Origin of the sequence: Novosphingobium resinovorum, assembly GCF_027922145.1 — a bacterium.
Lineage (GTDB): Bacteria > Pseudomonadota > Alphaproteobacteria > Sphingomonadales > Sphingomonadaceae > Novosphingobium > Novosphingobium resinovorum.
In genome coordinates, this window is record NZ_BSFC01000030.1 from 1 (window position 1) to 115,343 (window position 115,343).

92 protein-coding genes and 2 pseudogenes (1 of these 94 running past the window's edge) are annotated in these 115,343 nt (G+C 65.4%); 33 read left to right on the top strand and 61 right to left on the bottom strand.

The window, feature by feature from the left end; all coding sequences use genetic code 11:
• Positions 1-98 precede the first annotated feature (98 nt).
• The 3 genes and pseudogenes from PKE80_RS25265 to PKE80_RS18085 all read right to left on the bottom strand — a co-directional run.
• Positions 99-260: pseudogene (locus PKE80_RS25265) on the bottom strand (DUF1254 domain-containing protein); the annotation flags it as partial.
• Between the two features lie 12 nt (positions 261-272).
• Positions 273-401, bottom strand: coding sequence for a hypothetical protein (locus PKE80_RS18080; protein WP_271183677.1), 129 nt, complete (start codon positions 399-401; stop codon positions 273-275).
• A 363-nt stretch (positions 402-764) separates the two neighbouring features.
• On the bottom strand, positions 765-2,936 hold the full coding sequence (locus tag PKE80_RS18085) for a TonB-dependent receptor (protein ID WP_271184013.1): 2,172 nt from the start codon (positions 2,934-2,936) through the stop codon (positions 765-767).
• A gap of 360 nt (positions 2,937-3,296) precedes the next feature.
• Between PKE80_RS18085 and PKE80_RS18090 the strand changes: the two genes are divergently transcribed.
• Both PKE80_RS18090 and PKE80_RS18095 read left to right on the top strand, forming a co-directional pair.
• A complete protein-coding gene (locus PKE80_RS18090) occupies positions 3,297-5,432 on the top strand; it encodes an acetate--CoA ligase family protein (protein ID WP_271183678.1) in 2,136 nt (711 codons plus the stop codon).
• Positions 5,429-7,120, top strand: coding sequence for an acyl-CoA dehydrogenase family protein (locus PKE80_RS18095; protein WP_271183679.1), 1,692 nt, complete (start codon positions 5,429-5,431; stop codon positions 7,118-7,120). Before PKE80_RS18090 ends, PKE80_RS18095 begins: the two co-directional genes overlap by 4 nt.
• A gap of 245 nt (positions 7,121-7,365) precedes the next feature.
• Here the strand turns inward: PKE80_RS18095 and PKE80_RS18100 are convergent, their stop codons facing one another.
• Positions 7,366-8,124, bottom strand: coding sequence for an SDR family NAD(P)-dependent oxidoreductase (locus tag PKE80_RS18100; RefSeq protein ID WP_271183680.1), 759 nt, complete (start codon positions 8,122-8,124; stop codon positions 7,366-7,368).
• Positions 8,125-8,302: 178 nt separating this feature from the next.
• Between PKE80_RS18100 and PKE80_RS18105 the strand changes: the two genes are divergently transcribed.
• The 3 genes from PKE80_RS18105 (at position 8,303) to PKE80_RS18115 (ending at position 12,062) form a co-directional block, all read left to right on the top strand.
• Positions 8,303-9,844, top strand: a complete 1,542-nt coding sequence (locus PKE80_RS18105) for an SDR family oxidoreductase (RefSeq protein ID WP_271183681.1) — start codon at positions 8,303-8,305, stop codon at positions 9,842-9,844.
• Positions 9,845-9,943: 99 nt separating this feature from the next.
• The gene (locus tag PKE80_RS18110) at positions 9,944-10,705 is read left to right on the top strand and encodes an enoyl-CoA hydratase/isomerase family protein (protein WP_271183682.1); all 762 of its coding nucleotides are present in this window, start codon (positions 9,944-9,946) and stop codon (positions 10,703-10,705) included.
• Positions 10,706-10,745: 40 nt separating this feature from the next.
• Complete coding sequence (locus PKE80_RS18115) at positions 10,746-12,062, top strand: MFS transporter (RefSeq protein WP_271183683.1); 1,317 nt, start codon at positions 10,746-10,748, stop codon at positions 12,060-12,062.
• Here the strand turns inward: PKE80_RS18115 and PKE80_RS18120 are convergent.
• From PKE80_RS18120 to PKE80_RS18145, 6 genes are all read right to left on the bottom strand, one after another.
• Positions 12,022-12,276 carry a DUF7336 domain-containing protein gene (locus tag PKE80_RS18120; protein ID WP_271183684.1) on the bottom strand — a complete coding sequence of 85 codons (255 nt, stop codon included), beginning with the start codon at positions 12,274-12,276 and terminating at the stop codon, positions 12,022-12,024. The genes PKE80_RS18115 and PKE80_RS18120 overlap by 41 nt on opposite strands.
• A gap of 479 nt (positions 12,277-12,755) precedes the next feature.
• Positions 12,756-13,187, bottom strand: coding sequence for an acyl-CoA thioesterase (locus PKE80_RS18125; protein WP_271183685.1), 432 nt, complete (start codon positions 13,185-13,187; stop codon positions 12,756-12,758).
• A complete protein-coding gene (locus PKE80_RS18130; protein WP_271183686.1) occupies positions 13,184-14,332 on the bottom strand; it encodes an iron-containing alcohol dehydrogenase in 1,149 nt (382 codons plus the stop codon). Before PKE80_RS18130 ends, PKE80_RS18125 begins: the two co-directional genes overlap by 4 nt.
• The gene (locus PKE80_RS18135) at positions 14,329-16,347 is read right to left on the bottom strand and encodes a 3-hydroxyacyl-CoA dehydrogenase NAD-binding domain-containing protein (RefSeq protein WP_271183687.1); all 2,019 of its coding nucleotides are present in this window, start codon (positions 16,345-16,347) and stop codon (positions 14,329-14,331) included. Before PKE80_RS18135 ends, PKE80_RS18130 begins: the two co-directional genes overlap by 4 nt.
• Positions 16,348-16,380: 33 nt before the next feature.
• Positions 16,381-17,151, bottom strand: coding sequence for an enoyl-CoA hydratase/isomerase family protein (locus tag PKE80_RS18140; RefSeq protein ID WP_271183688.1), 771 nt, complete (start codon positions 17,149-17,151; stop codon positions 16,381-16,383).
• A gap of 179 nt (positions 17,152-17,330) precedes the next feature.
• Positions 17,331-19,298, bottom strand: a complete 1,968-nt coding sequence (locus PKE80_RS18145) for an alkyl/aryl-sulfatase (protein ID WP_271183689.1) — start codon at positions 19,296-19,298, stop codon at positions 17,331-17,333.
• 212 nt (positions 19,299-19,510) lie between these two features.
• On the opposite strand from PKE80_RS18145, the gene pcaF reads away from it, so the two are divergent.
• Positions 19,511-20,722: a 3-oxoadipyl-CoA thiolase gene (gene pcaF / locus PKE80_RS18150; RefSeq protein ID WP_271183690.1), complete on the top strand. Its 1,212-nt coding sequence runs from the start codon at positions 19,511-19,513 to the stop codon at positions 20,720-20,722.
• A gap of 159 nt (positions 20,723-20,881) precedes the next feature.
• On the opposite strand, the gene PKE80_RS18155 is transcribed toward pcaF, so the two are convergent.
• Positions 20,882-23,257, bottom strand: a complete 2,376-nt coding sequence (locus tag PKE80_RS18155) for a TonB-dependent receptor (protein ID WP_271183691.1) — start codon at positions 23,255-23,257, stop codon at positions 20,882-20,884.
• 238 nt (positions 23,258-23,495) lie between these two features.
• On the opposite strand from PKE80_RS18155, the gene PKE80_RS18160 reads away from it, so the two are divergent.
• Entirely contained in the window at positions 23,496-25,199 is a 1,704-nt protein-coding gene (locus tag PKE80_RS18160) for an arylsulfatase (RefSeq protein ID WP_370424081.1), read from the top strand.
• A 146-nt stretch (positions 25,200-25,345) separates the two neighbouring features.
• Here PKE80_RS18160 and PKE80_RS18165 read toward each other — a convergent pair whose 3' ends face one another.
• Positions 25,346-26,119, bottom strand: a complete 774-nt coding sequence (locus PKE80_RS18165; protein WP_271183693.1) for an SDR family oxidoreductase — start codon at positions 26,117-26,119, stop codon at positions 25,346-25,348.
• 120 nt (positions 26,120-26,239) lie between these two features.
• Between PKE80_RS18165 and PKE80_RS18170 the strand changes: the two genes are divergently transcribed.
• Positions 26,240-27,157, top strand: coding sequence for a LysR family transcriptional regulator (locus PKE80_RS18170; protein WP_271183694.1), 918 nt, complete (start codon positions 26,240-26,242; stop codon positions 27,155-27,157).
• Between the two features lie 229 nt (positions 27,158-27,386).
• Positions 27,387-29,855 carry a TonB-dependent receptor gene (locus tag PKE80_RS18175; protein WP_271183695.1) on the top strand — a complete coding sequence of 823 codons (2,469 nt, stop codon included), beginning with the start codon at positions 27,387-27,389 and terminating at the stop codon, positions 29,853-29,855.
• 148 nt (positions 29,856-30,003) lie between these two features.
• On the opposite strand, the gene PKE80_RS18180 is transcribed toward PKE80_RS18175, so the two are convergent.
• The gene (locus PKE80_RS18180) at positions 30,004-30,288 is read right to left on the bottom strand and encodes a hypothetical protein (protein WP_271183696.1); all 285 of its coding nucleotides are present in this window, start codon (positions 30,286-30,288) and stop codon (positions 30,004-30,006) included.
• On the opposite strand from PKE80_RS18180, the gene PKE80_RS18185 reads away from it, so the two are divergent.
• The 4 genes from PKE80_RS18185 (at position 30,277) to PKE80_RS18200 (ending at position 35,728) form a co-directional block, all read left to right on the top strand.
• Positions 30,277-31,233: a TonB-dependent siderophore receptor gene (locus PKE80_RS18185; RefSeq protein WP_271183697.1), complete on the top strand. Its 957-nt coding sequence runs from the start codon at positions 30,277-30,279 to the stop codon at positions 31,231-31,233. The two genes, PKE80_RS18180 and PKE80_RS18185, sit on opposite strands and share 12 nt — an antisense overlap.
• 231 nt (positions 31,234-31,464) lie before the next feature.
• A complete protein-coding gene (locus tag PKE80_RS18190; RefSeq protein WP_271183698.1) occupies positions 31,465-33,750 on the top strand; it encodes a TonB-dependent receptor in 2,286 nt (761 codons plus the stop codon).
• Positions 33,751-33,764: 14 nt separating this feature from the next.
• Positions 33,765-34,349, top strand: a complete 585-nt coding sequence (locus PKE80_RS18195; protein WP_271183699.1) for a hypothetical protein — start codon at positions 33,765-33,767, stop codon at positions 34,347-34,349.
• The gene (locus tag PKE80_RS18200; RefSeq protein ID WP_271183700.1) at positions 34,346-35,728 is read left to right on the top strand and encodes a PepSY-associated TM helix domain-containing protein; all 1,383 of its coding nucleotides are present in this window, start codon (positions 34,346-34,348) and stop codon (positions 35,726-35,728) included. Before PKE80_RS18195 ends, PKE80_RS18200 begins: the two co-directional genes overlap by 4 nt.
• Before the next feature lie 157 nt (positions 35,729-35,885).
• Here the strand turns inward: PKE80_RS18200 and PKE80_RS18205 are convergent, their stop codons facing one another.
• Positions 35,886-36,638 (bottom strand): SDR family NAD(P)-dependent oxidoreductase, encoded by a 753-nt coding sequence (locus tag PKE80_RS18205; RefSeq protein ID WP_271183701.1) that lies wholly within the window; start codon positions 36,636-36,638, stop codon positions 35,886-35,888.
• Between the two features lie 114 nt (positions 36,639-36,752).
• On the opposite strand from PKE80_RS18205, the gene PKE80_RS18210 reads away from it, so the two are divergent.
• The gene (locus PKE80_RS18210) at positions 36,753-37,655 is read left to right on the top strand and encodes a LysR substrate-binding domain-containing protein (RefSeq protein ID WP_271183702.1); all 903 of its coding nucleotides are present in this window, start codon (positions 36,753-36,755) and stop codon (positions 37,653-37,655) included.
• A 6-nt stretch (positions 37,656-37,661) separates the two neighbouring features.
• Here PKE80_RS18210 and PKE80_RS18215 read toward each other — a convergent pair whose 3' ends face one another.
• The 9 genes from PKE80_RS18215 to PKE80_RS18255 all read right to left on the bottom strand — a co-directional run bounded on the left by PKE80_RS18215 (position 37,662) and on the right by PKE80_RS18255 (position 52,031).
• On the bottom strand, positions 37,662-39,989 hold the full coding sequence (locus PKE80_RS18215; protein ID WP_271183703.1) for a TonB-dependent receptor plug domain-containing protein: 2,328 nt from the start codon (positions 39,987-39,989) through the stop codon (positions 37,662-37,664).
• A 126-nt stretch (positions 39,990-40,115) separates the two neighbouring features.
• Positions 40,116-41,447: a dicarboxylate/amino acid:cation symporter gene (locus PKE80_RS18220; RefSeq protein WP_271183704.1), complete on the bottom strand. Its 1,332-nt coding sequence runs from the start codon at positions 41,445-41,447 to the stop codon at positions 40,116-40,118.
• Positions 41,448-41,850: 403 nt separating this feature from the next.
• Positions 41,851-43,212 (bottom strand): NtaA/DmoA family FMN-dependent monooxygenase, encoded by a 1,362-nt coding sequence (locus tag PKE80_RS18225; RefSeq protein WP_271183705.1) that lies wholly within the window; start codon positions 43,210-43,212, stop codon positions 41,851-41,853.
• Positions 43,213-43,223: 11 nt separating this feature from the next.
• The gene (locus PKE80_RS18230; RefSeq protein ID WP_271183706.1) at positions 43,224-44,915 is read right to left on the bottom strand and encodes an ATP-binding cassette domain-containing protein; all 1,692 of its coding nucleotides are present in this window, start codon (positions 44,913-44,915) and stop codon (positions 43,224-43,226) included.
• Positions 44,912-45,733, bottom strand: a complete 822-nt coding sequence (locus PKE80_RS18235) for an ABC transporter permease (protein WP_271183707.1) — start codon at positions 45,731-45,733, stop codon at positions 44,912-44,914. Before PKE80_RS18235 ends, PKE80_RS18230 begins: the two co-directional genes overlap by 4 nt.
• Positions 45,734-45,737: 4 nt before the next feature.
• A complete protein-coding gene (locus PKE80_RS18240; protein ID WP_271183708.1) occupies positions 45,738-46,769 on the bottom strand; it encodes an ABC transporter permease in 1,032 nt (343 codons plus the stop codon).
• Complete coding sequence (locus PKE80_RS18245; protein ID WP_271183709.1) at positions 46,766-48,292, bottom strand: ABC transporter substrate-binding protein; 1,527 nt, start codon at positions 48,290-48,292, stop codon at positions 46,766-46,768. Before PKE80_RS18245 ends, PKE80_RS18240 begins: the two co-directional genes overlap by 4 nt.
• On the bottom strand, positions 48,289-49,665 hold the full coding sequence (locus PKE80_RS18250) for an LLM class flavin-dependent oxidoreductase (protein WP_271183710.1): 1,377 nt from the start codon (positions 49,663-49,665) through the stop codon (positions 48,289-48,291). The genes PKE80_RS18245 and PKE80_RS18250 overlap by 4 nt, the downstream gene beginning before the upstream one ends.
• 47 nt (positions 49,666-49,712) lie before the next feature.
• Positions 49,713-52,031 carry a TonB-dependent receptor gene (locus tag PKE80_RS18255; RefSeq protein ID WP_271183711.1) on the bottom strand — a complete coding sequence of 773 codons (2,319 nt, stop codon included), beginning with the start codon at positions 52,029-52,031 and terminating at the stop codon, positions 49,713-49,715.
• 1,142 nt (positions 52,032-53,173) lie between these two features.
• On the opposite strand from PKE80_RS18255, the gene PKE80_RS18265 reads away from it, so the two are divergent.
• The gene (locus PKE80_RS18265) at positions 53,174-54,826 is read left to right on the top strand and encodes an FAD-binding protein (protein ID WP_271183712.1); all 1,653 of its coding nucleotides are present in this window, start codon (positions 53,174-53,176) and stop codon (positions 54,824-54,826) included.
• A gap of 67 nt (positions 54,827-54,893) precedes the next feature.
• On the opposite strand, the gene PKE80_RS18270 is transcribed toward PKE80_RS18265, so the two are convergent.
• Positions 54,894-55,496, bottom strand: coding sequence for a TetR/AcrR family transcriptional regulator (locus tag PKE80_RS18270; RefSeq protein WP_271183713.1), 603 nt, complete (start codon positions 55,494-55,496; stop codon positions 54,894-54,896).
• Positions 55,497-55,639: 143 nt separating this feature from the next.
• Here PKE80_RS18270 and PKE80_RS18275 point away from each other — a divergent pair, with 143 nt between their 5' ends.
• On the top strand, positions 55,640-56,386 hold the full coding sequence (locus PKE80_RS18275) for a helix-turn-helix transcriptional regulator (protein WP_271183714.1): 747 nt from the start codon (positions 55,640-55,642) through the stop codon (positions 56,384-56,386).
• Positions 56,387-56,421: 35 nt separating this feature from the next.
• Here the strand turns inward: PKE80_RS18275 and PKE80_RS18280 are convergent, their stop codons facing one another.
• The 5 genes from PKE80_RS18280 to PKE80_RS18300 all read right to left on the bottom strand — a co-directional run bounded on the left by PKE80_RS18280 (position 56,422) and on the right by PKE80_RS18300 (position 61,180).
• Entirely contained in the window at positions 56,422-56,928 is a 507-nt protein-coding gene (locus PKE80_RS18280; protein WP_271183715.1) for a YybH family protein, read from the bottom strand.
• A gap of 63 nt (positions 56,929-56,991) precedes the next feature.
• Positions 56,992-57,468 carry a VOC family protein gene (locus PKE80_RS18285; protein ID WP_271183716.1) on the bottom strand — a complete coding sequence of 159 codons (477 nt, stop codon included), beginning with the start codon at positions 57,466-57,468 and terminating at the stop codon, positions 56,992-56,994.
• Between the two features lie 113 nt (positions 57,469-57,581).
• The gene (locus tag PKE80_RS18290; RefSeq protein ID WP_271183717.1) at positions 57,582-59,837 is read right to left on the bottom strand and encodes a TonB-dependent receptor; all 2,256 of its coding nucleotides are present in this window, start codon (positions 59,835-59,837) and stop codon (positions 57,582-57,584) included.
• A 134-nt stretch (positions 59,838-59,971) separates the two neighbouring features.
• Positions 59,972-60,559 (bottom strand): TetR family transcriptional regulator C-terminal domain-containing protein, encoded by a 588-nt coding sequence (locus PKE80_RS18295; RefSeq protein WP_271183718.1) that lies wholly within the window; start codon positions 60,557-60,559, stop codon positions 59,972-59,974.
• 291 nt (positions 60,560-60,850) lie between these two features.
• A complete protein-coding gene (locus PKE80_RS18300) occupies positions 60,851-61,180 on the bottom strand; it encodes a nuclear transport factor 2 family protein (RefSeq protein ID WP_271183719.1) in 330 nt (109 codons plus the stop codon).
• 96 nt (positions 61,181-61,276) lie between these two features.
• On the opposite strand from PKE80_RS18300, the pseudogene PKE80_RS18305 reads away from it, so the two are divergent.
• Positions 61,277-62,171, top strand: a pseudogene (locus PKE80_RS18305) (LysR family transcriptional regulator).
• A 177-nt stretch (positions 62,172-62,348) separates the two neighbouring features.
• Here PKE80_RS18305 and PKE80_RS18310 read toward each other — a convergent pair.
• Positions 62,349-63,179, bottom strand: coding sequence for an enoyl-CoA hydratase/isomerase family protein (locus PKE80_RS18310; protein WP_271183720.1), 831 nt, complete (start codon positions 63,177-63,179; stop codon positions 62,349-62,351).
• 50 nt (positions 63,180-63,229) lie between these two features.
• Positions 63,230-63,880, bottom strand: coding sequence for a TetR/AcrR family transcriptional regulator (locus tag PKE80_RS18315; RefSeq protein ID WP_271183721.1), 651 nt, complete (start codon positions 63,878-63,880; stop codon positions 63,230-63,232).
• A 362-nt stretch (positions 63,881-64,242) separates the two neighbouring features.
• Here PKE80_RS18315 and PKE80_RS18320 point away from each other — a divergent pair, with 362 nt between their 5' ends.
• Positions 64,243-65,379, top strand: coding sequence for an LLM class flavin-dependent oxidoreductase (locus PKE80_RS18320; protein WP_008832713.1), 1,137 nt, complete (start codon positions 64,243-64,245; stop codon positions 65,377-65,379).
• Between the two features lie 116 nt (positions 65,380-65,495).
• Here PKE80_RS18320 and PKE80_RS18325 read toward each other — a convergent pair whose 3' ends face one another.
• From PKE80_RS18325 to PKE80_RS18335, 3 genes are read right to left on the bottom strand one after another with little or no spacing between them, the layout of a single operon-like run.
• Entirely contained in the window at positions 65,496-66,071 is a 576-nt protein-coding gene (locus PKE80_RS18325) for a TetR/AcrR family transcriptional regulator (protein ID WP_008832712.1), read from the bottom strand.
• A gap of 54 nt (positions 66,072-66,125) precedes the next feature.
• On the bottom strand, positions 66,126-67,061 hold the full coding sequence (locus tag PKE80_RS18330; RefSeq protein ID WP_036530499.1) for an SMP-30/gluconolactonase/LRE family protein: 936 nt from the start codon (positions 67,059-67,061) through the stop codon (positions 66,126-66,128).
• A gap of 55 nt (positions 67,062-67,116) precedes the next feature.
• On the bottom strand, positions 67,117-68,229 hold the full coding sequence (locus PKE80_RS18335; RefSeq protein WP_271183722.1) for an LLM class flavin-dependent oxidoreductase: 1,113 nt from the start codon (positions 68,227-68,229) through the stop codon (positions 67,117-67,119).
• A 266-nt stretch (positions 68,230-68,495) separates the two neighbouring features.
• On the opposite strand from PKE80_RS18335, the gene PKE80_RS18340 reads away from it, so the two are divergent.
• Together PKE80_RS18340 and ribB are read left to right on the top strand one after the other, a co-directional pair.
• Positions 68,496-70,199: a class I adenylate-forming enzyme family protein gene (locus PKE80_RS18340; protein ID WP_271183723.1), complete on the top strand. Its 1,704-nt coding sequence runs from the start codon at positions 68,496-68,498 to the stop codon at positions 70,197-70,199.
• 26 nt (positions 70,200-70,225) lie between these two features.
• Positions 70,226-71,368 carry a 3,4-dihydroxy-2-butanone-4-phosphate synthase gene (gene ribB / locus PKE80_RS18345; protein WP_271183724.1) on the top strand — a complete coding sequence of 381 codons (1,143 nt, stop codon included), beginning with the start codon at positions 70,226-70,228 and terminating at the stop codon, positions 71,366-71,368.
• A 54-nt stretch (positions 71,369-71,422) separates the two neighbouring features.
• Here the strand turns inward: ribB and PKE80_RS18350 are convergent, their stop codons facing one another.
• The 4 genes from PKE80_RS18350 to PKE80_RS18365 all read right to left on the bottom strand — a co-directional run bounded on the left by PKE80_RS18350 (position 71,423) and on the right by PKE80_RS18365 (position 76,656).
• Positions 71,423-71,905 carry a flavin reductase family protein gene (locus PKE80_RS18350; RefSeq protein WP_271183725.1) on the bottom strand — a complete coding sequence of 161 codons (483 nt, stop codon included), beginning with the start codon at positions 71,903-71,905 and terminating at the stop codon, positions 71,423-71,425.
• A complete protein-coding gene (locus PKE80_RS18355; protein ID WP_271183726.1) occupies positions 71,902-73,146 on the bottom strand; it encodes a cytochrome P450 in 1,245 nt (414 codons plus the stop codon). Before PKE80_RS18355 ends, PKE80_RS18350 begins: the two co-directional genes overlap by 4 nt.
• A 9-nt stretch (positions 73,147-73,155) precedes the next feature.
• Positions 73,156-74,238: a zinc-binding dehydrogenase gene (locus PKE80_RS18360; RefSeq protein ID WP_271183727.1), complete on the bottom strand. Its 1,083-nt coding sequence runs from the start codon at positions 74,236-74,238 to the stop codon at positions 73,156-73,158.
• Between the two features lie 63 nt (positions 74,239-74,301).
• Entirely contained in the window at positions 74,302-76,656 is a 2,355-nt protein-coding gene (locus PKE80_RS18365; protein ID WP_271183728.1) for a TonB-dependent receptor, read from the bottom strand.
• A gap of 281 nt (positions 76,657-76,937) precedes the next feature.
• Here PKE80_RS18365 and PKE80_RS18370 point away from each other — a divergent pair, with 281 nt between their 5' ends.
• The 4 genes from PKE80_RS18370 to PKE80_RS18385 all read left to right on the top strand — a co-directional run bounded on the left by PKE80_RS18370 (position 76,938) and on the right by PKE80_RS18385 (position 79,558).
• Positions 76,938-77,684, top strand: a complete 747-nt coding sequence (locus PKE80_RS18370) for an SDR family NAD(P)-dependent oxidoreductase (protein WP_271183729.1) — start codon at positions 76,938-76,940, stop codon at positions 77,682-77,684.
• 33 nt (positions 77,685-77,717) lie between these two features.
• Positions 77,718-78,488 (top strand): enoyl-CoA hydratase/isomerase family protein, encoded by a 771-nt coding sequence (locus PKE80_RS18375; RefSeq protein WP_271183730.1) that lies wholly within the window; start codon positions 77,718-77,720, stop codon positions 78,486-78,488.
• A gap of 498 nt (positions 78,489-78,986) precedes the next feature.
• On the top strand, positions 78,987-79,406 hold the full coding sequence (tnpA, locus tag PKE80_RS18380) for an IS200/IS605 family transposase (RefSeq protein WP_271183731.1): 420 nt from the start codon (positions 78,987-78,989) through the stop codon (positions 79,404-79,406).
• Positions 79,403-79,558 carry a hypothetical protein gene (locus PKE80_RS18385; protein WP_271183732.1) on the top strand — a complete coding sequence of 52 codons (156 nt, stop codon included), beginning with the start codon at positions 79,403-79,405 and terminating at the stop codon, positions 79,556-79,558. Before tnpA ends, PKE80_RS18385 begins: the two co-directional genes overlap by 4 nt.
• 6 nt (positions 79,559-79,564) lie before the next feature.
• On the opposite strand, the gene PKE80_RS18390 is transcribed toward PKE80_RS18385, so the two are convergent.
• Positions 79,565-79,987: a cupin domain-containing protein gene (locus tag PKE80_RS18390; protein WP_271183733.1), complete on the bottom strand. Its 423-nt coding sequence runs from the start codon at positions 79,985-79,987 to the stop codon at positions 79,565-79,567.
• Between the two features lie 109 nt (positions 79,988-80,096).
• Between PKE80_RS18390 and PKE80_RS18395 the strand changes: the two genes are divergently transcribed.
• Together PKE80_RS18395 and PKE80_RS18400 are read left to right on the top strand one after the other, a co-directional pair.
• Positions 80,097-81,035, top strand: coding sequence for a hydroxymethylglutaryl-CoA lyase (locus tag PKE80_RS18395; RefSeq protein ID WP_271183734.1), 939 nt, complete (start codon positions 80,097-80,099; stop codon positions 81,033-81,035).
• 130 nt (positions 81,036-81,165) lie between these two features.
• Positions 81,166-82,593 carry an MFS transporter gene (locus PKE80_RS18400; protein WP_271183735.1) on the top strand — a complete coding sequence of 476 codons (1,428 nt, stop codon included), beginning with the start codon at positions 81,166-81,168 and terminating at the stop codon, positions 82,591-82,593.
• An 80-nt stretch (positions 82,594-82,673) separates the two neighbouring features.
• Here the strand turns inward: PKE80_RS18400 and PKE80_RS18405 are convergent, their stop codons facing one another.
• Positions 82,674-83,432 (bottom strand): SDR family NAD(P)-dependent oxidoreductase, encoded by a 759-nt coding sequence (locus PKE80_RS18405; RefSeq protein ID WP_271183736.1) that lies wholly within the window; start codon positions 83,430-83,432, stop codon positions 82,674-82,676.
• A 148-nt stretch (positions 83,433-83,580) separates the two neighbouring features.
• Positions 83,581-83,727 carry a hypothetical protein gene (locus tag PKE80_RS18410; protein ID WP_271183737.1) on the bottom strand — a complete coding sequence of 49 codons (147 nt, stop codon included), beginning with the start codon at positions 83,725-83,727 and terminating at the stop codon, positions 83,581-83,583.
• Between PKE80_RS18410 and PKE80_RS18415 the strand changes: the two genes are divergently transcribed.
• Both PKE80_RS18415 and PKE80_RS18420 read left to right on the top strand, forming a co-directional pair.
• A complete protein-coding gene (locus PKE80_RS18415) occupies positions 83,726-85,819 on the top strand; it encodes a TonB-dependent receptor (RefSeq protein ID WP_271183738.1) in 2,094 nt (697 codons plus the stop codon). The genes PKE80_RS18410 and PKE80_RS18415 overlap by 2 nt on opposite strands.
• A gap of 18 nt (positions 85,820-85,837) precedes the next feature.
• A complete protein-coding gene (locus PKE80_RS18420; RefSeq protein ID WP_271183739.1) occupies positions 85,838-87,073 on the top strand; it encodes a cytochrome P450 in 1,236 nt (411 codons plus the stop codon).
• Between the two features lie 96 nt (positions 87,074-87,169).
• Here the strand turns inward: PKE80_RS18420 and PKE80_RS18425 are convergent, their stop codons facing one another.
• The 8 genes from PKE80_RS18425 to PKE80_RS18460 all read right to left on the bottom strand — a co-directional run bounded on the left by PKE80_RS18425 (position 87,170) and on the right by PKE80_RS18460 (position 94,208).
• Entirely contained in the window at positions 87,170-88,714 is a 1,545-nt protein-coding gene (locus PKE80_RS18425) for an FAD-binding oxidoreductase (protein ID WP_271183740.1), read from the bottom strand.
• 157 nt (positions 88,715-88,871) lie between these two features.
• Entirely contained in the window at positions 88,872-90,077 is a 1,206-nt protein-coding gene (locus PKE80_RS18430) for a class I SAM-dependent methyltransferase (RefSeq protein ID WP_271183741.1), read from the bottom strand.
• Positions 90,077-90,757, bottom strand: coding sequence for a DUF3108 domain-containing protein (locus PKE80_RS18435; RefSeq protein WP_271183742.1), 681 nt, complete (start codon positions 90,755-90,757; stop codon positions 90,077-90,079). The genes PKE80_RS18430 and PKE80_RS18435 overlap by 1 nt, the downstream gene beginning before the upstream one ends.
• 20 nt (positions 90,758-90,777) lie before the next feature.
• On the bottom strand, positions 90,778-91,452 hold the full coding sequence (locus PKE80_RS18440; RefSeq protein ID WP_271183743.1) for an SDR family oxidoreductase: 675 nt from the start codon (positions 91,450-91,452) through the stop codon (positions 90,778-90,780).
• Positions 91,449-92,267, bottom strand: coding sequence for an alpha/beta fold hydrolase (locus PKE80_RS18445; RefSeq protein WP_271183744.1), 819 nt, complete (start codon positions 92,265-92,267; stop codon positions 91,449-91,451). Before PKE80_RS18445 ends, PKE80_RS18440 begins: the two co-directional genes overlap by 4 nt.
• A complete protein-coding gene (locus PKE80_RS18450) occupies positions 92,267-92,641 on the bottom strand; it encodes a hypothetical protein (RefSeq protein ID WP_271183745.1) in 375 nt (124 codons plus the stop codon). The genes PKE80_RS18445 and PKE80_RS18450 overlap by 1 nt, the downstream gene beginning before the upstream one ends.
• A complete protein-coding gene (locus tag PKE80_RS18455; protein ID WP_271183746.1) occupies positions 92,638-93,321 on the bottom strand; it encodes an isochorismatase family protein in 684 nt (227 codons plus the stop codon). Before PKE80_RS18455 ends, PKE80_RS18450 begins: the two co-directional genes overlap by 4 nt.
• Positions 93,318-94,208: an isocitrate lyase/PEP mutase family protein gene (locus tag PKE80_RS18460; RefSeq protein ID WP_271183747.1), complete on the bottom strand. Its 891-nt coding sequence runs from the start codon at positions 94,206-94,208 to the stop codon at positions 93,318-93,320. Before PKE80_RS18460 ends, PKE80_RS18455 begins: the two co-directional genes overlap by 4 nt.
• A 137-nt stretch (positions 94,209-94,345) precedes the next feature.
• On the opposite strand from PKE80_RS18460, the gene PKE80_RS18465 reads away from it, so the two are divergent.
• Positions 94,346-95,326, top strand: a complete 981-nt coding sequence (locus PKE80_RS18465) for a CobW family GTP-binding protein (RefSeq protein WP_271183748.1) — start codon at positions 94,346-94,348, stop codon at positions 95,324-95,326.
• Positions 95,323-96,681 (top strand): dihydroorotase, encoded by a 1,359-nt coding sequence (locus PKE80_RS18470; RefSeq protein WP_271183749.1) that lies wholly within the window; start codon positions 95,323-95,325, stop codon positions 96,679-96,681. Before PKE80_RS18465 ends, PKE80_RS18470 begins: the two co-directional genes overlap by 4 nt.
• Before the next feature lie 141 nt (positions 96,682-96,822).
• Here PKE80_RS18470 and PKE80_RS18475 read toward each other — a convergent pair whose 3' ends face one another.
• The 9 genes from PKE80_RS18475 to PKE80_RS18515 form a co-directional block, all read right to left on the bottom strand.
• Positions 96,823-97,971, bottom strand: a complete 1,149-nt coding sequence (locus PKE80_RS18475) for an aromatic ring-hydroxylating oxygenase subunit alpha (RefSeq protein ID WP_271183750.1) — start codon at positions 97,969-97,971, stop codon at positions 96,823-96,825.
• 61 nt (positions 97,972-98,032) lie between these two features.
• Entirely contained in the window at positions 98,033-99,424 is a 1,392-nt protein-coding gene (locus PKE80_RS18480) for an MFS transporter (RefSeq protein ID WP_271183751.1), read from the bottom strand.
• 154 nt (positions 99,425-99,578) lie between these two features.
• Positions 99,579-101,072: an aldehyde dehydrogenase family protein gene (locus PKE80_RS18485; RefSeq protein WP_271183752.1), complete on the bottom strand. Its 1,494-nt coding sequence runs from the start codon at positions 101,070-101,072 to the stop codon at positions 99,579-99,581.
• A gap of 5 nt (positions 101,073-101,077) precedes the next feature.
• A complete protein-coding gene (locus PKE80_RS18490; RefSeq protein ID WP_271183753.1) occupies positions 101,078-101,896 on the bottom strand; it encodes an alpha/beta fold hydrolase in 819 nt (272 codons plus the stop codon).
• On the bottom strand, positions 101,893-102,234 hold the full coding sequence (locus PKE80_RS18495) for a hypothetical protein (protein ID WP_271183754.1): 342 nt from the start codon (positions 102,232-102,234) through the stop codon (positions 101,893-101,895). The genes PKE80_RS18490 and PKE80_RS18495 overlap by 4 nt, the downstream gene beginning before the upstream one ends.
• Positions 102,231-103,301 carry a class I SAM-dependent methyltransferase gene (locus PKE80_RS18500; RefSeq protein ID WP_271183755.1) on the bottom strand — a complete coding sequence of 357 codons (1,071 nt, stop codon included), beginning with the start codon at positions 103,299-103,301 and terminating at the stop codon, positions 102,231-102,233. The genes PKE80_RS18495 and PKE80_RS18500 overlap by 4 nt, the downstream gene beginning before the upstream one ends.
• The gene (locus tag PKE80_RS18505) at positions 103,298-104,965 is read right to left on the bottom strand and encodes a nitrilase-related carbon-nitrogen hydrolase (RefSeq protein WP_271183756.1); all 1,668 of its coding nucleotides are present in this window, start codon (positions 104,963-104,965) and stop codon (positions 103,298-103,300) included. The genes PKE80_RS18500 and PKE80_RS18505 overlap by 4 nt, the downstream gene beginning before the upstream one ends.
• A gap of 17 nt (positions 104,966-104,982) precedes the next feature.
• Positions 104,983-105,693 carry a hypothetical protein gene (locus tag PKE80_RS18510; protein WP_036526983.1) on the bottom strand — a complete coding sequence of 237 codons (711 nt, stop codon included), beginning with the start codon at positions 105,691-105,693 and terminating at the stop codon, positions 104,983-104,985.
• A gap of 180 nt (positions 105,694-105,873) precedes the next feature.
• Entirely contained in the window at positions 105,874-106,029 is a 156-nt protein-coding gene (locus PKE80_RS18515) for a hypothetical protein (protein ID WP_271183757.1), read from the bottom strand.
• 263 nt (positions 106,030-106,292) lie between these two features.
• Between PKE80_RS18515 and PKE80_RS18520 the strand changes: the two genes are divergently transcribed.
• The 3 genes from PKE80_RS18520 to PKE80_RS18530 are packed head-to-tail and all read left to right on the top strand — an operon-like array spanning position 106,293 to position 110,852.
• Positions 106,293-108,341, top strand: a complete 2,049-nt coding sequence (locus tag PKE80_RS18520; RefSeq protein WP_271183758.1) for a hydantoinase/oxoprolinase family protein — start codon at positions 106,293-106,295, stop codon at positions 108,339-108,341.
• A gap of 13 nt (positions 108,342-108,354) precedes the next feature.
• A complete protein-coding gene (locus PKE80_RS18525) occupies positions 108,355-110,235 on the top strand; it encodes a hydantoinase B/oxoprolinase family protein (RefSeq protein ID WP_271183759.1) in 1,881 nt (626 codons plus the stop codon).
• A complete protein-coding gene (locus tag PKE80_RS18530; RefSeq protein ID WP_271183760.1) occupies positions 110,232-110,852 on the top strand; it encodes an isochorismatase family protein in 621 nt (206 codons plus the stop codon). The genes PKE80_RS18525 and PKE80_RS18530 overlap by 4 nt, the downstream gene beginning before the upstream one ends.
• Positions 110,853-111,172: 320 nt before the next feature.
• Here the strand turns inward: PKE80_RS18530 and PKE80_RS18535 are convergent, their stop codons facing one another.
• From PKE80_RS18535 to PKE80_RS18545, 3 genes are all read right to left on the bottom strand, one after another.
• Complete coding sequence (locus PKE80_RS18535; protein ID WP_271183761.1) at positions 111,173-113,605, bottom strand: TonB-dependent receptor; 2,433 nt, start codon at positions 113,603-113,605, stop codon at positions 111,173-111,175.
• A gap of 404 nt (positions 113,606-114,009) precedes the next feature.
• Positions 114,010-114,969 (bottom strand): alpha/beta fold hydrolase, encoded by a 960-nt coding sequence (locus PKE80_RS18540; RefSeq protein WP_271183762.1) that lies wholly within the window; start codon positions 114,967-114,969, stop codon positions 114,010-114,012.
• A protein-coding gene (locus tag PKE80_RS18545; protein WP_271183763.1) for an LLM class flavin-dependent oxidoreductase crosses the window boundary here: on the bottom strand, positions 114,966-115,343 show its 3' end. Its footprint extends 849 nt past the window's final position; the window shows 378 of its 1,227 coding nt (coding positions 850-1,227); the start codon falls outside the window, past its right edge — the gene reads right to left on this strand; it ends in the stop codon at positions 114,966-114,968. Before PKE80_RS18545 ends, PKE80_RS18540 begins: the two co-directional genes overlap by 4 nt.

Consider the following 115,343-nt stretch of genomic DNA (forward strand, 5'->3'; position numbering starts at 1 on the left):
GCAGGCGCAGGCAAACTTTCTGGGGCGTCTGAAAGCCTGGGACCCGAAGGCTGCAGCGCTGGCCGAGCCACAACTGCTGCAGAACGATATCCCGCCATCTATGCAGGACTGACGCGAGGCTTCCGGTTGCGGTCGGACGATGCTGGCGACGTCATGACCGCCTGTCTCGTGCTAGGCGACCTGGTGGCCAACCGTCCCCGCACCGGCCCGGCGGTGAGGTCCAGCCAGGCGTTGGAATAGAGCGTATCGACGTAGGGCGTCTTGAATGCCTTTTAGCCGGGATAGGCAAGGCGGCGTTCGTGGTGGAAGCGGTTGAAGCCGGTGTAGTCGGGGTCCTTCACGTCCACGCCTTGCGCGTACATCTGCCAGTACTGCGCCACCGCCAGCCCGCGGTAGGCCACCGCGTCGAGCGCCAGCGCATGCGCCTATTTCTCGCACTCGGCGGGGGAGGCGGGTATGACGTCAAGCAGTTTGTTCCACTGGACCTGGTCGGCGGCGTCGGGACCGTAGGAGGGGCGCGAAGGCTTCGCATGGGTCGGGTTGCCTCGGCGGTGGGGGGCAAGCCCCGCCGTTTTCATCCGCTCCATCCAGACCCGCTCAGCCTGAGTTTGTCGAAGGCCCCGAGGCAGGCGCGGCGTTGTGTCCGATCCTTGAAGAGGCTCAGCAAGAGCGGAATGGATAGCACAGGTGGGTCGTGGGTATTCAAAAGCCGGCCGGCGGGCAGTTGGTGGGTGCAAAACCCGCCGGCCTTGGCGTCGTCGGCCTCAGAACTTGGCCGAGACCTCCACGCCGTAGACGCGGCCCTTGTTGAGCGGCGAGAAGGTAGAGCCGCTGAAGAATGCCAGCGGGGCCTCGGCGCCGAAGGTGGCCTCGTTCAGCAGGTTGGTGCCGTAGAACGAGACGGTGTAGTTGTCGTAGCGCACCGCGATGTTGGCATCGACCATGGTGGCCGCACGCATCAGGCCGGTGTTGGCGTCGTTGTACCAGTCGGCGTCGCGGTAGTTCGCGGCGACGCGGGCATCGAGGCCGAAGTCGCCGAACTGGCCGGTCCAGGCGATCGAGCCGCCGTAGCTCCACGGCGAGAGGCGCGGCAGCTTCAGGTTGTAGTCGGTGTCGTTGATGACGCCGTCGTTGTTGAGGTCGTAGAACACGTCGGTGTACTTGCCCTCGGTGTAGCCGAACTGGCCCGCCAGGGTGAAGCCGGCGCCGGGCTTGAGCGTCAGTTCGCCTTCCAGGCCGCGGATGCGCGCGTCGGCCGAGTTGGTGATGATCTGCGCGGTGCCCACGCCCACGACGGGCAACTGGATCTCGCGCTGGACGTTGTCGATGGTGTTCCAGAACGCCGCGAGGTTGATGCGGGCGATGCCGAACAAGTCCTTCTTCACGCCGATTTCATACGAGTTCTGGACTTCGTCGTTGAACGGGCCGGGATCGACCTGGGTATAGACGTTGCGGAAGTTGTAGCCACCCGAACGGAAGCCCTTCGACCAGAAGCCGTAGACCTGCGTTTCCGGATCGGGCTGCCACTGCATGCCGACGCGCGGGGTCAGGCCCTTCCAGGTGTGCTTGTCGTTGAACGTGTAGTTGCAGGTCTGCGCTTCGTAGTCGCAGCCGGTCGCGGTCAGGTTGGCGACCTTCACCGCCTTGGTCTCGGTGGTGTAGCGCGCGCCCAGGTTCAGCGTCAGCGTGTCGGTGAAGTGCCAGTCGGCCGAACCGAAGATGCCGTAGGTATCCTGGTTCTGGATACCGCCGCCCGACAGGGTGCGGGTGCCGTTCGCCAGCTTACGCTGTTCCTTGTAGTCGATGCGCTGCGTGAAGTAGTACAGGCCGGTGGTCACGTCGACCTTGCCGAAGGTGCCGGCCCAGCGCAGTTCTTCGCTCATCTGCTTCTGGTGCGTGGTGTTGCCCGAGTGGAACGCATAGGACGGCGAGGCGTCGATGTCGTTGAACACGCGCGAGTTGTATTCGCGGTAGGCCATGATGTTGGTGATCTTGCCGTCACCGAACGCGGTATCGATGTTGGTTTCGTTGGAGGCGAAGTGCCAGTAGTTGTGCGCGAAGCCTTCCTCGTCGATGTTCACGTGGAAGCTGTCACGCGGGTAGAGGCCGTGGTTGCTCGCCACCGCGCCGTCGCCGTCGTACTTGCCGTATTCGTAGCGGAACACGGACTCGAACCCGTCGATCGGCGTGAAGCGCAGGGCCGGGCGCACGATGAAGGTGCGGTTCTTGCCGAGGTCGTCGTTGCCGTTGTACTCGTTGTGGTAGTAGCCGGTGTCCTTGTCGTAGTAGACTGCCAGCTTGGCCGAGATCTTGTCCTGCACGATCGGGCCTGTCACGGTGCCGCTGATCTTGTATTCGGGGCCGGACGAGACCGAGGCGCGCACGTCGGCGGAGAAGGTGTCCTTGGGCGTGGTGGTGCGGATCACCATGGCGCCGCCGGTCACGTTGCGGCCGAACAGCAGGCCCTGCGGACCGCGCAGCACTTCGAGGCCCTCGATGTCGAAGTTGCCGAACACGACACCGGCGCTGACGCCAAGGTACACGCCGTCGACGAAGACGCCCACGGTCGGGTCGATCGAGGGGATCGAGGAGTTGATGCCGAGGCCGCGGATCGAGAAGTTGGCATAGCCCGGCGTCGTGCCGACCGCGTTCAACTGCACGTTGGGCATGTTGTAGCTGAGCGACTGCAGCGTGGTGAAGTGCTGCTCTTCAAGTTGCGCGGCGCCGAACGCGGTGACCGCGAAGGGCACGTCCTGCACGTTGGAAGCCTGGCCGCGCTTGGTGGCGGTGACGACGATGGTGTCGAGGGCGCCAGAGTCATTGGCCGAAGAAGAGGCGCTGTCGGCGGCGGCATCCTGCGCCATGGCGGCAGGTGCGATGGCGAACGCCAGCCCCGCGCTGGTCGCGAGCAGGCCGCACTTGATGATCGAGGACATCTTCACTCTTCTTCTCCCACAAACCCGGGCGCTCACTCGCGCCTTGTTATCTGGCCCCGGCGCGATGCGCCTTGTTCTCTCACGTCACGGCGTGCAAGCGGCAGATGCTGCGCAGCATGCTTCGTGACGGGACACTCAAGTCCGCGCTCGGGGCGTTTCGTTCAATCGCAGGGCGGGTCCGGAGGGGAATATCACAAGGCTGATATCCCGGGTGGGGTGGCGGGCGCGTCCGCTTATCACGGATGGGATGGCGGCATATCGCGGATGTGAAATGCGCGGGGGTGTCCGGCCCGACGATACCGGCGCGCAATGCCCCGTGACAAGGCTTCGCCTCGAACGAATGTGAGAGGAAAAGCCGACGTGACGACCTGCGAAGACATCCGGCCCGGAGCGCAAACGGCAACCGGCGGCCTCGACGCGCTGTTCGCGCCGCGCTCGATCGCGCTGGTCGGCGCCTCGGACGATGCCGCGCGGATCGGCGGGCGCCCGCTGCGCTATCTGCGCGCCAGCGGCTATCAGGGCCGCGTCTATCCGGTAAATCCCAAGCGCGAGACGGTACAGGGCGAACAGGCCTGGCCTTCGGTCGCCGCGCTGCCCGAAGTGCCCGACCTCGCGCTCCTCGCCGTGCCCGCCGCCGCCACCCGCGCGGCGGTGGAGGACTGCGTCGCGAAAGGCGTGAAGGCCGCGATCATCTTCGCCGCCGGGTTCGCCGAGATGGGCGAGGAAGGCCGCGAGGAACAGGCGCGCATCGTCGCCATCGCCCGCGCCGGAGGGCTGCGCCTGCTCGGCCCCAACTGCCTCGGCGCGGCGGACAGTTCGATCGGCTACTACGGCACTTTCTCGGTCATGCTCGACGACGGCTTCCTCGAACCCGGCCCGGTGGCGATCGTCTCGCAGAGCGGCGCCTACGGCTCGCACATCGCGCAGCTGGCCCGGGGTCGCGGCCTCGGCATCCGTCACTGGATCACCACCGGCAACGAATGCGACGTCGACATGGCCGAGGCGCTGCGCTGGGTGATCGACCGCGAAGGCGTGAAGGTCGTCATGGCCTATGCCGAGGGCGTGCGGAACCGCGCGGTGTTCTTCGAGGCGCTCGACCTTGCCCGCCGGCGCGGCATCGCGGTGGTACTGCTCAAGGTCGGCCGCTCGGAAGTGGGCGCGCATGCCGTGGGCAGCCATACCGCCGCGCTGGCAGGCTCCGACGGCGTGTTCGACGCAATCTGCCGCCAGTTTGGCGTCCACCGCGCGCGCAGCACGGCGGAACAGCTCGACATCGCCTACGCCGTCGCCCGTGCGGGCCTGCCGGGCGGGAACAAACTGGGCATCTTCTCGATGTCGGGCGGCCTCGGCATCCAGATGGCCGACGACGGCGACGAGGCCGGGCTTGCCGTCACCCCGATGCCTGCCGAGGCGCAGGCGGAACTCAAGGCGCTGCTGCCTTACGCCTCGCCGGTGAACCCGATCGACGCGACCGCGCAGGCTATGACCGACCTGCCGCTGATGACGCGCTATATCCAGGTCGTGCTGGAGCAGGGCGGCTACGACATCTTCGTCGCGATCCTGGGCACCACGCCCGCGCTGCCCAGCTATTCCGCGCGGCTGGCCGAGGCGCTGGAGGCGGCCGGTCCCGGCGGCGCAGGCCTGATCCGCGCCGTCACCATGAGCGCCCCGCCCGAAGTTGTCCGCGCCTATGAGGAACGCGGCTTCCTCGTGTTCGAGGACAGCGTCGCGCTCACCCGCGCGCTCGGCGCGGTGGCGCGCTTCGCCGAGAGCTTTGCGGCTGCGCGCATCGAACGCCCGGCGCTGCCCGCCTTGCCTGCCCCGCTGACCGCGACCGGCACGCTCAGCGAGCGCGCCGCCAAGCAGGTGCTGGCCGAGGCCGGGATGCCGTTCCCCGACGAGCGCCTTGCCGCCACGCCCGACGAGGCAGCGGCAGCGGCCGACGCGATCGGCTATCCCGTGGTGGTCAAGATCTGCTCGCCCGATATCGCCCACAAGACCGAAGTGGGCGGCGTCGTGGTGGGCCTCAAGGACGCCGCCGCCGTGCGCGAGGCAAGCGCGCTGGTGCTCGAACGCGCCCGCACCGCGATGCCGGGTGCCATGATCGAAGGCGTGCTGATCGCGCCGATGATTGCGGGCGGGGTCGAGGTGATCGCGGGCGTCAGCGTCGATGCGACGCTCGGCCCGGTGGTGATGTTCGGCCTCGGCGGCGTGCTGGTGGAAGTGCTGAAGGACGTGACTTTCCGCGCCGTGCCCTTCGATGCCGAGGAGGCGCGCCGCATGATCGCGGAGACCACGGCAGGCAAAGTGCTGCAGGGCGTGCGCGGCGCAGCCCCCTCGGATATCGCCGCGCTGGCCGAAAGCCTTGCCGCACTGTCGCGTTTCGCGGCGGCCAATGACGGTCGCCTTGCCGGGGTGGATATCAACCCGCTCAAGGTCATGCCCGAGGGTGAAGGCGTGGTGCCGCTCGACGCACTGGTGCTGCTGCAGTCATGACGCGCCTGCTCGACCGCGAATTCCTCGACTTGTGCCTGCACGACTGGCTCAGGGTCGAGGCGCTTGCCGAGCGCGATATGGTGGACGCCGTGCTCGACCTGTCGGAAACGCTGGCGCGCGAACGCTTCCTCACGCACTTCAAGGCGGGTGACGCGCATGAGCCGCAAGTCGGCCCGCAGGGCGTCACCGTCCACCCCGAAGTGCGCGCGGCCTTGGGCGAATATGCCGAGCTGGGCCTGTTCGGCGCAGGCTTTCCCGAGGAACTGGGCGGCCACGGCCTGCCGTTCGTGGTGAGCTGCGCCAGCTTCGCATGGTTCGCGGCGGCCAACATCGCGACGTCCTCCTTCGCGATGCTGACGGTCGCCAACGCGCGGCTGATCGCGGAGTTCGGCAGTCCCGCACAAGTCGATGCCTTCGCGCGGCCGCAGATCGCGGGCGAGTGGCTGGGGACGATGTGCCTGTCCGAACCGCAGGCCGGGTCCGACCTTGGCGTCGTTCGCACCCGCGCTACGTTCGAGAACGAAGACGATCTCGGCCGCCGCTACCGGCTGGTCGGCTCGAAGATGTGGATCTCGGGCGGCGAGCATGACGTGGGCGGCAACATCGTCCATCTCGTGCTGGCGAAAGTCGCGGGCGCAGACGGCGCGTTGCCCGAGGGGACGGCGGGCCTCTCGCTGTTCATCGTGCCGCGCGTGCTGCCCGATGGCATGCGCAACGACGTCGCGGTGGCGGGGCTCAATCACAAGATGGGCTACCGGGCGATCCCCAACTGCCTGCTGGCGTTCGGCGAGAACGGCGGCGCCACCGGCTGGCTGGTCGGCGCGGAAGGGCAGGGCCTGCGCCAGATGTTCATGATGATGAACGAGGCGCGTATCTCGGTCGGCCTCGGTGCGGCGGCGCTGGCGTGCCGGGGCTATGGCCATGCGCTGACGTACGCGCAGGAGCGGTTGCAAGGGCGCGGGAGCGATGGCGCCTTGGTGCCGATCATCGCGCACGCGGCGGTGCGGCGCATGCTGCTGGCGCAGAAGGCGCTGGCCGAGGGCGCGCTGGCGCTGTGCCTCTACGCCGCGCGGCTGGTCGACGCGGACGATGCCGACAGCGCGGCGCTGCTGGCGCTGCTGACGCCGGTGGTGAAGACGTTCTCGTCCGAAATGGGGCTGGAGGCCAATGCCATGGCGATCCAGGTCCACGGCGGCTACGGCTACACCCGCGACTTCGACGTCGAGCAGGTCTACCGCGACAATCGCCTCAACCCGATCCACGAAGGCACGACCGACATTCAGGCCATCGACCTGCTGGCCCGCAAGCTGCTGAAGGGCGGCGAGGGGCTGGCGGTGCTCAAGGCGCGGATCGCGGCGACGCTGGCTGCGGCGGACGGCTTCGCTGCGGAGACCGAAGCGCTGAGGGCGGCGTGGGCCGAGGTCGATGCCGCACTCGAAATGCTGCGCGGCTCCCAGAGGGCACTGGAGGTGGCGACGCCGTTCCTCTTCGCTTTCGGGCATGCCGTAGTGGGCTGGATCTGGCTCGACCTCGCGCTGGCTGCGCGCGGCAAGGGCGCGCGGATCGAGGCGGGCACGGCAGGGGCACTGCGTTACTTCACCGCCTGCGAACTGCCGCGCGTGGGCGCATGGCTGGCAAGCTGCACGGCTGGGGGCGAGGTGCTGGAGATTGATCCCGGCTGGCTGTGAGCGGAGGCCCTCCTCCCGAAGCTCCGTCACCCTGAACTTGTTTCAGGGTCGATCGTGCCGCCAAGTCGGAGCTGGGATAGTAAGCTGCGATCTCGGCTAGCGACACGACCCTTCGGTTGCGACTGCCCGATGGACCCTGAAACAAGTTCAGGGCGACGGGATAAGTTTCGTCATTGCGAGCGAAGCGAAGCAATCCAGGGCAGTATAACGCCGCCCTGGATTGCTTCGCTGGCAATGACGAGCTGTCAAAGGATCGCGTTCGCCAGTCCGCCGTCCACCGTAATCATCTGCCCCGAAACGAACGCCGAGTCCGCCGAGGCCAGCCACAGCGCCGTCTGCGCGATGTCGTCGGTCTCGCCCAGACGGCCCAGCGGAATGCGCGCCTTGCGCTGCGCCAGTGCCTCGTCATCCAGCATCGAGAGCACGCCTTCGGTCGCCACCGTCGCGGGCGAGATCGCGTTGACGCGGATGCCCTGCGCGCCCAGTTCCACCGAGGCCGCGCGGGTCAGCCCGCCGACGCCCGCCTTGATGCCGCAGTAGAGCAGCGCATTGACCATGCCCTTGAGCGCCGAGACCGAGGCGATGTTGATCATCGAGCCGCCGCCGCGCTGCGCCATGAAGGGCGCCGCAGCCTGCGTCATCCACACGATCCCGTCGAAGCCCACGCCCGACATGCGCGCCAGCGTCTCGGGGGTGATGTCCGCGATCGGCTCGTACTTGTTCCACATCGCGCTGCTGACGGTCACGTCGAGCCCGCCGAGTTCCCCGGCCGTGCGGGCCACTGCCGCCTGCACCGCCACGCGGTCCGATACGTCGCAGCCGATGGCGATGGCGCGGCCGCCCTGCGCGGTGATGCCGTCGACGACGGCCTGCGCCCAATGCTCCTTGAGATCGAGCACGGCGACGGCGGCGCCCTGTGCAGCAAAGAGTTCGGCAATAGCGCGGCCCAGCCCGCGCGAAGCCCCGGTGACGAGCGCGACGCGCCCCGACAGTCGTTGCGACATGATGGTCTCCCTAATGAATGACCGCAGCCTTGGACCGGCCGCCGCGCGCGCCCAAGCGGGCGCCGCCCGGGCCGCCGCCTTATCCCATAGGTGATAGCCGTGGCGCCGCGCCGGAGCCGGGTTGAGGCGTCGTCGCCCTGGTGCTTCGCTGACGCGAACACGAGAACGGGAGAAGACGATGGAGCGGCACGGTGCAAGAGTGGTGCTGGTGACGGGCGCGGCGGCCGGGATCGGCCTTGCCACGGCGCGGCTGTTCGCAGCGCGCAGCGATACCGTGGTGCTCGCCGATCGCGATGCCGGGGCGGTCCGGCGCGCGGCGGCCGAACTCGGCGCGCCGCATCAGGCACTGGTGCTCGACGTCGCCGATGAGGCCGCCGTGGTCGCGGCCGTAGCGGAGATTGCTGCGCAGCATGGCGGGATCGACGTGCTGGTGAACAACGCCGGGATCGTCGATCCGGCAGGCACCTCCGCGCTCGACCTCGATGCCGCAACGGTGGAGCGGCTTTTGCGGGTGAACCTAACCGGCAGCTATCTTCTGGCGCGAGAGGCCGGGCGCGGCATGATCGTGCGAGGCGGCGGCGCGATCGTCAATCTCTCCTCCGGCATCGCGTTGCAGGCGATCGCGGGGCGCACGCCTTATGCGATGTCGAAGGCGGCGATCCTCGGCTTCACCCGCGCGCTGGCCTGCGAGTGGGCGCAGCACGGGGTGCGCGTTAACGCGGTGCTGCCGGGCTACGTCGCGACCGAGATCGTCGAGGCGCTGGTGGCTGAGGGACAGGTGGATCCCGCCACGGTGGCCGCGCGCATCCCGCTGGGCCGCATGGCGCGCCCGGCCGACGTGGCGGAGGCGATCGTATGGGCGGCCGACAACGCTTACGTCACCGGCGGCAGCATCGCGGTGGATGGTGGCTATTCTGCCTATGGCGGCACCGCAGCGGCGGCCACGACAGAGGCGCCCGCAGCGCCGCAGTCTGACCGCCCGGTGGTGGTCATTTCCGGCGGTGCGCGCGGCATCGGTGCGGCCACGGCGGATCGCTTCGCGGCGGACGGCGCGCGGGTAATCGTGCTCGACCGCGAACTTGGCGCGTTGCCCGAAGGGCGCGAGGGGCATGTGCTCGACGTCACCGACGAGGCCGCGCTAGTCGCCATGATCGAAGGCATTGCTGCGCAGCATGGCCGGATCGACGTGCTGGTCAACAACGCCGCCATCGCCGACGATTTCCAGCCTACCGCCAAACAGACGCTGGCCGCCTTCGAGCATGGCCTCGCGATCAACCTCGTCGCGCCGCTGCGGCTGGCGGTAGCGGCGGCGCGTGTGATGCGGGGACAGGGCGGCGGCGCCATCGTCAACCTATCCTCGATCGCGGCGCGCGGGGGACTGCCCCGCCGCAACAGCTACTGCGCAGCCAAGGCGGGGGTGGAGGCGATGACGCGCCAGCTCGCGTGCGAATGGGCGCAGCATGGGGTCCGGGTGAATGCCGTCGCGCCCGGCTATATTGCCACTCCCGGCGTCATGGCGCTGGAGGCCAAGGGCAAGCGCTCGCTAAGCGGAATCCGGCGGCGTATTCCGCTGGGGCGGCTCGGGCGGCCGGAGGAGATCGCCGACGCCATCGCTTTCCTCGCCTCGCCTCGTGCGGGCTACATGACGGGGACGGTGGTGCCGGTGGACGGGGGCTGGTCCGCCTTCGGTGACGCGGGCGATGCTGCGGATGTGGATTGAGGCGCATCGCATATGGGATTCTCCCGCGCGCGAGGCTCCGATGCGCGACGGAAGGGCCGCAGTTGCGGCTAGATGGTCGCCAAACCTGAGGATGCCGAAATGACGATCAGACTCGAAGTGGCCGACTATGTCGCCGTGGTCACGATGGACAATGCCCCCGTCAATGCGCAGTCGATGGAGATGATCCACGGCCTCGCCGATGCCTTCGACGAGATCAGCGACCGCGACGACGTGCGCGTGGCGGTGCTGACCGGCGCGGGCAAGTGCTTCTCCGCCGGTGCAGACCTCAAGAACCGGCCCGACGTCTCCGCCCCCGGCGCTACCTGGAAGCGCAACCGTGCGGTGCGCGAATCCAGCTATGCCATCATCGAGTGCAACAAGCCGGTGATCGCGGCGGTCAACGGCCCGGCGCTCGGCGGCGGGCTGGGGCTGGCAGCGAGCTGCGACATCATCGTCGCTTCCGAGACCGCCGTGTTCGGGCTGCCCGAGGTGGACGTGGGCCTGATGGGTGGCGGCAAGCACGCCGCGCGGATCCTGCCGCATTCGATGGTGCGCCGCATGATGCTGACCGGCTGGCGCGCGCCTGCGGCGGAACTCTATCGCCGCGGCGTGATCGAAGCCTGCCTTCCGGTCGAGGAACTGATGCCCTGGGTCATGGAGATGGCCCGCAGCATCGCCTCCAAGAGCCCGATGGCGACGCGGCTCGCCAAGGATTCCATGCGCACGATCGAGAACATGACCCTGCGCGACGGCTACCGCTACGAGCAGAACAACACCAACGCGCTGTCGAAGACCGAGGATTCGAAGGAAGCCATCGCCGCCTTCAAGGAAAAGCGCGCGCCGGTCTTCCAGGGCCGTTGATCGCGGCTATAGCGCTAGAATAACGGGTCGGGAGAAGAACATGGCAACCACGATGCAACCGGCGAGTGCGCCTGCCTCCTCTCGCGAGGTGGGCGGTTACGACTGGTACGTCGTCGCCATTCTCTTCTCCGTTTCGGTGCTGGGCTACATCGACCGCGTGATCCTCAGCTTCCTGGTGGAAGCGATCAAGGGCGATCTTGCGCTCAACGACGCCGAGATCGGCGCGGTGACGGGCATGGCCTTCGCGGTGCTCTATGTGTTCGGCGGGGTGTTCATCGGCCGCATGCTCGACAAGGGGCGGCGGGTGACGATCCTGGCCGCCTGCATCCTCGTATGGTCGATCGCCACGGCGGCGAGCGGGTTCGCCACCGGCTTCGTGACGCTGTTCCTGGCGCGCATGTTCGTGGGCGTGGGCGAGGCGGGGCTGAACCCGGCGGCGATCGGCATCATCTCCAGCCGCTTCCCGCAGGACAAGGTGCAGAAGCCGATCGGGTTGTTCACCACCGGCCTCTACGTCGGCGGCGGCATGGCGATGATGCTGGGCGCGCACCTGCTGGGCAAGTTCAGCGCGGGCGGCCCCTACGACCTGCCGCTGATCGACACCGCAGAGCCGTGGCGCGTCGTCTTCCTGCTGCTCGCGGTGCCGGGCCTGCTGGTGGCGCTGCTGGTGCAGACCACGGTGCGCGATCACAGTGCCGCGCAGCGCGCCGCCGCTGCGCCTGCCAAGGGCGAGGCGCTGGCCTTTGCGCGCGAGAACCGCACGCTGATAACGCTGCTGGCGCTGGGCATCGTCTCGTGGTCGATGAACAATTACGGGCTGCTCAACTGGTATCCGGCGATGCTGATGCGCTCCTACGCGATGACACCCGCGCTGGTGGCGACGAGCTATGGCCCGGCGTTCCTGCTGGCCGGGATCGCCGGGTGCCTTGCGGTTCATCCCTACCATGCATGGCTGCGCAAGCGTTTCGGCGGCAAGGCGGCGTACTGGCTGACCTTCACCTCGATGGCGGTGCTGAGCGTGACCACAATCCTCGGCCCGATCGTGCCGACGGTGGGCCTGGCGGTGTTCATGTCCTACGCGAACCTGTTCGTGAGTTCGATGTCGGTCGCCTCGATCTTCGTGCTGATCGTCGCGGTGGTGCCGCCGACGCTGCGCGGGCTTTACACTGGGCTCTACATGGCGCTGGTGAACCTGACGGGCGGGGCCTTCGGCTCGGTGCTGGTGGGGCTGATGACCGACCACGTCTACGGCGCCAAGGGCCTGAACCTGGCGCTTACGACGATGGCGGTGGTGTTCGGCCCGCTGGGCGCGGGGCTTATGTATGCGGCGCTGAAGCGGGCGCCGGAGCGGGGGTGATTCCGCCTACGAAGCCTTCGGACCATTGATCGTGGTTCAGCACGTAGCGATCAATTTGCCAGCCCTCGGGGTGATCTACAAACCCCGGCTGACCTGACAGTCGTTCCGTCGCCGCCTTTGCGTCGCTCTCTGTGCGATATGCCCCGATCAGCTTCGCATCGTCGCCATACTCATCGTCAGCGCGGACATGGTGAAGGATGAAGACTGCTTCCATCGCATCGATATGCGCCGCTGCGCAAACGACCGCAACGGGGCGCTTAAGGTTGGTCCGGATTCCGGGGCGATAGGCTGGTTTACGCACGTAAAGCTAGGTCCGGTCGCGTCGTTTCCAAGCTGTGGAGACGGTGGTGCACAGCGGCCCTACAAAAAATTCCCACACGACAAGGCCAGACCCAACGGTTGTAGCGCCCAATGCGCCACGCATCGCCCAGCGCTGGGCTTCATCGGAAATTGAGAAGAGCCAGCATCCGCACCATAAAAGTAGGGGCAGTGCAATCCAAGGAATTAGCTGCGTTCGCATTTCATTGATCAGCGCTAGGCCGTCGAGTGGAAACGCCTTTCTGGCCAGATAAACTCGGTAGCGGGTCATCATCATCGCCCACTCTTCTCACAACCATTGCACGTCTGCAAAGGGGCGCTTTTTGACGTAACATCGCACGCATTCGTGGCGCTGCAACACCTCCCGATCAAACTTCAGCCAATCCCCTCCAGCACCGCCCGCCACGCCTCGGGCAGCGGTGTCGGGCGGCGGCTGTCGCGGTCGACGTAGACGTGGGTGAAGTGCCCCTCCGCCGCCGGTTCCTCGGCCCCCTCGACGAAGATGCCGAGGTGGTAGGTCACGCTGCTCGAACCGAGCCGCGCCACTTTCAGGCCGACTTCGACCTTCTGCGGGAACTCCACTGAGGCGGCGTAGCGGCAGCCGGTCTCCACCACGAGGCCGATCGGGTTGCCGTTCTCGATGTCGAGCAGGCCGACCTCGATCAGCCAGGAATTCACGGCGGTGTCGAACCACGAATAGTAGACCACGTTGTTGACGTGTCCGTAGACGTCGTTGTCGTGCCAGCGGGTGCTGATCGGGGTGAAGTGGCGGTAGGCGTCACGCGGGCGCAGGGGTTCACGGCTCAAAGGGCGGCCTCGTAGAGTTTGCGCGCGTCATCCAGCGTGATCGGGCGCGGGTTGTTCCTGAGCAGGCGTTCCTGCAGCATCGCGTCGGCGGCGAGCTGGTCGATGTCTTCGGCGCTCACGCCCACGGCCGCCAGCTGCGCGGGCATCCCGGCCTTTGCGGCCATGTCGCGCAGCGCTTCGAGCAGGCCCTGTGCCTGCGCCTGCTGGCCGAGGCCCTCCAGCGCCGGATCGACCAGTGGGCCAAGCTCGGCATAGAGCGGCATCGCCGCGCTCATGTTGAAGCCCAGCACATGCGGCAGCATCAGCACGTTGGAGAGGCCGTGCGGCACATGGAAGCGCCCGCCGAGCGGATAGGCGAGGGCGTGGACCCCTGCGACCGGGGCGTTGGAGAACGCCACCCCCGCCAGATGCGCGCCCAGCAGCATCGCCTCGCGCGCGGCCACGTTGCCCGGCTCCTCGCAGGCGGGGAGCAGGTTGGCGGCGAGCAGGCGCAGCGCTTCGCGGGCGAGCAGGTCGGACATCGGGTTCTTGAGATGCGCCGAGGTATAGGCCTCGATCGCGTGGACCATCGCGTCCATGCCGGTGGCGGCGGTGACGGGGCGCGGCAGGCCGAGCGTCAGCGCCGGGTCGAGCACCGCATGCCCGGCGACCAGCGCGGCCGAGGATACGCCGCGCTTCTCGTCCCCCGGAAGCGTGATGATCGAGACGGGGGTGGCTTCCGAGCCGGTGCCCGCTGTCGTCGGCACCAGCACCAGCGGCAGGCCCTTGGCGCGCGCATTGCCGACGCCCCAGATCGTGTCGAGATCGTCGCCCGAGCCGAGCAGGTAGGCGGCCAGCTTGGCGACGTCCATCGGGCTACCGCCGCCGAAGCCGACGACGCTTGCCGCGCCGCATTCGCGGCCGCGCGCGACCACGGCCTCCAGCGTGGCGCGCGAGGGATCGGCCTCGACTTCGGAGAAGATCGTCACGTCCCGGCCCGAGGCGGCCAGCGCCGCCAGCGCGCTCCCGGCAAGGCCGAGCTTCACGATCATCGCATCGGTGACGAACAGCACCGGGCCTTCCGGCAGCAGCTCGGCGATGCGATCCGCGCTGCCCGCGCCGCTGACGAGGCGCGGGCCATAGGAGAAGGCGAAGCTGCCCGTCATGCGACCGGCTCGGCCTGCGGCGTGCGCAGCAGCGGGGCGATGGTAAAACCTTCGGGCATGCGGTCCATGTAGTACTCCAGTCCGGCGACGATCTTGGCGAAGCCTTCGCGCTCGCCCCAGAACATCGGGCCGCCGGTCCAGCGCGGCCAGCCATAGCCGTAGAGCCATACCACGTCGATGTCGGACGAACGCTGCGCGATGCCTTCCTCGAGGATCAGCGCACCTTCGTTGACCATCGTGTAGAGCGTGCGCGCGACGATCTCCTCGTTCGAGATTGCGCGCGGGGTGATGCCTTCACGCTCGCGGAATTCCTCGATCAGCGCGGCGACGACGGGGGAGGTGCTGCGCTTGCGGTTTGCGTCGTAGTCGTAGAAGCCGGCCTTCGTCTTCTGGCCCCAGCGGCCCTGCGCGCACAATGCGTCCTTGAGGTTGTCGATGCGCGTCTCGTCGCGGTGCCAGCCGATATCCACGCCCGCGAGGTCGGTCATCTGGAACGGCCCCATCGGCATGCCGAAATCGGTGTGGACCTTGTCCACCTGCTCGGGGCTGGCGCCTTCCATGACGAGGGCAAGGGCGTTGTCCTGACGCGGGATCAGCATGCGGTTGCCGATGAAGCCGTAGCACACGCCCGCGACCACCGGCACCTTGCCGATCCTCTGGCCGAGCGCCATCACGGTGGCGAGCACGTCCGGCGCGGTCTTGGCGCCGCGCACGACCTCGACCAGCTTCATGACGTTGGCGGGCGAGAAGAAGTGCATGCCCAGCACGTCCTCGGGCCGCGAGGTGCAGGCGGCGATCGCGTCCACGTCGAGGTACGAGGTGTTCGAGGCGAGGATCGCGCCGGGCTTGGCCACCGCGTCGAGGCGGCCGAAGACCTGCTTCTTGACCTCCATGTTTTCGTAGACCGCCTCGATCACGAGGTCGCATTCGCCCAGGGCGCCGAATTCGAGCGTGGGCGTCAGCAGCGCCATCGCGGCCTCGACCTGATCGGTGGTGAGGCGGCCCTTGGCGGCGGTGGCTTCGTAGTTGCTGCGGATCAGCGCGGCACCGCGTTCCAGCGCCTCGGCATTGGTCTCGACCATGGTGACGGGCAAGCCCGCCGAGAGGAAGTTCATGGCGATGCCGCCGCCCATCGTACCCGCACCGATGATGCCGACGCGCGCGATGTCGCGCCGGGCGATGTCCTTGGGCAGATCGTCCACCTTGGCGGCGGCGCGCTCGGCGAAGAAGGCGTGGCGCAGGGCCTGGGACTGCTCACCCGCGACGAGTTCGAGGAACAGGCGGCGCTCCACCGCCATGCCTTCCGCGATTGGAAGGGTAGCGGCGGCCTTCACCGCCTCGACGCAGGCGATGGGTGCGGTGAAGCCCTTGAACAGGCGCGGGTTGGCGGCGGCGAAGGCATCCGCAGCGGCGGCATCGCCCAAGACGGCGCGCTCGCCGGTCGGGCGTGCAGGACTGTCGGCGAAGCTGGCGGCAGCGGCGTGCAGGTCTTCGGCATTCTCGACGACTTTGTCGACGAGGCCGCTGGCGAGCGCCTTGGCGGCGGGCACCGGATCGCCCGAGACGATCAGCTTCAGCGCCGCCTCGACGCCGATGAGACGCGGCAGGCGCTGCGTTCCGCCTGCGCCGGGCAGGATGCCGAGCTTCACTTCGGGCAGGCCGAGCTTGGCCGAGGCCAGTGCGACGCGGTAGTGGCAGGCGAGCGCGACTTCGAGGCCGCCGCCGAGCGCGGTGCCGTTGATGGCGGCGATCACCGGCTTGGGGCAGGCCTCGATCGCGGCGAGGACGTCGGGCAGCTGCGGATCGGCGAGCGGCTTGCCGAATTCGGAAATGTCCGCGCCTGCGCTGAACAGCCTGCCGCTGCCGGTGACGATGACGGCGCCGACGGCGATGTCGTCGGCGGCCTTGGCGATGGCCTGTGCCAGCCCGCTGCGCAACGCCGCGCCCAGCGCGTTGACCGGGGGATTATCGAGGGTGATCGTCAGGATCGGGCCGGTCTGTTCGGTACGGATCATTGTGGGCTCCATGGAAGAGGGATACGCGGGCGGTCAGCCGGCGTTGAAGATGGGCGCGCGCTTGTCACGGAAGGCGGCGACGGCATCGCGGTGGTCGCGGGTCTGGCCGAGCAGCGGCTGCATGGCCGCCTCGAAGTCGAGGAAGCTTTCAAAGCTCATCGCGGGCGCAGCGGCGAACTGGCGCTTGGCGAGGTGGAGCGCGGTGGCCGGGCCGTCCGCGATCATCCGCGCCAGTTCCATCGCGCGCGGCAGCAGCGCCTCGGGGGCGAGAACTTCCATCGCGAGGCCGAGTTCGAGTGCTTCGGGCGCGTGGACCTCGCGGCCGGAATAGACGATCTCCTTCGCGCGCATCGGGTTGATGGTACGCAGGAAATGCCAGGCGAGCCCGGCGTCGGGGGCGTAGCCGATGCGGCGGAAGGTGGCGGCGAAGCGAACCCGATCGCTGGCGAGCACGATGTCGCTGGCGAGCGCAAAGCCCCATGCGGCGCCGATGCACACCCCGTCCACCGCCGCGATGACCGGCGCGGGGAAGCGGGCGACGGCGCGGGCCATGGCGTGAAGCTGGCGCATGCGGCGCAGGAAGTCGTCGGGGGTGGTCTCGCCCATCTCGCCGATGTCCGCGCCCGAGCAGAACGCGCCGCCGGTGCCGGTCAGCACCACCGCGCGCACCCCGGGGTCGGCTTCGAGATCGGCGAAGGCGGCGATGAACTCCCCGCGCATCGCCATGGTGAAGGCGTTCTTCGCGGCGGGCCGGTCGAAGGCGACGACGGCGACGGCGCCGTCACGGGTTACGGTGATGGTCATGGACGAGGCTTAGGCCCGTCGCCCTTCGGGCGGGGAGGCCCGGCGCACTGGCCGGGCCATATTCACGGATATGATGGTGTCCTCCCTCCTTTCGTCATTGCGAGCAAAGCGAAGCAATCCATGGCGGCGCAAACGGCCCTGGATTGCTTCGCTGCGCTCGCAATGACGAGGGGTGTGGTTCAGGGCTTCGGCGTCACCAGTCCGAACGTGCCTTTGGGCGCCTCCACCAGCGCGAGGAAGGCGCTCAGGCGCTGCGCGGTATCGGCGGGCAGGGCGCTTTCCTGCGGCTTCTTCGTGATCGCCGCGATGAGCTGCGCGCGCGTCAGTTCCAGCTTCTGCGCGGAAGCCTTGCCGATAGGCTGATGGATCAGCACGCCATTTCGGATTTCCACGTGCTCCGCGACGCCATCCAGTACGAGGTCGAAGGCCATCGGCGCCGCCAGCGCCCGCTCGGGCACGAGGCGCACCGCCAGCAGGTCGAGGATGTCCGAAAGCGGCATCGCCGGGATCGCGCCCGCGACCGAATCGAAACCGCCGGTCTTCACGCCCTCGCGCAATTCCTTCGCACCGGTGAGGAAGGCATTGCGCCACATCGAGCTGGTCGCCTGATAGCCCTGCTGTTCGAGGCTGTCGGCCAGCGCCAGCTTGGCTGCGTGGTTGTCCGGCTGCGCGAAGACGAGGCGCGAGAGCAGTTCCGAGGCCCAGCGGTAATCGCCCGCCGCCACCGCCTTTTGGCCCAGCGCCAGCACCGCCTCCGGTCCGCCCATCGCCTCGACGTACTTCGTCGCCACGGCTTCGGGCGGTAGCGGGTTGAGGTTCGCCGGGTTGCCGTCGTACCAACCGAGATAGCGCTGGTAGACCGCCTTGGCGTCATGGCTGAGCGTGCCGTAGTAGCCCTGGTTGAACCAGCGGTCGGCCAGCGGCTTCGGCAGCTTGAGGTTCTCGGCGATCTCCTCGCCGGTCATCCCTTCGTTCATCATCCGCACCGACTGGTCGTGCAGGTACTTGTACATGTCCCGGTGCGCGCCGAGGTAGTCGAGGATCTTCGCATTGCCCCAGTGCGGCCAGAAGTGCGAGGTGATGAGCGTGTCCGTCCGGTCGCCATAAAGCGCGATGGACTTGGTCAGATCGTCTGCCCAGGCCTTCGCATCGCGCACTTGCGCGCCGCGCAGGGTCAGGATGTTGTGCAGCGAGGAGTTGGCGTTCTCGGCCATGTCGAGCACGCGCAGCTGCGGCATGAAGATCGCCATTTCGGCGGGCGCCTCGGTATCGGGCATGTACTGGAATTCGAGATCGACGCCATCGATGGTCATCGTCTCGCCGGTCTTCGTGACTTCGTGCGTGGGCGGCAGCATGTGGACCGCGCCAGTTGCATTGCCGAGGCGGTTGAAGGCCGGGCCGATGCCGTCGCTGATGTCCGCCTTGGGACCGGTGCCGATGAGGTGGCCGAAGGCATAGATCGCGCGGCGGCTCATGGCGGGACCGGCGATCACGTTCTCCGAGATCGCTTCCTTGAGGAAGCCGCCCGGCGCCACGATCGGCACCTTGCGCGCGGCGGCCTCTTCCGGGCTGATGACGCCCGCCGCGCCGCCGAAGTGGTCGATGTGCGAATGGGTGTAGATCACGCCCATCACAGGCTTGTCGCCCAGCTTGGCGCGGACGAGGTCCATCGCCGCCTTCGCGCTCTCCACCGTGGTCAGGGTGTCGATGACGATGTAGCCGGTCTTGCCGAGCACGACCGTCAGGTTCGCCAGCTCGATCCCGCGCACCTGATAGACGCGGTCGGTCACCTTGAAGAGCCCGGATTGCGACAACAGCTGCGCATTGCGCCAGAGGCTGGGGTTCACGGTATCGGGCCGCTTGCCCTTGAAGATGTCGAGTTCCTTGAGGTCGCGGATGCGCTTGCCGTCGGGCTTTGTGATTTCGCTGCCGGGAATGCCTGCGACGAAGCCGCGCGTGGCGAGGTCGAAGTCCTCCTTGTCGTTCCACGGCAGGCTGGCGGTGGTCTCCTCGAAGTAGCGCAGCGTCGCGGCCGAGGCGGGTTTCTGCGCGCTATCCGCATCCTGGGCGGCGACATGGCCGCCCGCGCCGAGGGCTAGGAGCGAGACGGCGGCGATTGCCGCTGCGAAGCGTGGGCGATGGGCCATGGACATCCTCTTTTATGCGATCGTAGCGCAAACCCTCACGATCCGCGCCTGACAGGCCGGGCGCACTGTCGGGATGCCGCTGGGAGAGGCAAACGCGCCGGTCTGCGCGCGGCATCTTTCCCGGTTGTGATATTCCCCCGGAGCGCCTCGCGTAAGCCCCTCGCTCGCCCATCCGCTTGCTAAGCGGCGAAAAAAGCGAGCGAGGACGAGCGATGAGTGGAACTGCCTATATCTGCGACGCGGTGCGCACGCCCATCGGCCGTTACGGCGGCGGTCTGGCCGCGATCCGTGCCGACGATCTGGGCGCGGTTCCGCTGAAAGCGCTGTTGGCGCGCAATCCCGGCCTCGATCCGGCGGCGGTGGAGGAAGTCTTCTACGGCTGCGCCAACCAGTCGGGCGAGGACAACCGCAACGTCGCGCGCATGAGCCTGCTGCTGGCGGGCCTGCCGCATACGGTGCCGGGCGTGACGCTCAACCGCCTCTGCGCCTCGGGCCTCGAAGCGGTCGGCGCGGCGGCGCGGGTGGTGGTCGCGGGCGAGATGGACCTGGCCTTCGCGGGCGGCGTCGAGAGCATGACGCGCGCTCCCTTCGTGATGGGCAAGGCCGACAGCGCCTTCGGCCGCGCCCAGAAGCTGGAAGACACGACGATGGGCTGGCGCTTCGTCAACCCGGCGCTCGATGCGCTCTACGGCACCGAGACGATGCCGCGCACCGGCGAGAACGTGGCGAAGGACTTCGGCATTGCGCGCGCCGATCAGGACGCCTTCGCGCTGCGCAGTCAGGATCGCGCGGCGGCGGCGCAGGAATCCGGCTTCTTCGCCGAGGAGATCGTCACCACCCCGGTCCCCGGCCGCCGCAGCGGCGACGTGGTGGAAGTCTCGGTGGACGAACATTTGCGGCGCGGCACCACGCTGGAGACGCTCGCCCGCCTGAAGCCTCTGTTCGAGCCGGGCGGGACGGTGACGGCGGGCAATGCCTCGGGCATCAACGACGGCGCGGCGGCGCTGATCGTCGCCAGCGAGGCGGCGGTGAAGGCCCACGGCCTGACCCCGCGCGCACGTATCCTGGGCATGGCTTCGGCCGGGGTGGAGCCGCGCGTGATGGGCATCGGCCCGGTTCCGGCTACCTGCAAGCTGCTGGCGCGGCTGGGGCTGACGATCGGAGACTTCGACGCGATCGAACTGAACGAGGCGTTTGCCAGCCAGGGCCTTGCCGTCATGCGCGAACTGGGTCTGGCCGATGATGCGCCGCAGGTGAACCCGAACGGCGGCGCGATCGCGCTGGGCCACCCGCTCGGCATGTCGGGTGCGCGGCTGGCGCTGACGCTGGTGCACCAGTTGGAGAAGACCGGCGGCAGGCGCGGCCTCGCCACGCTGTGCGTGGGCGTGGGCATGGGTCTGGCGCTGGCGGTCGAACGGGTTTGAGGTTTCTGCCGAGCGCGCCATGAATACATCGATTTCCTGAAGCAGCAGCGCTGCATCGACGAAGTTGCTGCCCGCACTTGCACGGCTTTGAACTCTGCTCAAAGCCGTGCTGGTTCTCCGCAGATCAGGTGGAGTGCTGAATGATGCTCATGCCGGATTTCAGAACTTGGTCCTGAGCGTCACACCGTAGGTACGAGGATCGCCCAGGGTGCCGGTGACCGCACCGGTGTTGCCTGCCGACAGGCTCAGGTAATAGAGCTTGTCCGTCAGGTTGCGCGCCCACAGCTGGATGTCGAGCACCCCGTCCAGCGCCCGCACGCCGATGCGTGCGTTGACCAGCGAATAACCGGGAATCAGCGAATAGCGCGAAAGGCTGGCGGTGGTGTTGAAGTCCGAGCGGTAGCTATAGTCCGCGCCGAAATAGACTTCGCTATCGCGGCCCAGCACAGATCCCACCCCCTGACGCGCCTCGCCGCCTGCCGAGGCCGCCCACTTCGACACGCCCGGCAGGCGCTTCCCGCTAAGGTCGCAGGTGGTCTGCCCGGTGACCTCGATCGGGCACGGCGCATTGGGATAGTCCACGTACTTCGCATCGGTGAACGCGCCCGAGGCGTAGAGTGAGAGCCACGGCGCCGGATTTGCGCGCAGGTCCGCCTCGAAACCGCGCGTGCGAACTTTGCCGACGTTGGTGAAGTAGGACTGGTTGTTGCGCTCCACATCGACCACGGTAGTCTGGTAATCGCTGTCGTCGGTCCAGAACGCGGCGAGGTTGGCGGTCAGTTTATTGCCGAACCATGCGGTCTTCACGCCCAGTTCGTAGCTGTCGATCGTCTCGGGCTTGATGACCGGATCGGCGGCGAAGGCGCCCGTCGTCACGATGTTGGCAAGGTTGAGGCCGCCGAACTTGTGGCCGCGCCCATAGGTCGCATAGACCAGCGCATCGGGCGAGACCTTCCACGACAGCGTCGCCGAGCCGGACAGGCGGCCTTCCTTCGTGCTGGCGGAATAGGAATTGGCGATGCCGTAGCGCGAGCGGATCGTATTGGCGGCGGCAAGCTGCGCGGTGGTCAGCCCGTCGAGACTGGCGCCGGTGGCGGTCTGCTCGAACCAGCCGGTCTTGGTCTCGTAGGTGTAACGCAGGCCCGTGGTGAGATCGAGCGTGGGCGTCACGTGCCAGATCGTCTGACCGAAGGCGGCGTAGCTGTTGGTCACAGGACGCGAGTGGCCGAGGATGGTGTAGCCGTTGAGTGCGGCTGCGGCGGCTGTGCGGTCCACGCTGGGCGCCACGAACCATGCGGCGGCGTCACTGCCATAGGCATTCAGCGACTCGGCATCGATTGCCTGCCACAGGTAGTAGAGCCCCGCGACGTAATCGACCTTGCGCGTGCCTTCCGAGGCGATGCGCAGTTCCTGGCTGAACTGGCGCTGCTCGTTGCTCTGGTGGAAGTCGGTGCCGGCATCGAGGCTGGTGGAATCGCCGTCATTGTGCGGATACCAGTTCCACGCGCGGTAGGCGGTGACCGAGGTGATCGTGTTGCCCGGGATGGTGAGGTCAGCGATCGAGGTCACGCCCCACTGGTTCATCTTGTAGCGCGGGTTGGCGTCCACATCGACCTGCCGCGCCGAAGGATCTATCGGCAGCGGCGTATAGCCGGTGCGCGCGGCGCGGGCGTAATAGTTGTTCGCGAACGCCGTGCCGTTGTCGTACTGGGTCAGCACGCCGGTCAGCACCGCCGCCGCCGTCTTGGAATGCTGGCGGCCGTAGTCACCGATCAGGCGCAGCTTGAAGTTGCTGGCGGGCGTGAACAGCAGCTGCCCGCGCAGGCCGAAATCGTGATAGTCCTGCGTGTCCGAACCGTCGTAGCGGTTGGTCATGTAGCCGTCGCGGTCGGTCTTCGAGACGTAGAGGCGCGCGGCCAGCAGATCGTCCACCAGCGCGCCGCTGGCATAGGCGTGGACCTGCCGGAAATCGTAGTTTCCGAAGGTCACGTCGCCGCCCGCCTCGGGCTCGAACGTCGGCGACTTGGTGGTGACGACGACCGCGCCCGCCGACGTGTTCTTGCCGAACAGCGTGCCCTGCGGGCCGCGCAGCACTTCGATGCGCTCCACGTCCGAGAGGTCGAACACTGCCTGTCCGGGCCGCGCGAGGTAGACCTGATCGACATAGACGCCGACCGCCGGCTCCAGCCCGTCGTTGTAGACCGAGACGTTGTTGCCCAGCCCGCGGATGTTGATGCTGGTGTTGCGCGGGTTGGTGTTGGTGACGACGAGGCTGGGAGTCAGTTGCTGCAGGTCGCGCAAGTTGTAGGTGCGCGTCGCGGCCAGCTGCTCGCCGCCGAAGGCATTCGCGGCCACCGGTACGTCCTGGATGCGCTCGTTGCGGCGACGGGCGGTGACCATGATATCGAGGCCTCCACCACCTTCTGCGTCGGCAGCGGCTTCGGCGGCTGGTGCCTCTTCGGCGTATGCGGGGACGGCAGCCAGCGCGCTCGACCCGAGCAGGGCGAGCGTGGTGGCACGCAGGAACGTGTTCATGGAAAGACCCTCATTGCATGGCGCTACCGGCGACCGGGCGGCCGCCTGAAACTCAACCGTTTGAGTAGAGAACTCATGGTGCGCGGCAACAAAGATTCTCTACATAACTGGTAGAGTAAAACTTTGTGGGCCGCCGGAACTGCTCCCGTTAGGTCTTGCGCTCCCACGCATCGCCACGAACGGAACCGACGTGACCCGCAAGGCCGCCCTGATTGCCGCCGCTCTCATGAGCACCCTGATGACCCGTCCCGCCGCCGCGCAGGCCGTGAATGCCGCCGCGCCTGCGCCTGCATCAACCGCCGCTCCGGGCGCTGCGCAGAGTGCAGCGCGCCCGAACTTCCTCGTCATCGTCGCCGACGATCTCGGCTGGTCGGACCTCGGCGCCTTCGGGGGCGAAATCGCGACGCCCAACCTCGACGCGCTAGCCAACAGCGGCGTGCGTTTCACCGGCTTTCACACCGCGCCGACATGTTCGCCGACCCGCTCGATGCTGTTGAGCGGCGTGGACAACCACGAAGCCGGGATCGGGACCATGGTGGAATCGCGCCCCGCCACCCTTGCGGATCGCCCCGGCTATGAAGGCTATCTCAACGACCGCGTCGCCTCGATCGCGGAGCTGCTGCAACAGGGCGGCTACCGCACGCTGATGTCCGGCAAGTGGCACCTCGGCCTCACCGAGGATCGCGGCCCGGCCGCGCGCGGGTTCGACCATTCCTATGCGCTGCTGCAGGGACTGGGCAATCACTTCGGCGCCGACCAGAACGCGGCATGGACAAAGGCCAAGGCCAATTCGCTCTACCGGCAGGACGGCAAGCTGGTGAAGTTCCCGGTCGGGCACTACTCGGCGGACCAGTTCGCCGACAAGCTGATCGGTTTCCTTGATGAAGGGGGCGCCGACAAGCGCCCGTTCTTCGCCTACCTCACTTTCACCACGCCGCACTGGCCGATGCAGGCCCCGTCCGAGACGATCGCGAAGTACAAGGGCCGCTACGATGCGGGCTACGAAGTCCTGCGCTCACAGCGGCTCGAACGGCAGAAGAAGCTTCGCCTCGTCGCGCTCGACCAGCAGCCCCATGCGCTCGACGGCGTGAAGCCGTGGGACAGCCTGACGGCCGAGCAGAAGGCGTTCGAGGCGCGCAAGATGGAAGTCTACGCCGCGATGGTGGACCGCATGGACCAGAATGTGGGCCGCGTGGTCGCCGAACTGAAGCGCACCGGCCAGTACGACAATACGGTCATCGTGTTCCTGTCCGACAACGGCCCCGAGGGTAGCGAGATCGATGCGCCGTTCCAAGTGCGAGGGCTTCCTGACGGCGCGAAGAAGCTGGGCATCGACAACCGGCTGGAGAACATCGGCAACGCCACCTCCTACGTCGGCTACGGCGCGGGCTGGGCGCAGGCCAACAGTACCCCGTCGTGGCTGGTGAAGGGCTATCCCACCGAAGGCGGCACGCGGGTCTCGGCTTTCGCCTCGGGCAAGGACGTCGTCGGCAATCGCATCGCACGCGGCTATCTGAGCGTCACCGACATCGCGCCGACCTTGCTCGACCTTGCTGGGCTGACCCAGCCTACGACCTACGAGGGCCGCGCTATCCTGCCGTTCGAGGGGCACAGTCTGGTCCCCGTCCTGGCCGAGAAGGCCAGCGAAGTGCGCTCGCCGGACGAGCCGGTCGGCACCGAGCTGTTCTATCGCCGCGCGCTGCGCAAGGGCGACTGGAAGGCGGTCTACCTGCCGAAATCCGGCTCAACCTACCCGCGCGACGGCGTTGGCGAGGGCAAGTGGCAGCTCTTCAACCTCGCGACCGATCCGGCGGAAAGCACCGACCTTGCCGCCACTCATGCCGAAAAGCTGGCCGAACTCGTGGCGGACTGGGATCGCTACGCTGCGCAGAAGGGCGTCGCGCTACCACAGGATGCCGCGCCCTCGGCGGCAAAGCCCTGAAGCGCGTGGCGTGCCGGACCCAATACCCGGCACGCCGCCAGCCGTAAGGCTTCGATCGATCTGTTCCGGCACACTGATGAAAGCTGCAGACGACGCCCTGTATGGCGCCAAAGGTATGGGCGGGACACAATGGACCGCCCATACCTTTATTTGGTGGTATAGCCGCCATTGACGAGAATGGTCTGCCCGGTCATCCACCAGCCATCCGAAACCATGAAGCGGATATAGGGAACTATGTCCTCAATGTCGGTCAGTCCGGTCTTCGAGAAGCCCGACAGCGCTGCAGCAGTTTTGTGATAAGCGACCGCATCTGCGCCCTCGGCCGGGTAGAAAAAGGGCGTATCCATCGGGCCAGGCCCAATTGCCGTCACCGAAATGCCGCGTTCGCCGAATTCCTTGGAGGCAGCGCGGGTGAAGTGTTCGACCGGCGCCTTGGTTCCGGCGTAGCTTGAATAGAAGGATGTGTAGGCGCCCAGAAGAGAAGTGACGAGCGTTACCAGCTTTCCATTGTCATTAAGGTGCTTGCCTGCTTCCTTTATGAAGAAGAAAGCCGCCTTTGCATTGACCGCGCTCATCTCGTCATATTCGGCTTCGCCGATTTCGAGCATGGGCTTCTTCAGGACCTTTCCAACCGTGTTAATGGCAATGTCCGGGCGGCCGATGGCGGCAACGGCGTCGGCAAAGAGTTTTTCGACGGCAGCTGCAGTGGTCATATCCGCCTGAAATGCAACCGCTTCCGCGCCAAATCCCTTGATTGCTGCGACCGTCGCATCTGCCTCTTCCTTTGAAGTGGCGCTGTTATAATGAATGGCGATGGCCTTCGCGCCTTGCTCGGCAAGATCCCGTGCGATCAGGCCGCCGAGATTTTTTGCCCCACCGGCGATGATGACGGTTTTCCCTTTAATGCTATGGTTGGTCATTCACTGCCTCTTTTACCAGATGGCCGACCATTTATTGGCCGCCTCGAGGTGCGAACATATGTTCAACATTTGAACGATAAAATTGTTTAATTTGAATTTACTTGTCTGAAAATCCGAACAATGGATATTCCGGGTAATATGGATCGTATCGAACTGTTCCGGGTTTTCATCCGTGTCGCCGAATGTGAGAGTTTTACGCGCGCGGCAGATACCCTCGGGGTTCCCAGATCATCCGTTTCGGCAGCCATACAGGCGCTTGAGGACCGTGTCGGGGCGCGACTGCTTCATCGTACAACCCGCAAAGTTTCACCGACGTATGATGGCATAGCATTTTATGAGCGCTGCCAGCGGGTTATCGCTGAGGTCGAGGATACCGAAAACCTGTTTCGTCAAAACGCAACTCAGCCAACGGGGCGTCTGCGCATCGACGTTCCGGGCCGGATCGGCCGGTTGATAGTGGCGCCTGCGCTGCCCGGTTTTTTCGATACCTACCCCAAGATCGAAATCGACATGGGGGTCACTGACCGCGCCATCAATCTGACGGGGGATGCAGTCGATTGCGCGCTTCGTGTTGGTCCACTGGCCGATTCCGGACTGATCGCGCGACCGATCGGTAAACTGCCACTGATCAATGTGGCAAGTCCGTCTTATCTGGCACGTCATGGGATACCAAAGTCGCCCGATGACTTGCGCAATCATCATGCGGTCAACTATGCCTCGCCCTCTACGGGAAAAGTCGAGGCTTGGGAGTGGGGCGAAGACAGAGGTCTGCGCACTATGTCTCTGGGTGGACCCGTTACGGTCAACAATGCTGAAGCCTATATTGCTTGCTGTCTTGCTGGCCTCGGCCTGATCCAGATCCCGGCCTATGACGTCAGATCTCATGTGGAGGCGGGCGAATTGGTCGAGGTGATGCCAGATCATCGGGCTGCCCCGATGCCGATGAACTTGCTTTATCCTCATCGCCAGCATCTGTCGCGCCGATTACAGGTGTTTGCCGATTGGCTCGAAGAATTGCTCAAGAAGCGACTGGCGTAGCACGCGGATTGCGCCTGCGAAGGTGCTCCAAAGTCTGGCAAGGTAAGGGGCTGCCCTGTTGCTCCGCAGTGCACGGGCTTTCGGTCATCATGCCTTCCCGGCAGCATGATTAGAGCGTCAAATGTCTCGGAAAGGCCGTCCCTGAAACATAAGCGCAAATCTGCTGAAATATTTCATTGATAATGAGACTGACTATCAGTATCAGCCGCCTTGTTCATAAGGGGGAATCATGCCAATCAAGCCATCCAAGGCGACCGCGCGTCGCACTTTCCTTGCGCTGTCCTGCATCGCGCCGGCTTTCGCGCCGGTCGCTCATGCGCAGCAGGCGGATCCTGCCGATCGCAGCCTCGGCGGCGTCACCGTTTCCGATACCGAGATCACCGAAGCCCCTGGCCGCAAGCTTGAATCGCCCAAGCGTACGCGGTCCGTTCGCGACACGCCGCAGACGATCACGGTACTGTCCAACGAAGTGATCGAGCAGCAGAATCTCCTGACCCTGCGCGATGTGCTCTCCACCGTGCCCGGCATCACTTTCGGCGCGGGCGAGGCGGGCACCGGCCCCGGCGACAACATCACATTCCGCGGCTACAGCGCGGCCAACGACATCACCGTCGACGGCGTGCGCGACAGCGCCCAGATCACCCGCACCGACCCGTTCAATCTCGACCAGGTCGAAGTGACCAACGGAGCCAACTCGGTGATCTCGGGCGCGGGCTCGGTCGGCGGCAATATCAACATCGTCACCAAGCGCCCCAAGGCCGATGACGCCTATGTCGCCACGGCGGGCATCGGCACCGACAACTACTATCGCGCGACCGTCGATCTCAACAAGCGCGTCAGCGAGCTTGTCGCCTTCCGTTTCAACGGCATGTGGCACCGCAACGACGTGCCCGGTCGCGATGTCGAGGACTACAAGCGCTGGGGCATCGCGCCTTCGGTGACCATTGGCATCGACAGCCCGACCCGTCTGACGCTGCAGTACAGCCATCAGGAAGACGACAATATCCCGCAGTACGGCCTGCCGTATTATGCGGTAGCAGGCGGTCTGATTTCCGGCGTCCATCGCAGCGACTACTTCGGCTACCGCAACGTCGACAAGCAGAAGATCAATGTCGATCAGCTGACCGCGATCTTCGAGCATGAATTCAGCGACACTGTCTCGATCCGCAACCTTGCCCGCTGGCAGGATTCGCGCCAGCTAACCCAGGTCAATCCGCCGCAGGGCACGTACTGCCTGTCGAGCGGCGTGACCCCGCTCGGCGCCGCGTGCACGGTCAACATCGGCACGACCGCCGCGCCCAACAACGTGCTCGTCCCCGCCGGATACTACTATCCGACCGGCCCGCGCGGCACCACGCGTGACACGCGCAACCAGCTGATGTTCGACCAGCTCGACATCAAGGCCGTCTTCAACACAGGCGCGATCGAGCACACGATCACGCTGGGCGGTGCCGTCACCTGGGAAAAATATGATCTCTACAACGGCAACGTGCTGCGCAATGCCGACGGCACCAATGCCTTCACCCGCCTGCCGCTGATCAACATCGACAACCCGAACGAGGTGATCACCGGTCCTGCGACTTCGGCATTCACTTATGGCAGCAACGTCTACACCGGCGCGGTCAACTTCATCCGCACCGGTCACACCATCGGCGAGCAGACCAACGTGGCGGGCTACCTGTTCGACACCATGAAGCTGGGCAAGTTCGAATTGAGCGGCGGCGCCCGCCTCGAGCGCAACACCGGCACCTCGCGTACCGACACGCTGTGCGGCCTCGCCGTCGGCTGCGCGGTTAGCGGCGTGCAGTACGGCTTCGGCGATGTCAGCGCGACCACCCGCGGTCGGAACGCCAACACGCTGTTCTCCTACCGCGTCGGTCTGAACTACAAGCCGGTCGAGGCGGTCAGCCTTTACGTTGCCTACGGCAATTCGCGCACGCCTTCCAAGAATTCGGTCAACGGATCGTGCACGGCTGACGGGCTCGCCGCCGATGGCTCGGCGATTCAGAACACGACCTGCAACATCAGCCCGGAATCGGCCAAGAACTACGAGATCGGCGCCAAGGCGGAGCTGTTCGACGGCGGCCTGTTGCTGACCGCATCGGCCTTCCGCAACGAGCGTGACAAGTACGCGGTCGTCTCGGGCGATCCGACGGTGCCGAACCAGCAGCTCGACGGCAAGTCACGGGTGGACGGCATCGCGATCGGCGCGTCGGGCACCATCACGCCTGCATGGACGATCACGGCCAACTACACGTACCTCAAGGCCAAGCTGATCCAGTCCGTCTCCGACTTCTGCCTTGCTAACCCCGGCGCGGTGACGGGCACGCGGACCTGCACCAATACGGCTGCGAACCCGAACCCGGGTGCCGGACAGTACCTGCCGCAGACGCCCAAGCACTCGGCCAGCCTGTTCACCACCTATCGTCTGCCGTTCGGCCTGACTGTCGGCTACGGGTTCACGTATCAGGGCAGCTTCCTGCTGACCGCCGCGACCCCGACGGCCGAGGCGATCAACGCGAAGGACTACCTGGTTCACCAGGGCTACCTGTCCTACGAGTTCTCGCCCAACCTGTCGGCGCAGCTCAACGTCAAGAATATCGGCGACAAGCTGTACTTCACCCGTATCCGCAACAATGGCTGGGCCACGCCGGGCGATGCCCGATCGGCGGTCCTGACCCTGACCGCGAAGATGTGACACGAAAGCATACCGTCACGAAACGCTTCAAGCGTTTCGTGACGGTATGCGGTTCGATTATAAACAAAAGACGGCTTGAGCAGACGTCAGATATTCCTACTCAAGCCTTACGCTGCTGCTGTTCTGCGTGGCCGAACGAGGTCTCGCGTCAGTACAAATTATCCTTGTAGTCCTTCTCCAGGCCTTTCCGCATCAGCGCGCTCATTCCGGGCACAGCGATACTCGCGCGGGCCAATGCAGCAGCGACGCCTTTGTTCTTGTTGAGCTTGATGTGCTCGATGAAAGGCTTCGTCGGCTCGATGCTCGTCCCGGGAGTGACCGGCCATAGCGCGGCGCGCTTCAAGGCGGGGCTTTCGCGCAATTCGAGGGCCTCGATCTGCACGCCGATCGCCAGTGATGGGACTTTGCCTTGTACCGTGAAATGTTCGCGCATGACGGGGTCGGTGGTGAGGTGTGCCCGTCCGTGGACGCGGGCGACGCAGGCAGAACCCGGCACCAGCAGAACCGTAGCACCTACTTCAACGCCGGCGACTACGATTCCACGCATTTCCCGCTGAACATCGCCAATCCCGATTACGACGAAGCATACGATACCGATTCCGTGCTAGGCTCGTCCGGCGGCAGCAAGGCGCACCAGACCGGGATATATCTGCAGGACCACCTGAAGTTCGGGGAGTTCGCCACACTGACCCTTGGAGGCCGCTATGACTGGGCCGAAGCATCCGGGCAGAAGGATGACGATTTCAGTCCGCGCATCGGCGCCACCGTGAAGCTGGCTGGCGGTGTGAACGCCTATGCCAGCTGGTCGAAGTCGTTCCTGCCGCAGCTCTATAGCCTGCAGGTCGTGGGCTTCGACGGTGAGGGTAATCCCATTGGCGGGCCGGTGCCGCCCGAGCGGGGCAGGAACATCGAACTGGGCGTGAAGTTTGCGCCGGACGGCACCCGGTTCAGTGGTAGCTTGGCCGTCTATCAACTGACTCGGCAGAACGTGACGACGTCCGACGCGGGTTATCTCGACTTTTCGGTCGTGACCGGCGAGCAGCGGGCACGGGGGATCGAGGCGGAGTTGCAGTGGCAGCCGATCGGCGGCTTCAGCCTGAACTTTGCCTACACCTACACCGATGCGGAGGTGACAAAGGATAATTTCTTCACTGTCGGCGCGCTGCTCTCCAACATTCCCCGTCACAATATCGGGGCTTTCGCGCAGTACGAGTTGCAGGACGGCCCGTTTGCCGGATTAGGCGCGACACTGGGCATCACTTACAACAGCAAGCGCAACGGCAACATCTACTCGGTAAATTCCGACGGTTCGGTGCTGCTCTGGCTGCCTGCCTACACGCTGGTCGATGCAGGGGTGTCGTGCAGGCGTGAGGGCTGAGGGGGGCAACTGACCGTCGCCAACCTGTTCGCCGAGCGCTACTTTCCCGACACCGGTGGAATCGATCGCGTGACCCCCGGTAATCCGCGCAACTGGAGGCTGACGCTCTCACGGACTTTCTGAGCGGTCCCTTCCCGGTGTCGGAACATTTGCCGTATCACCCTACTGTGGTGCAATTGACTCGCAATATCGGAAAAGCCATATGCGCTGCTGACAGTCCATGGGGGGTGCATGATCCGTTTTTCCGTCTTTCTTTCGAGCGCTGCTGTGGCCGCGCTCTCGGTTTCCGCACATGCACAGCAGATGGCATCCGCCGATGAAACGACGATCCGGCCGGCCGATATTATCGTTACCGGCGAAAAGTCGACGCGCACACTGCAGGAGACCCCGACCAGCATCGCCGTGACCACTGCGGAGAAGATCGAGCGCGAGACGTTGATCTCCATCCAGGACGTCTACAACCGTACCGCGAACCTCTCGGAGACCTATGGGTCTTCCGGCTTCACCATTCGCGGCGTGAGCAATACCGGCGTCGGCGCGGGCGGGCAGGCCGATGCTGCCAGCGTCTACGTCGATGGCGCACCGATCCCGAAGTGGGCGCTGTATGGCGGCCCAACCGACATGTGGGACGTCCAGCAGGTCGAAGTGCTGCGTGGCCCGCAGTCCACTATTCAGGGCCTCAACGCGCTGGCGGGCGGCATCGTGATCACCACCAAGGATCCCTCGCTCGACCGCTGGACCGGCGATGCGCGCGTACTGTGGAGCGAACATGACGACCGCACGTTCTCGGCGGCTGTGGGCGGCCCGATCGTGGAGGACGAGCTGGGTATACGCCTTTCGGCCGAGCGCCGGGCCGACCGAGGGCTTATCCGCAACCTGACGCGCGGCGGCTATGACGACGAACTCAAGTCGCTGAACCTGCGCGGCAAGGTGAAGTGGACGCCCGCCGCCATTCCGGGGCTGGAGGCGGTCGCCAGCTACAATCGCGTGCGGCGCGACGGCGGTTACCTTTACGAATATGCACGCACCGATACGCCCGATTTCTACGACCACCGCGTCGCCACCGGCGACCAGCCTACCAGCGGCAAGATCGGCAGCGACATTGCCGTGTTCAAGCTGAGCTACCCGCTGGCGGACCACCTTAAGCTGTCGAGCGTCACCTCGTGGAATCGCTCGAAAGTCCATTCGCAGATCGATACCGACGGCACGCCGCAGGATATCCAGGCGATCGACAACCGCTATCTCTATCGCACGCTGACGCAGGAACTGCGTCTCAACTACGAAGGCGAGCGGCTGAGCGGACTGCTCGGCGCGTGGTACTATCGCCGCAGCGGCGCCATCGACCAGAACAGCCGCGTCAACATCGCAACGCCCACTTCGACGATCGCGGCATTGCTGCAGTCAGGCGGGGCGAGCGCCGCGCAGGCACAGACGATCGCTGCAGCCTATGCCACCCAGTTGCCGGTGATCCCGGTACTCTACCGCGCGACGCAGCCGGAAAAGGTGGAGACGATGGCGCTGTTCGGCGATGCGCGTTTCAAGCTGACCGACCAGCTGACGCTGATCGGCGGCTTCCGCTTCGACCACGAGCGCAACCGCTATGCAGCCGAGACCGTAGCGGCCTTCAACGGCACTTTGCCCGACGTCAATTTCCTCGGCACTGCCTATGCCCCGATCATCGGGCTGATCAACCAGGGCGTGCTGGGCCTCGTCGACGATGCCTCCTCGCCGCTGGCGTCGAACCGCCGCACGTTCAACGCGTTCCTGCCCAAGTTCGGCGTGAGCATGGACTGGACGCCCGACCTGACGACGGCGTTCACCGTACAACGGGCCTATCGCTCGGGTGGATCGAGCCAGAACCCGGCGCGTGCCGAACTGGTGCCGTACGATCCCGAGTATAGCTGGAACTACGAAGGCTCTGTGCGCTCCAAGTGGCTGGGCGGCAAGCTGATGGTCAATGCCAACGTCTTCTACATGAAGTGGAAGGACCAGCAGGTCACCGCCTACTTCGGCCTCAATGCCTATGACTACAACACCGTCAACGCCGCGGGCTCGCATCTCTACGGGTTCGAATTGGAGGCGAACGCCAATGTCGCCCCCGGCATCGACATCTATGCCTCGGTCGGCCACGTGCGTACCAAGTTCGACGATTTCGACCTGCCGACCGGCGCGACCAGCACGGTGGACCTGACCGGGACGCAGTTCCCCTATGCACCGCGCTGGACACTTTCGGGGGGCATCAATGCGACCGTACTGGGCGGCGTCACCGCCAATCTCAATGCCAACTACCGCACTTCGGTGTTAACCGGCGTCGGGCAGGATCAGGACCAGTACGCCGTTGCCGCGCGCACCGTGGTCAATGGCCGGCTGGGTTACGAGACCGACAACTGGCAGGTCTTCGTGTTCGCGCGCAACATCTTCAACGAAAAGTACAAGCAGTACGAATATGCTGCGATCCATCAGGCGATCCTTGGCGATCCGCAGACGTTCGGCGTCGGCGCGGGCGTGCACTGGTGACGTCGCCACTGGCAATGTTGGTTGCGAGCCTGTTCCTGCTTGCGGCGGGCGTTCTGGGCGCCGGGCTGCTGCGTACATCGTGGCGTCGGCGTGAAGGCGCCGCGCCTGCATTGCTGGCCGGAGGGTGGGGCGTCCTGATCGGCGCGATCCTTCTCGCCGGGTGGGTGGTCGGCCCGGTCAAGGGCACCGCGCTGGCGTTGGCGATGGAAGGGATCGGTGCCTTCGGTATCGTCTGGCACGGCAGAGTCCGCAAGGTTGCGCGTGAGCGCGATGGCAAAGGCGAGGGCGGGGATGCACCCGAGCCGCTCGACGAGCCGGGCCGCGTATGGCGCGGCGTGCTGCGCACGCTACTGGCGGGGCCGCTCGGCATGACGGCGGCGATGGCGCTGGCCTTCTGCGTCACTGTTTACATGCCGGGTGATGCGCGCACGCGCATCGTCACCGGCGGCATGCTGCTGCCGGTTCTGTGGGGTCTCGCAATGACCTGGACACTCGCCGACCGCCGCCTGCTGCGTGCGACTGCCGTGCTGGTGGGCACCAGCGTGCTCGGCTTCGGCCTCGCTTTCCTCGGCGGCATCCTTTCCGGGGCGTCAACATGAGCAACACTCGCAAGAAACGGTGGCGCTGGCCGATCTCACCCGAGACGGTGCGCTCGGTGCTGAGCAGCCACTCGGTGTTGGGGCTGGCTTTCGCCGCGATCATCTATCTTGTCTGCCTGACCGGCACGATCGCGGTCTTCGCGCCGGACCTGCAGCGCATCGAAGTGCCGGGTACTCCGGTCGCCATGCACCTGTCGGAGGCTGCTGCAGCCCGCGCGCTTACCGAAGCAGTTCGCCAAACCCCGTCGGACAGTTCGATCTATCTGACGATGCCGAGCCCGGCCAAGGAGGGCGCAACGCTGGTTGCCTTCAAGCCGGGTTTCGAGCGCAACTGGGCGGTGGCCGAGGACGGTACGCTCTCCCCCCTCGATGCGATCTGGACCGAGTTCCTGATCTACCTTCATATCTGCCTGCACCTGCCGCGCAGCTGGGGCGGGTTCATCGTCGGGCTAACGGGAGTGGCGCTGCTGTCCTCGCTGGTTTCAGGCATCCTTGCACACCCTCGCGTTGTGCGTGATGCGTTTCACTTGCGGCTTGGCGGATCGAGGCGGCTGCAGGAAGCGGACCTGCACAACCGGCTGGGGGTCTGGGCGCTGCCGTTCCACTTCACGCTGGCGCTGACCGGGGCGCTGCTGGGGCTGAGCACGATTATCGTCGCCGGGCTCTCGCTGCTGCTCTATCGCGGCGACATGACCAGGGTTTATGCTCTGTTCCTCGATCCGCCCCCGGCCATCGATGCCCGCACGGTGCCGATGCCCGATCTTGCCGCACTGATCGCGCAGGCCCGCGCGCGCATGGCCGAAGCGGCGATCGACAGCGTCATGGTCGAACGCCCCGGCCGCGCCGACATGCGTATCTCCGTCCATGGCCGCCGGTCCCGCCACCTTGTAGTACAGGATGAGGTGCAGTTCGATGCGCAAGGCGCGGCGATCCACGAGGAGCACCCGAAAGACATGGTGGTCGGCACTAGGGTGCTGAGCGGTATTGGTCAGCTTCATTTCGGCTGGTTCGGTGGTCCCGTCGTGCGTGTGGCATATGGTCTGTTGGGACTTGCGCTTTGTGTCGTAACCTCCAGCGGGGTGACTATCTGGCTCGCTCGCCGCCGCGATCGCGGCCGCCCGGCGCCGCAGTGGGAGCGCATCTGGTCGGCGGTCTGCTGGGGGCAGCCGGTAGTGCTGATGCTCACGGCAATCCTCGCCTTTGTATATCCCGAAGTTCCGCTGGCGCCGGCCTGGCTGATCCTGACGACGATCGCGATCGTGCTCTGCGCCGTCATGAACCGGTGTTCGGGTGAGTATCTGGCGCGGCTCTGGCGGCGGGGTCTTGTCGTCGCGTCGGCTCTTGCGGCGGTGCTCTATCTTGGCAGGGCATTGTACTGAGAACGATGCCGCATGAGATGGGCGGTGCGATACTGTGGAACTGGAGTTCTACCTCGGGAATGTGAGGGGGCAGCGCTCTAGCGTTAGTGACACCCGGCCATGAGCCTCGCACCGCCGAAATGGTGCAAGGCTCATGGTGGGAGGCCCGACGCCCCGGTCAGATCTGGGCCAGCCCGCCATCGACGAAGAGTTCGACACCGTTGATATAGGATGCATCGTCTGAAGCAAGGAACATCACGGCCTTGGCGATCTCTTCCGGCTGGCCGATGCGCCCGGCGGGAACCTGGCCGATCATGAAGTCCTTGACGCCCTGAGCTTGTTCGCCACCGCCGAACAGCTCGTTCAGGCCGGCGGTCTCGGTCAGGCCGGGGCTGACGGCATTGACGCGGATGCGGCGGTCCTTGAGGTCGAGGATCCAGCTGCGCGCAAAATTGCGCACGGCCGCCTTGGTCGCCGAATAGACGCTGAACGCCCCGGTGCCCTTGATGCTGGTGGTGGACGAAGTGAGGATCACCGAACCGCCATCGCGCAGCAACGGCAGCGCCTTCTGCACCGTGAACAGGACGCCCTTCACGTTGCTGTCGAAGGTCTGGGCGTAGTGTTCCTCGGTGATCGCGCCGAGCGGTGCGAGTTCGCCGCCACCGGCATTGGCGAAGACCACGTCGATCTGCGGGTGGCTCTGCTGGACCGCATCATAGAGACGGTCGATGTCGGCAAGGTTGGCCATGTCGCCGCGCACGCCGGTGATGTGGCCGCCGATCTGCTTCACCGCCGCATCCAGCGCATCCTGCCGCCGCCCGGTGATGAACACCGCCGCGCCTGCGGCCGCGAATGCCTTCGCCGTCGCCAGGCCGATGCCGCTGGTGCCGCCGGTAATTACCACTACCTTGTTCTCGAATGGGCTCGTCATTGTCTGTCTCCTTGGATTGCCGACCGATCGCCGGCGCCCGGCATCAATGAAACAAGAACGGTAGTGCCTGTAGTCGGCAAATGTGGCACTCAGCGTTCCACATAAGGAACGATGATGCGAATAGACCTGAACGACTATGCCTATTTCGCCGAAGTGGTGGCGCATGGCGGGTTCGCCCCGGCGGGCCGCGCGCTGCGTGAGCCCAAGTCGAAACTGAGCCGCCGCATCGCCGGTCTGGAGGCGCGGCTCGGGCTACGTCTGATCGAGCGGTCCAGCCGCCGCTTCCGTGTCACCGATACCGGACAGGCCTTTTACGAACGCTGCAGGGCGATCCTGGCGGAAGCCGAGCAGGCCGAGGCACTGGTGCTGCAGGCGCAGGCCGAGCCGCATGGCCGGGTGCGTTTCAGTTGCCCGACCGGCATGGTGGCGCCGATCGGCGGGCTGATCGCCTCGTTCCTCGCGCGCTATCCCAAGGTGCGGCTGCAACTGGTCGCGACCGATCGGGCGGTCGATCTGATCGAAGAGCGGATCGATCTGGCCTTGCGCGTGCGAGCCAGCCTGACCAGCGACGCCGCGCTGACGATGCGCTCGCTCGGCACCTCGACGCGCATTCTCGTCGCCGCGCCGCAACTCGCGAGCCGCATCGGCACCATCGCGCAGCTTGCCGAGGTTCCGGCGCTTTCCACCGACGATGCCGCTGACGATCTGGAGTGGAATCTGGAGATGGCGGACGGGATCCGCCACATGCTCCGCGTGGTCCCCAGGCTGGGGTGCGAGGACATGGCGGCGGTGCGCGACGCCGCCGTTGCCGGACTGGGCGTGGCGATCCTGCCCGATCATGTCTGCCGCGATGCCCTGCGCACGGGAACGCTCGTGCGCGTGCTGCCCGAATGGCGCGGGCTGCAGGGCATCGTGCACCTCGTCTTCACGACCCGGCGCGGGCTGCCGCCGGCAGTCCGCGCCCTGATCGACCATCTGGCCGCCGGCTTCCCGCGCGACGGCCTCAACTCCGATTGAGGTCGATTACCAACTCAGTCCCGCACGGACATAGAGGTAGCGGCCGTTGAAACCGAACGGCGAGTAGTAGGGAAACGCGGTCACGCCGGTGGTGTTGAGCGTGGCGGGCACTTTTTTGGGATAGACATCGAGCAGGTTGCTTGCTCCCAGCGCTAGATTGAACGGCGCATCCTTGGGTTGGTAGCGCAGTTCTAGGTCAGTGATCGCGTGCTTGCCGGTGTGCAGGTCGCTGGTGGCGACGGTGCCGGGCTGTAGAACGTCCCCATAATAGGTGACACGCGCGGTCGCGCCCAGCGTATCGCCGGTCCAGACCACGGTGCCCGAGACCTTCTCGCCTGGCGTGCCCTCTTCGATCGTCAGGATGCGGCTGCGGGCGAACAGGGCGGTGTTGGCAGGCACCTTCGTCACCTTGATGTCGTTGACGTTGCCCGCGACGGTCAGGTCGAAGGTACCCGCGACTTCGGTGACGATCTTGTAGTTGGCGACCGCGTCGATGCCCTTGGTGGTGGTCGCCAGCCCGTTCAGGAAGAACCGGGCGGCCGAGACGTTCGGGATCGTCGTGACGGCGATGTTTTCGGACAGGCCGATCTGGTTGCGCACGTGGATGCGATAGCCGTCCACCGTCAGCGAGAAGCCGCCGGTGCGCAGCACGAAACCGGCCGAGAGGTTGGTGGACTTTTCAGCCTCCAGCGCCTTGCCGCCCAGCGAGGTCGCTTCCGCCGAGGTTGAGGGATAGGTACCCGTGACGATCTGGTTGCCGTTCTGGATGACCGAGGTGATCGAGGTGTAATACTGCTGGATCAGGCTGGGTGCGCGAAAGCCCGTCGAGGCGGTGCTGCGGATCGCGAAGGCGGGGCTGAAATCATAGCGCAGCGATAGCTTGCCGGTGGCGGTGCTGCCGAAGTCCGAATACTTCTCGCCGCGTCCAGCCACGGCGACCAGCAGCTTGTCGGTGACCTGTGCTTCGAGGTCGAGGTAGATCGAGCCGTTCTGGCGGTGCTCGTTCACTTCGTTGAGTGTCGAGAAGCCCGGGAAGCCCTGCGCGCCCGGCGTCGCGCCGGGATAGGCGGTACCATACCCATAGGATGCAGGTTCGCCCGCCTTGATCTCGTAGCTTTCGCGGCGGCCTTCGACGCCCCATGCCACGTTCAGCGATTGGAACACGTCGAACTGCTTCGAGAAATCGATTCCGGCCACCCACTGGTCGTAGATCGAGGCGCCGTCGTAAAAGTCCGTCTGGCTGTCCGCGCCATACGTGTAGTTGGCGGAATCGCGGGTCCAGTAATCGATCCGGTTGCGGCCATAGCTGACGTTGAGGTCGGTCTTCCATCCCGCGATCTCGCCGCGCAGGCCTCCGGTTACGGTCAGATCCTTGGAGTGGGTGTTGATCTTGGGCAGGAAGCCATCGAGGTCGTAGACCGCTGCCGCCGTATCCAGCCGTGGGAATGCGGCGGAGCTGGAATCGCGGTACTGGTAGCCGCCGAAGGCATAGACTTCCCAGGTGTCGTTCAGCGGCTTGGCCGAGTTGACGTAGACCGAGTAGCTTTCGACTTCCGGATCGCCGAAGCGATTGTCGACGACGGGCGTGGTCAGGCGCGGGTCCACGTCGCCACGGCTGGTGGGGTTGCGCTTGGTGTACTCGCCCGAAACCGTCAGGAAGCCGTCCTGTCCCAGCTTTATGCCCTGCCACCCGGCGGCGGTGACGGTGCTCTCCCCGGTGACGTGGCGGCTGTCGCGCGCGGTGTCGATCTGGGTGTCGTAGATGCCGTAAGTGACGGTGGCGCCGCCGCCGTGATCGGCTTCGCGCAGGCGCAGGTTGACGACACCGGCGATAGCGTCCGAACCGTATTGCGCCGAGGCGCCGTCACGCAGCACTTCGATCGACTGGAGCGCAGTGGACGGGATCGTGTTGAGGTCAACCGCTGCCGAGCCGCGACCTACCACGCCGTTGACGTTGAGTGAGGCCGAAGTGTGCGCGCGCACGCCGTTGATGAGCACCAGCGTCTGGTCCGGGCTCATGCCGCGCAAGGTGGCGGGACGGATCGCGTCGGTGCCGTCGGTGGCAGAGGGACGCGGGAAGCTGATCGAGGGGACCGAGTTGGCGAGCGCGGTGCCAAGCTCGGTCGTGCCCTGCTGCTTCAGGTCCTGGATCGTCACGACGTCCACCGGAGACGCGGTGTCGAGCTTCGAGCGCCCTTGGGCGCGGCTGCCGATGACGACGATCTCGCTGTCGGCGCCTGTAGCTGCAGCCGTTTCTTGTGCGGCGGCCACCTGAGCCTGATCGATGGCGACGGTCGATACGGCGGCGAGCGCCAGGACATTCGTGAACTTCATGACTTTCTCCTCATGCCGCGAACCGGTTGCGGTCGGATGCGACGGGACCTGAACACATTTAATTCTTTTGGGGCGCCTGTTGAGACATTGCCGCATCGCATGCCGGTACGAATCTGTCTCATAAATTTATCCAATATGTTCCGATATTTGCTTATCTGGAGAGGCGATGGTGTTAGTCTCCGACAACCCCAGGCGCTTTGCGACGATCACTGGGACGACCACCTGTCCTGCAACGTTCACCGCAGTACGACCCATGTCGAGTATCGGATCAATCGCGAGCAGCAATCCGGCGCCTTCCAGCGGAAGGCCGAGTGTCGAGAGTGTAAGGGTCAGCATCACGACAGCGCCGGTGAGGCCGGCGGTTGCTGCCGATCCGATGACGCTGACGAAGGCGATCAGCACGTAGTCGGAAGGCTGCAGCGCGATTCCGTAAAATTGCGCCACGAATATGGCTGAGATCGCAGGATAGATTGCGGCACAGCCATCCATCTTCGTAGTCGATCCGAGCGGCACGGCGAAGGCGGCGTAAGCGCGGGGCACTCCCAGTCGCTCGGTAACTTGCTCGGTGACCGGCATCGTGCCGATAGAAGAGCGCGACAGGAAACCGATCTGGATGGCGGGCCAGGCCACGGCGAAGAACTTGCGCGGGTCGATCCGATGTAGCGCAAGCAGGCCTGGGTAAACGGCCAGCAACACAATAGCCAGCCCGGCGTAAACCGCAGTTGCAAAACTGCCCAGAGCCGCCATTGCATCCCATCCATAACGTACGACAGCGTTGGCCAGCAGCGCAGCGGAGCCAATGGGGGTCAAGGCAATGATCCAGCGCAGTACCTGGCGCAGCACTTGGTTGGCAGAGGTCATGAAACTCAGGAACGGCTTCGCCTGTTCGCCGACCCGCACGGCGGCCGCGCCGACTGCAGCAGCTGCTATGATGATCTGCAGGACATTGAACGTGACCGACGTGCTCGCCTTGCCATTCTCGACGTTCGTGGAAGCCGACATGCCTAAATAGTTGGACGGCACTAGCCCGGTCAGAAAGTCCAGCCAGCTGCCGACAGAAGCGGGCGTTTGAGCGGCGGTCCGGCTGATGCCGGCGTGCAGTCCGGGTTGGATCGACAAGCCCAGTACCATGCCGATCATCACTGCGATGAGCGCGGTTATCGCGAACCATACAAGTGTATGCACGACCAGTCGCGCTGCATTATCCAAACCGCGCAGCGCTGCCACCGACGCAACGATGGCAGTGAAGATGAGCGGGGGAACGAGTGTTCGCAGCAGTTGGACAAATATTTGGGCTACAGTTTGAAAGGTGAGCGTGGCACTCATGGCGAAAGCGCTCTGCGGGTCCAATCCGCGTATGATCAACCCGCCCAGTATCCCCACGATCATGCCGAGCAGCACTTGCATCCCAAAACCGTGAAATCGTGGGCGGCGGACAATATCCGAATAAGGGATCATTCGGCTTTGCCTAATCATCATGAGTTGAAGCGCAAACAAGTTTCTCTATCGCAATGATAGAGAAATATCTCGTCGCTTGTACGTCATGCAGGTTTTCCACGCGCTCCCGCGAGCGTCAGTTGGACTTGATCCTGGTCAACCTGTCCTCCCGGGCTCGTCGGATCAGATGATTCCGTTTCCGCGTCTGCATCATCTGATTGAGCTGAGATGTCATGGGTGATCCAGACATTGCCACCGATTTCGGAGCCGACGCCAATGGTCACTCGGTCAAGGATTTTGGTGCGGCATAGCTGACCACGTCGTTCTCGATGATAGGGTGCCGTGGCAGGGGATTGATCGATGCGAGCGGCGGCACTGTTCGTTCATACCGCTCATTCCTTGTGATGGTGGGCCGCCTGCGCTTTCAGGTTTCGATTGGTTCGAAATGCCGGACCGCCCCGTCCGTCTGGCCCGCAGCAGCATGGCGGTTGCCGATAAGCGGCAGACCTAGATGACCGCGCAGGGTCTCGGCTTCGTATTGCCCGCGAAACAGCCCGCGTTCCACCAGGATGGGAACGACCTTTGCGCGGAACCGATCCCAGTCGGCAGGATGTTGGACGAAGAGATTGAACCCGTCGGCGGCGCCGCTTTCGTACCAGTGCTGCACCTGATCTGCGATGGTTTCGGGCGAGCCGACGAGCCGCAGCCAGCCGAGCGCTTGCGCCTCCAGTACACCGCGCAGAGTGACGCCCGCGCGCCGGGCATTATCGATATCATCGTGAAACCGCCTGATCCCGGCGTCTTCGCTGCGGGGAAGCTCGGGAAACGGCGCGTCGAGATCGTAAGTGCTGAAATCATGCCCGTCGAACTGTCGCGAAAGCGCATCCAGACGGCGGCGTATATCGCCGGCCGTCGTTCTTTGGCGCTCGATCTGCAGCGCTTCCTCGTCGGTATCAGCGACGATGATGCTCAACGCCGGAATGAAGAGCAGTTCGTCCGGATCGCGCCCGATCGCCTGTGCGCGGGCGCGAATGTCCTGTGCCAGTTCGATGGCTTCATCGGTGCTGCGCGCGAAGCTGAAGACGATATCGGCGCGTCTCGCGCTGAGGTCGCGGCCCTGATCGGAGGTTCCTGCCTGAACCAGCGGCGGCTGCCCCTGCGGCGAACGCTGGATATTGAGCGGTCCCGTGACCGAAAAGAACTCCCCGCGATGATCGAGCCGATGCTGTCTTGCAGGATCCAGGAATCGCGGCGCAGTCCTGTCGCGGGAGAAGGCACCTTCTTCGTAGGAATGCCATAAGCCCTGTACCGCCTCGACCGCTTCGTCCGCGCGCCGGTATCGCATGTCGTAATCACCATGGCCGGAGCGACTGAAGTTACCCGCCGTCCCGGGATCCTGACTGGTCACGATGTTCCACCCGGCGCGGCCGCCGCTGATGAGGTCGAGCGAAGCCAGTCGCCGGGCAATATCGAAAGGCTCGCTGTACGTTGTGCTGACGGTCGCCACCAGGCCGATGCGGTTGGTGGCATAAGCAACAGCGGAGAGCAGCGTCAGCGGCTCCAGCCGGTTCAGGTGATGGTTGGGAAAGTCGGGCGTGATGTACTGGCTGTCGACTATGAAGACGAAGTCGAAATGGGCGTCCTCGGCTTCCCTGGCCTGCTTCACATACCAATCGATGTTGACGCTGGCGTCCAGCGGCACTTGCGGATCGCGCCAGAGTTCGGTCCCGGATGCATCGCCCACGCCGATCAGGACGGCTCCCAGCTTCAGTGTATCGCGTGCCATGATCGGACCTTTCAGTGAGCGGTGAATACGGCTGGGGCTTCGCTGCGCTGCGCGGACAAGCGCGGCGCAGCAGCCAGCAGACGGCGGGTGTAGGGATGGGACGGGCTGGCAAGCACCTGGTCGGCCGGCCCGGTTTCGACGATGCGGCCGCGATAGAGCACCGCCACCCGGTCCGCGATCCCCGCGACAGAGCCGAGGTCGTGAGAAATGAAGACCTGCGCGATACCCTTTTCCTGCGCCAGACCACGCAGAAGCTTCAGGACATGAAGGCGATTGACCGCATCCAGCGCGCTGACGGGCTCATCGAGCAGCAGCACCCTTGGAGCGAGCGCCAGCGCGCGGGCGATCACCGCCCTTTGCCGCTGCCCACCGGAAAGGTGCCGGGGCAGGCGCGAGGCCAGCGCGGCATCGAGGCCGACGGCCTGCAGGGCTTCGCCGAGTGCCTGCGCGATGGAGGCGCCATCGGTTTCACCGCGCAGATGGAGACCCTCGGTAACAGAGGCCGCGATCGTCAGGTCGGGATCGAGGCTGCGCAGCGGATCCTGGAACACGTATTGCAACGTGCCGGACCGTCGCAGTTCGCGCAGCGGTCCGGCTTTCAATCCGTCGATCCGCGCGCCATCGAGTTCGATAGTGCCGCTCGCCGTCGGGATCAGGCCCAGGATCGTACGCAGGAGCGTGGTTTTCCCCGAGCCGGTCTCGCCGATCAGGCCGAGAATTTCTCCGGGAGCCAGTTCCAGATCGACGTCTTCGATCACCGTGCGGATTCCATAGCCCGCATGCAGCCCCTTCACTGCGAGCAGTGGCGTTCGCTTGCCGCTTACCGATGCCGGGCGGGCGCTGTCGATCGTGTGGACCGCGTGGTCTTCGATCAGGCTGCGGGTATAGGCGCTTTGCGGATTGCCGAGTACGCTGCGCGTGGGCCCGGCGTCCACGATCGCGCCGTCTCGCATGACGATGACGTGCTCGCAGATCTGTGACACCACGGCGAGATCGTGCGACACCAGGATCAGGGTCAGGGCCTGTTCGCGGCGCAGCCTGTCGATCAGGTCCAGCACTTCGGCCTGTACCGTCACGTCGAGCGCGGTGGTGGCCTCGTCGGCGATCAGGAGGCGCGGCCCGGCGCAGATCGCAATCGCGATGAGCACGCGCTGGGCCATGCCGCCCGAAAGCTCGAAGGGGTACTGCCGATAGACTGCGTCAGCATCCTCGAAGCCGACCTGGCGAAGCAGTTCCAGCGCGCGGTCGCGGGCGGCAGTGCGGCCGAGGCGCAGCGTCGCCCGGATCGCTTCCACCAGTTGGCGACCCACCGGGATCGAAGGATTGAGGTAGGAGCCCGGGTCCTGGAACACGGCCGAAAGCGCCTTCCCCCGCAAATCCTTCCACGATGCCGCGTCGAGCCGGGAAAGGTCCACGTCCCCGAAGCGTATGGAGCCGGAGGCCACGTTCAGGCCCGGCGGCAGGACATCCAGGATCGCCCGGCAGGTAAGCGACTTGCCGCTGCCGGATTCGCCCACGATGCCCAGCGTCCCTCCTGCTGCCAGTTCGAAGCTCACATCCCGCACGAGTTCTCGGCCCTGCGCCGTCACGACATGGAGGTTGCGGACCGAAAGCAATGGCTCGGCAGGCGGTTCCGGGCGGCGGTGGCGGATGCCGAGAGTAACGACGTTGTCGGCGGGAAGGCCGGAGTGGGCTTGCGTCATGCGGCGGTCTCCTTTCGTCCGGAATCCCTGAGCGCGTCGGCAAGCGCATTGAGCGCCCAGACGGTCGCGACGATCAGCAGGGCAGGGGCGACCGGGCCGAACGGGCGGTCGTAGAGGTTGGCGAGGTCGGTCGCGAGCAGGCCGCCCCAGGTCGGGTCGGGCGGCACGACGCCGATGCCGAGGAACGTCAGCGAGGCGACGATCGAAAGGCACGCGCCGGTCATCGATGCAGCGGCCACCGCCACCGGGGGCAGCACCTTGGCGACGACGTGGCGGCGCAGGATGGCGGAGGTGGAGGCGCCCATCAGGCGCGCGGCCTCGATGTATTCGGCATTGGCGATGGACAGGGCCGCCGCGCGGGTCACCCGGAAGAAGGCCGGGGTGATGAGGATGCCCACGGCGAACATCGCCTGGACCAGCCCGTTGCCCAGCATCGCGGTCATGGCGATGGCGAAGACCAGGAACGGCAGCATCATGAGCGCATCGATCACACGCAGGTTGATCCATTCGAACCGGCGTCCGAGAAAGACCGACAGCAGGCCGGGAACGACGCCCAGAACCAACCCGATAGACACCGAGAGCAGGCTGGCAAGGACGGAGACGGTCGATCCGGCCAGCAACCGGCTGAAGACGTCGCGGCCCAGTGCATCGGTGCCCAGCCAGTATCTCGTGCCGGGTGGTTGCAAAAGTGCCGAGCCGTCCTGCGCCAGCGGATCATGCGGTGCGATGAAAGGCCCGAAGACGGCGAGTATGGCCACGATAGCGAGAATTACCAAGGCGGCGCGGGCGCTGGGGTAGCGCAGGAGCTGGCGGATCATGGTTTCAACTCCGTCGCCGCGCGGCTGGCTGGAGGACGCCCAGCAGGACGTTGACGCACATGTTGCAGGCCAGGATCAGCAGGATCGACACGACGAGCGTGCCCTGTACGACCGGCACGTCGCCGCGCAGGGCGGAGTCGGCGGCGAGCTTGCCCATTCCGGGCATGTTGAAGATCGCCTCCGTCACGACGGCGCCGCCGATCAGCATCGGCACTTTCAGCGCCAGCACGGTCAGCGCCGGGCCTGAGGCGTTGCGCAGGACGTGAACGAACAGGATGCGGCGGCGCGAAAGGCCGCGCACGACCGCGCCGGTCACGTAATTTTCCGAGAGCGCGACAACGAGGCCGGTGCGCAGTTGCCGGGCGAGGTCCGCGACGACATCGACGCTGAGAGCCACGGCCGGGATGCTCACGGCGGCCAGCCAGCCGATCGGATCGTCCGCGAAAGGCACGTAACCCGAAGACGGGAGCCAGCCGAGCCAGAGGCTGAAAATCAGGATCAGCACGAAGGCTACGACGAAAGGCGGCAGGGACGAGACCAGGGCCGCGAACAGCGTGATCGCGCGGTCCAGCCGCCCGCCATGGCGCACGCCCGCCACGAGGCCGAGGCCCAGCCCGAATACCACGCCCACCAGCAGCGCCACGCCCGCGATCGAAAGGCTGATCGGCAGGCGCTGCAGGATCAGTTCGGAAGCCGGCACGCCGTTGAACCAGGACGTGCCGAGGTCACCGCGCAGGACGCCGCCTATCCAGTGCAGATACTGGAACACCACCGGCTGATCGAGGCCGAGATCGGCGCGGATGCGCGCGACGGTCTCGGGCGATGCGGCGTCGCCCGCGATCCCCGCTGCCGGATCCAGGCCGGACACCACGCCCAGCAGGAAGGTGATGAGCGTGGCGATGAAGAAGACCGGCAAGGTGATCCCCAGCGTCCCGCCGACATGGCGCAGCAGCGCCTTGCCGTGACGCAGGCGGATGGTCCGCCCGGTCACGATGGGCGCTGCCTGCGGCGGCGCTGGTTCGGAGATGGTGGTCATTCGACCGTCACTCCTTCCCAGCGGATCTGCGAGGGCACGATGTTGAGGTGCTTCACCCTCGAACGGGTGGCGACGATGAACGGCGTGCTGAACAGCCAGACGCTGGGCGACTGCTCGGCGCCCAGACGGGTCGCGCGTTGCAGGCGCTCCTTGTACTGAGGCGCGTCGATCGGCGTGGCCCGCACCTCGTCGATGGCCTTGAGGAACGCGGGCGGCGCATAAGGACCGCTGAGGTTCATGATGCCCTGCGGCCCGTAGACCGCCAGAAGGTTCTGGACCGGCGATTCCCGTCCGACCGTGCCGTCAACCGCCGTGGCCGGGCGCTTGGCGATATAGACCTCGCTCTGCCAACTGGATGAACCCGGCGGCACGATGCGCAGGCGCGACTTGATTCCGACGCGCCCCAGTTGGGCCTGCAGCAGTTCCGGCAGACCCTCGTTGATCAGCGGATTGATGACGATCTCGACCGTGAGGGAACCCGGTGCGTGGCCGGCCTGCGCCAGCAGCGCTTTGGCCCGTGCGGGATCATAGGCCCACTTGTCCCTCGTCTGCGGATCGAAGGCGAAGTAGTGCGGCGGGAAAGGCTGGTTGGTGGGCGTGCCGAGACCGGCCGTGAGCGTCTTCACCAGTTCGCCGCGATCGATGGCGTAGCGCACGGCTTCGGCCACGCGCGGGTCGTCGAAGGGCGCCTTGTTGCGGTTGATCATGAGATCGCTGGCATTGAGCGACGGGGCGGTGGTGACCGTCAGCTTGCGCGCACGGGCTTCCTCCACGCGCTTGGGTCCGATCGAGGCCACGTCGATCGCGCCCGAGACAAGCGAGGCGATCGTCGTCGTCGGCTCAGACAGCGTGGTCAGTTCCAGACGCTCGACGTGGATATTCGCAGCGTCCCAGTAATCCGGATTCTTGACGAAATAGGCGTGCGATTCCGGCACGAATTCGACCATCTTGAACGGCCCTGCGCCGACCGGCCACAGCGCCAGCTTCGCCTTGTCCTTCGCCGCGGCGGTGGGGCTGGCGATGGCGCCGACACGGCCCGCCATCACGTAGGGCAGCTGGTAATCGAGCCGCGAAAGGTGAAACACCACGCGCAGCGGCCCGTCGGTATCGAAGCTGGCGATGCTTTCGATCTCGGGGCGCAGGAAGGAATCCTTCTGCGTCTTGCCGCGTTCGAAGAAGGCTTTCACGGCGGCGGCATCGAGCGGGGTGCCGTCAGTGAATTTCAGCTTGTCGCGCAGCTGGAAGGTCAGTGTCCTGCCGTCCGGAGAGTATGTCCAGCTCTGCGCCAGTGCGGGCTGGACGTTGCCATCCTTGTCGAGCCGGGTGAGCGAGGCATAGGCGAGGCTGACGGTATTGATGTCGGCCCCGGTGCGGCTCGTCACCGGGTCCCACGACGTGGGTAGCATGAAGGCCCAGCGGACGCGCGCCTTTTCGGCAGCTTTGTCGCCCGAGCCGCCGCACCCGGCCGTGGCCAGGACGGCGGCCAGGACCACCGCCCAGCCTGCGAGGGAGCGTGCTTTCACGAGACCGCCAGCGCCGGCTCTTCGCGCCGGGCAGTCGGGGGTTGTGAGGCTTCGGCGCGGATGTTGGCGGGTTTGGGCAGTCCCAGGTTGCCGCGCAGCGTGGTGTCCTCGTACTCGCTGCGATAGACGCCGCGCGCCTGCAGGATCGGCACGACTTCGTTCAGGAACCGGTCGAACTGGTCCGGGTGGCCGAGCATCACATTGAGGCCATCGAGTGCGCCGCCCTCGAACCAGTGGATGATCTCGTTGGCAACGGTTTCGGCACTGCCGACGAACGGGCTCCCGCGCGAGGCGCTGAGAACTTCCACGGTCTGGCGCAGGGTCAGGTCGTCCTTGCGGGCAAGTTCGACGATGCGCTGTGCCTGCGTGAAGAAGCTGCGCCGTGCGTGTTCGAGCGTCTCGGCCGGGAAGGGGGCGTCGAGGTCATATTGGCGGAAATCATGCCATCCGAACGAGCGTCCGAGTTCGCCGAGAGCCTGCTCGAAACTCTGGTCCGCGCGGCGGGATTCGGTCTCGATGCGGCGGGCGTCCTCGTCCGTGTCGCCCACGTATATGCTGACGCCGGGAAGGATCAGAACGTCATCCGCGCCGCGTCCTGCCGCGACGGCCCGGCGGGTGATGTCCTGCTTGAAAGCGCGGCCATCCTCGATCGAGGCGGAGTGCGTGAAGATGGCATCGGCGGTCTGCGCGCCGAGGTTGCGGCCGTGATCGGAATCGCCGGCCTGGAAGATCACCGGCTGACCCTGCGGCGATCGCTGCAGGTTGAGCGGCCCGGTGACCGAGAAATACCTGCCCTTATGATTCAGCGCATGCAGCTTGGCGGGATCGAGGAACACACCGGTCTCGCGATCACGCGGGAAGGCGTCATCCTCGTACGAGCGCCATAGGCCCTGCACCACGTCGATATATTCGAACGCACGGCCATAGCGGGTTTCATAGTCGTAATGCTCGTCCAGACCGAAATTGCCCGCAGCGCCGGGATCGCCGCTGGTGACGACGTTCCAGCCGGCGCGCCCGCCGCTGATGAGATCGAGCGAAGCGAGGCGGCGAGCGAGGTTGAACGGCGAGTTGAACGAGGTGGTGAGCGTGCCGACAAGGCCGATATGGCTCGTCGCCGTCGCCAGCGCGGAAAGCAGGGTCAGCGGCTCCAGCCGGTTCAGGTAGTGCGGCGGCGAGTCTTTGGTGATGTACTGGCTGTCGACGATGAACACGAAGTCGAACTTCGCGGCCTCGGCCTTGCGCACCTGTTCGATATACCACCGGATGTTGACGCTGGCGTCCGCCGGAATGTCGGGATCGAGCCAGCGGTTGTGCTGGCCGGGACCGCCCGCGCCCATCGTGACGAGGCCGAGCTTCAAGGTTCTTCTGGTCATTGCCGTAACTCCTTTGCCGGATGGTCGTTCGGTGATTGCAGGCTGGTTCACAGGCGCCCCTTGAGCGTCAGCCCGTACATGCGCGGCTCGCCCAAAGCGCCCTGGACGATGCCGTTGGAAGCGCTGACGGAGAGCGTGTTGAAGTAGTTCTTGTTGAACAGGTTGCGCACCCACAGCGAGGCCTCCCAGCGGTCATCGGGATCGCGCACGCCGCCGTGCAGGCCGACCAGCGTGTAGCCGCGCACCCAGGTAAAGGGATCGAGGTTCACCGCTGCGTAGAAGCCCGAACGATAGCTGATGTCGCCGCCCGCGAAGGCATCGACGTTGCCCACCGAATGCAGGTATTCGGCGTTGCCGGTCAGGGCGAGGCGCGGTGCGCCCGAAGCGCGGCGGCCCGACAGGTCCATCGAGGACAGGTAGGAATAGAGGAACTGCGAGGGCGCGTTGCGGTAGGAGCGGTACTCCGCGTCGTTGTAGGTTCCCGCGACGCCGATGTTCAGCCCGTCGAAAGGCTGGGCGCGGGCATCGACCTCGACACCGCGTGAACGCAGCTTGCCGACGTTGCTGATGTAGCCGACGGCAGGCGTCACCGCGTAGTTGACGAAGTTCGCCTGGTAATTGCTGACGTCGGCCCAGAACAGCGCGAGGTTGAATTCCGCCTTGCCGCCCAGCAGGCGCGTCTTGATGCCCAGTTCGTAGTTGTCGACCTTCTCGGGCCGCACGAAGATGTCCACGCCCAGTGACTGGCGCACGAGGTTGATGCCGGGCGACTTGTACCCGCGCGAATAGGACGCATAAGTATGGACGTCGCTCGAAAGGTCGTAGGCGGCGATCGCGGTGCCGGACACGTTACTGGTGTTGTCCGACGCGGTGTAGGCGCCCGCAGGCGCATAAGCGGCGCGCAGCACGGCGACGGTGGACTGGATCGCCGGATCGAAGCTGGACAGCGCCGCGTAATCGCCCGTCGCGTAGGCTTCATAAATGCCGGTCTTGTGCTCGTAAGTGTAGCGAAGACCGCCCGTCAGGCGCAGCGAGGGGGAGATATTCCAGGTCGCCTGCCCGTAGGCGGCATAGCTGTGGGTCGCGGGAAGGACGTGATTGTACGATGTCAGGCCGTCGAACACGGCGGAGGGCAATGTCGATACCGAAGCCGTCGGCGTGTTCGCGGTGGTCAGCCACGTTGTCGCGTCGCGGCCATAGCGGTTGATGACGTCGTCGTCGGCCTCCTGCCAGAAGAAGTAGAGCCCGGCAGTATAGTCGATGGTTTCGCCGCCCTTGGATGCGGCGCGCAGTTCCTGGCTGAACTGCTGCTGTTTGGTGGCCACCACGCTGTTGGTGATGATGTTGGCGCCAAACTGGTCGCCGTCGTAATTGGGCACCCATTTCCAGTTGCGGTATGCGGTGATCGAGGTCAGCGTCAGCGGGCCGACGTCCCAGTCCGCGCGGGCCTGAACACCCCAACTGGGCATCTCGTCGTACTGCGAGGAGTCGATGTCGGTCTTGCGGTCGAAGGCGTTGACGGTGCCCGGCGTGTATCCGACGTCGGCGGCACGGCGGTAGAACCCGCGGACCTGCGCGCCGTTCGCCAGTGTCGTCGGCAGGACGCCGGCGATGCTGGTAAAGCCGACGTCGCCCTTCTGGATGCTGTAGTCCGCGATCAGGCGCAGCTTGAAGTCCGCGCTCGGCTTGTAGAGCAGATCGAACCGCGCGGCATGATTGTCGAGGTTGTCCCAATGCTCGCGCTGGGTGGTATTGTAGATCAATCCGTCGCGCCGGTTGCGCAAGTACGAGACGCGGAACGCCAGGTCATCGCTGATCACCCCGTTGTACGCGAAGTAGCCGCGCACCTGGTTGTAGTTACCGTAGCTCAGCTCCGCCCGCGCTTCCTGCTGGAACTGCGGCTCGCGCGTGGTGATGTCGATCGCGCCCGCAACGGTGTTCTTCCCGAACAGGGTGCCCTGCGGCCCACGCAGGACCTGAATGCTTTCGATGTCGATCAGGTCAGTGATGACCGATCCGGTACGCGGCCGGTAGACGCCGTCCACATAGAGCCCGACACCTTGTTCGAGCCCGTCGTTGGTGCCGCCGGCATTGGTGCCGATGCCGCGGATCGTGATCGTCTGGTTGCGGCCGCTGAAGCCCTGGATATTGAGGCTGGGGAGCTGCTGAACCACCTGCTTGAGCGAGCTGACGCCCTGCGCCTCCAGCTGGCGGCTGGAAATGGCGGAAATCGCGATGGGAACGTCCTGCGCACTTTCCGTGCGGTAGCGCGCGGTCACGGTGATTTCGCCGATGTCTGCGGCAACGGCCGCTGCATCCGCCGGGCTGGCCGCTTCCTCGGCCGAAGCGGCCTGAGGAACAACCACCGCGGAGACGGCAATCGCGGACGCCGCACCGGCAAGCAATCTGCGCCTTCTTCCGGAAAAAGACGTACTGAACAACGCTATCAAACCGACCCCCTGAACCAACTGACGGGGGGCGGTCTGGCGGAATTATGTCTACTCAATCAATAGACATAGTCTGAAGTCTATATGACTTCGCCTAAAGTGCGAATTTGGTTCAGAGCCTCGCGCAGATGCTGGTGGCCGTTGAGACAGCCTCGGGCTCATTGCGCAAGCCACCAATGTAGATAGTGCCGAGCACAACAATTCGGTGGCCACGACCGCATTGTTTGCGGCAGAAGACGATGTCCTTCTGAGCTATCCGATGGTCACTCTCGCCGAGGCGAGAGCGAAACGTTCTACCTATAGCCGTTAAGGCCGCAGGAGATGTGTCATGGGATTATCAGAATTTGATCCCGCCGCTCGTCAGCGGGTATCTTGGAACGCCGGGCGAAAGGTTGGTGCGAAGCAAGCGTTCAAACCCGTCAGATATGGGCGATCCGCTGCTTTCTCGACCAGCATGGGCGAATCCGAGATTGTGGGCTCTTTCACCTCACTATCGATAGCAAGCTTCGCGGATGCGATCTGGTGAAAATCAGGATAAGCGATTTCCGCGCAGTTCAAATTTTGCTTGGGCAAACGAAGATCGAAAGCACGGTCAGATACCTTGGAGTGGACGTGGAGGACGCATTGACGTTGGCCGAGGGCACCGAAATCTGAGATTGCCCGGCTCCTTGCGACCACGAGGGCCCACGCCCTAAATCGTGGCGGCTCCGCACCCAAAACCAGATGTTCCGCCCATTTTTCACCTTTATATGTTGCCGTTCGGGGAAACGCGACTTGTCGGCTGACAGTTGATCCGAGAAGTCCGAATCCAGTTAGGGCGAGATAAGTCGTACTCGGCGGGGCCGCCTAGGCGGCTTCCTGAGTTCCCATGCGCACGATCACAACCGCGGATAAAAAGCTCCATGAGAACGAAGGGGCCAGGGTACGCATGGCGCGCGCGCTTTATCCTACGACTTTTCAGAGGTGCCATCTCCTTAGAGTGCAAGTTATAACTATGTTATAAAATGACCATGGCTTCATTCCGATCGGGTCATTTGGGTAGAAGGTTGAGAGGAGTTTCGATGGCTGAAGAGTTCTCGTGGGATCGGGAGGTTGACGTAGTCATCCTCGGGTCTGGCGGCGCGGCGATGACGGCGGCGATAACGGCGCACGATTTCGGCGCCAAGGACGTGGTCATCCTCGAAAAAACCGGCATGGTCGGCGGAACCACCGCAATGTCCGGCGGGATGCTGTGGGTGCCGGGTAACCACTACCAGACCGAGGCCGGTATCGAGGATTCCGACGAGGACGTGGTGACATACCTCGACACCCTGTGCCCTGACGCGCTCGATCCTGATACGCTGATGGCCTTCATGGAACAGGGGCCGGAGATGATCCGCTACTTTGCGGATAAGACCCCGGTACGTTTCCACGTCTTCGCGGACTTTCCGGATTACCAGTCTTACGTGCCGGGCGCCAAAGCGGACGGCGGCCGCTCGCTCGACAACGAGGCGTTCTCCTTCGATCGCCTCGGCAAATGGGCCGGGCGCGTAAATCCGAGCAAGATGGCCTATCCGCTGCGTGGCAGTCTGATGGAAGCGATCACCGGCAGCCTCGACGAGGCCGCACTGGCCGAGCGCGAGGCGCAGGACTATCGCGGCCTCGGACAAGCCCTGGCCGGATCGCTGTTCCTTGCCGTGCTGGAGCGCGATATTCCGGTCGAGTTCGAAAAGCGCGCCCGCAAGCTGATCAAGGACGGCGACCGGGTCGTGGGCGTCATTGCCGAGGACGCTGATGGCCGGGACTATCGCGTGCGCGCGCGTCGCGGCGTCGTCATCGCGACCGGGGGTTTCGAGTGGAACGAGACGCTGGTAAAGACCTTCCTGCGCGGGCCGCTGACCGGCCCCGTCAGCGTGCCTGAGAATGAGGGCGACGGCCTGCTCATGGCAATGGAAGCAGGCGCGCAACTGGGCAACATGCAGCATGCCTACTGGATGCAGAGCGCGCTCGAATTCAAGCCCCAGCATCGCGAGGCCAAGCCCAACTACATGCTGGGCTCAGACGAGCGTGCCCGGCCGGGTGCGATCCTCGTCAACCGCGCGGGCAAGCGCTTCGTGAACGAGGCGGCCAATTACAACGCCGTTGGCAAGACCCTCCACGCCTTCGACGCGGGCACCCACAGTTATGCCAACCTGCCGTACTGGCTCATCATCGACCAGCGCTACCGCAGCAAGTATCACACCTTCAACACACCGGCAGGCGGGCCGGTGCCGTCCTACATGATGCAGGCCGATACGCTGGAAGAACTGGCGGAAATAGCCGGGATTGATCCTGTCGGCCTTGCCGCCACGGTGGCGCGCTTCAACGATATGGTCCGCAAGGGCCACGATGATGACTTCAACCGCGGCGATGCCACGTACGACAACTTTTACATGTGGGGCGATACCGATTTCGAAGCGCCCTACCGCACGCTTGGCGTGATCGACCAGGGGCCATACTTCGCCGTTAAGATGGAAGCGGGGGCTTTGGGCACTGCGGGCGGGCCAAAGACCAATGCCGATGCGCAAGTCGTCGACTGGAGCGGCGCTCCCATCCCGGGGCTCTACGCTGCCGGCAATGCGATGGCTGCCGTTCTTGGCGAGGCCTATGGCGGCGCAGGCGGTACGCTGGGCCCCGGCATGACCTTCGGGTATATCGCGGGCAAGCATCTGGGCACGTACATTCCCAATCACTGAGACGCTGCGGGTCGGCGCCGTTCCTGCGCGCGCCGACCCGCAATGCGCAGGTGGGAGCCACGCGTACTCAGACCTTTTGCGACTTGGGGCGATATCCCAGGCGGACGAGTTGTCTGCGCAGCATTTCGCGCTGGCGGCTGGCTGGCCAGTCCGGACGCTGGATGGCCGCCAGCGTGGCTATGCCATTTATCGCGGCCTGAACCTCGGTCGCCACTTCTTTCGGGTCTTCGGCGGGATCGAATTCGCCCCGGCCCTGGGCCGCCGCGATCAGGTCGATGAAAAGGTCATAGCTGGTGGTGCTGCTCTCGCGCCATTCTGTCTCGATGCCCTTGATGTCGGGCGTCTGCCCCCAGAAGGCAAACAGGCAATGCCAGTCCTGCCAGCGTTGGCTGGTGGTCGGCAGGGCAAAGTCCAGGCACGTCAGCAAGTCCTTTCCCTCGTGGCTCGCCTTCCTGATCCGCGAGAGCCCCCGCTGCCATGCCATCCGCTGCGTGTAGGCCAGCATCTCGTGCTTGCTGCGGAAATAGTGGCACACGATGGCCGTGCTGTAGCCGCACTCCTCTGCCACGGCGCGGATAGTTACCGCTTCGGCGCCGCCTTTCAGAACCAAACCGGACACGACTTTCGCTATGCCCCGGCGGCGCTGTTCGTGATCGACTATGCGCGGCATGGGGGAAGTACCTCGATCTCTGGTCGTTGTTTCTGACAGCTACGCTACTGCTGCATATCGGGGAATCCAAGACCTGCCATTATGGACAGATGCTAGCAATCTATTTGGTACATAGTTATATAATGATGCGGGGAAGCGGGATCATGCCTGATAGTTCCAAAGGATGGCCAGGGGGCGGCGCTCCGCCCGGCGACGACGCGCCAGAGATCACCGGTTCGGCCTTCTTGCGGCTTTCCGACTTCCTTTCGCAGCAGGGCGCCTTCGACCTTTCCGTCATGGATAACCGCCCCGGTCGATGCCGACGCACGGGCATTCCCGGCCCTAGGAGGCTGCCTTGGGAGACCCGCAAGGCCGGCGAACTGTCGCTTGTCGCCCAGGCGCTGATCGTCGAGGACGATGTGTTCTGGGCGAACCGTTCCCGGATCGTGACCGTGCGCGAGAACCCCATTCTGACCCGGCTGTGGGCGCATACGCCTCTGGAACTGGGAGTTCCTGCGCTCATGGCTATCGCGGTGCGAACCGCGTTCGGCCGGATCGGCGGCGTGATCCTGACGCCGAAATCAGCCCGGCACACTGATCTTTCAGCACAATACGCCGCATTCGGGCCGCAGTTCGCATCGCTCGCCCGCGAATTCATGCTGGAAGACTTCGATCGGGACCGGCACGCATCGACCGCCAGCCTGCAAGGTGTGCTCAGCCCGCGCGAGGTCCAGTGCATCAGGCTGATCGCAATGGGGCAGACCGACGAGGAAATCGCCGACACTATGACCATCGCCCGCACGACCGTGCGCTATCACTTCTCGAACTTGTGCGAGAAACTGGGCGCCAGCAGCCGCGCCAATGCGGTCTACCGTGCGGCCACGCTGGGGTTGCTCCCCAGCGCGGCGTAAGGGGCCAACGTCGGACTATTGTACTGGACGGTCCGTCAGAGGCTGATGTCCATCGTCGCTGTCATGCGCGACGGGTCCGGATCATGCGGCGGCACGCCATAGTCCATGACCGGGAAGAACTTGCCGTCGAGCGCGGGCGATCCGTAATAGACCTGATCGTAGCGGTGGACCTTGATGAGCCATTCGCTCTCGTATTTCTGGAAGGTGCTGTGATAGATGCCCATCACAACCTGATACGAGCCATCGGGCATGCGCAGCACTTCATCCACGTGCCCGCGTGAGGCAGCGGTATCGCCTTCCACCTCGATGACGAGCGAGGAGATCGTCTGCCGCACGAAGGGAAAGCCCTGCATGACGTTCCACCAGTGCTCGACCACGGCTTCGCGGCCGCGCGTGATGGTCCCGAAGGCGTGCCACTCCCCGTCTTCGGCATAGCACTGGCCATGGGCCGCAGGATCGCGGCGGAAGATGGAATCGCCGAGGCGCGCAAGGGTGCGCCGCACGCCAGCATCGCCGTCCAGGCGGTTAAGAAGATCGCTCATGCTTGTCCTCGCTCATTGCGTGTATCGGGGAAAAGGAGGCCTGCCGGCTTCAGTCCTCAAAAATCAGCCAAGGGTCAGCGCGCCGCCCTGCCACCAGCGCTCGAATGCCTGGCGCAGCGCCGATGAGGCCAGTTCGACGACCATGCCCCCGGCAGCCGGCATCACATAGGCGAACGGCCCCCAGCGATCTTCGGGACCAGCTCCCGCGGCAACCACGCTCCATCCTTGCGCAATCAGTTCGTCCACCGTTCCTGCCACATCGTCCACCCAGAGGCCGACATGATCGCCGCGCGACAGAGCAGCATCGAAGAAGCTGCCCGCCTCGCCCTGCTGGAGTTCGAGCCGGACCGGCCCGTCGCACGAAATCGTGAAACGGTTGGTGATCGTCTTCAGGCCCTGCTCAGGCGTCCAGACCGGGAAACCTTCCAGCGTGAACGGCTCGGCAAACCGCAGTCCCAGCGTGCGGGAGTAGAACTCGATCGCCGCGTCGAGGTCCGGCACCAGCACACCGGTATGAAATACCTTGCTGTAATCGATCACTGCACTCTCCATTGAGCCGGGAATGGCCGCCCCGGGGCGGAAGATTTGGGAGGTGTCCTCCCCGGGGCGGCCTGTCGGTCGTCAGCGGGCCGGCAGCCAGCGACCGTAACGGGTCAGAACTCGTACCCGAGGATCACACCGTAGGTCCGCGGCTCGCGGGCGCTGGAGAACGACCAGAGACCAGCAACCGTGAAGGCGGCGTTGGGTCCGCGATCGTCCAGCAGGTTACGCCCGAACACCGTAACGCGCGCGGTATGCCCGGCCAGATCGAACCGCGTCGTCAGGCTGGCATCAACCAGATCCTGCGTATCCGAGCGCAGGCGCGGATCGTTGCGGGGCACCACCACCGTTCCGGTCGCGGGATAGGTCGCGGTCGCGTCCAGCCCGATCTGCTGGTCGTAGGGGCTGATATGACGATAACCCAGGTTCGCCACGACTTCGCCGAAACCGGTCGGCACCTTGTAGTTGGCGTTAAGCGACAGGGTCGTCTTGGGCGCGTAGATCATCGAGACGTTCGAATAGTCGATGGTACGGGTGCCAGGCACCGTCGCGCTGATCGCGCCCTGCGAAATGAAGTCCTTCAGGTTGTTGTCGAGCAGGCCCAGCGAGCCGGAAAGGGTCAGTCCCTGCGCCGGATGCGCGGTAAATTCCACCTCGACGCCCTTCAGCTTCGCCGAGCCGACATTGGTGACGATCGTTTCGCTGCCGACACCGCTCTGCGTGGGGATTGTCGTGTTCTGCTGCAGGTCCTTGTAGTCCGCCAGGAACGCGGCGACGTTGAGTTCGAGCAGTCCGTTGAACAGCGAGCCCTTGAAGCCGCCCTCGAAGGAGTCCACGGTTTCCGGACCATATGCGGTCGTCGCGGAGAAGAGCGTGGTGCCTCGACCCGAGAAGCCGCCGGACCGATAGCCGCGCGACCATGAAGCATAGAGCATCATGTTGGGATTGGGGTGGAAATCGATGCCGATCTTGGGCGTGAACTTGCTGTTGGTGACGCTGGCGTTGGGGAACTGGTCGGCGTCGACGCGCGCCATGTTCTGCTTGCGGTCCTGCGTCCAGCGGCCGCCGAACGAGAGGCGCCACCTGTCAGCGAAGGCCCAGTTGAAATCGCCGAAGAAGGCCAGCGAGCGGGCATGGCCGATATTGGCCTGCTCCGTGACCGCCGGAGGCGCGCCAAGTGTGATGCGCGTGCGCTGCAGGAGCGAATAGCGCGACTTGAAGAAGTACCCGCCAACGACGTAGTCGAGGCTGTCGCTCAGCTTGCCCGAAGCGCGCAGTTCCTGGCTGAACTGGCGATAGGTCTGCGAGCGGGCGGAGAAGTAGATGTCTGCGGAAGATCCGTCGAAGTCCTGCGTCTGCGCTTCGTCCGACTTGCGATAGCCGGTGACGGAGGTCAGCTTCACCGGACCTGCATCGAGGTTCATTTCCAGCGTCACGGCCGGAGATTCGTAATGCGAAGTGCCCGGCGTGCCAAACACGGTGTAGAGGTCAGTCGTGGTGTTGCGGTTGCACTCGTTGGCAGGTTCGAACGCGCAGAAGACCTCGCCGGTCTTGGTGATGTTCGAGTTGACCGGCACGAAGTCCTGCACCTGCTTTTCCAGCGTCAGCAGCGCGTCGAAGTTCGACGAGGGCTGCAGCAGCGCAGCAACGCCGAAGTTTTCGGAGTTCGAGCCGCCTGTACGGTCTCCGGTGATGCCATGGCGGTAATAGCCATCGCTCTGGTTGTGGAAGTAGAAGGGCTTGATGGCCAGGACATCGTCGATGACAGGGATGTTGACCACCGCGCGCGTAGCCCAGGTATCGTAATTTCCGTAAGACGCCTCGACCTTGCCGGAGAATTCGAACTTGGGGCGGGTGCGCCGGATGTTGATGACCCCGCCGATGGTGTTGCGACCGAACAGAGTACCCTGCGGCCCGCGCAGAACCTCGATCTGGCTGATGTCGAAGAAGTCGAAGAACTGGCCGGTGCTGCTGCCGATGAACACGCCGTCGACCACGACGGCGACAGTGGGATCGAAGGACTTGTCGACGTCCGCAAACGACAGGCCGCGGATCGCGACGTTGGCGGCGGCTGCGCCTGAGTTCTGCTGGGTGATCATGACGCTGGGTGCAGCGCCCATGATGTCGCCGATGTTGACCGAGGCCTTCGCTTCAAGGGCGGCTGCATTGACGGCCGTGATGGCGACAGGCGTGTCGCGCAGCGCTTCCTCGCGGCGGCGGGCAGAGACGATGATCTCGCCGGTGGAAGCGCTATCGACTTCCGCAGGCGAATTCTGCGCCAATGCCGGCGTGGCGGCAATCCCGGCAGCCAGGCCCAGCGCGCCAACTCCGACGTGCAAGATCGACTTGAAAATTTCGATGCGCGGCATCTCTCAGACTCTCCCCTATCTCTCGCAAACGGGCTCTTAGCGGTCCGCCTGTCGGGGAATGCTTATTATGATACCGCTGTGTTATAAACCTGTGCTATGTCATAGCTGCCGCGAATGGCCGAGGTCATAGGCCGTCAAAGTCGGTAACCGAGACGCCGAAGTTCCTCTCTCAGGAACGCCCTCTGTCGTTCCGGCGGCCACAGTTCATCATTCTGCATCGCTAGTGAGGCAATTCCATTCGCCGCGATCTGTATATTCACGGCGATCAGATCGGGATCGGCATCCGGATCAAATTCCCCCCGTGACTGGGCTGACCTGATGATTTCGATGAATATATCCTTGGCATCCGAGGTCGCATGAAGCCGCTCGTCGGCCAACTCGGGATCGTACATTGCGAGCCCCCAGAAGGCGAAGAACAGGTGCCACACAGACTTCATTTCATCGGATATCGGAAGAAGCACGGCGATGCATTCTTCCAAGCTCGCACCATCATTCCATGCTGCGATAACCGCTCTTTCTCCCTGCTTGCGCGATTCACGCTGAGAAAAATTGAGCATCTCGCGCTTATTTTCAAAGTAATGCACAACGACGCTCGGGCCATATCCGACTTTATCTGCGACATTACGGATTTTAAGGCCTTCCACGCCTTCATTCCAAGTGATCTCTCTGATAACACGGGCAATTTCCACCCGCCTCTGGTCATGATCTACTTTCTTCGGCAATTCCGTTCTCTTTTCAAAAAGTGGGATCGTACTAAGGTCAAGCCGGCATGATTGTGTGCTGCCTATGGCCGGGGGGCAAGCAGGGGCGCTCGATTTCCGGTACGAAGTGTTGACCGTATAACCGGTCGGCACACGCGGGCACCCGGCGACAGGCTCGCGGCCGTCTTAGCTCCTATATTCATGGCGCAGCCTCGCCATGTTGATCCCGGAAATATCGCAAGACTTGGGACAGCAGGAGAAAATGTCGCGGACCAGCCGCCTGTGCCAACTCGGTCGGGTCAGCTTTGACCGTCATAGCGTCACCTCCAGAGCCTTTACAGCATCGCCTTCGAGCGTGAATCTATAGGTGAAACGGATGGGACTGCCGGGGAAATCGCCATGAGCCGGCCCTTCGACGACGACCTGATCGTCCTCACGACGGATTGCATCCGGCGTGAAGATAGCTTTCGCGGCGATGATCTCCTCTTCGAACAGGCCCCGAAGCTGGTCGTGGCCTTCAAAGAGCTTCCCATTGTCCAGAAAAACCGCGTCGGCAGTGAACGGTTCGAGCATTGCGTCGACATCGAGGCGCGCGTTGGCCGCGACATAATCTGCGATGGGCTTGGGTAGTTCGACGGGCATTGCTGAGCTCCTTGAGATGACAAGGGGAATTTAGCGCTGAGCGATGGTTGTGATAATCGGGCCAAATCTGAATGTAACGTCGCGAAAGGCGGGACAATGTCGAAGCACGGATTGATCGAATTTGATGCTGTTCTCGCGATAGCTCGACGGGGATCGTTTCGCGCCGCGGCGCTGGAGCTGGGTATTTCGACAACAGCGCTGAGCAATGCCATCGCAAAGCTGGAGCGGCAGCTTGGGGTCCGATTGTTCAATCGCACAACCCGCAGTGTGTCGCATCACCGATGCCGGACGAAATTTCGTCGAACAGGTTAGGCCCGCCATTAGCTCCCTTCACGAAGCAATGGGCGCCGCCCGGTCACAGCAGGAAACGCCGTCCGGAACTTTGCGGATCAATGCTTTCGCCACGGGAGCACGGGAGATCCTCGGTCCACTTCTGTTGGATTTCCTGCGACGCTATCCCAAAGTTCACATCGACTTGGTCACCGAAGGTCGGATTGTGGACATTGTCGCCGAGGGGTTCGATCTTGGCTTGCGGACCGCGAATATCGTACCAGCGGACATGATCGCCGTTCCCGTCGGAACTCCTCGCAGCTTTGCTGTCGTCGCATCATCTTCGTATTTCGAGGCCAACGGCAAGCCCCGCACCCCTCCGGACCTGCTTTGCCACTCCTGCGTTCGCATTCGGCTGCCGAATGGAGCGTTGCATCGCTGGCATTTCGAGAAAGACGGGGCGCCCGTTCAGATCGAAGTCTCCGGTCCGATCACGCTGGACGAAGCGAGCTTGTCGCGCATCGCCGTCCTCGATCATGTCGGCATCGGCTACTTCATGGAAGCCGATGTGCGCGACGACATTCAAGCGGGCCGCCTGGTCCGGGTGTTAGAAGACTGGACGCCGCCACAGCCGCCGTTGTGCCTATACTACCCTACCAGGCGAAATCCTTCAGCCGCTTTCAAGGCTTTGATCGACATGGCGCGGCAATCCGCCGGATGACCATTTGGCGGCGACTGCCTTTGCTAGGAGCGGCAATTGACTGTTCCACGTCTTTTAATGAAATCTGCCGTCATCTGCGGCACCAACAAGCTTCTGGCGCCCGTTCCTGACTCCGTTCTGACCCGTAGGCCCGCTCCCGAAGTAAAGCACCGAGTGAGCCCAATACTAAGGGACAGATCAGGCACCATGCAAGTTGAAGATCTCTTGCGACCCGTGCCCTTTGAACTCCGCGACCGTCGCCTTCAGCCCCATGGTCGCAAGCTGCGCGCGGATGCGCCGGACTTCGGGTTCGAGATGCAGGATCGCATCGCTTTCGGCGATGGCGGAAAGCGCCTGGTCCCATCCGGCCGCCTCCATCGCGCGGTTGATCGAGCGCTTCTTCATCGCCAGCACGCCGGGCGGGACAAGCGCGATGCGCGATGCCAGTTCCTCGACGCAGGCGACCAGGTTCTCGGCCGGGACCGCGGCGTTGGCCCAGCCCCATTCCACCGCGGTTCGGCCGTCGATGCTGTTGCCCGGCAGGAAGGCGAATTCCTTGGCGCGCCGTCCGCCGACCTGATGAACCCATGTGGGCGCGATGAAGCCGCCGCCGATGGGAATTGTCGGCTCGGTGATCGCGGCATCCTGCGCCACGACGAGGATGTCGGCGAAGCTTGCCATCTGGGCGGCGACGCCGATGCAGTAGCCGTGCACGGCGACGATCACCGGCTTGGGATGGCGCCAGATGTCGCGCCACAGATCGACGTAGCCCGACAAGCGCGTCACGTCTTCCATCGGGCTGCCCTCGGCGTTGTACTGGCCCAGGTCCATCCCCGCGCCAAAGCCCTTGCCGGCACCGCGAATCCCGATCACCGGCGCGCCGTCCGCCTTGAGATCGCGCAGCACCGTGCCGAACCGGGCGAGCATCCCGCGCGAGAACGCATTGGCCGCTTCGGGCCGGTCGAGCACGATCCAGTCGATCGCGCTCCCGCGCTCCAGGCGGATTCCATCAATCATACCGTCCGTCATCTTCGCTCCCGTCCTCGTTCTCGTTTTCGTGTCCGCCGCTCCGGTCGCCGTCAGCCCTGCAGCCGGAGCGGCAGGCACATGGCCATGACGATCTGTTCCATCGTGTCCTCCAGCGCGTGCTCGAAGGTTTCGGGAAATTCGTGCGTTTCCATGCGGCTGTGGCGCACCAGCAGGTTCAGGAACATCAGGCTGACGTTCACCAGCCGGCGCTGCGCGACGGCGGCGGGAAGGTAATCGACGCGCTGGCGCAGCAGGTCGAGCGCCTGGTTGAGCTGGGGCGGCGCCTCGCCGCCGAAGTGTCCGTATTCGTCCCAGTCGCCATGCAGCAGGTACTGCGACAGGAACGTGCCGTAGGAGCGATTGGTCCCGCCGTCGAGGTGGAGCTGCGGCAGCAGGATGACCTCCAGGATCGAACGGGCATCCCGCGTGCGTCCGGCCGCCTCCAGCGCGGCGATCATCGCGCCGCGTCCGGGCTCCATCTGGTTCATCCGGAAGTCGAAGATCGCCTGAACCAGACCCTCGCGAGACCCGAAGTGATACTGCACCGCGAAATGGTTTCCCTGCCCCGCCTTCGACGCGATTTCGCGCATCGAAACGCCCTGGATGCCGACTTCGGCGAACAGCCGTTCGCCCGTCAGGATGAGCCGCGTCTTGGGGTCGGCTTCGTCGATATCGGGCGAGATCTGCGGAGTCTCAGCCATTTTGTACGCTCTTCGGAATAAGTCACCTGTTTGCAAACAGACATGCTTATGAGGCAGGAATGGCAAGGATGCCAAGCGTTTTAAGCTGACGCCGCGACTTTTCGGGGCGCTGCATCGTTGCTGGCGGTGCTGACCTGATGACGGTAGATCATTGGAGAACATACCTGAAAAAGCCGGTTTATGTTGCAGATTCTAAGAGAATGCGGCCGATATGCCGCATCGTGCCTGCTCGCCGCCGGTGTCGATCGATCTTCCGAATTTCACTTTACAAGTGTTTTAAATTCCGTAGCCTATCACTCGTTAGGCTGCTTCGCCGGATTCGCGGGTGGCCACCAGGACAGAAACGAAGAAGGAGAGCGCTGATGGTCATGCAGACCGGCCTTATTTTCCACCCCTACATGCGACCGGGCCGCACGGCCCGCCAGACCTTCGACTGGGGCGTGCAAAGCTCCATCGCCTGCGACAAGGCGGGTTTCGACACGATGATGATCTCCGAGCACGCCTCGCAGATCTGGGAGAACATCCCCAACCCCGAACTCATCATCGCCGCCGCCGCACTGCAGACCGAAAACATCAGCTTCGCGCCGATGGCTCACATCCTGCCGCACCAGCACCCGACCAAGCTGGCGGTGATGGTTGGCTGGCTGTCGCAGATCCTGGAGGGTCGCTTCTTCATGGGCATCGGCGCGGGCGCCTATCCGCAGGCGTCCTACATGCACGGCATCAAGGACGCCGAGCCCAAGATGCTCAACGACATGGTGCGTGAATCGCTCTCGATCATGGAGAAGATCTGGGCGCGCGAGCCGTTCTTCTTCGAGGGCAAGTACTGGAACGCCGGCTTCCCGCAGGAAGACGCGCCCGAGACCGAGGAAGACGAGCAGCACATGCTGGCCGATTTTGCGCCGTGGAACGGGGCGTTCCCGGAAATCGCGGTGACCGGCTTCAGCTCCAATTCCCCGTCGATGAAGCTGGCCGGCGAGCGCAACTTCAAGCCGGTCTCGATCTACTCGGGCATCGATGCGCTGAAGCGTCACTGGGAGATCTATTCCGAAGCGAACATCGCCGCCGGCTTCACGCCCGACCGCGCGCGCCATGCGGTCTCGCACACCATCTTCTGCGCCGATACCGACGCGGAGGCGAAGCGCGAGGTGATGGAAGGCCCGATCGGCTACTGCTTCGAACGCTACCTGATCCCGATCTGGAAGCGTTTCGGCATGATGGACGGGTTCGCCAAGGACCACGGCATCGACCCGAACGACGCCGATCTGGAATTCCTGGTCGACAAGGTCTTCGTGGTCGGCTCGCCGGACACGGTCGTCGACAAGCTCAACGTGCTGTTCGAGCAGTGCGGCGGCTGGGGCACGCTGCAGGTGGAATCGCACGACTATTACGACAACCCGGAGCCCTGGTTCCATTCGCTGAACCTGCTGGCCAAGGAAGTGGCACCGCGCGTCAAGTTGCCCGAGGGCAGCAAGGCACCCGCGACCGCAGACGCCTGATTATCCGCCCGGACTCTCTCCGGCTACCTGAGGCGCCGTGGCAACGCGGCGCCTCTTTTCGTGTTTGGGGGGACGGGGCGAATAACGCTCCAGGGCGCGATGGTGCCCCGGAGGCGTCAGGGCGCGAAGCCGCCGAGGAAGAGGTCGGCCGCCTGGTTCGCGATCTGGGTGGGGCCGAGGCGTCCGGCGCGATACCAGCTCGGGCAGGAGTCGAGCATGGCGATCAGGAACTTGCGTGCCACGGTGGTCTGCGCATCGTTGCCGGAAGGGCTGGCGGCGACGAGCAGGTCGCGCCAGTAGCTGTCGAACGTCGCGTAGGCGGCGAGGACACGCTGCTTCATCTCGCTGGGAAGATCGCCGAACGACCGCGCCACGGCGGAGGAATAGTCGTCGCCGGAGAGCAGGAACTCGACATGGGCGACGATCGCGGCGCGCAGGCGATCGACCGGCGCGGTTTCGGGACCGAGCACTTCCACTTTCGCGACGATATGGCGCGTATTGCGGTATATGCCGGAGAGCATCACCTCTTCGACCACTTCGTCCTTGGACTTGAAATGGTGATAGATGCTGGGCGCCAGCATGCCCGCGCCCTGAGCGATCTCGCTCAACCGGGCGGCGCCGAAGCCCTTGGTCCGCAGAATGAAGGCTGCGGAATCGAGAATGCGTTTCCTGCCGGAGTCACCGTCGCTCATATCTGCCGAATAGCCGTTCGGGAGCCTAATGGAAGCCCCGATTGCGCGGAAGGGTCATCCGGCAAAGGGAATTGTCGGCAGGCCTGCGACGGGGGGCGAGAGAATTTCGAACAGTCCGCCGGCCAGCGGCTCCTGGGCAAAGCGCGCATCGGAATACCCCTGCGATCCGGTGACGAGGAACAGGCGGTCGTGGTTCGCGCCGCCGAAGGCGGGGCGCAGGCCCCGCATCACCGGTAGCTGGCGTTCTTCCAGCAAGGTGGCGTCCGGCGCGAAGCGGCGCAGCTTCCAGCTTTCGTAGAAGGCCATCCAGATGCAGCCCTCGACATCGACCGCCATGCCGTCGGGATAGCCGTCCTCGGGCGTGAAGTTGAGGAAGTCGCGGCGGTTGGACAATTCGCCGTTGTCGTCGAGGTCGTAGGCCCAGGTGACCAGCGGCATGGAATCGTTGACGTAGGCGGTGCGCCCGTCCGGGCTGAACGCCGGGCCGTTGGCGGTGACGATGCCGCGCTCTTGCGTCGAGACCGAGCCGTCCGCGTCCAGGCGATAGAGTTCGCCGGTACTGCGCACGTCGAAGTCCTTGAGCGAGCTTTCCTTGTCGTCGGCGGTGGTGCTGTCGTCCCACTGCGCGGTGTCGCACGATCCGGTCCAGTAGCGGCCCTTGCGGTCGGTCACGCCGTCGTTGAGGCGCGCTTTGCCGGGGTCGGGGATCGGGTGGAGGATCGGTTTGTAAAGCTGCCGGGCAGGGTCGAGATGCACCAGCCCGTCGGCGCTGGAGGCGATGAAGCCGCCGCTTGCACGCGGGGCCAGCGCGCTGACCCACGCAGGCGTGGACCAGCTTTGCTTGCGGCCGGTTTCAAGCGCGTACCAGTGGACGGCGGGCGCCTCGATATCGACCCAGTAGATGCAACCGTCGCGGGCATCCCATACCGTGCTTTCGCCCAGGATCGCCTTGGCGTCCCACAGGCAGCGCCAGCCATCGCCTTCCATCATCGCGCATTCTCTCCGGTCTTCGCCGTGTGCCCGGCGTGTCAGGTCTGGTCGTGGATCAGCCGGCCGTTTGCAAGCCCGCCGCGCTCTCCACCGGATCGACCGAAACGTCGATGTCCTTGAGCGCGGGGAGTACCTTGCGGGCGATCAGCTCGTAGTTTTCGAGGCCGACGTCGAAGGGCATGTCGCCGAACTGGGTATAGATGATGAACTTGCCCACGTCGAAGCGCTCCTTCATCACCTTGAGCTTCTCGACCACTTCCTCGGGCCGGCCCCAGATCTGCAGGTCGGCGAGGAATTCGTTGAACTTCTCGATCCCGTGCTTCTCGACGCTGCGGGCGAGGGCGCCGTAGTATTCGTAGCCCTCAATGTTGGCGAATTCCTTGTTGCCGAACTGGTAGAACGACGAGGTCGAGCGGGCATATTCGACAAGGTACTTGTCGCGCATCTCCTTGGCCTTGGCGGCGTCCTCGTTGGCGGCGATGAAGCATACGACGACGGGCTTGGGCGCATTGCGGCCGTTCACCGCCTTGAACCGGTCGCGATAGGTGGCGAGATCCTCGTCCACCTTGTCCCACGGCTTCTGGGCGATGATCATCAGGCCGACGTCGAGGTTGGCCATCAGCTTCACGGACTCCGGCGAGACGGCCGAGGCGAAGACGCGGCCGCGATAGCTGGAATAAGGGCGCGGGCGCAGTTCGACGCGGGGCTGCTTCAGATAGTCGCCGTCGTATTCCATCACGCCGGTTTCGAGGCCCTGCAGCAGCGCCTCCGCATATTCGCGGAACCGCTTGCGCGCCTCGCCCATGGGGACGCCGAAGCCGTCGAACTCTTCCTTGCCGAGACCGCGCCCCATGCCGAGCACCGCGCGGCCTTCGGAGAACTGGTCGAGCAGCAGGAAGCTCTCGGCGATGCGCACCGGGTTCTGCCAGGGCAGCACGGTGACGGTGGTGCCCAGCTTGATGCGCTTGGTCTGGCCCGCGACCCATGAAAGGAACTGCGGCACGTTGGGGGTCATCATGTAGCCGGTGAAGTGGTGCTCCGGCGTCCAGACGGAATCGAAGCCCTGGTCTTCCGCGCGCGCCGCGAGCGAAAGTTCGTGCCGGAACACGTCAACGTCCGACACCTGATCGTGCAGGTTCTGAAACGTCAGCCCCAACCCAACTTCCATGACTCGATCTCCAATCCTTGATTCGTTGCGTTCAACCTAATATGCATTAGGCGATCAATGCAAGGCTGTTTTTACGAGCGAGGCGGGCTGGCGAGGCACGCGGGCAAATCCCGAAAAGACCGGAAGTCTTCCCAAATATCCCTGTAAACAGGCCGTCATTCTATCCAAAGCGTACGAATTGCGGCGTTCCGGAAGCGATCGCACGGACTGGCTTGACCGCAGCACCTGTCGTGGAATAATTTAACGAGAGTTAGGGAGAAGTTGTGATGACGAGCATGGGCACCGTGACGAGCCGCAGGCGGGCGATGGCCGACCGGCATCCCGAATGGCTGTCGTGGACGCTGCACGCCTATCTCGACTGGACGCTGGCGGATCTTGCCGAGCGGCCGCTGGTCGTCACGGACGGCGAAGTGCTCGATTACGGATCGGTCGCGGCGCTGTCTCGCAAGCTGGCTTCGGGGCTGGCGGCGCGCGGCATTGCGGCCGGGGACCGCGTGGGCCTCGTCATGGCGAACGACCCGATGACGGTGCCGCTGCTCTTCGCGATCTGGCGCGCAGGCGCGGTGGCGGTGCCGATCAACACGCTCTATCGGCCCGACGAACTGGCTTATGCCGTGCGTGAGGCCGGGTGCGCGCTGCTCGTGGTGATGCGCAGTTTCGGCTCGCGCGATTTTCCGGCGATGCTCGATGATGTCCTGCCCGGCTGGCTGGGCGGCGCCTGCGCCGATGCGCCCGAACTCAAGGGCGGGCTGGTGTTCGATCGCGACGCTCCGGCCGATTTCGTGCAGGCGCTTGCCGGCGATGGCGATGCCGGAGAGATCGCCGTGCCCGTCTCGGCGGACGACCTTGCGGTGATCATGTTCACCTCCGGCACGACCGGATCGCCCAAGGGCGTCGCCATCACGCACGACAACCTCATGCGTGCGGCCTATGCGGGCGCCTATCACCAGGCGTTCGAGGAGGGGCGCCGGGCGGTGTTCTCCTTGCCGCTCTACCATGGGTTCGGCCTGGTGGTCGGGCTGCTTTCGGGCATGGTGGTGGGCGGGGCGATCATTCCCCTGCTGAAGTTCGATCCGCACGCGATCCTCACCGCGATCGGGCGGCACCGCGCGACGTACCTGATGGGCGTGCCGACGATGACGATCGCCCTGCTGGAACAGGCGGAAAAGGAAAGCTACGACTTCTCCTCGCTCACCGCGATCCACAGCGCAGCCGCGCCGACGCCGAGCTGGGTCTGGAAAAGGATCCAGGCGACCTTCGGGTGCGAGGACATCATCACCAGCTATGGCCAGACCGAAGTGACGGCGACGGTGGTGTGTACAAGCCCCGGCGATCCGATCGACGTGGTATCCGAAACGCAGGGGTGCATCGTCGATGCGGGCATCGCGGGCATGCCCGATCAGGGCGGCCGCATCGCCGAATTCAAGACGATCGACCCGGAAACCGGCGCCGATCTGCCCTGGGGCAGTCCCGGCGAACTGTGCTGCCGCAGTCCGATGAACAGCAAGGGCTACTTCCGCCGTCCCGACGCCACCGCCGAACTGTTCCTGCCCGGCGGGTGGATACGGATGGGCGACCTCGGCCAGTTCCGCGCGGACGGCAACCTGTTCCTGACCGGCCGTTCCAAGGAACTCTACAAGAGCCGGGGCGAACTGGTCTCGCCCAAGGAACTGGAGCAGTTGCTGACCCGCCATCCGGACATTTCGCAAGCGTTCTTCATCGGCATGCCCGATGATCGCTATGGCGAGTGCGGTTGCGCATGGGTCGTGCGGGCGCAGGGGAGCGCGATCTCCGCGCGCGAAATCGAGGCGTTCCTGGCTGGGCAGGTGGCCGCGTACAAGCTGCCGCGCGACATCTGGTTCATCACCGACGAGGAACTGCCCAAGACCGGCACCGGCAAGGTCCAGAAGGCGCAGCTCAAGGAAAAGGCGCTGAAGCTGGTCTGGGACATGTCCGTCAGCAGAGCGTGAAGACACATAACACAAGGATGAGAGGAATGCCCGAGGTTCAAGTTTCTCCGATCGAGGAGATCATCCGGGAGGCGGTCGAGGGCCGCCCCTACATACTCGTCGATGCGGACAACCGGGAGAACGAGGGTGATGTCATCATCCCCGCCCAGTTCGCCACGCCCGCGCAGATCAACTTCATGGCCACCCATGCGCGCGGCCTGATCTGCCTGGCGATGACCAGGGCCCGCGCGGATGAGCTGCAGCTCAAGCCCATGGCGCGCCGCAACGAGTCCGGTTACGGCACCGCCTTCACCGTATCCATCGAGGCGCGGGAAGGGGTGACGACGGGAATTTCCGCGGGCGATCGCTCTCATACGATCTTCGTTGCCGTGAACCCCAACTCCAGCGCGGCCGATCTGGTATCGCCGGGGCATGTATTTCCGCTGACGGCGCGGGACGGCGGGGTGCTGGTGCGCGCCGGCCATACCGAGGCGGCGGTCGATATCTCGCGCCTTGCGGGCCTCACCCCGGCCGGCGTGATCTGCGAGGTGATGAACGAAGACGGGACGATGGCCCGCCTGCCCGAACTTCTCGAATTCGCGGGGAAGCACGGGCTCAAGGTCGGGACGATCGCCGACCTGATCTCCTATCGCCGCCGTTCGGAGAAGCAGGTCGAGCGTGTCGTGAGCGCGCCGTTCGAGAGCCATTACTGCGAAGGGCCGCTGACCATTCACGTCTATCGCTGCCTGCTGGACGGCGGCGAGCATGTCGCCATCGTGAAGGGGCAGGTGCGGCCGAACGTCGATACGCTGGTGCGGGTGCATCAGGTCGACATCACCGCGGACATGTTCGGCTGGACCGCCGCGCACCGCGATTACGTGCCGCGCGCCCTGAGCGCGATATCGAGCCATTCCGGCGCGGCGGTGGCGGTGTTCGTCCGCGATCCCGATCCGACCTCGATCTCTCGCCGCGTCGCCGGTGGGCGCAAGACCTATCACGAGACGCATGCGACCCGCGACTACGGCATCGGTGCGCAAATCCTGCGGGATCTGGGGGTGGGGCAGATGACGTTGCTGACGTCGAGCCAGGCCAAGCTCGTGGCGCTCGAAGGGTTCGGTCTGACGGTGACCGCGCGCGCCGCGCTGCGCGGCGAAGAACCGGTGGCGGCGCTGCGGCTTGCCGAAGGATAGGACGCAGCAAAAGGGGGAAGCGGCAGACGCCGGTTCCCCCTCTTTCTCGAACTTTCAGAGCGGTAATATCTTGCCGTAACCGCCCTTGTGGAAGATCAGCGGGCTGCCTTCATGGTGCACGTCGAGCCCGCGCACCCGGCCGAGCACGATGTAGTGGTCGCCCGCCTCGTGCACGGTGTCCAGTTCGCAGTCGATCCAGGCCAGGGCGCCGTGGATGATCGGTGATCCGAGCGCCGACAGCGCGAAATCGAGCCCTGCGAACTTGTCCTCGCCCTTGGCCGAAAGGGCGCTGCACACGGCCTGCTGGCTATCGGCCAGAACGTTGACGCAGAAGCGACCGGCAGCCTCCACCCTGGGCCATGTCGTCGAGGACTTGTCGGGAAAGAACGCGACCAGCATCGGGTCGAGCGAAACCGAAGTGAACGATCCGACGACGAGCCCCACCGGCCTGCCATCCTCGCCCATGGCGGTGATGGCGCAGACGCCGGTGGGGTAGTGGCCGAGGATACGGCGAAATTCCCTGGGCTCGGCGGTCATGCGCGGTCCCAGACCAGCGGCACGCCTTCGACGGTGCCGATGATGCCCGAATGGAACACCGGCTTCGCATCGGGAGCGAGCGTGAACTGCGGGATGCGCTTCAGCCACTCCTGCAAGGTCACGATCACTTCGAGGCGGGCGAGGTGCATGCCCGCGCAGCGGTGCGGCCCCTGCGCGAAGGTGGAATGGGCGATGCCGGTGCGGCCGGGCCTGAGCGTCCAGGCATCATCGTTGGCGCGCGCATCGAGCCCGTGCAGCGCGGTCGGCAGCAGGATCATGTCGCCCTTCTTCAGCTCGACGCCGCGATAGGTCATGTCATAGGCCACCATGCGCGCGTCGGAGACGACCCCGAAGCGGCGGAACATCTCCTCGGCGCTGCGCTGGAGCTTGAGCGGGTCTTCACGCAGTTCCGCCACCGTCTCGGGATTACGCGCGAGATGCAGCATCATGAAGCTGAGGAAATTGACGACCGTGTCCAGCCCGCCGAGCAGCAGCAGCGAGATCAGCCCCAGCGCCTTGTCGTCGGGCATCGGCGCGCCGTTGATCTCGGAATTGAGCATCGTCGTGATGAGATCGGTGCCGGTGCCTCCGCGCCGCGCCGCAATGATCGGCTCGACGTAGCGGAAGAAGCCCTGGTTCGCCTTGTCGAGCGCGGCGGCCTGTTCGCCGGGCGTGCGACCGGGCGGACGCGTCATGTCGTTGGCGAGTTCGCCCAGCATCGGCGCGTCGCTTTCGGGCAGGTCGCACAAGGCGAGGAACACGCGGACGGGGAAGATCCCGGCGTACTGCTTGCCGAAATCGCAGCGGCCATCGGCGACGAAGCCGTCGATCAGCTCGGCGGCGGTCTGGCGGACCTGCTCCTCGGTGCGGCGGATGGCGGTGTGGTTGAGGCCCTTGTCCAGCACCTTGCGGTACGGCGTGTGCTCGGGCGGGTCCATGCGGGTGGGGACCATGGCGTACTTCTCGCCCGCTTCCTTGGGCAGGAAGATGATCTCGCTGGAGAAGCGCGAGGGGTCGCGGTAGATTTCGTCGATCAGTTCGCCGCGTGTCGCAATCCAGTGCCCGCCGGTCAGCGGCGTGTAGATCAGGTCGGGCATGCCGTCCTGTTGCAGCCGGCCCCAGGCTTCGTGGAAGCCGTCCTCGATGCCGTCGGGCGCGAACATGTCGACGTCGTGGACGAGGTGGGCGGGTACGTGACCCGGAACGATGCTGCGGTGCTTTTCAAGCTGCGCTGTGCTCATGACATGTCCTCAGGCGATGGAAGGGTCGATGACGGCCTTGGTCGCGATGCCGGTGCGGGTGGCTTCGAGCGCCTTGCCCGCATCGGCGATGGAGAAGCGGTGGCTGATGAGGTCCGCCAGCGGCACCTTGTCCTGCAGCCGCACGGCGAGATGCATCGCGTGATAGTAGTTGCGCGGCGCCGGGAAGGCTGCGCCGCCGATCGTCAGGTTCTTCACCGTCAGGTCGCGCGGCGAAATCGGCTGGGTGCCGATCGCGCCCCACAGGCCCAGCACGATGTAGCGGCCGTGCGGGCCGGTCAGGTCGACACCCTCGGGAAAGGCGGGCAGCACGCCGGCGGCTTCGACCACCACGTCCGGGCCGCCCGGACCGGTGAGATCGTAGACGGCGCGGCGGCGTTCCTCCACCGGCAGGTCGAGCGAGACGGTCGCCGTCGCGCCCAGCTTCATCGCGGCGGCGAGACGGGCGGGGGCCTTGTCGATGACCACGATGCAGCGCGCGCCCATCTGCGCGGCGACCAGTACGGCGGACAGCCCGACCGGCCCCGCTCCCTGCACCACCACCGCGTCGTTCAGCGCGATCGGGCCGCAGCGGTCGAACCCGCGCAGCACCGTGGGCAGCGCGCATCCCAATGCCGCGACCGCCAGCGGATCGGCATGGTCGGGCAGGCGGTAGAACGACATGCCGCTCGGCAGCCAGGCAAAGTCGGAATAGCTGCCCCAGTTGGGCTTGTTCGCATGCTCGAAGTACTGGGTGTTCTCGCAAGGGGTCTGCTGCAGCACGGAGCACGAATAGCAGCGCCCGCACAGCGGGATCGGCGACCAGACGACGAGGTCGCCGACCTTCACGTCGACGCCTGCGTAGTCCTTGTCGACGCCCGCGCCCAGCTTCTCGATGCGGCCGACTCCTTCGTGGCCAAGGATGATCGGAAAGGGCATCTCGCCCGCCTCGCCCGAGGCGATGTGGACGTCGCTGCCGCAGACCCCGCCCACCACGGTACGGACCAGGATGCCGCCCGCCTGGGGATCGGCGATGGGCAAGTCCCAGGTTTCCAGGCGGTTCTTCTCGACCAGTACGGTGGCCCTGCCGCGCATGACGTTTATCCTCTCTTTGCTTCCGCCCCGCCCGCACAGGCGGACGGGGCGGATCGCATCCTATCAGAAGCGGTAGGTAACTTCGGCACCGAAGGTCTGCGGCGCGCCCCAGATCGCGGTGTTGAAGCCGCCGCTGGCGCCTTCGACGTAACCCGAGTTGTAGTAGAGCTTGTCGAACAGGTTCTTCACGTAGCCGGCGACGGTCACGTTGCTGCCCATGACGTTGTTCCAGCTCAGGCGCATGTCCACGGTGACGTAGCCGGGCAACTGCGTGCGCGGCGTGATCGAGCCTTCGTTGTTCGAGAAGTACGTCATCTTCTGCCCGAATACGTCGGTGCGGAACTTCACCTCGCCGGCGCTTTCCGGCACCGGCAGTCCCACTTCGGCATAGACCGAGCCCGCCCACTTCGGCGCGTCGGTATAAGTGTCGAAGGGAATGGTCAGTCCGGCCCCGCCGGTAGCGGAGGACAGGTCGACGATGTTCTTGGTGAACTTGGCGTCGGTGTAGGCGCCGGAGAACCCGACTTCCAGCCATTCGCTCAGGCGGAAGTTGCCGTCGAATTCCACGCCCTGGATGCGCTTCTTGGGCACGTTGACGGTGAATGCGGCCGGGTTGCCGTTCACCAGTGCGTAGATCGAATGCTGGGCGTCGGTCACGATCTGGCGATAGGCGGCGATGTTGACCCGCGATGCCACGCCGCCGATGTAGCCGTTGAACTTGTAGCCAAGTTCGAAGTCGTAGGTGTTCTCGTTCTTGAAGAAGTTCGTATTGTTGTAAGGCACGACCGCGCCGTTGAAGCCGCCGGCCCGGAATGAACCGCGCTGCGCGAAGTAGACCATGTTCTGCGGGTTGATCTGGTACTGGATGTTGAACGTCCAGCTGGGGTCCTTGAGGTTGGCCTTCTGCTTGAGCGGGGTATCGCCGTCGAGGTTGAACAGGCTGCCCGGGTTCTGGCGCAGGCGCATCTGCTCCCAGGTGTAGCGTCCGCCCGCAGTGACCGTCAGCTTGTCGGTCAGTTCGTAGCTGAGCTGGGCGAACAGGGCCTTGGATTCATCGTCGTTGGTATAATAATAGGCGATGTCGGCCAGCGGCGTCGCCAGTTCCGATCCGACGATGACCGGGATGTATTCCTTCTTGCGGGACCACGAGTAGTACGCGCCGACGATGTATTCGAGGCGTCCGCTCTTGCCCTGAAGCTGCAGTTCGTTGGAAATGCGCTTGGTCGAGAATTCCTCGCCGCCCGGAGGTCCGTTGCCGAGACCGCTGTTGTTGTAGAGGTTGAGCGAGCCGAAGGGCGATCCGGAAAGGATGCCGGGCGTGCGGGCGAAGGCATCGGCATAGCTGAAGATGTTCTTCAACATCACGTCGTCGCCCAGTTCCATCTCCGTGGTGTTGGTGACGAAGGCGGTGTGCGCCTTGTGCGGCAGGTCGTAGCTCAGCCAGACCTTGTAGGGGTTGGCCTGCTGCCAGGCGAGATAGCCGGCGACCGCGCCGGGCCAGGTGCCGTCGCCCATCGGCCCGTCGCCCAGTGTCGGCGCGAAGGGGCTGTTCATGCCGTAGACGCAGTCCAGCGTCGCGGTGAGCTGGTAGCCGTTGTTGGTCTCGCCGCAGGCATGGTAGGAATAGAGGCCGCCGGCACCCTCGGTTCCGCCGAAGTCGCTGTACTGCGCAACGGTGGTCATCTTGAACCCGGAAGACGGCTCGATCACCAGGGTGACGCGGCCGGACTTGGCATCGGTGTCGCCCAGCGTGCTGCCGGTGTTGACGTTGCGGATGTAGCCGTCCTGCTTGTTGTAGTCTCCCGCAAGGCGCAGTTTGATGACGTCCGAGATCGGCAGGTCGATGGCGCCCTGGGCCTGGATGTAGTTGCGCTCGCCACCCTTGATCGTGAGGTAGCCGCCGAACACGTCGCCGGGCTTGGTCGTCTCGTAGAGGATCGCGCCGCCGGTCGCGTTGCGGCCGAACAGCGTGCCCTGCGGGCCTTTCAGCACCTGCACGGAACTGAAGTCGAAGAAGGCGGTCGAGGTGTTGCCCTCGGTCATCGGGGCGTCGTTGATGTAGGTCAGCACTGCCGGGCTGGAGCCGGAGAACGGATCGAGTGTCTGCCCGCGCAAGGTGAAGCTGAGCTGGTTGGAGTTCTGCCCGCTCTTGACGACAAGGCCTGGGACAAGCGCCGCAAGGCCCTGTTCGCTGGTGACGTTGCGGTCCTGAAGCACGTCGGCGTTGAATGCAGAGACCGATACCGGAACCTTGGAAAGCGACTGTTCGCGGCGCTGCGCGGTGACCACGATTTCCTCGATCTCGGGCTTGGCATCCTTGGCCTGGGCGGCCTCCGCGCCGCTCTGGGCATGAGCCGGCATCGCCAGCATCGCAGTGGCGATGGCCATCGTAGAGGTCGCGCCGAAACGGAACGTCATTGCAGTTTCTCCCTTTCCCGGACCCTCGTAGGCCCCGTGGTCTTCGCTTTAAACTAATAACCATTAGTCTGCGGTCAAGCGGAAATTTGGAAAGGCTTCTGCGCGGACGAATTTGTCCGGATTTTACGAGGCGAACGTGAAAATCACCGGTAAATCGCTGATTTCTGGCGGAGAGGATTTCCGCCATCCGCGAGCGATCATGATTGGCATGGGCTTGACAACCTGTTGTCTGCCAAATCAATAATAGGCTGATATTCGACAACTCGCATGGGAGAATGCAAATGGCGCGACTCGCTGGCAAAGTGGCCATCATCACGGGCGCAGGACGGGGCATGGGCGCTTCGCACGCCCGGCTTTTCGCCGAGCAGGGGGCCAAGGTGGTGCTCACCGACCTGAACGCAGCGGCGGGACAGGCACTGGCGGACGAGATCGGCGCCGCTGCCGTCTTCGTGCAGCACGATGTGACCAGGCTGGCCGAATGGCCGGCGGTGGTGGACGCGGCCGTGACGAACTTCGGCGGCGTCGATATCCTGGTCAACAACGCCGGTATCCTTGGCCCGCTCGCCGATACCAGGGACTTGACCGAGGAAGACTATCACCTCGTCTGCGCGGTGAACCAGCATTCGGTGTTCCTGGGCATGAAATCGGTCCTGCCGGCGATGCTCGAGCGGGGCGGCGGCTCGATCGTGAACATTTCCTCGATCGCGGGAATGGCGGCCAACTACGGCTTCCCCAGCCTTGCCTACGTAGCCAGCAAGTTCGCGGTACGGGGCATGACCAAGGCGACCGCGATGGAGTTCGGCAAGCACAACATTCGCGTGAACTCGGTCCATCCCGGCTTCATCCAGACGCCGATGATGGTCGAGGCGACGGACGAAGTGGGCGGCGAGGCGCTGGCGCAGATTCCGCTGGGCCGCATCGCCGACCCGCGGGAGGTTTCGAACCTGGTGCTGTTCCTGGCCTCGGACGAATCTTCCTACATCACCGGCGCCGAACATCTCGTCGATGCCGGCATGCTCGCGCACTGAGCGTCATGACCGGAAGCGGGAAAGGGGGCGGTGATGGCGCAAGTCGAACTGTTCATTGAAGGCCGCACGGCGCGCGTCCATCTCAATCGCCCCGATGCCCGCAATGCGCTGACGTTCGGGATGGATGTCCTGCTCTCGCGGTTCTGGCGGCAGGTGGACGAGGATCCGGAGATCTGGACGGTCGTGCTGACGGCGCAAGGCGACGAGGCGTTCTGCATCGGCGCGGACATGTCGGAAGCCAGACCGGCGGCGCCGCGCCTGGCCGTCGGCGGCGGGCTGACCGGCATCGGCGGGCCGCTCGTCCCCCTCAGCAAGCCACTGGTCGCCGCCGTGCAGGGTTTCTGCGTCGGCGCGGGGTTCGAACTGGCGATGTGCGCCGATGTCATAGTCGCTGCGGAGAATGCGCAGTTCGGCCTGCCGGAAACCCGCCGGGGCATCATCGGCGAATGCGGCGTGGTGCACCGGGCGGTGCGCCGGTTGCCGCATCATGTGGCAATGGCGATGATCCTCACCGGGGAGCGGATCGATGCCAGGGCGGCCGAACGCTTCGGGCTCGTCAATCAACTGGTCCCGCTTGCCGGGTTGTCCGATGCGGCGATGGATTGGGCCGCAAGGATCAACAAGGCTTCCCCGCTGGCGAACCGGGCCGCCAAGGCCGCCGTTGCAAAGGGGCTTGCCCTCCCGCTCGAGGCGGCGCTGGGCAGCCGCTTCGAGGAGATCGAGAGCTACGCGGGCAGCGACGACGCGCGCGAGCGCGACGCCGCTATCGTGCAAGGGCGTATGCCTGTCTGGACTGGTCGTTGATCTGTTGGGGCAAGAGAGAGAAATTCCAGATTGGCGGTTTACCAGAGGCGCCTGACCAGAACGAACGTTTGCAACGAGGGCAGATACTTGAATAAGTGGCAAATGCCCTAGCGCACGTTCCGACAATTACTTTTCCTTGAAAACGCCCAGTCTAAAGCAGCTTTGCTGCCCAGCGGTTGCCGAGCCAACTGCCGATGGCTATGGTATGAGCCGCCGTTCATGGTTGTGCGCTAATAACGCTTCAGTTGGTCGACGGCCGCCAGGATAGCGGAAGGTCCGCACCTGAGTGACCGAAATTGGCACCTGACGCCGTTTAAGGATCCTCTTGGCCTGCTTTAAACAGTGGCGCCTTTAGAGTCCTCTTCCGAGGAGGAACCCCTCCGACTTCAGTCGGATATTGGCTTCAGCCTTAGGCTCGCGTGCAAGCCTGTAACCTCAGGGAAAACCGAAGACCGCCTGAAGGGCGTAAGTCTTCGGTTTTCCCTGAGGTTACAGGCTATGCGCTACAAGAGCGGTTGTCACACAACATTCCATCACCGTTATCATCTGGTGTGGGCGCCGAAGTACCGCTTCAAGGTGCTCCATGGCGACGTGCGCTTGCGGGTCCGGGAAATCATCAGGCAAGTCTGCGCCGAGATGGGCGTGACGATCATCAATGGGGCCCTGTCGAAGGATCACGTTCACATGTTCGTCGAAATCCTGCCGCACGTCTCGGTCGCGGACTTCGTGCGCCGGGCCAAAGGGCGCTCGTCACGCAAGATCCAGCAGGAGTTCGAGCACATCCGCAAGCGCTACTGGGGACAGCGCTTCTGGCAACGCGGCTACTTCTCGACCACTTCCGGCAACATCACCGATGACATCATCATGCGGTATCTCGACAAACATACACACAAGGATGGCTTCAGCCCCGCCTCATGATCTTACCGGCGTCAGCCGGTCAGTCATTCAGTGGCCGCTTCCGTCTCGATGCGCCGGAGCAATCGCTGGCGCTGATCGGCGCACTGTTCGGGCTGGAGCCGCAGCGACGCGGCGGCGCGATCTACCTGGACAAACCGGGCGTCGCCGCCTGAAGCTGTTCAGGCAGCGGCCAGGGTTTTGGCCAGCAGCGTACGCATCTGCTCCTCGACGCCCTCGCCGAAGCCCACGCCCATCGTCAGGCAGCGGCTATCCCCGCCAGGCCATGAACGATGGCCGGTGCCGGTGGTGTCGAGCATTACCAGCACGTCGCCGGGGCCAAGGCGGCGACGCGTCCCGTCGGTCGCCTCGATCTCCCACTCACCCTCCAGCGTGATCGACAAGCCGGCCATGCCGCAAGGGTGCCAGTCGGTGCAGTGGTTGGGATCGCCGGTCGCTATGCCCCAGATCGAGGCCGGGGCGATGCCTTCCCAGTGCGCAGTGCCATCCTTGGCGATCACCTTGCGGGTCAGGGGAATTTCAAGATCGACGAGGCGCGATCCGCCATCGGCTTCGGCATAGATGCACACGGCGGTCTTGGTCATTTCACATCTCCCCCAGTGATCAGCCCGCACGACGAAAACGCCGGTGGACAGGCTGTGAACAAATGATATATAAATATAACAATATAGGCAATAAGAGAGCGTGCGAGACGTGTCGGTTCTGATCAGCGAAGTTGGCCCCCGCGACGGCCTCCAGAACGTCAAGGCAGTGATGCCGACCGAGGCCAAGAAGGCGTGGATCGCCGCCGAGGCCGCCACCGGCGTGCGCGAGATCGAGGTGGGGAGCTTCGTTCCCGCCAAGCTCCTGCCGCAACTGGCGGACACTGCCGAGATCGTCGCTTTTGCGCGCACCCTGCCGGACCTGACGGTGGCGGTACTGGTGCCCAATGCGCGCGGCGCGGCCGATGCGATCGCGGCCGGGGCGCACAAGCTGACCCTGCCGCTGTCGGTCTCGGAAACGCACTCGCTCAAGAACCTGCGCCGCACGCACGATCAGGTGATCGAGGAAGCCGCCCGCATCGCCGCGATGATCCGCGAACTGCCGGAGGGAGAGCGTCCGCACTTCGAAGGCAGCCTGTCCACCGTGTTCGGCTGCACGCTGGAGGGCAGCGTGCCCGACGCGCAGATCGCGCGGCTGGCGGAGCGGCTGATGGAAGCCGGCTGCGACGAAGTCGGCTTGTCCGACACTACCGGCTACGCCGATCCTTCGGCGGTGCGGCACCTCGTCAAGCTGGTGCGCGGCGTGGTGGGCGACAAGGCGCTGACCGGCATTCACTTGCACAACACGCGCGGCCTGGGTCTCGCCAACGTGCTGGCGGCGCTGGAATGCGGTCTCGACACGATCGATGCCTCGCTCGGCGGCCTCGGCGGCTGCCCCTTCGCGCCCGGCGCCAGCGGCAATATCGTGACCGAGGATCTGGCGTTCATGCTCGAAGCGATGGGCATCGATACCGGGATCGATCTCGATCGTCTCTTCAAGGTCCGTTCGATCGTTGCCGAGGCGCTTCCGGGCGAGCCGCTCTACGGCTTCGTCACCGATGCCGGCCTGCCTTTGGGCTTCGATCCTGGAGCGCGGCGGGAGGCGGCGTAAGGTTCCCGAGCCTCTGCGCCGTTCTCGCTGTGCGGACAACGTGATCTCGCTCTTCCATAGACCCCTGCGCGTAAGCTAGCGTCCTGCCCTTGGTCCTCCTCCCTCCCTCAAGGACGCTAGCAACATCGTCATGACACATGACCTGAAACGGGTGCCCACCCGCACGGCGGCCGCCTATGGCGCCGGGCAGCTCGGCGCGCAGATCTTCCGCGACACGCCGGCCGTTCTCCTGCCGATCTTCATGACCACGATCCTGGGCATCCCGCCCTGGCTCTCGGGGTTCGTCATCCTGATCCCCAAGCTGTGGGTGATCGTCTGCGACCCGCTGGTCGGCGTTTTTTCAGACCGCAAGAAGGAGGCTTGGGGACGCACCGGGTTCCTGACCCTCGGCGCGATCCTGACGAGCATCGGTTTCGCAAGCCTCTTCGCCATCGTCGAATATCCCAGCCCTTATGTTGCCGCGGCGGCGGTCTGCGTGCTGTTCTTGGTCGCCTCGACCGCCTTCAGCATCTACTCGGTGCCCTATCTGGCGGTTGCGTCCGAGCTGTCGAACGACACGCACGAGCGTACCCGCATCCTGACGTTCCGCATGGCGGCGACGATCGGCGGCGTGGTGATCGGTGTCGGCGTCGCGCAGCCGCTAGTCTTCGCGCTCGGCGGCGGTGCCCATGGCTGGCACGTCATGGCGTTCTCCTTCGCGGCGCTCTGCCTCGTCTCGATGCTGGTCCCGGCCATCGGCCTGCGTGGCGTGCCGCTGCTCAAGGGCACGCAGGCGCCGGGGCGGCTGAAGGAGCAGTTGGGTTCCGTGGCGTCGAACAAGCCATTCATGATCCTGCTGGTGACGACCTTCATCCAGGGCATCGGTCAGGCTTCGAGCTATACCGTCATAGGGTTCTACTACGTCTACGCGCTGAACCTGGTGCACATCATCCCGACTTTCGTGATCGCGATGGCCTGCGGCAGCCTGCTGAGCCAGCCGACGTTCCTTTACCTGTCGCGCCGCTTCGGCAAGGAGAAGTGCTACGTCGTCGGTTCGGTGCTGTGGATGCTGGTCACCGTGACCTGGTTCTTCGTCGAGCCCGAAAGCCCCGTCGTCATGACTCTGCCCCTGATCGGCGACGTCACCCGCGAGGGCCTGCTGGTGCTCGCGCGCGGCGTGTTCATCGGCATTGTCAACACCGGCTTCCTGTTGCTCTCGTTCTCGATGCTGACCGATACCGTGGACCTCCATCGCCGCCGCCACGGCTCGGCGAACGAGGGCGTGTTCTCGGGTATCTTCAGCGCCGCCGAGAAGCTGGCCTTCGCGCTCGGCCCGCTGGTGGCAGGGATCATCATGAGTGCTTTCGGCTTCGTCTCCTCCACCCACGGCGTGGTGCAGCAGAGCCAGCACGCGGTGCTCGGCGTGATCCTGCTCTATTCGGCGGTTCCGGTGATCACGCAGTTCCTGAGCCTGCTGGTGTTCTCGCGCTACCGTCTCGACCCGGCCGAGATTTCGACCGGGCCGGAGAACTGGCAGGACGCCGCCCGCCTCGAGCCGTCGCCCAGTCTGGAGCGCTGATCGCGCTATTACGGCGACGACAAAAAGCCCGCCTCGTGCAAAACGAGGCGGGCTTTTTTATGCCTGACGGTAAGTAAGGTTCAGGCGCCGGGGATGTTGCCGCCATCGACCGGGATGAACACGCCCGACACCGCCTTGTTGGCCGGATCGGCAAGGAACAGCACGCTATTGGCGATGTCTTCCGGCGTGGCGAGACGGCCGAGCGGGCTGTAGGTTTCCATCTTGGCGAGGAAATCGCCGTCGCTTTCGCCATCCAGCTTGTTGCCCATGAGCATTTCGGTCGGCACTGCGCCCGGCAGCACCGCATTGACGCGCACGCCGTAACGCCCCGCTGCGCGCGCGGCCGTCCGCGTGGTCATCAGCACCGCCGCCTTGGAGCCGCAATAGGCCGCGCCAGTCGGGTTCGCGGTGATCGACATGCCCGAACCCATGTTGACGATGGCGCCGCCGTTGCCCTTCACCTTCATTCGCCGGATCGCGTGCTTGCAGCCGAGGAACACGCCGTCGGAATTGATCGCGAAGTGCTTCTGCCACATCTCCAGCGGCATGTCCTCGAACGGAATGTTCGGCCGGTAGATGCCGGCGTTGTTGACGAGCACGTCGATGCCGCCCAGTTCGCGATCGATGTAGTCCATCAGGGCGATCCAGGAGTCCTCGCTGGTCACGTCCAGCGTGCGCTCGATGATCTTGCCATCAGTCGAGATGTCGCCCGAGGCGGCGAGATCGGCGCTGATGACGGTGGCTCCGCGTGCGGCGAAGGCCGAGACGATGGCTTGGCCCAGACCGCCTGCACCACCGGTCACCACGACGTTCAGTCCGGCAAAATTGTCTTGAATCATCGTGACTTGATATCCCGAAAAAGTACGCTTTGGGCCCATCGCCCGCTCAGTCGCAGCCGTGAGCCTGTCTCGCGGTTAACCTTCGTCGTTCGCGGGCAAGCACGGATTCTGGGGGCTCTCCGCCTAGTGATAAATCATCGGCTGGTGATCAACAAACTCGACTCAAATTGTTCAAAATCGGATGTGAGGCACCTTCGTCGGACAACAAAGGTTCGGGGAAAATCGCCATGTGCAGTCGGTTCGCTTTCCTTTTCAGCACCGCTTTCGCCACCACTCTTTTTACGGTGCCTGCCATGGCACAGGAGGCTCCGCAGGTATCGTCCGATGCTGTTGGGGGCAATGACATCGTCGTCACCGCGCAGCGCCGCGAACAATCGCTGCAGGACACCCCGATCGCCGTCAGCGCCTTCAGCCCGGCGATGCTGGAGGATCGCGCGATCACCAGCGTGATCAACATCGCCCAGAACACCCCGGGCCTCTATCTCAGCCAGGGCACCGCATCGCCCAGCACGCTGCAGGTCGCCATGCGCGGTGCGCTGGAGCAGAACGGCGGCACAATCACCTCGGAATCGCCGGTCGCGATCTATATCGACGACGTCTATCAGTCGCGCCTCTCGGCTGCCGACTACGACCTTGCCGACATCGAGAGGGTCGAAGTGCTCCGCGGTCCGCAGGGCACGCTTTACGGTCGAAACTCGATGACCGGCGCGATCAAGCTGATCACCCGCCAGCCCAATGGCGAGCACTGGGCGAACTTCGACATCAGCTATGCCCGCTTCGAGGAGGTCAAGGCCAAAGTCAGCGTCGGGGCACCGATCACCGGGAACCTCGCGCTGGCGGCCTCGGGCTTCTATGACAACCGTAACGAGGGCTGGCAGCACAACATCTACACGGGCGAGGACGTGACCAAGTTCCGCCGCTATGGCGGCCAGGTCGCGCTCGGCATCACAAATGTCGATAAGCTCGAGGCGGTGGTGACCGCGCGCTATGCGAAGAGCACCAGCGACGGCCAGCACTTCCTGCCGATCGAGCCGACCTCGCCCTACCACCCGGCCATCGGCTTCTACGAGACGCGCACGCCGCTACCCGCCATCGGCAACAACGAGCAATATTCGTTCTCCGGCCGCCTCGGCTATGACCTGAGCGACACGATCACCGTGCGCTCGATCACTGCCTACCAGCACCTCAAGGAGCGCTGGGCGCTCGACTTCGCGGGTGGCTACGTCGCGCCGGGCAGCACTGCCGACCCCATCGTCGGCTTCTATCGCGACAGTCTGGGCCGCCAGAACCAGTTCACGCAGGAATTCCAGCTGCTCGCCAACAGCGCGGACGATCGGTTCCACTTCATCGCGGGCGCCTTCTACTTCCATGAGCATGCGGAGCAGGGCACGGCGGGCGACATCTTCCTGGGCTTCCAGCTCCAGCCCTCGACGATCGACACGACCTCGAAGAGCTACGCCGGATACGCGCAGGCGGACTACGAGATCGTCCCCGGCCTGACCGCATCGGCCGGCATCCGCTACACGCATGACACCAAGTCGTTCTTCGGTACTACGCCGGACTCGCTGGGCGTCATCCACGACCTGAACTACGCCATCAAGGCGAACGTCTGGACGCCCAAGTTCAACCTGCAGTACAAGTTCTCGCCCGACGCTATGGTCTACGCCACCGTGGCGCGAGGTTACCGCGCCGCCGGGTTCAACTCGCTCAATTCCGGTGAGCCAAATGGCTACGGACGGCCCTACGCGCCCGAATTCGCATGGTCCTACGAAGTGGGCGCCAAAGTCGACCTGCTCGACCGTGCGCTGCAGTTGAACCTTGCCGCCTACCACGAGAGTCTCGACAACCTGCAGACGCTGGCGCTCGGCAACGTGGCGGGCAGTTACCTGATCCAGAACGCCGCGAAGGCCAAGGTGGAGGGCGTCGAACTGGAATCGACCCTCCGCCCGATAGAGGGGGTCAGCCTCTTCGGGAACGTCACCTACACTTACGACAAGTACCAGGAACTCGATCCGGGATCGCAGGCTGCGACCTCCGGCGCGACCCGCCTGCCGCTGATCTCGCGCTGGCAGTACCAGGTCGGCGGCACGGCGGATATTCCGCTGGGCGACAGCACGGTGACGCTCGCGGCCGACTACAGCTGGCGCGCGGCGTACAACTCGCTGGTCTCGCTGTCGGAAGCTTCGCAGAATCCGGCGATCGGGCGCGCCAATGCCTCGATCACCTACAAGCTGCCGGGTGAGCGCGTACAGATCTATGCGCAGGCCACCAATGTCTTCAACTCGAAGGACTGGTTCGCCTCGGCCGAGTTCGTACCGGGCCTGTTCGGCTACAAGATCCCGCTGGAGCCGCGCGTGTGGCGCGTCGGCTTCCGCTACAAGATGTGAACTGAAGGAGTGACGGATATGGCCGGAGAGACCGGAATCGCAGAACCGGTGCGGGACGTCGACTTCGGCTCCCCGGCCTTCCTCGAAGATCCCTGGAGCCCGCTGCGCGCGCTCCAGGATCAGGACCCGGTGTTCTGGAGCGAGAAGCAGCAGGCGTGGATCGTCACCCGCTACGAAGACGTCATGGCGACTTTCCGCGATCAGCGCCTGTCCGCCTCGCGCATTGTGCCATTTCTTTCCACGCTGGTGCCTGACGTGCGCGCCGAGTATCCGCTCGTCGCGCATTTCGAGGAGAAGTGGATCTCCAACGTCGACCAGCCCGTCCACTCGCGGCTGCGGCGGCTGATGGCGAACGCCTTCTCGCGCAAGGTGGTGGATGCCCTGCGCCCCGCCTCGCGCAAGATCAGCGAGGACATCCTGCGTGAAGTCGATGGGCGAGAGGTGGACTACGTCCACGCCGTCGCGCGTGAACTGCCGGCGCGGGTGATCACCGCGATGTTCGGCATTCCCGACCACTTGCGCGACCAGTTCGCCGACTGGGCGGGCGCGATCCAGCAGGCCACCGGCGCCGCGGTGCTGACGCGCGAGATGGTGGACCTCTATCACCAGACTCTTGCCGACATGAACGTCGAACTGCTCAAGCTGATCGCCGAGCGGCGCGAGAGCCCGAAGGAAGACCTGCTCAGCCAGTTCGTCCAGGCGCGCGACGCCAACGACCAGCTTTCCGACGACGAGTTGCTGGGCGCCTGCCACGCCACGATCATCGCCGGGTTCGAGACGACGATGCACATGCTGACGCTGGGCATGCTCGAACTGCACGAGCGGCCCGCGCTGCAGGCGCGCCTGCTTTCCGGGCCGGCCGACGCGGCAAAGGTGGTGGACGAACTGCTGCGCTACATCGGCATGGCCAAGGGCATGCTGCGCATCGCGCGCGAGGATTTCGAGTGGCATGGTCACACGATCCGCAAGGGCGACTTCGTCTACGGCATGAACATCTCAGCCAACCGCGACCCCCGCATGTGGCAGCGGCCTGACGAGATCGACCCGAACCGCGACAACAACCGCTCGATGGCGTTCGGGCCGGGCATGCATTTCTGCCTCGGGCACCTGCTGGCGAAGATGGAACTGGCGGAGTTCTTCACGGAGCTTTTCGGCAGCTACGACGTGGCGATCCTCTCCGCCGAGCGACCGTGGATCAACAGCTTCACGTTCCGGGGGCTGGATGAGCTGCCGGTGCGGATCAGCAGGAAATAGCCACATACCTCGTCATTGCGAGCGAAGCGAAGCAACCCAGGGCAGTATAATACCGCCCTGGGTTGCTTCGCTTCGCTCGCAATGACGAGGCAGGGGTCAAATTCCCAGCGCACCCGGGTTGAGCAGGCCCTTCGGATCGACCTGCGCCTTCACCGTACGCAGCAGCGTCAACGCGCCCTCGTCACGCTCGCGCGTGTAGGGATAGAGCTTGCCCACCTGGAAATGGCCCGCTCCGTGGGCATGCATCAGACCGATGATCTCGGTGCGGATTTCCTCGACGAGCGTGGCGCCGTCGGGGTTTTCAGCATAGCGGGGCAGCCCGGCAAGGTAACCCGGCTCCATCATCCGTTCGTGATAGGGCGTCAGTGCGTCCTTCCAGTACAGTGCCGGTTCGTAAAGGAACGTCCCCGCCCCGATCGAGGAGAACATCGCTCCGATATAGGCGCCTTTGCGATCCATCTCCGCGCGCTTGCTGTCGATGTAGGACGTGAAGGCGGCATGGAACGCCGCGACGCGCGAGTGCGGCAGCAGGCCGTGCAGCGGCACCCAGCGCTCGCCTGCGGGGCCGAGCATGTTGTGCAGCGGCTGGAACGGCATGGCGCGCACGACCGTCGGCACCGAATTGGCGATCTCGCGCCCGAAGCCGAGCGCGATCTTGCGGATGGCGTCGATCTTGGCGCGCGCCTCGATGGCGGAATAGCCGTTGGCGATGTAGTGCGCGGCGTAAGGCGCGGAGGCCAGCACCCGCCGCCCCGCCGCCGCCATGCGGACCAGACTGCGCGCGCCCGCCAGCGCGCTGGGCGAGGACTGCCACACGCCCTTGGCCACCGAGAGCATCGTGCCGGTGTCCTGCTTGGCGATCTGCCCTTGCGACAGCGCGAGGTCGAGGCCGAAGGACTTCTCCTCGATCTTCATGCCGGCGATGGCGGACATGCAGCCGTGCAGCGCGGCGAAGTCGGGGAAAGTGAAGGACGCGGTCTCATGCGCGGGCTTGCGGCGCAATAGCTTGAGGGTGATCGCGGTCTTGATCCCCAGCGCCCCGGAATCGCCGAGGAACAGCCCGGCAAGGTCCGGGCCGTAGTTGCGAAAGCGGCCCCGGCTCGCCTGCGATCCGGTCGTGCCCGTGCGCACGAACGTCCCGTCCGGCAGCAGCACTTCGAGCGCCACTACGCTGTCCGCCGAAATGCCGTTGGCGTTGGAACCATGGCCGTTGGCGTTCTGGCTCACGGTCCCGCCGACGCTGGCGGCAAGCCCGCTGAAGGTGCCGACGAAGGGCACCTTGAGGCCGCGCGGGGCCAAGGCATCGTCGAGCGCCTTCCAGCTGATGCCGGGCTCGACGGTGACGGTCATGTCGGTTTCGTCGAGCGAGACGATGCGGTCGAGGCCGGAGCTGTCGATGACCACGCTGTCCGCGCGCTTGGGCAAATGCGCGTCGGTATAGGAGACGCCGCCGCCCCGCGTGTGGATGGCAAGGCCCGCCTCCGCCGCCGCGATTACGATCGCGCGCAAGTCCTCCACGCTGGTCGGGCGGAACACGCCCGCCGGGGTTGCGTGGCGGCGATAGACGTCGGAACCGAAGAACGCCGCCTCGCCGTCAGGCAAGCGCGACGGGGAAAGGGCGAGGGCGTCGGGCAGGGTCATGGCTGGCATCTCCTGTTCTGTTCTAACTGGCTTCAGAGACTGGAAAGTACATCGTCATTGCGAGGCCCTGCAGGGGCCGCGGCAATCCAGGGCGTCGCAGCGTCGGTCTGGATTGCTTCGCTTCGCTCGCAATGACGAAGTGAGGGGCGAGATGAGGTTAGCCCGGCTTGCGTGCGATCAGCACTTCCCAGCCGCCGCCGGGGGCATATTCGCCCGCCTTAAATTCGCGGTCGGCCAGTTCGTCGGCCTTGGCGGCGTCGTAGCCCGTCGCGTCGGCCCCGGCGTATTCACGGATGACCATCGGCGCGGTGTCGAAGCGGATCGTCTCGGGATCGAAGCCCGCGTTCTTCGCAAGGCCCACCTGGTCCATCTCGCGCATGGCGCCCCAGAACGGCTCGTTGTTGTAGTAGGTCTCGTTGTCGAGGATGAACTGGGTGAACGGGTCCATCAGGTCGAACGGCGGCAGGTCGCAGTGGATCATCAGGCCGCCGGGACGCAGCAGGCGGAAGCACTCGTCGAAGATCCTGGGCATCGCCTTGCCGCTGGTCTCGTGCAGCAGGATATGGCTGACGACGAGGTCGAAGGAGGCGTCCTCGAACTCGGTCTTCTCCGCGTTCATCTGCGCGAAGTTCACCGTCTCGCCCAGCGCCACCGAGCGGGCGTGGGCATAGCGCACCAGCGGCTCGGCGACGTCGATGCCCCAGACTTCCGCCTCGGGAAAGAACTCCTTGTAGGGCAGGGTCGAGTGGCCGACCGTGCAGCCCATGTCGAGCACGCGTGTCGGCGCGAAATCGGGCATGGTGCGGCGGATATAGTTCACCACCGATCGGCCCTTGCCGTCGTTGAACGGCCCGCCGTAGCCCATGCCGTAGAGGTAGACGCCGCGTTCGTAGAGGGCGCCAGCCGCGAATTGCTCGGCATCATGGCGGGAGGCATAGCCGCCCGGCATGCAGTGGATGTCGAGCGCGGTGACGTAGCGGGGCACGTCGAACGCTTCGGGAATGCGCAGTTCGCCGCCCTGTCCCTCGCGTGCCTTCACCTCGGCGGCGAGGCGGGGCCAGTCGCGCTCGATGGTGTCCACCACCGAGAGCCACAGCAGTTCCTGCGCCGTCCGGTTGAGCGCGGCGTAGGACTGGAAGAACGGCTCCTTCTTCATCGCTTTTCGCACGTCGTGACGGCTGGCGAGATCGACGCCGAGCGACTGCGATTCCGCCGCCGTCTTGGCGAAGAGCGGGGTCAGGCCGGGCAGGACCTCGCGCTGGATGAAGCCGCGCAGGCCCTTGGCGAAGTTCTGGCGGCTCGCCTCGTCGTGGCTGGCGCGCGGGAGAACCGGGTGGTCGGCCTGCTGGAAGACGTTGAGCATCAGCCGAGTCCTGCGAGTTCGTAGCGCACCGGCCCGAACGAGCCTTGCAGACGCAGCGGCAGGTAATCGCCCGGGGTCACCCAGAAGTCGGCGTATTCGGGCACGAATTCGCTCCAGCGCACCTTGAAGTGCTCGGCCTCGAAGCTGCCTGCGCGCACGGTGATCTCCTCGCGGCCGACGTAAGTGACCAGCGGCGTCACGCAGTGCGCGCGGTAATTGCCCATGCCCCATTCGGAGATCGAGTTGGTCACGCAGGTCACCGGCTTCTCGACGCCCGGATCGGCGGTGCCGCAGGCTGCGGCAACCAGCACGTCGGCGAGGATCGTGTGCATGCCGAGGTAGTCGATCCGCTTGCCCGTCTCCAGCCGCTGCGAGAACCGCCCGGCCTCCTGCGAGAAGACTTCCGCCTCCACTGCGGTGCCGTCGACGCGGAACCAGCAGTGTGCCTTGAGGTTGCCGTCGACGAACTCGCGGGTCTGCGCCTCGATCGGGTTCCAGTCGCCGTCCACCGACCAGGTTGCGTTGCGCAGCACCTTGCGGTCGTCGAACTCGATGGTGGCGTTCATCAGCCGGCCCTTGTCCCAGACCGACATGGTGAAGGCCTCGCGGCCCCATTCCTCGTCGCCTTCCTTGAGGTGGACGACACGGCCGGAGAGATGCTTCGGAATCTGGTAGGTCATGGTCGGTCCTTTGGAAAAGTTCACCAGGGAACGGTGTCCCCGGTGTATTCGAGGAACGGGGCGCCATCGGCCGAGGGGTGGGCAGTGCTGACGAGGCGGTAGATGCCGTCCACGCTGTCGGCGACTTCGACGGTGGCGTCGGCGCCGCCCATCTCGGTCTTCGCCCAGCCGGGGCAGATGATCAGGACGGCGCGTTTTTCGCCGTGAGTGACGGCGAAGCTGCGCACCAGCATGTTGAGCGCCGCCTTGCTGACGCGGTAGAGGTCCGCGCCGGCCAGCGTGTTGCGCACCATCGAGCCCATCCCCGAACTGGTGAAGGCGAATGTGCCGCCTTCGGGCACCAGCGGTTCCAGCAGGGTGGCGAGGCGCACGCTGCCGATGGCGTTGGTCTTGAGGACGCGCAGGACCTCCTCGTCGGCGCGCTCCCAGATCGGCGCGTCGCCCTGAGGCAGGATGCCCGCGACGATGTGCAGCACGTCTATCCGCTGCCCGGCTAGGCTGTCGCGCAGGGCGAGCGCCTGCCCCTCGTCGGTGATGTCGAGCGGCAGGACGGTGACGCCGTCCAGCGCCTCCAGCGCGGGGGAGGGGACCACGGTGGTCGCCACCACGTCCCACCCTTCGGCGCGGTATCGCTGCGCAAGTGCAAGGCCGAGGCCCTGCGTCGCGCCGACGAGCAGGACCCGGCGCGGGATCACTGCCAGCCCGCTCCGCGCAGGAACTTCGCGACTTCGTCGGCCCATGCCTCGGGCTGCTGGTCGACGATGTCGACGCCGCCGCCTTCGAGCGCGGCGAAGGCGAAGTGTGGGAAGAGGGCGTGGGCGCGCTGCGCGTGGTCGAAGATCATGTCACCAGTGTTCGACAGGATCAGCGTCGGCTGTTTCACTTGTGCCAGCTGCGGTTCCTGATCGTACATGTAGGCGGCGTTGTGGCCGTACCAGAAGGCGCCGCGCCCGATCAGCGCCTGCACCACGTAGTCGCTGAGGCGCGCGTGCGGGATGGTGCCGCTGGCAAGGTTGTTACGAATGTCGAACAGTTCCGCCATGTGCCCGGCGTGCTCGCGCGCGTGGTAGCCCAGTTCCCACTGATGCAGGTTGTCGATGAAGTTCTGGCGGTCCGCGGCGCTGACCAGAAGCGGGCCGTTGACGATCAGCGCGGCGATGCGATCGGGGAACAGCAGCGCGCCCTCGGTCGCCGCCAGCGCGCCGGTGTGGTGGCCGAGCAGGGCCGCGCGCTCGATCCCCAGCGTGTCCAGCACGGCGGGAATGACTTGCGCATAATCGGTGACGGTGGGGGTGCCGGGCGTCGGGTCGGACATGCCGAAGCCGGGCATGTCGATGCCGATCGCGCGATACCCGCGTGCCGCAAGCGGGGCGTAGACATTGTCGAACTGGCCAGAAGTCATCGGCGCCTGATGGAACATCAGCAGCGCGGGGCCTTCGCCCGTCTCCTGGAAATGGACCTGCCCGAACGGGCCGTCGGCGTAATGACGGCGGGGCCAAGGGTGTGTCATCAAATGTCTCCTGTCGCGACCTTGTCGAGCGTCTCGCGGTAGGTCCGGTCGCTGTACTTGTGTTCGAGTTCGCTGCGCCGCTGGCGCGAGAATTGGAAGAGCCTGCCGTAGAAGTCCTGAAGCGCCTGCTCACGCGTCCGCAGCAGCGCCTCGTCGGGCTGGAGGGCCTCGATCTCGGCGGCGAGGTCGATCCCGTGGCGGGTCATGACGCGCTCGGCGGTGTCGAGCCTTTCGCGCACGGCGTGCAGTTCCTGCGCGAGAACCAGCACCATCGACATGACTTCGTCGACGCCTTCGGTCGCGAAGAACTGGGGTCGCTTGCCGCGCACGGTACGGGCCAGTTCGGGGCGGGGGAGTTCAGGCGTGTCGCTCATGCGTTCAATCCGTCCAACGCTGCCAGCACCTGCGCCAGCGGTTCCACGTCGGCATACTTGTAGGCCATGTCGAACAGATTGACCGCGTGGGCCGTGGGGCTGCGGTCGTAGACGCATTCCTCGGGCACGGTGACGCGGAAGTTGTAAGCGAAGGCGTCCACCACGCTGCCGCGCACGCAGCCGCTGGTGGTGCAGCCGGTGACGACCACGCTGTCGCAGCCCAGATCGATCAGGTAGCTGGCGAGCGGGGTGCCGAAGAAGGCGCTAGGGTGCTTCTTGGGCAGCAGCACGTCGCCGGGGAGCGGCGCGACGTCCTCGACGAAGCGATAACCCTCGGCGCCGATGGTCATCAGTTCGGGGACTTTGGCGGCAAGGCGCCCCTGATCGAACGCCTCCTTGGGGGCGACATGGGGGTAGAGCACCGGCAGCCCGAGTGCGCGGAACTTAGCGAGCAGCGGGGCGATGTGGCGCACCGCCTCCCACCCGGCATCGCCGCAGCTGGTCTTGAATTCCTCGATGGAATCCCAGAACGGCGCCTCGCGCGTGCCGATGGTGCGATACTGCACGTCGATGATGAGCAGCGCTGGGCGCTTGCCGAGACCGCCCGGGCGACCGAAACCGGCAGCGCGGTAGCGGCGCTCCTCCTCCTCGGAGACGATCCCGCTCCAAGGTCTTGTCATGGCTTCACGTCGCCTTCGTAGTGAAGGCGCATCGCGTCCCACTCGGCCGTCCTTACGACCTTCTGGCGCTGGACGAAGTCGGCGAGGCGATCGCCGACGTTCTGCAGCGAGCCATCGTCCTTAAGCGCGCCCAGCACCTGCTGCATCGCCAGTACCGAAGCCTGCAGCGCGGCATTGGCGTAGAGGACGAGGCCATAGCCCATCGCCTCGAACTCGCTGGCGGGGAAGGGCGGGGTCTTGCCGCCGTGGACCACGTTGACGAGGTGCGGCAGGCCGGGATTGCGGCCCGGCGCGTCGCGCAGTTCGGCTTCGGTGGTCAGCGCCTCGACGAACAGGATATCGGCGCCCGCCTCGGCATAGCGGCTGGCGCGCTCGATGGCGGCTTCGTAGCCTTCCACCGCCTTGGCGTCGGTGCGGGCCATGATCAGCGTGTTTTCGTCGCGCCGGGCGTCCACCGCCGCCTTGATCTTGCCGATCATCTCGGCGGCGGGGGCCACGTCCTTGCCCTCGAAGTGGCCGCAGCGCTTGGGGAAGACCTGATCCTCGATCTGGATCACCGCCGCGCCGGCCGCCTCGAGGCGGCGTACCGCGTGGTAGCAGCTGACCGAATTGCCGTATCCGGTGTCGGCATCGACCACCAGCGGCAGGTCCACCACGGCGGCGATCCGCTCCACCGCCTGCGCCATGTCGGACAGGCCCAGGATGCCGATGTCGGGCAGGCCCAGCTCGGTATTCGCCACGCCCGCGCCGGTGACGTAAAGCGCCTCGTAGCCAAGATCCTGCGCCACGCGGGCGGCTAGCGGATTGGCGACGCCCGGCAGCAGGACGGCGCGCTTGTCTACCCCGTTTGGTGAAGATAGGCGCAGCTTGAATTCGTGTCTGGTCATGAGGCCGGAGACTATCGCTGCCGTGGCCACGCGGGAGGCGGCGCGCGGGGGCTATCCGGCAGGCGGAGTTTGTTCGGCTGGCGGGGAAAAGCGCGCATCGGGGCTGGCTCATGAGCGCACCGGCCTAGTCTGCCCGGATGACGCCAGACGAGCGCATCCCTGTGGAGATACTCACCGGCTTCCTCGGCAGCGGCAAGACGACGCTGCTCAACCGGATGCTGTCGGACGGCGCCTTTCGCGACACCGCCGTGGTGGTGAACGAGCTGGGCGAGATCGGGCTCGACCACCTTCTCGTCGAAACCGCGCCGGGGCAGGTGGCCTTGCTGGAGGGCGGGTGCCTGTGCTGCGCCGTGGTCGACTCGCTTCCCGAAACGCTGCTGGATCTCGTGCGCCGCCGAGCTGGCGGGGACCTGCCGAGGTTCGGGCGCATCGTCATCGAGACGACCGGGCTCGCCGATCCCGGTCCGATCATGGAAGTGGTCCGCCGCAGCCCGCTGCTGGCGCATTTCCTGTCGCTGGGCGTGGTCGTCACCGCGCTCGACATGCTGGGCGGGCAAGGGCAGGTGGAGCGTCACCCGGAGGCGCTGCGCCAGCTGGTGCTGGCCGACCGGCTGGTCCTGACCAAGCTGGACTTGCGGGGGCCCCTCGCGCCTGAGGAATGCGTCTGGATCGCCGGGGCCAATCCGCTGGCGGACGTGGTCACCGCATCGGACGTCCTCGCTGATCCGGCGCTGCTGCTGGCCCCTTCGCGCGGGGCGCGGCCTGCCGTGACGGACGATCACGCGGCGCATAGCCATGGCGTGCGGGCCTGGAGCTTTCCCCTGGGCGAGCCGGTCACCCGCTCCGGCCTCGCGGCTTTCGCGGCGGCGCTGGATCACCGGCTGGGCGCGGACCTGCTGCGCTGCAAGGGGCTGGCCCGGACGCGCGGCCGCCTGTTGCTGGTGCAGGGCGTCGGCGCGCGGTTCTCGGTGACCGAGGCGCCGCCGTCTGCCGCGGAGGCCGCGCCGCACCTCACCGTCATCGTCCAGCGGCGCGAGGCAGGCGAGATCGCCGCGCTGCTTCCGTGGCTCCACGTACCCGAGGGCACGATGCCCCCATCCAAAGAGGACCTGCAATGAGCGGCTTCGACCTCCTGATCGCCAACGGCACCATCGTCGATCCCGTCGGCGGGATCGCTTCGGGCGACATCGCCATCATCGACGGCCGCATCGCCGCGCGCCTCGTCCCCGGCAGCGGAGTGACTGCGCGCGAAACGATCGACGCCTCGGGGCTCCACGTCTTCCCCGGCCTCATCGACACCCACGTCCACTTCGGCTTCGGCGAGCCGATCACCGAATACACCACCGAAACGCAGCACGCGGCCATTGGCGGCTTCACGTCGATCCTTGGCTATTTTCTGTCGAGCGATGGCTACGGCGATATCTTCGACGCTGAACATGCCCATGCCCGCGAGCGGTCGCACATCGATTTCGGCTTCCACTTCTCCGTGGCCAGCGAGCGCCACGTCGAGGAAATGGAACGCTACGTCGCCGATTACGGCGTGACGTCGTTCAAGTATTTCATGAACTTCAAGGGCGAGGAAGGCCGCTATCTTGGCCTCGACGGGACCGACGACGGCTACTTCTACGCGCTGCTGGAGAAGGCCGCGAGCCTTGGCGAAGTCACCATCGTCGTCCACACCGAGAACATCGAACTGGTCAACCGCTTCCGCCGCGCCAGCATCGCCGGGGGCGGCATGACGCTGAAGGACTGGAACCTCTCCAAGCCCGCGATCACCGAGGCGGAGAGCACCATCCGGGCGCTTTATCTGGCGGAAAAGCTGCGCGCGCGTATCTATATCCCGCATATCTCAACGCGCATGGCACTGGACGAGGTGCGCCGCTGGCGGGACCGCTACGACCGGGTGACGGTGGAGACCTGCCCGCACTACCTGACGCATGACTGGGACGCGGACATCGGCCCCATCGGCAAGGCGAACCCGCCGTTTCGCAGCCCGGACGACGTCGCGGCGCTATGGGAAGGGCTGGCCGACGGCGCCATCGACGTCGTCGCTTCGGACCACGTACCCCGCAAGCGCGCCACCAAGGAGAAGCCGGTGTGGCAGGCCTCGCAGGGTTTTCCCGGTACGGCGACGATCCTGCCGGTGCTGCTCGACCAGGGGTATCACAAGGGGCGCTTGTCGCTCGAGCGGATCGCGCAGTTGCTCACCAGCCGTCCGGCGGAGATATTTTCCATGAAGGGCAAGGGCAGCCTGGCCCCCGGTGCCGATGGGGACGTGACGCTGGTGGACCTTGAGCAGAGCCGCGTGGTCGATCCTGCGGCGCTGGCTTCGTATTCGGACTATAGCCTTTACGAAGGCTGGACCCTGCGGGGCTGGCCGGTGCGGGCGATCCTGCGCGGGGAGACGATCATGCAGGATGGCCGGGTCGTGGGCGCCGGGGGGTATGGGCGTTATCTGGAACGACGGGGGTGAGGGCTGGCCTAGGGAGGCCCACCCCTGTCCCCTCCCGCGAGCGGGAGGGGGATGAGAGAATAGCGCTAGGTTCCCCCTCCCGCTTGCGGGAGGGGCGCGAGACTTGGCGATTTATCGCCTAGTCGCAGCGGGGTGGGCCTCTCAGGCCTCACCCAACCCCAGTTCTTCCAGTTGATCCGCCCAGTCGCGGTGCCATTTCTGCACGAGAATCTCGTTCGCCCCGAATACGGCGCTGAACCCCTCCGGCGCGTTCGACAGGTTGCGGTAGGCTTCCTCCGAGACACTGTAGTCCTCCGTCCGCACGACATCCTCGATGAAGCCGTGGAGCACCTGCCAGTCCTCGTCCGGCTGCGGGCCGTCGGCGTGGCCGGGGCGATAGGTGGCCATGCGCGTCACCGTGCTGCCGGGCGTCTCGCCGGGATAGAGATGGTAGAAGCCGTAGAACATCTCCCCGTTCGGACCCGAGGAGACGTTGAGGTTGATGTTGGGAAAGATGAAGTAGTTGCCGCCGAAGTTTTCGTCCGGCCACTCCGTCTCCGGCGCGTCGGCGAGCGCGTACCAGTCCTTGCGCGGGAAGCCCATGCGGGCGTTGCGGTCGAACGGGGTCAGCGCCATGACGTTGGAGACGAGGCGCGGGGCCACCGTGGTCGCGTGCAGGGTCGCGAAATGGTAGCTTTCGCAGTAGGTGTCCCAGGCGCATTTCCAGTTGGTGCGCGTTTCCAGCCGGCTGCGGCGCATCGGCCGGGCGCGGCCGAGTTCGAGGTGCTCCAGTTCCGCCGCGAAAGGGCCGAGCCATTGCGCTACGTCGATCGGGCCGCCCTCCGGATCGGCGCGCACGAAGACCATGCCCGCCCATTCCGTTACCGGCAGCTCGACCAGCCCGCGCGCCGCGCGCTCCATGCCCGCGAAGCCCTCCGCGCCGGGCAGGCCGATCAGCTTGCCCTTGAGGTCGAAGGTCCAGCCGTGGAAGCGGCAGGTCATGCGCTTGCGGCTGTCGCATTCGGTCACGAGGCGCGCGGCACGGTGCGGGCACATATTGAGGAAAGCGCGTACCTGCCCTTCGCCGTCGCGCAGGATCACGATTTCGGGGCCGAGGGCATCGAACAGCAGCTTGTCGCCCGGCTCCGCCACGTCGAGCGAAAGGCAGGCCATGATCGGCAGCTTGCGGAAAGCCTCCCGTTCGCGCGCATGGCGCTCGGGATCGACGTAGGCGTGGGCGTCGATCTCCATGACGGTCTCGGCCAGGTCTGTCCGCCCGTCGCGCAGGCGCTCGACGAGGGCGCGGCGCAATGAGTTGTGGGAGTCCCGTCGGGCTGCAGAGGGGGCGAGAGAGGGATCGGCGGTCATCGGATCAGTGTCCCCGGTAACGGATGAAGGCGAGGAGGCTCAGCGCCTTGAGTACGGCCGGATAGACCGCGAAGCAGAGCACCAGCGTGGTGAGGGCGCCGGGCGTCTGCGGCACCGCGCCGCTGCCCTTGGCGCCGGCGAAACCGCCGAGGCTGAGCAGCACGCCGGTGATCGCCGGGCCGAGCGCGAAGGCGACTTTCTCCAGCGCGCTGAACACGCCGGAATAGACGCCCGCGCGGGATGCGCCGGTGGTCTCGCGGTCGTGCTGGATGGTGTCGGTCAGCATCGACAGCGCCATCAGCAGGTACATCGAGTTGAACAGGCCCCACAGGAACCCGCGCAGCGCCATCAGCACGATTCCCGGCGCGGGGATGCCGAGGTGTGCGGCGATCCAGCCGTTCTCGGTCGGCCCGGCGGTGATCCACGAGAGGCACAGCAGCGACCAGCCGAGCACCCCGGTGACGAACAGCGCGCGTTTGGAGAAGCGGCGGCTCAGCCAGACCGTCAGCGGCTGGGCGACCAGCACCGAAGCGGCGGCGAAGACGTTGACGATCGCCAGCGCGCCCGCATCGTGCAGGACGTAGAGGAAGAACAGGCCGAAGACGGTATAAGTCATGCCCTGCGCGGTCAGCGCGAAGAAGTAGGTGGTGGACAGGCTCACGAAGCTGCGGTTGCGCCACAAGGCGAGGATGTCGGCCTTGCCGGTCGCGCCTTCGGGGCGGGGCACGGTGATGAGGCGGGTGCGGCGCACGGTCGCCCAAGTGACGCCCATGCTCACCAGGCAGACGAGGCCGTAGAGCATCCCCATGCGGTTGAAGCCGTGCCAGCCGTCGCCCAGCCACTGCGCCACCGGCAGCGCATAGCCCGCGCCGATGGCGACGCCGACGGCCAGGAAGACGAGGCGATAGGCGAGGATCGTCGTGCGCTCGCGCGGGCTCTCGCTCATCTCGGACGCGACCGAGAGGTAGGGCACCGAGAACAGGCTGTAGGCGGTGGAGGCGAGCGCGAAGGCAAGCGACATGTAGGCTGCGCTGGCCAGCGGGGAGGCGAAGTCCGGCGCGCTGAACATCAGCACGAAAGCGAGGGCCGAAAGCAGCGCGCCCGCGCCGAGGAAGGGGGCGCGGCCCCAGCTGGTGGCACGCCGGTCCGACCAGCCGCCGACGAGGGGGTCGCAGAACACGATCCACGCCTTGGGGATCAGGATCGCGATGCCCGCCATCCACGCCGGGATGCCGAGCACGGTGATCATATAGATCGGCAGGATCAGCGCGGGGGTGTCGCGGAAGATCTGCGCCCCCACCGCCCCGCTGCCATAGCCGAGCCGGGTGGCAAGGCTGACGCGCGGAGTGCGTGCCGGGGGCGAGGTCATGGCGGCGTCGTAGGTCGCTTCGAGCATCAGCGTTCCTCTTGTGCGGCGATCATGGGTATCCCGCCTTCGTCATTGCGAGGGGCGCAGCCCCGCGGCAATTCAGCGGCGGCCCAGCGGTGGCGCAATTCGCCCTGGATTGCTTCGCTGCGCTCGCAATGACGGGGGTGGGGACCGTCATGGGTCAGGCCTTCCCCGGATAGGCGCTTGCCACCGAGCCGGTCGCGGGCTGGTGCAGGGCCTTGGGCATGGAGTATTCGAGCAGCCCCTCGTCGCCGTACTCGCGCCCGAAGCCGCTCGGTCCCGAGCCGCCGAACGGCAGGTCGAACGAGAAGCCGCTGCGGTTGTGCGCGTTGACGAGGCACAGTCCGGCCGGCAGCGAGGCCGCGAGGTCCCATGCCTGCTCGGCGTCGGATGACCAGACCGAGGCGCTGAGGCAGTCCCCGGTGGCGGCCCAGCGGCGCACATCGGCTTCGTCGCGCCAGGTGACCACGGGGACGATCGGGCCGAACTGCTCGTCGCGCACGAGTTCGGCGTTGTCGGTCAGGCCGGTGACAAGCTGGGGCGCCACGAAATAGCCCTGCTCCGGGTAGTCGGAGAAGTCGTTCAGGAGCGGCACGACCATGCCCCCGTCGCAGCGTGCCTGCGCCGCGACGCGGCTGATGCGGCCTTGCGCCTGCGCGCTGATGACCGGACCGATGTTGGTGCGCGGGTCGAGCGGGTCGCCCATGTACAGCAGGCGCCGCGCCGTCTCGACGTAGGCGTCCACGAAGTGCTCGGCCACGGCTTCGTGGACGTAGAGGCGCTTGGCCGCCATGCAGACCTGCCCGGCGTTGAGGAAGCTGGCCCAGACGAGCGCTTCCATGCGGGCGGTGGTCGGCGCGAAGTCCTCCAGCACGATCAGCGGGTCGTTGCCGCCCAGTTCCATCACGCTGGGGATGAAGCGGCGGCTGGCCTGTTCCAGCACTGCGCGGCCCACCGTGCCGCCGCCGGTGAAGGCGACTTTCGCCACTTCGGGCGCGCCGATCAGTGCCTCGCCGGTCTCGGCGCCGCCGTTGACGGCGCGCAGCAGGCCGGGCGGCAGGTGCGCGGCGATCATGGCGACGATGGCGCTCAAGGTCAGCGGCGCGAAGGGGGAGGGCTTCACGAGCACCGCGTTGCCCGAGAGCAGGGCGGGCGCGATCTTGGTCATGGCGAGGATGATCGGCGCGTTCCACGGCACGATCGCCGCGATGACGCCATATGGCGCGCGCCGCACCACGCGCCGCCCCGGTCCTTCGCCGCGAACGTCGTCGGCAAGGAGACGGCGGGCGCGGCCCTCCATGTCGGCGGCGAAGGCCAGCGCGAAGCGGATTTCCCCGGCGCATTCGCCCACCGGCTTCCCCATCTCGCTCGCCATCGTGCGGGCGAGGGCGTCGATGCCCTCCACCGCGCCGAAGGCCATGCGCAGCGTGTCCGCGCGCGTCTCGAAGTCGAGCGCGGCCCATTCCCTCTGTGCGGCCGCTGCGGCAGAGGCGGCCGCGAGGACGTCGGCGGGACTGTCGCGGCGGATGCGCCCGGCCAGTTCGTCAGGCCGGGCGGGGTTCTCGCGCAGCAGCCACTTGCCCTGCGCGTCCGCCATGCTCGACGCGGCGAAGTCCCCCAGCTTCGGATGGCCGGTCTGCGAATGCGGGGCCAAGACCGTCAGCCTTCCTTGAGGAAGCGGACGCAGGCTTCGGTCCACTCCTCCGGGAACTCCTCTATGGTGTCGAGCGTGCCGCCCTCGATCCGGTAGTCGGGCACCTTGCCTTCCAGGAAGTGCAGGCACTTCATGATGCCCGGCGCAGAGAGGTCCTTGTCGCCCCAGACGATGAAGCCCGGCACCGTCACGTCGAAGCGCAACTGCTTGAGCGTGTCGAGCTTGCTGGCCGCGTAATACGATGCCTGCGCGTTCTCCCCGGCGGTGAGGGCGGCGACGTAGAGCTTCTCGAATGCCTTGAGGTTGTTCACCGGCGAGACGTTCTTCCAGCGCAGCTGCCACAGGCGGGTCAGGTGGCTGCCGTCCTCCTCGGCGATGGTCGCGGGCGCGCGCATCGGCACCACGCCCTCGTCGGGGTGGAGCAGCACCGGGCCGGAGAGGACGAACTTCTTGACGCGCTCCGGGTACTGCGCCGCCAGCTGGGTGGCGAAGTAGGCGCCGGTATGGACGCCGATCACCGAGATCGGATCGGTCAGCCCCATGTCGTCGAGGAATTCGACGATGGTGCGCGCATATTCCTCGGGCTCGACGAGGCGGCCGGGCAGGTCGGACATGCCGTAGCCGATGGTGTCCATGCAGATCGCGCGGAAGTGTTCGCCCAGCATCGGCAGCACGGTGTCGAACATGCCGCTCGACTGCGGGGCCTGGTGGAGACACAGGACCGGTTCGCCCTCGCCATGCTCGCGGTAGTGGAGCTGGCCGAGGAAGCAGCTGGAATAGCCGCGCTTGAAGTTGACGGGCGCGGTATCGATGGTCGGGATCATGACGGCTCCTGCTGGCTGGCCTCGGGCGCGAGCGGCAGCTCGGCGAGGCTTCGGAAGATGGTGGAGACGAAGGCGGCGCGGCTTTCGCGCATCGCGGCGGTTTCGTCGGGGGTGAAGGTGAAGCTCTCGATCGCCTCGGGACTGACCGCACCCTGTGCGGCAAGCACGCCTTCCAGAACGGCGTTGCGGCGCTTGAGCACCCAGACTTGCGCCGCCATTTCGAGCATGACGTCCATCATCGCGTCGAGGCGGCGGTCGCCGAGGAAGGGGCGGCCGTCGGCAAGGCCCTCGCTCTTGTCCAGCCAGCGGCGCAGGTCGGCGACTTCGTCGGGTGTCATGCGGTTTTCCTGCAGACGCGGATCTGCAGCGCTCCGGTAGAGGTGGCGGCAGGGCGGTAGTCGGGATCGACGTCGCCGAAGTGCGCTTTCAGCAGCGCGGTGAAGTCGGAATGGACGAAGGCGGGGGCGTAGGGCTCGCCGTTGTACCAGCTGTCGAACAGGCGCATGCAGTGGCGGCCGCTGAGTTCTTCGGCCGCGATGTGCGGGAAGTCGATGATGGTGAAGGTGCCGCCCGGCTTCAGGATGCGCGCGGCCTCTTTCACGACGCCTTCGGCCACTTCGGGCGGCAGTTCGTGGAACAGGATCATCGCCAGCGCCGCGTCGACGCTGTTGTCGGCGAAATCGAGCGCGGCGGCGTCGCCTTGCGTGAAGTGGACCTCGATCCCCAGCTCCCGTGCCCGGGCATGGCCGTAGCGCAGCATCGGCGCGGCAAGGTCGATGCCGTGGACCTCGGCTTCGGGGAAGCGCAGCTTGAAGGCGGTGGTGGACTGGCCGACGCCGCAGCCGAGGTCGACGATGCGCTGCGGAGAGCCGTCGATCGGGCACCAGGCGGCCATGACGTTGTGCAGGCGGTCGTCGTCGTTGCCGCCGGTGAAGAATACCTTGGAGCCGTAGTGGAACACGAATCCGGCGAGCGCGTCGTCGTGGTAGTTGCCCGGCTGCAGGTGGATGTCCTGCGCCCGGAAGTATTCGGGATAGGCGAAGTCCGGGTCGATGCGCAGCAGGTGGGGGGCGGCGGCCTCGGCCTGCTTCAGCCAGTCCTCCAGTTCGCCCGCGATGCGGCGGTAGGTGTCGCCGGTGCCGCGCCACATCATCGTCTGGGTCGAGCGCATCATCCGCCGCGCCATCTGCGCGGCGGGCACGTGGTCGAGCGCGGTGAACAGGTCCTGCACGCGCGGCCGGGGCGACCGGGTCGCCATCCGGGCGCCGATCGCATCGCCCGACTGGACGAGGCGCGGCACCATGCGCGAGAGGTTGAAGGCGCGCATTCCCTCGACGAAATCGACGTAGCTCTCATCGTCGAGGCTGGCCGCGCCGCGCAGGGTGCCGATCGGCGGGCGGCTCACGCCGGGACGCTTTCGCGCAGCGCCAGGATCGCGCCGTAGAGTTCCGGGCGCGTGTCCATGATGAGGTCGGTCGCGCCCATCAGCCGCTTGTCGCGGTTGGGGGCGAGGTCGACCTCCACGGTGAACGCGCCGGTGAGCGAGGGCGCTATGTGGCGGTCCGGCGCGTTGACTTCCTTGGTCTGCGGGAAGCGGTATTCCGGCGGGGTCGTGCAGACGGTGCCGGGCTTCGCGCAAAGGCTGTCGGCGCGCCCCGCACTGACGATGGTGACGTGGTTCTCCGCCGAACGCGCGGTGAGCATGAGTTCGTGGTGCCAGTCCTCGCGCCATGTCGCGGGACAGGCGATGAGGTCCGCGCCCTTGCGGGCGAGCACGCGGGCAGCCTCGGGGAACAGCAGGTCCTCGCCCAGCAGCAGGCCGAGGCGGCCGAACGGGAGGTCGAAGACCGGCAGATCGTCACCCAGCGCCATGTCGTTCGAGCCGGGGTCGGCATGGATCTGGCGGTATTCGCCGATCACGCCTTCGGGGCCGAATAGGACGGCGCGGTTGACGCGCTTGCCATGCTCGCGCCCCGGCAGTCCGGCGACGAGGTAGGTGCCTGCTGCGGCAGCGGCTTCGACGAGGGCTGCGGTCGCTTCGTCGAGGCGGCTGTCGTCGCCCAGGGCCCACGCGAAGAATTCGGGGAGCACTGCCAGTCCGGCCGGGGCCGAGGCGATCATCGTGACCGCCTGCGCCAGCCGTTCATCGAAGGTCGCGCCATCCGGCACGATGGTCGTCAGCGCGGCTTTCCCCGCCGGTGCGCGGTCTTCGGCGAGCGCCGCCAGCGCGGCGTTGTCCTCGCCCATCAGCGTGTAGAGTTCAGGCCGCCGCCGCGCCATGCGGTCTTCGCGTTCCAGCTTCGACAGGTCTATGTCGGCGAAGACCAGCCCGATGTCGTCATGCGTCGCGCGAACCAGCGCCGCGCCGTCCGGGCCGACCACCTGGCTTTCCCCTGCGCCCTTCACGAAGTCGCGGGTCATGCCTGCGGCGTCGATCAGGTCCTGCAGGTCCTGCCCCTTGACCATGTCCCCCACCCGGTTGGCGGAGATCATGAAGTAGCCGTTCTCGGCCGCGCGCGCCGGGATGTGCAGGTTCGCCTCGTCCACCCCGTTCGAACAGAGCGAGTTCAGTACGATGTCCGCCCCCAGGCACGCCATCGTGCGCGAGGTTTCCGGCACCAGCCCGTCCATGCAGGATATCATGCCGATGCGCCCGATTTCGGTGTCGTAGACGCGCCCGTCCTCGTCCGAGGGGAAGAACGCGTCGCGCTCGATCCACATCAGCACCTGCTTCTTGTTGGAGCCGATGTATTCGCCGTCCGGCCCGATCAGGTGGTTGACCATCCACGCCTTGGGGAATGGACCGCGCACGGCGGCGTTGAAGCCGATGAACAGGCCATGTTCGCGCGCCTTGGCACGGATCGCCGAGACCAGCGGACCTTCGAGGGTAACGGCCTCGCGCCATGCGTGTTCGCGGTCGGTGTAGGAGGTGGGGTAGTTGCAGCACTCCTGGAAGTGCACCAGCCTGGCCCCGCCCGCCGCCGCCTCGTCGGCAAGGCGAAGGATGTCGGCAAGGACGCGGTCGGTGTCCTTGCCGGTTTCGAACTGTGCTGTAGCTACCCGTAGCATCGTGCGCGCCTTTCGGATCAGAAGTCGAATTCGAGGGTGTCGCCGAAGCTCTTCTGGTCGAATTCGGCCAGTTCGTAGGTCACGCCCTTGGCATGGCCGATCACGCGGGCGCAGATGCGGTCCTGCCCGGTGGTCCAGACCTCGATGTCGGCGTCGATCGCGCCGGTGTGCCAGAGGTAGTGGTCGCAGACGAACTTGCCGGCGGGGACTTCGATCTCCTCCTCGCCGATGTACTCGATGGCCAGCGTCACTTCCTTGCCGTGCGTCATCTGGCCGCCGTTCCAGGTGGCCGAGGTGGTGAGGATGCGCACGTGCTGCGTGCCTTCGACCGCGCGGTCGCACTGGGTGAATTTCCAGCCCTCGACGACGGTGGGGTGGTAGCCGAGGACGAGGTCGGCGCCGCCGGGAAGCTGGGCCTGCTCGATCGGGCTGCCGTCGGGCGCGATGAGGAGCGACGTCACCTCGTCACCGACCACGCGGCGCACCAGAACGCCCTGGAACTCGCTGCCGACGAACAGGCGGAGGTGCCCGTCCATCGGCATGAATTCGGTGTTCACGGTCTGGGTGACGTGGCGCACCAGCGAGGTGCCGGGGAAGCGCGTCATCGACTGCGCGGTATGGGTGCCGTCGGGGTTGGTGGAGACGATGAAGTTCTCCCACTCGACCCACTTGGAGCGGTCGTCGCTGGGGCCCATCACGTAGCTGCCGGTGGTACGGGTAAGCGGCATTCGATCTACCTCTCTGTCGATCCGGATGGACGGCCCGAATGGTTGGGGCTGCATCCATTTGCGGTTGTCGACGTCGAGGCTGCCTCACACCGGGCGCGCGGCAAATCGAGGCTGGTGCCTCTGGCCACCAATCGAGGATTTATCGGCTGGTGGGGAATCGCGGTATTAACTGTTGCCGTGTCAGAGCGGCGTCGCGGTCACCACCATGCGGCCCAGGAACACCGGCTTTTCGGCGCCGATGACCGGCGCGCCGGGCGGCACGGCCATGGCGGCCACGCTGGTCAGGATGGCCGAGGATACGGCAAGGGCTGCGAAGGCGGGGAGCAGGCGGGTCATCTGGCGGCGTCCATCGTCGGTTTTCGATGAGGCCGGTATGACGGCGCGGTGTCGCAGGACTTTGCCACGCCTGCATCAAGCTGTCCGAAAGTGTATTGAGCGGTAATCTCAACAAGACCTTGGAGCCACGCGGATCGGCCTGGCGCTGCAATCGTTCCGCAGTGTGACCAGGCTTCTCCACCTGCCGATCAGTCGGGGGCACAACCCTGTCATTGCAGCCCCCGCGATGCTTGCTAGATACCAATCTAACGGAGATTGGGTTCATGACTTATCGCCTGGGGGTGGACGTCGGTGGGACGTTTACCGACCTTTTGCTGCTCGATCAGAAGAACGGCTCGTTCTGGCGCCACAAGACGCCTTCCACCCCGCATGACAGCTCGGAAGGCATCCTGAACGGCCTCGGCGCGATCTGCGAGAAGGCGGGAATCACGCCTGCGGACATCGAGTACTTCCTCCACGGCACGACCGTCGCGACCAACGCGGTGCTCGAAGGCAAGGGCTCGCGCGTCGGCCTCGTCGTCACCGAGGGCTATGGCCAGGTCATGCAGATCGCACGCTCGTTCGTGCCCGGCGGTCTCGCCGGCTGGATCGTGTGGCCCAAGCCCGAGCCGCTCGCCGCGCTCGAGGACACCGTGGAGATCGCCGGGCGCATGGATGCGCAAGGGCGCGAGATCCGCCCGATCGACGAAGCCGGTATCCGCGCCGCGCTGGAGAAGCTGAAGGCGCAGGGCGTCGAGGCGCTGACGGTCAGCCTGATGAACGGCTACCTCAACGGCGCGCACGAGAAGCGCGTGGCGCAGCTGGCGGCCGAGATCATGCCCGACGTGCCGATCTCGCTCAGCCACCTCGTCCTGCCCGAGATGCAGGAATACGAGCGCACCCTCACCACCGTCGCCAACGCGGCGGTGCGCCCGGTCGTGGGCAAGTACGTGCGCAACCTGCGCGACAACCTGCGCTCCGGCGGCATGGCGGGCTCGCTCTCGCTGCTGCGCTCCGATGGCGGCCTGATGTCCTCCGAGAAGTCGGAGGAGCATCCGGTCGCGCTGCTGATGTCCGGTCCCGCAGGCGGCGTCACGGGCGCGCTGTGGGTCGGCAAGAACTCCGGCATCCGCAACATCCTGACGCTCGACGTCGGGGGTACTTCCACCGACGTGGCGCTGATCGAGAACCTTGAGGCGCGCCGCGTTCGCACCACCGAAGTCGGCCACCTCTCGGTCCGCGCCTCGGCGCTGGACGTGAAGACGGTGGGCGCGGGCGGCGGTTCGATCGCCTACGTGCCCGAACTGACCGGCGCACTGCGCGTAGGTCCGCAGTCGGCGGGCGCGGTTCCGGGTCCGGTGGCCTATGGCAAGGGCGGCACCCTGCCGACCGTGACCGACGCCAACGTGGTGCTCGGCTACCTGCCCGAGAACCTGCTGGGCGGCACCTTCAAGCTCGACCGCGAAGGCGCCAAGGCGGCGGTGCAGACCATCGCCGACAAGCTGGGCATCGGCCTGATGGAAGCGGCGCGCGGCATCATCGACATCGTCAACGAGAACATGTTCGGCGCGCTGCGCATGATCTCGGTGCAGCAGGGCTACGATCCGCGTCACTTCGCGGTGATGGGCTTTGGCGGCGCCGGTCCGCTCCACGTCAATGCCGTGGCCAAGCTGATGGGTTCGTGGCCGGCGGTCTCGCCCGTCTCGCCGGGCGTGCTCTGCGCGCTGGGCGATGCCACCACGCGGATGCGCACCGAGACGGCGCGCTCGTTCTCCAAGCGCTTTTCGGAGACCGAGGAAGCCGAGGTGATCACGCTGCTGGAAGAGATGGCCGCGCAGACCACCCGGGAACTGACCGCCGAAGGCATCGCCGATGCCGACGTCACCGTGCAGTTCGAACTCGACGTGCGCTATGAAGGTCAGGCCTTCGAAGTGCCGCTCTCGATCAGCCCCGACGTGCTCAAGGCCGATGGCCTGGCGGGCGTCAAGGCGCGCTTCGATGCCGAGCACGAGCGCCTGTTCACGTTCAACATGGACACCGAGCATGAGCTGGTGAACCTGCGCGCCGTGGCGCTCGGGCCGCTGCTCGAACTCGAGGCGCTGCGCCTGCCCGAAGGCAACGGCGATCCGATCGAGGCCAAGGTGCGCGACCACGAACTGTGGTTCAACGGCGCCATGGCCCCGGCCGCGATCTACGACCGCGCCAAGCTGCGCGCCGGAGACGTGATCAAGGGCCCGGCGATCGTCACCGAGATGGACTCGACCACGCTCATCGAAGGCGACTGCGTCGGCACCGTCGATGCCGTCGGCAACATCCTGATCAACCTGGCCTGAGGGGAGAGAACCAATGCCCGCACGTATCATCCAGGCTAACGAAACGCCCTTCAACAAGGTCGACATCGACCCCGTCACCCTCGAAGTCATCGAGAACGCGCTGCGCAACGCCCGCGTCGAGATGGACGCGACGCTGGTGCGCACCGCCATGTCGCCCGGCATCCGCGAGCAGGGCGACGCCTTCCCGCTGATCGCCGACCATCAGGGCCGCATGATCGTGGGCCAGTTCGGCTCGTACATCGGCCCGTTCCTCGACGGCTTCGACGGCACCGTGGAAGACGGCGACATGATCTTCCTGTCCGACCCCTACTCGGTCGGCGGCGCGATCAGCCACTGCAACGACTGGCTCGTGCTGCTGCCCGTGTTCAAGGACGGCCGCCTGATCGCCTATACCTCGATGTTCGGCCACCAGAGCGACATCGGCGGCATGGTGCCCGGATCGATGCCAATCCACGCCACCGAGATCTTCCAGGAAGGCGTGCGCATCCCGCCCGTCAAGATCTGGAAGAAGGGCGAATACAACGAGGACCTGATCAAGCTGGTCATGCACCAGTCGCGCACCCCGGCGTGGTGCAAGGCGGACCTCAACGCGCTGATCGCCTCGTGCCGCGTCGCCGCGCACCGCGTGGTCGAAATGGCGACGCGCTTCGGCGACGACGTCTTCGTCTCGGCGACCGACCTGCTGCTCGACCGCAACTTCCGCGCGATGCAGCAACTGATCGCCAGTTCGATCGGCGAGGAGAAGGTCTCGTTCGAGGACTACATCTGCGACGACGGCATGGGTTTCGGCCCATACAAGATCAAGTGCACGATGTGGCGCGAGAACGGGCGCGTCGTCCTCGACTTCGACGGCACCGATCCGCAGAGCCAGGCCTCGATCAACATGTTCCTGAACGAGAACATGATGCGCATGTTCTTCGGCATCTACATGATCATGGTCTTCGATCCGCAGATCCTGTTCAACGACGGGTACTATCCGCTGATCGACGTACGCATTCCGGAAGGCTCGCTGCTCAAGCCGAAATTCCCGGCCGCGCTTTCGGGCCGCACCCACGTGCTGGGCCGCCTGTTCGACATCCTGGGCGGCCTGCTGGGCCAGAAGACCCCGGAATTCCTCAACGCTGCCGGTTTCTCGTCGAGCCCGCACCTGTTCTATGCAGGCACCGACAAGGCCGGAAAGTGGTTCCAGCTGTTCCAGATCGGCTTCGGCGGCATTCCCGGCCGTCCGCTGGGCGACGGGCCGGACGGGCACTCGCTGTTCCCAGGCTTCACCAACGTGCCCAACGAGTTCCTGGAGCGCTACTTCCCGCTCGTCATCGAAAAGTACGAGACGGTGCCGGACTCCGGCGGTGCGGGCCTGCACCGTGGCGGCAACGGCATCAACATGGTCTACCGCTTCCTCGAGCCGGGCGTGATCGCCATCCACGACGACCGCTGGTTCGTGCCGCCCTGGGGCGTCAACGGCGGCCACCCGGGCAAGCGCGCGCGCAAGCTGCTGGTGAAGGCCGACGGCACCGAGATCGTCGTCGGCAACAAGCTGGAGGACTACCCGGTCGAGGCCGGTGACGTGCTGCACTTCATCACCTGGGGCGGCGGCGGCTGGGGCGACCCGCTGGACCGTGACCCGGCGCTGGTGCTGAAGGAAATCGGCCAGGGCCTCGTCACCGGCGAGGGCGCGAAGGACTACGGCGTCGTCATCACGGACGGCGCGGTCGATGAAGCCGCCACCACGGCGCTGCGCGAGAAGCTGCGTACCGAGCGCGGTGCAATCGGCGTGTTCGACTTCGGCCCCGACATCGAGACGCTGCGCGCGAACTGCCTCGCCGAAACCGGCTTGCCTGCGCCGACCGCGCCGAAGTGGGCCACCGTGGAATTCGCGGAGGCCGCCGAGTGAGCGACCTTCTCGACGACTACAACCGTGGCGGCTTCGGCGGGGCTCTGCAGCCCGGCAAGAAGCCGGCGCTGTTGCTGGTGGACGTGGTCGTGGCGTATCTCACGCCCGGTCAGCCCCTCTACTCGCCGCGCTTCGAGACGGCTCTCGCCTCTTGCGAGCGTCTGACCGCAGCGGCGCGGGAAGCGGGCGTGCCGGTGATCTTCACCAACGTCGTCTACCGCGCAGGCGGCAAGGACGGCGGGCTGTTCTACCAGAAGGTGCCGGCGCTGGAGGCTTTCCTGGAGGGCTCGCCGCTCGGCGCCTTCCCGGACACGCTGCAGCCGCGCGCCGACGAAGTGGTGGTGACCAAGCAGTACGCCTCGGCGTTCTTCGGCACCTCGCTGGCGGCCACGCTGACCAGCATGGGCGTGGACAGCCTGTTCATCACCGGCTTCTCCACTTCGGGCTGCGTGCGCGCCTCGGCGCTGGACGCGCTGCAGAACGGCTTCGTGCCGCTGGTGGTGGCGGATGCCTGCGGCGACCGCGACGAGCGGCCGCACGAGGCGAACCTGTTCGACCTGTCGAAGAAGTATGCCGAAGTGCTCAGCGAGGAGCAGGCCATCGCCCTGATGGGGTGAGGTTTCTTGCGAATACGAGATGAAGGGGAGGCACGGCGCAGGCTGTGCCTCCCTTTTTTCATGCGCCGACGCTGGGGGATCAGCGCCGGGCATGGCAGGCGCCACTCCTTCGTCATTGCGAGCGTAGCGAAGCAATCCAGGGGAGTATGAAACCGCTCTGGATTCTTCGCTACGCTCGCAATGACGAAGGTGGGTGGTCGATGGCGATTACCGGGTTCTACCAATTCCGGAAGTCCGCTCCACCGAGCGCAGTTCGGGGAGGAAACAAAAAAAGGCCGGGGTTTCCCCCCGGCCTTTCCTTGTGTCGCATCAGCGTCGGATCAGAACTTGATCTTAGCCTGCACGCCAGCGGTACGCAGGTCGCCGAGACCCAGCATCAGCGCCGACGTCCGCGCCGCATAAACGAAGCCCGGTGACAGCGTGTAGTTGTCAGAGATCGTCAGGGGCGTCTTGTTGTTGAAGATGTTGTTCACGAATGCCTCGAGCGAGAGGTTGCCCCGCGTGATGCCTGCGCGTGCGTTGAACAGGTGCAGGTCCGGCGTGCGAGCAAGGTTCGCCTCGTTCGACCATACGCCCGACTTGAAATTCCAGTCGCCGCGCACGAACCAGCTGCCCTTGTCCCAGCCCGAAATCTCGGTGCCGACCTGGACGCCGACGTTGGCCGAATACTTCGAGGTGTTCTTCATCTCCTTGCCGGAATAGTCGTAGATTCCGGTCAGGGCGCTAACCGTGGAGCTGGCGAAGGCCTTGATGTCCGAGTCGTTGATCGCACCGGCGGCGTCGATGGTCAGGAACTCGGTCGGGCGCCAGGACGCTTCACCCTCGATACCGCGCAGGTTCACCGAACCCGCGTTCATCGATGCGGTGACGAAGCTGTAGCCGGTGGGCTGCGTGGCGTCGGGCGCGACGATGATGGTCGAGTTGATCTGGTTGCGCCACTGGGCGTAGTAGGCCGCGAAGGTGTAGCGCAGGGTCGATCCGATGCGACCCTTCAGACCGATCTCGTAGTTGGTGATCTTCTCGGGCTCGATGGCGAGCTGGCCACCGGCAGCGGCAGCGGCATCCTGCACGCTTTCGACCTGCGACAGGATGTTGGTGTTGAACTGCGCCGGGTTCACGCCCTTGGCCCACGATGCATAGACCATTGTGTCGGGAGTGATCTGCCAGTTGACGATGGCGCGCGGGGTGAAGTTCTTGTACTTCGCGCTCGCGAGCACGGTGCCGCCGGTGTAGAAGCCAGCCGGGATGAACGCGCTCGATGCGACGTTCACGCCGGAGGGGCGGGCGAACGCCTGCAGCTGGTCGATCTGGTAGCGGCCTTCGAAGCTGGCCGAGATCGTGTCGGTCACGTCGTAGGTCAGGCCGAAGAACAGGCCCGTGGTCTTGTTCCGGCTGAGACCGCCGGGCGAGAGGCTGGACGCGGTCAGCGCGCCGGTGCCGCCACCCAGGCCCTGCAGCTGGTCGGCGCTGAGGTAGCTGATGCCTGCGACGCCGCGGAACGGACCCGACACGTACTGCAGGCGGCCTTCGAGCGAGAAGTCGTCGATCTTGCGTTCGATCAGGTACGGATAGTTGAAGTATCCTTCGCCGAAGATTTCGGAAGCGTCGATCGTGCCGTTGCCGTTGTAGTCGTAGCCGCTGGGCAGGGCGCTGCCGTCGTAGCTGTCAAGGTCGATGAAGGTCGTCCAGACCTCACGGTTATATCCTGCAAGCGCCGAAGCGGTCAGCCCGTCGGTAACCTCCCAGTCGAGCGTCGCGTGGGCGTGCTTCGTGCGGCGCAGCAGGCCGTAGCCCTGCACGCCTTCCGAGGGATCGACGATGCGGTTGGTGCCGATGTTGAGGAACTGGCGCACGAAGTCGGTGTTGGTGACGTTCGCGGTGACCGGGTTCGCCATCGTCGGGATGGTGCCGCAGAAATAGGGGTTCTGCACCGCAGTGCCGGCCGGCAGGCCGGTAGTGGGGTTCAGAACGCCGCGGGTGTCGCCGGTGAGGACGCAGTTCGCCTGACCCTGGACGACGGTGCTGCCGTTCGGCGCCTTGACGTCGTAGGAATAGAGGCGGGTCTGGGCGGAGGGGCCGTCCTTGTCCTCGCTCAGCATGCCGAACAGCTTGATGGTGACGTTCGACGCGGGGGTGATGGCGAGCAGGAGCGAGGCGCTCTTGGTCTGCTGGTCGCCCAGCGTCACGCCGTCCTGGTTCTTCCACGAACCGTCCCTGGAATACTGCTCGCCGTTGATGCGGAACGAGAGGAGGTCGGGGATGATCGGACCTTCGATCGAGCCGCGCAGGCGCCAGTTGTTGCGCGTGCCGAGCATGCCGAGCACTTCGCCGCCCCAGTCGTTGCCGGGCATCTTGGTCACGACGTTGATCGCGCCCGCGAAAGTGTTGCGGCCGAAGTAGGCGCTCTGCGGACCCTTGATGATCTCGACGCGCTCCGGGTTGCTGATCGCGCTGACCTGCGAGGGCGAGGACACCGCGACGCCGTCGATGAACATCGAGGTCGTGGTGGCTAGCGTGGTCGACGGCGTCATGCCGCGCATGACGACCTGCTGGAACGAGCGGTCGGCGTGGCCGGACGAGCTGTTGTTGATGTTGATGCCCGGGGTCGAGGCGGCCATGTCGGTGACCGAGACGATGCCCTTGGCGTCGAGCGTTTCGGAGGTGATCGCGGTAACGGTGACCGGAACCTTGAGGATGTCTTCCCCGGTCTTGCGTGCGGTGACGATGATGTCGCCGCCGGTGTCCTGCGCCATCGCGGGAGCCGCGGTCAGGCTTGCTGCAATAGCAATGCCAGACAAGGTGGAGGCGAACTGGAGTTTATATTTGCCGGTCATTTCGTCCCTCAATGTTAAAGGCGTGCTTGCGACGCCAATTGTTGTCACGTTCCCTGCGTATCTGCGAATTTCACTGCCATTGGTTTTTGTAATGATACTATGCGCATTCTGCACTGACGTGCAGCATCGGAAGCGAGTAAGCTATTGGCCATCCCGTCGGCCCGATGGTGATAAAATTTCAATTTGCGATTCTGCGTGAATCAAGAAATTTTTATCGCCGTAAGAATTCCCTTAACTCGCGCTCTATTGAAGAGGCTCGTGCCCTTTGTTCGCCTGTCGGATGCAACGGCGTCCGACAGGCGCATTCATCACCGCACAGCGACTTACGCGAGCCAGGCTTCGAGGTCGCGGGTGAACTTCTGCGGCTTTTCCCACATCGGAAAATGGCCGAGGTCGGGGTATTGGATCAGCGTCACCGGCGCGTTGGTGAAGCGCTTCACGGAGGCATCGGCGCTTTGCGAGATCACGTCGTCGTAGCTGCACCACTGCAGCAGCACCGGCACGTGGACGGTTTCGGCCACGGCGCCGACGTCCGACGTCTTGAACGCCTTGACGTTCGCCTGGATGTATTGCGCCTGCCGGTCGAGCGCGCCGGGCAGGTTGTTCATCTCGGTGATCTGGTCGACCATGCGGTCGGTCGGCTGGAAGCCGGGCGGGGTGGTATCCTCCAGCATGGCGCGCCAGAACCAGTGCGGGCGCCAGTTCGGCAGCACCGCCTTGAATACCGGCAAGCTCCAGCTCAGGCGCCAGTTGACCTTGCGGGTCTGGCTGGGGCGCTCCAGCGGCAGCATGGAGAACGCCATCGCCGTCACGTGGCCGGGATAGGCGCGGTTGTATTCCAGCCCGACGTTGGAGCCGTTCGACGTCGCGACAAGCGCGAACTTGTCGTAGCCGAGCTTCGTCAGCAGCCCGTTCATGAGTTCGGCCGAACGCGGCGTCGAATAGACCCCGGAAGGATCGGGCGCGGTCAGGCCGTAAGGCGACCAGTCGAAGCGCACGACGCGGTACTTGTCCTTGAGGATCGCGGCGACGTCGTCCCACTCGTGCAGGTTGACGATCGAGCCGTGGAGCAGGACGATCACCGGGGCGCCGACCGGGCCTTCCTCGCGCACATGCAGGCGCACGCCGTCGATGGTGACGAAGCGCGAGGGGCCGTCGGCCCAGCGCTTTTCCAGCTGCGCACGGTCGGTCTCGCCCGCTCCGGCGCGCAAGGCCAGAACGGTGCCGCCGCCGACGAGGACGACTGCGCCCAGCGTGGCGAGTGCGATGCGGCCGATCTTCATGCCGTCACCGCTTCGCGCGCGGGCAGGCCCAGCGTTTCGCGCAGGGTGGCGCCGGGATAGTCGGTGCGCAGGCGGCCGCGCGCCTGCAGGATCGGCACGACCTGACCGACGAAGTCTTCAAGACCCCCCGGCATGTAGCTGGGCTGCAGGGTGAAGCCGTCGCAGGCGCCCGCGTCGCGCCACTCGATCATCATGTCGGCCATCTGCTCGGGCGTGCCGATGAACACGTTGTGGCCGCGCGGGTGGCGCATGAAGTTGGCGGCGAACTCGCCCAGCGGCGTGCCCTTCTCGGCGCCCGGCACGATCGAGCGGGCGACGTCGCCCTGCGGCAGCAGGGTCTTCGCGAGAATCTCGTCGACCGGGATCTGGCCGAG

Coding starts and splice junctions, on each gene's coding strand:
- PKE80_RS18085 (WP_271184013.1), bottom strand. CDS start 2,936: ATGTCCTCGATCATCAAGTGCGGCCTGCTCGCGACCAGCGCGGGGCTG.
- PKE80_RS18095 (WP_271183679.1), top strand. CDS start 5,429: ATGACGCGCCTGCTCGACCGCGAATTCCTCGACTTGTGCCTGCACGAC.
- PKE80_RS18100 (WP_271183680.1), bottom strand. CDS start 8,124: ATGTCGCAACGACTGTCGGGGCGCGTCGCGCTCGTCACCGGGGCTTCG.
- PKE80_RS18105 (WP_271183681.1), top strand. CDS start 8,303: ATGGAGCGGCACGGTGCAAGAGTGGTGCTGGTGACGGGCGCGGCGGCC.
- PKE80_RS18110 (WP_271183682.1), top strand. CDS start 9,944: ATGACGATCAGACTCGAAGTGGCCGACTATGTCGCCGTGGTCACGATG.
- PKE80_RS18115 (WP_271183683.1), top strand. CDS start 10,746: ATGGCAACCACGATGCAACCGGCGAGTGCGCCTGCCTCCTCTCGCGAG.
- PKE80_RS18120 (WP_271183684.1), bottom strand. CDS start 12,276: ATGGAAGCAGTCTTCATCCTTCACCATGTCCGCGCTGACGATGAGTAT.
- PKE80_RS18130 (WP_271183686.1), bottom strand. CDS start 14,332: ATGACGGGCAGCTTCGCCTTCTCCTATGGCCCGCGCCTCGTCAGCGGC.
- PKE80_RS18135 (WP_271183687.1), bottom strand. CDS start 16,347: ATGATCCGTACCGAACAGACCGGCCCGATCCTGACGATCACCCTCGAT.
- PKE80_RS18140 (WP_271183688.1), bottom strand. CDS start 17,151: ATGACCATCACCGTAACCCGTGACGGCGCCGTCGCCGTCGTCGCCTTC.
- PKE80_RS18145 (WP_271183689.1), bottom strand. CDS start 19,298: ATGGCCCATCGCCCACGCTTCGCAGCGGCAATCGCCGCCGTCTCGCTC.
- pcaF (WP_271183690.1), top strand. CDS start 19,511: ATGAGTGGAACTGCCTATATCTGCGACGCGGTGCGCACGCCCATCGGC.
- PKE80_RS18155 (WP_271183691.1), bottom strand. CDS start 23,257: ATGAACACGTTCCTGCGTGCCACCACGCTCGCCCTGCTCGGGTCGAGC.
- PKE80_RS18160 (WP_370424081.1), top strand. CDS start 23,496: ATGACCCGTCCCGCCGCCGCGCAGGCCGTGAATGCCGCCGCGCCTGCG.
- PKE80_RS18165 (WP_271183693.1), bottom strand. CDS start 26,119: ATGACCAACCATAGCATTAAAGGGAAAACCGTCATCATCGCCGGTGGG.
- PKE80_RS18170 (WP_271183694.1), top strand. CDS start 26,240: ATGGATATTCCGGGTAATATGGATCGTATCGAACTGTTCCGGGTTTTC.
- PKE80_RS18175 (WP_271183695.1), top strand. CDS start 27,387: ATGCCAATCAAGCCATCCAAGGCGACCGCGCGTCGCACTTTCCTTGCG.
- PKE80_RS18185 (WP_271183697.1), top strand. CDS start 30,277: ATGTTCGCGCATGACGGGGTCGGTGGTGAGGTGTGCCCGTCCGTGGAC.
- PKE80_RS18180 (WP_271183696.1), bottom strand. CDS start 30,288: ATGCGCGAACATTTCACGGTACAAGGCAAAGTCCCATCACTGGCGATC.
- PKE80_RS18190 (WP_271183698.1), top strand. CDS start 31,465: ATGATCCGTTTTTCCGTCTTTCTTTCGAGCGCTGCTGTGGCCGCGCTC.
- PKE80_RS18195 (WP_271183699.1), top strand. CDS start 33,765: ATGTTGGTTGCGAGCCTGTTCCTGCTTGCGGCGGGCGTTCTGGGCGCC.
- PKE80_RS18200 (WP_271183700.1), top strand. CDS start 34,346: ATGAGCAACACTCGCAAGAAACGGTGGCGCTGGCCGATCTCACCCGAG.
- PKE80_RS18205 (WP_271183701.1), bottom strand. CDS start 36,638: ATGACGAGCCCATTCGAGAACAAGGTAGTGGTAATTACCGGCGGCACC.
- PKE80_RS18210 (WP_271183702.1), top strand. CDS start 36,753: ATGCGAATAGACCTGAACGACTATGCCTATTTCGCCGAAGTGGTGGCG.
- PKE80_RS18215 (WP_271183703.1), bottom strand. CDS start 39,989: ATGAAGTTCACGAATGTCCTGGCGCTCGCCGCCGTATCGACCGTCGCC.
- PKE80_RS18220 (WP_271183704.1), bottom strand. CDS start 41,447: ATGATCCCTTATTCGGATATTGTCCGCCGCCCACGATTTCACGGTTTT.
- PKE80_RS18225 (WP_271183705.1), bottom strand. CDS start 43,212: ATGGCACGCGATACACTGAAGCTGGGAGCCGTCCTGATCGGCGTGGGC.
- PKE80_RS18230 (WP_271183706.1), bottom strand. CDS start 44,915: ATGACGCAAGCCCACTCCGGCCTTCCCGCCGACAACGTCGTTACTCTC.
- PKE80_RS18235 (WP_271183707.1), bottom strand. CDS start 45,733: ATGATCCGCCAGCTCCTGCGCTACCCCAGCGCCCGCGCCGCCTTGGTA.
- PKE80_RS18240 (WP_271183708.1), bottom strand. CDS start 46,769: ATGACCACCATCTCCGAACCAGCGCCGCCGCAGGCAGCGCCCATCGTG.
- PKE80_RS18250 (WP_271183710.1), bottom strand. CDS start 49,665: ATGACCAGAAGAACCTTGAAGCTCGGCCTCGTCACGATGGGCGCGGGC.
- PKE80_RS18265 (WP_271183712.1), top strand. CDS start 53,174: ATGGCTGAAGAGTTCTCGTGGGATCGGGAGGTTGACGTAGTCATCCTC.
- PKE80_RS18270 (WP_271183713.1), bottom strand. CDS start 55,496: ATGCCGCGCATAGTCGATCACGAACAGCGCCGCCGGGGCATAGCGAAA.
- PKE80_RS18275 (WP_271183714.1), top strand. CDS start 55,640: ATGCCTGATAGTTCCAAAGGATGGCCAGGGGGCGGCGCTCCGCCCGGC.
- PKE80_RS18280 (WP_271183715.1), bottom strand. CDS start 56,928: ATGAGCGATCTTCTTAACCGCCTGGACGGCGATGCTGGCGTGCGGCGC.
- PKE80_RS18290 (WP_271183717.1), bottom strand. CDS start 59,837: ATGCCGCGCATCGAAATTTTCAAGTCGATCTTGCACGTCGGAGTTGGC.
- PKE80_RS18300 (WP_271183719.1), bottom strand. CDS start 61,180: ATGCCCGTCGAACTACCCAAGCCCATCGCAGATTATGTCGCGGCCAAC.
- PKE80_RS18310 (WP_271183720.1), bottom strand. CDS start 63,179: ATGACGGACGGTATGATTGATGGAATCCGCCTGGAGCGCGGGAGCGCG.
- PKE80_RS18315 (WP_271183721.1), bottom strand. CDS start 63,880: ATGGCTGAGACTCCGCAGATCTCGCCCGATATCGACGAAGCCGACCCC.
- PKE80_RS18320 (WP_008832713.1), top strand. CDS start 64,243: ATGGTCATGCAGACCGGCCTTATTTTCCACCCCTACATGCGACCGGGC.
- PKE80_RS18325 (WP_008832712.1), bottom strand. CDS start 66,071: ATGAGCGACGGTGACTCCGGCAGGAAACGCATTCTCGATTCCGCAGCC.
- PKE80_RS18330 (WP_036530499.1), bottom strand. CDS start 67,061: ATGATGGAAGGCGATGGCTGGCGCTGCCTGTGGGACGCCAAGGCGATC.
- PKE80_RS18335 (WP_271183722.1), bottom strand. CDS start 68,229: ATGGAAGTTGGGTTGGGGCTGACGTTTCAGAACCTGCACGATCAGGTG.
- PKE80_RS18340 (WP_271183723.1), top strand. CDS start 68,496: ATGACGAGCATGGGCACCGTGACGAGCCGCAGGCGGGCGATGGCCGAC.
- ribB (WP_271183724.1), top strand. CDS start 70,226: ATGCCCGAGGTTCAAGTTTCTCCGATCGAGGAGATCATCCGGGAGGCG.
- PKE80_RS18350 (WP_271183725.1), bottom strand. CDS start 71,905: ATGACCGCCGAGCCCAGGGAATTTCGCCGTATCCTCGGCCACTACCCC.
- PKE80_RS18355 (WP_271183726.1), bottom strand. CDS start 73,146: ATGAGCACAGCGCAGCTTGAAAAGCACCGCAGCATCGTTCCGGGTCAC.
- PKE80_RS18360 (WP_271183727.1), bottom strand. CDS start 74,238: ATGCGCGGCAGGGCCACCGTACTGGTCGAGAAGAACCGCCTGGAAACC.
- PKE80_RS18365 (WP_271183728.1), bottom strand. CDS start 76,656: ATGACGTTCCGTTTCGGCGCGACCTCTACGATGGCCATCGCCACTGCG.
- PKE80_RS18370 (WP_271183729.1), top strand. CDS start 76,938: ATGGCGCGACTCGCTGGCAAAGTGGCCATCATCACGGGCGCAGGACGG.
- PKE80_RS18375 (WP_271183730.1), top strand. CDS start 77,718: ATGGCGCAAGTCGAACTGTTCATTGAAGGCCGCACGGCGCGCGTCCAT.
- tnpA (WP_271183731.1), top strand. CDS start 78,987: ATGCGCTACAAGAGCGGTTGTCACACAACATTCCATCACCGTTATCAT.
- PKE80_RS18385 (WP_271183732.1), top strand. CDS start 79,403: ATGATCTTACCGGCGTCAGCCGGTCAGTCATTCAGTGGCCGCTTCCGT.
- PKE80_RS18390 (WP_271183733.1), bottom strand. CDS start 79,987: ATGACCAAGACCGCCGTGTGCATCTATGCCGAAGCCGATGGCGGATCG.
- PKE80_RS18400 (WP_271183735.1), top strand. CDS start 81,166: ATGACACATGACCTGAAACGGGTGCCCACCCGCACGGCGGCCGCCTAT.
- PKE80_RS18405 (WP_271183736.1), bottom strand. CDS start 83,432: ATGATTCAAGACAATTTTGCCGGACTGAACGTCGTGGTGACCGGTGGT.
- PKE80_RS18415 (WP_271183738.1), top strand. CDS start 83,726: ATGGCACAGGAGGCTCCGCAGGTATCGTCCGATGCTGTTGGGGGCAAT.
- PKE80_RS18410 (WP_271183737.1), bottom strand. CDS start 83,727: ATGGCAGGCACCGTAAAAAGAGTGGTGGCGAAAGCGGTGCTGAAAAGG.
- PKE80_RS18420 (WP_271183739.1), top strand. CDS start 85,838: ATGGCCGGAGAGACCGGAATCGCAGAACCGGTGCGGGACGTCGACTTC.
- PKE80_RS18425 (WP_271183740.1), bottom strand. CDS start 88,714: ATGACCCTGCCCGACGCCCTCGCCCTTTCCCCGTCGCGCTTGCCTGAC.
- PKE80_RS18430 (WP_271183741.1), bottom strand. CDS start 90,077: ATGCTCAACGTCTTCCAGCAGGCCGACCACCCGGTTCTCCCGCGCGCC.
- PKE80_RS18435 (WP_271183742.1), bottom strand. CDS start 90,757: ATGACCTACCAGATTCCGAAGCATCTCTCCGGCCGTGTCGTCCACCTC.
- PKE80_RS18445 (WP_271183744.1), bottom strand. CDS start 92,267: ATGACACACCCTTGGCCCCGCCGTCATTACGCCGACGGCCCGTTCGGG.
- PKE80_RS18450 (WP_271183745.1), bottom strand. CDS start 92,641: ATGAGCGACACGCCTGAACTCCCCCGCCCCGAACTGGCCCGTACCGTG.
- PKE80_RS18455 (WP_271183746.1), bottom strand. CDS start 93,321: ATGACAAGACCTTGGAGCGGGATCGTCTCCGAGGAGGAGGAGCGCCGC.
- PKE80_RS18460 (WP_271183747.1), bottom strand. CDS start 94,208: ATGACCAGACACGAATTCAAGCTGCGCCTATCTTCACCAAACGGGGTA.
- PKE80_RS18465 (WP_271183748.1), top strand. CDS start 94,346: ATGACGCCAGACGAGCGCATCCCTGTGGAGATACTCACCGGCTTCCTC.
- PKE80_RS18470 (WP_271183749.1), top strand. CDS start 95,323: ATGAGCGGCTTCGACCTCCTGATCGCCAACGGCACCATCGTCGATCCC.
- PKE80_RS18480 (WP_271183751.1), bottom strand. CDS start 99,424: ATGCTCGAAGCGACCTACGACGCCGCCATGACCTCGCCCCCGGCACGC.
- PKE80_RS18490 (WP_271183753.1), bottom strand. CDS start 101,896: ATGATCCCGACCATCGATACCGCGCCCGTCAACTTCAAGCGCGGCTAT.
- PKE80_RS18495 (WP_271183754.1), bottom strand. CDS start 102,234: ATGACACCCGACGAAGTCGCCGACCTGCGCCGCTGGCTGGACAAGAGC.
- PKE80_RS18505 (WP_271183756.1), bottom strand. CDS start 104,965: ATGCTACGGGTAGCTACAGCACAGTTCGAAACCGGCAAGGACACCGAC.
- PKE80_RS18510 (WP_036526983.1), bottom strand. CDS start 105,693: ATGCCGCTTACCCGTACCACCGGCAGCTACGTGATGGGCCCCAGCGAC.
- PKE80_RS18515 (WP_271183757.1), bottom strand. CDS start 106,029: ATGACCCGCCTGCTCCCCGCCTTCGCAGCCCTTGCCGTATCCTCGGCC.
- PKE80_RS18520 (WP_271183758.1), top strand. CDS start 106,293: ATGACTTATCGCCTGGGGGTGGACGTCGGTGGGACGTTTACCGACCTT.
- PKE80_RS18525 (WP_271183759.1), top strand. CDS start 108,355: ATGCCCGCACGTATCATCCAGGCTAACGAAACGCCCTTCAACAAGGTC.
- PKE80_RS18535 (WP_271183761.1), bottom strand. CDS start 113,605: ATGGCGCAGGACACCGGCGGCGACATCATCGTCACCGCACGCAAGACC.
- PKE80_RS18540 (WP_271183762.1), bottom strand. CDS start 114,969: ATGAAGATCGGCCGCATCGCACTCGCCACGCTGGGCGCAGTCGTCCTC.